Source organism: Zhongshania aliphaticivorans (assembly GCF_902705875.1).
In the GTDB taxonomy this organism is placed as follows: domain Bacteria; phylum Pseudomonadota; class Gammaproteobacteria; order Pseudomonadales; family Spongiibacteraceae; genus Spongiibacter; species Spongiibacter aliphaticivorans_A.
This window is the reverse complement of the sequence record NZ_CACSIK010000003.1, coordinates 1-115,343: the sequence shown is the minus strand read 5'-3', so window position 1 is coordinate 115,343 and position 115,343 is coordinate 1. Positions and strand designations below refer to the sequence as shown.

The following is a 115,343-nucleotide window of genomic DNA, read 5'->3' as shown; positions in this document are numbered from 1 at the left end:
ATGTCGCTGGGCCACGGATTATTGCTGGTTTCCTGCATGGTGCTATTCCTTGAGTGCTGAGCCACTTTTGATTTTATTGGCGCTTATTTGTGTTCGGTCCTTCTATTACCGATTTGCAATTACAATTTTTGTTCCAACCACTCATGTATTTCTGCATAAATTTCAAGTTTTTGAGGCTCAAGAAAAATTTCATGGTAGAGGCCGGGGTAAATAGTAAGCGTTTTATCCTTGGATGAAATTCCAGCATAGAGTTTTTCGGAGCCGCTGGGTGGTGCCATTTTGTCATCGCCGCCGTGAAGGATGAGCATAGGGATGGTGATGTCGGCAGCATTTTTTAGGGCGTGATCGCCCGTGCGTAAAATTTCATTCACCAGTCGCGCCCTGATTTTGCCAGTGAATACCCGTGGATCATTGCGATAAGCTTCAACAACCTCGGGATCATGGCAGACGTCATTGGCTTCTAATTGCAGCATGGGAAGTTTGGGGAATAGCGCGGAAAGGACGCGAAGTACTATTTTTGTGACGGGGTTAAGTAATTCGCTGGCCGATAAGGCTGCACCAGATAATATACAGCCAGCTATTTTTTGTTGGTGTTGCAAAAGGTAGGCGGTGGCAATGACGCCGCCCATGCTGTGGCCGATTAAAAATAGTTTTTGGTCTGGGTGCAATTTAGCCACGTCATCGCAATATTGATTTAGCGTGTCTAGAAAATCATCGAAATGATTGATATAGCCGCGAAGGCCTTGAGAGTGGCCGTGCCCCTCGTGATCTAAAGCATAAACTGCGTAGCCTTGTTGGGTGAAGAATTGGGCAATGCCCACGTAGCGGTTGCTGTGTTCGGCCAGTCCATGTACCAGAATTAATACGCCTTTTGGCGTGCCTACCGGTTGCCAGTTTTGTGTATATATTCGGCATCCTGAGCGGCTGCTAAAGGTACTTTGCTGGTGAGTCATTGCATTGCTTCCGTTACGATTTTCTTCGGGTTTGTTTTGAGTCGTTAATCAGGCGTAGCTCCATGTCTCTTAATATACGATCAAGGACGTGACTAACGCTAGTTTGTAGGCGAATTGTTTCTATGTGGGGCCAGCATGCGCGCTCACCGTCTTTAATCATCTGCATGATTTCTTCGGTAGAGCGCTCAGAGAGTAAACCCATGGGATTGTGGAGGCGACGTGGCGGCAAAATATTGATGTCGCCGGTATAGGTTTGGGCAAGCACCGAGCTCGTCATGTTAACAACTTTACTAAGGCTGGGGTTGAGGCCAACAGGCTTGGCGATGAGTTTGGTGCCTGCTAATAGCCATTCGCGGGTTGTGTTGCGCATCGCGTGTTTGATAATGCCCCAGCCTTGCTGGTCTTTAGATTCAGAAATAAAGGGCAGGGCAATGGGGTTGGTTTGGCTGACAATAAAGTGATTAACGCCATATAAACGCGCCACGCGTTTGATGGGCATATCGTTACTCACTGAGCCGTCAATCCATTTGCGAGAAGCCAGATACGGTTGGCGTTCGCCACGCTGATTTTTGGCAGCTAGGGTGACCGGGGGAAAGGCGCCAGGGAAAGCGCAAGACGCCTTTACCGCTTCACGAATCAAGACGTTGGGTGAGGCAACCGCGTTGAGTAATCGAGATGTTTGGTGTTTTTCGGCCGGTGCTACCGAGACATTAATTTGTAGCCCTGTGAGCTCATAAGCTTCCTGAAAGGTGAGGTCGGGTATTAGGCGTTCGTGAAGCTCTTCAACGACTTTTTGCGGTATGACATTGGGTTTGAATATATTAAAGCCAGAGAATAAGCCTGCATCTCGCTCAACTTCTATGCGGATATACTCGGGGGCAAATATTTTAGCGAGGTCAGCGCGAGTATGGGTGCCAACCAGCGCAGAGATTAATGCTCCACCGCTAGAGCCTGACAGAATGGGAGGGAGTAGCTGTTGTTCCCATAAGGCTTTTACGACGCCGAGGTGGAAATAAAGCAGTGTGCCAGAACCGCTTAGCATTAATGCCGAGCGACCAAAGCAATGACTGGCGCGCTGAAAAAACTCGAAGCGTTCTTCTAGTGGAATGTCTTCGGCTTTATCGCTGGCAAGGTGTAGCAGTGCTGAACCTATTTCTTCTATATATTCAACAATGAGCTGTTTTGTTCCAAAGCGCGCTTTTTTGTAGAGATTGGCGCTCCCCATTCCGCCCATATTGCCGTGAATGCCTTCGTTTAGGGAAAATAAAAGGCCTTGATTGTCTCCGCTAGCGCGAAGTGATCGAAGTCGGTCTAAGCGTAGGCGGATGGATTTGAAATCGTATAAACCACTGCGGTCGACACTTTTCCAGTAGTCTAAGCCCCGTTTCTCGTCACTGCGTATTGCTGCAGCTTTCCACTGGTCGTAGCTCTCGGCGTTGGCCAACTCTTGTTCGATTACATCTTTTCGTCGAGACATTGCTTACTCGCTCTGATTACTGGCTGGCGCGCAGCTCAATTGTGAAGGCATCTAAATATGAAACCTTGTCGCGCCGAGGCTTCTTGCTGATATTGTTAACGCTACCGCGTTGAATAACAATATCTGGGTGATTTTGGCCTTAATCAGAATCATAAGGCACCACTATTTTAGCTGGCGTGGCCTGTTAGTTAACCCTATTTAGATTGCACTTTTTGTGCCGGTGTTAGTGCTTGGCAGATGACGATTGCCAGTGAATCCTTTATTGTACGCCCCTTTATCTTGTTGAGAGCATATGCCGATGGATGACTTTGCTGATATCCGGCCGTACCACGACGACGAAGTTGCGCCGGTTTTAGCTAAGTTACTGGTTGATCCAGAACTGCTAAATGTGGTCGCGAATCTGCGCCTTCCTAAGCTCAATCGCTATCTGCCATGGTTGGTTCGTCCATTCGTTCGCTGGTATTTGGGCCGAGAGCTTAACGGTATTAGCAGCGTGGGGGATTTTCAGATTGTTATCAAGCGTTATATGGACGCGATGATTGAAGATCACACCTGCAGTTTCAACGTTCTTGGGCTGGATGAGTTGGCTGCCGATTCTCCGTATTTATTTATCAGTAATCACCGTGATATTGCCCTTGATCCCGCATTTGTAAATTACGCCTTGTACCATCAAGATCGAGATACTGTGCGCATTGCCATTGGCGACAACTTGTTATCCAAACCCTTTGCCGCAGATCTTATGCGTCTTAACAAAAGCTTTATTGTGCGTCGTTCTGCGCGGGGTCCTCGGCAGATGTTGGCAGCATTTAAGCAGCTGTCGAGCTATATTCGATTTTCCCTGCTGGAAGAGCGCAGTTCAATTTGGATTGCTCAGCGTGAGGGGCGGGCGAAAGACGGTAACGATGCTACCGAAGCTGCAATAATAAAAATGATCGGCATGGCTCAGAAGAAACCCGATGAAAGTTTTTCTGATTACATCAATAAGTTGAATATTGTGCCGGTGTCGATTTCCTATGAGTGGGATCCCTTAGATGCGGCCAAAGCCCAAGAGCTGGTGCATGTTGAACGCGATGGTGCTTATCTCAAAGCCGAACACGAAGACTTGAAAAGCATTGCGGTGGGGATTTTGGGCAATAAAGGCGATGTGCATGTCACCTTTGGTGCGCCTTTAAGCGGAGAGTTTTCAGATGCTGCGATGGTGGCGGCAAAGCTTGATGATGCCATCATTGATCAATACTACCTGCATGCAAGCAATGTTTTGGCTTATACGAGTTTATACAATGATGACCGGTGGCAGGAATTAACCGTGCCGGAGATTACCGAGCAGGACAGGCTAAATTTTGAGCAACGGTTTGCTCAAATACCTCAAGAATTCCGCATCAAGGCGATGCAAATATATGCTAATCCCGTGTGTAATCAGTTGCGTAGTCGGGATCTGCGGGTCGTTGAAGAGGCGATATAAGTGCTCACTGATGCACTGAAAAAGGCGATTCAAGACGCGTATAGACAATTTTTAGATGTTAAAAAGCTGCGCCCGCGCTATGGGCAGCGGTTAATGATTGCGCATATCGCTAGGGTCTTGGGCGGCATCAAACGCAATCAAGAGTTTCAGCGTGGCGGTGGCGATCATCTTTGTGTGGTTGAGGCTGGCACGGGCACAGGTAAAACTTTGGCTTATGCAGTTGCAGCTATTCCAGTGGCCCAGCAAACAAATAAGACCTTGGTAATATCAACGGCAACGGTGGCGCTTCAAGAACAAATTATCTATCGCGACCTTCCTGATATTCTTACCAATAGTGGTCTGCAATTTACGGTGAGTTTGTCTAAGGGGCGGCGACGTTATATCTGCCTGTCAAAGTTAGACCAGCTGCTGTCAGGGGCCGATGCTAAAGTATTGCCATTATATGTGGATGAACATATGGCTGCGCCAGACGCAGACAGCTTATCCCTGTATACCGATTTTGCGCAGAAAATGGCCGTGGGTAAATGGGCCGGTGATCGCGACGATTGGGATACCGTTATTGCCGATGATAAATGGACGCGGGTGACTACGGATCATGCACAGTGTACTGGCCGCCGCTGTAGTCATGTAAAGCAATGTAGTTTTTTTAAGGCCAGAGAGTCCTTAACTCAGGCGGACGTGATAGTGGCAAATCACGATTTGGTATTGGCTGATCTCGCCTTGGGAGGCGGCGCTATATTGCCGCCACCAGAAGAGTGTATTTATATCTTCGATGAAGCCCACCACCTTCCTGATAAAGTCATAAACCATTTCAGCGCCAATTTCCGTCTGGCAGCCACTGAACGTTGGTTGGAGCAAATTGAGCGGGCAATAAATGCGATGATCGCCGTGCCGGCAATGGATGTGAGTGCGCGATTACAGTTAGAAAGTTTATTAACCCAATTAATCGCCGTGCGGCGGGGTTTGGTGCCACTGCGGCCGATACTCGAAAGTTTGCTTGAAAACGCTGAAGATCGACAGGGAGGCAAGAGTGTGCGCTTTCCGGATGGGGTGGTGCCAGCAGAGTTAGCTGCCCACGCTAGGGGAATGGCAGAAGGGTTTAACGGTATTATTCAGCAGTCTGAGCGCCTGATTGATACCTTTCAGGACGATTTAGACGGCAATCAACTGATGGCGAGCCGTGAAGTGACAGAGCAGTGGCTGGCAACGGTGTCTTCGGCGCGCTTTAGGGCTGAGAGTGCCTGCGTGCTGTGGCGGTCCTATGCCAGTGATGTCTCAAAAGAACGGCCTCCCAACGCGCGTTGGGTGGCGCTGACAGAGTCGGGGCAGGGCTTGTTTGATATTGAGTTAAACGCTAGCCCGATTCTTGCTGCCCACGCCCTAAAAAGCGCATTGTGGTCAAGATGCTATGGTGCGGTGCTGACATCGGCAACCCTCACCGCGCTGGGAAGTTTTAAACGGTTTAGTATGCGCGCCGGTCTCGACAGTGATGCTAGCTTTGAGGTGGTGCCCAGCCCTTTTCAGCATGCGGAAGCCGGTGAGCTATATGTGCCCGCGATGCCCTGTGATGCCGGTGATGCAGAGGGGCATACAGCGGCATTAATTGAAATGCTGCCAGAGCTTATGTCGCCCGATGCGGGAAATTTAGTGTTGTTTTCGTCTCGTAAGCAGTTGCGTGCAGTGCGAGACAATATGCCTGCGCAATGGCAGGGACGGATTCTCGCGCAGGATGACCTACCCAAGCATGAGATACTGACTCAGCATCGAAAGCGATTGGATGAGGGGAAGGGTAGTGTCATATTTGGTTTGGCAAGCTTTGCCGAAGGTGTGGATTTGCCGGGCAAATATTGCTCGCATGTTCTGATCGCAAAAATCCCCTTCGCGGTGCCTGAAGACCCTGTAGAAGAGGCCTTGGCGGAGTGGATTAGCCGCAATAATGGCAACCCGTTTATGGATATTACGGTGCCGGACGCGGCGGTTAAATTGATACAGGCAAGTGGCCGTTTACTTCGGAGTGAATCTGACACCGGCCGAATTACAATATTGGATAGGCGTATAGTCACCCGTCACTACGGTCGAAAAATGTTGGCATCAATGCCGCCTTATCGACAAATATTAGAGTAGGGCCCTAGGCAAAGAAAATCTGGATAGACCTATGAATAAGACGTACAAAGTGGCGGCAGTGTTAATGGATATTGAGGCGGAGCTGCGCAGTATAGGTTGCTGGGATTTACAGGCGCCGCCGCCAGAAGCTTTGAGAAGTGAGCAGCCTTTTGCGGTAGACACACTCACCTTTAGCCAGTGGCTGCAGTTTATCTTTATTCCCAGAATGCAGTTTTTAATTGATCAGAAACAGCCATTACCTAATGCCAGTGGCATTGCGCCCATGGCAGAAGAATCTTTTCGCGGAATGCAGCTACCTATAAAAGGATTGATAACTGCCCTGCAGACGGTGGATGCCTTGCTGGGCAGTCAATCTTCTTAGTTGTAGCTTGCTAGTTGCTAGTGTCTTGGGCTGCCATCACCATGCGAACCAAATGTGCCAATGAGCGTACGCCCATTTTTTCCATAACGCGGGCGCGGTGAATTTCTACAGTTCTTTGGCTAATATCCAAGTCGTAGGCAATAACCTTGTTCGCCTTGCCTTCTATCATTAGCTCCATGACTTGGCTCTCGCGGGGTGTAAGCTCGGTGAGCTTGCCGCGAATTTTATGTTTTTCTTCTAAGTCTGCGCGATTTTCTGCATCAGCCGCGATGGCTTGTTGGATTTTCCCCAATAGCTCTTCTTCACGGTAGGGCTTTTGCACAAAATCTACGGCGCCACGCTGCATGGCATCTACCGCCATGGGGACATCACCGTGACCGGTAACAAAGATAATCGGCAAAATAGAATTACGGGTATTGAGTTGGCGCTGAAGCTCCATGCCGTTCATACCTGGCATGCGAATGTCTAAGACCATGCATCCAGCCATCTCTGGCGAGTATTCTTCTAAGAATGAATCGGCTCGTGAATAGCTGGCTACTTTGTGGCCAACTGACTCTAATACCATTTGCAGAGAGTCTCGTACGGCTTCGTCATCTTCAACGAGATACACCGTCGCTTCTGTAGTCATTGTTACGTCCTTGCCATTACCGTTTGTGGATGTGATTAGGCTACCATGAAAATACACGTTATTGGCACGTCTAATCTATGATTTAATTGATAGATACTGGCGATAAGCGTCAAGACTGGATAAGCTTTCGCCTATTAAGCTGCAACGCGACATCGCGATTGCTAAACACAATAAGGGTTGCGCATGCGAACTAAGCGCAGTTTAGTACAGATATATCTCCTGAGCCTAGTCGCATTATCGGCGATTCCTTTGGCGATATTCGGCTATATCTGGATTGCTAAAGAATATGAGCGTTACACGCAGCAAAGTGAGGCGTGGCGGGATAGTTACGTCGAATCGCGGCGTGAATTACTGCGTCGTGAAGTGGCCAAAGCCGTTGAATATTTAGATTTTAAACATACTCAGCTCAATCGTCAGCTCTATAACGACTTACGCCAGCAGGTCGCTGTAGGTATCTCCTTGATAGAGGATACCCGCAAGGAATTTGTCGGTGAGAGTAACGCTGAGCGCCTTACCCGCTTGCGCGCAACCATGGGATCGCTGCGATTTTTAAATAATAAAGGCTTTTTCTTTCTATTTGACGAGAATGGTCGAGCATTACTGCCGCCAATGAACCCTACTGCTGACAAAAGAATGACTGATGATGCGACTGTCAACGCCTTTTCGTCACAGATCGCATCAGCTTTACAAGATAAAAAATACGATTTTGTCGAATACCGTTTTACGGATCCGGACAGCCGTATTGCCACTGAGCGCAATTTCAGTTTTGTTTATTATTATAAGCCGCTGAATATTTATATTGGTGCCAGTATTTATTTAAGCGATGAGTTGAATCGGCTTAAACGAGAGGTTATCGAACGAATCGCAGCCGTTCCCATTGATCCCGATAACTCTATTTTATTTGTTGTTGATAAAGATGGTCGACAATTAGTGAATGCCTACGACCCTAGTAATGTTGGCCTGCTGATGCCAGATATTGTTGGGGTAAGCGCCAGAGTGGGTGGTGAAGATCACAGCCTGTTTACCGAATTAAGTTGGCTGGATCGCGATGGCCAGAAAAAGCCGGTGATCTCCTATATTCGTCGCTTTGAACCTTGGGGCTGGGTCATCGGGTCTGGGGTGTTTCTCGATGAGCTTAATGTCAAATTAGGCGACGAGCGTGCCGCACTGCAAGAGCGTGTCAAAGAGCATGTCCGCTTTATTGTGGTTATCGCTTTTGTATTAATGATATTTTCGACCATCGCAGCACGCTGGTTGGCGAGACGAAGTGCCGGTGGTTTTCATATCTTTCAGCAATTCTTTGCCGATGCGAGTAAGCGTTCAACCGCCATTAATATTGAGCGTCTGCCCTTTGCCGAGTTTCAGCGCTTAGCGGAAGACGCCAACTTTATGGTGGAAAAGCGTACCGAGACTGAACGCGCTTTAAAGCTTAGTGAGCGACGCTTTCAGTTAGCGTTGGATGCGGCTCAAAACCATCTCTGGGATTTGGATTTGCAAACGGGCTTAGTGACCGTGGGCGAGAGCTTTTTTAGAATGCTTGGCTACCATGCTCCCGCTAAGCCTTATCCCGTTGGTGCATTTAAGGAAATTGCGCACGGCGATGATATGCAGATTATTGCCTCTGCCGTAGATAGCTGGCTTGGCTTGGCCACCGGCAATAGTGTCGAGTTTCGGGTGAAGGACAGGGCAGGCAATTTCCGCTGGATATACAGCCGTGGCGATGTTGTCGAAAATGACCAGAATGACAAGCCAATACGCGCCATGGGTATCATGACAGATGTTACTGAGCGCAAGCGTATTGAGCAGGAGCTGGTGAATGCGCGTATCGCGGCGGAAGATGCCTTACATGCAAAAAGCCAATTTCTGTCCAGTGTTAGCCATGAGCTTCGCACGCCATTAAATGGTGTGCTTGGATATGCGCAACTATTACAGCGCGATAAAGGCATCCCCACCGGTAGCCAAGAATATTTACGAGCGATAGAGAGTTGCGGCAAGCATTTATTGACTCTGATCAATGACGTATTGGATTTGGCCAAGATTGAAAGTGGCAATATAGATATTGTTAGTCGTCCTAATAAACTTGACGATATTGTGTCAAATGTTAGTGATATTGTTGCCCACAGGGCAAAGTCCAAGGGCCTAGAATTCCTTGTTGAGCGAGCGTCAGATTTACCTGACGAAGTGCAAATTGATGAAGTGAAGTTGCGTCAGGTCTTGGTTAATCTTCTCGATAATGCAGTGAAATTTACCAGTGTGGGCAGTGTGGTATTAAAACTACATGCCAATCTTGAAACCAAGCAACTTATGTTTTCCGTTACCGATAGCGGCATGGGCATTCCTCAAGAAAAGTTGCGTGATGTCTTTGAGCCCTTCCGCCAGGTTAATCCACAAGATGGCAAAGGTACTGGGCTGGGCTTATCTATTTGTCGCCGTTTAGTTGAGGCTATGGGTGGAAGCTTGAATGTTAGTAGTGAGTTTGGACAAGGTGCTTGCTTCTATTTTGATGTGCCCTTACTAGACGTGGAAGTCGATTCAATAGCTGGCGAGCTGATGGAAGAGGTGCAAGAGCCTGCGGTTGCTGAACTGGTGAGCGGGGTTGGCCAGAACCCAGCGATTATTGTTGCCGATGATGTTGCAGTGAATCGTCATTTATTACTGAGTATGCTTGAGGATGTGACTACCGATGTGCGAGAAGCAGTGAATGGCTTAGAGGTAATAGCACATTTAAAACAGCGACCTGCGCAATTAGTTTTAATGGATTTACGCATGCCGGGTATGGACGGCATGGAAGCAACTCGGGTGATTAAACAAGAAATGGGGATGAGCGATGTCGCCATTATTATGGCATCTGCGACAACAGATGAGGATATGATGGAAGAAGCCGTACAGGTTGGTTGCGACGGCTTTTTGCCAAAACCAATCAGTATTGGCGATTTACTAAAAGTCGTGGCAGAGACCTGTGACCTACCTTCTCAACAGGGTGAAAATACGCATCAGGCTGTTGTTTCTAAGGCGGCCCCATTAAGCAATTTTATCTTGCCTAAAGAACAGGATTTACAGGATTTGAGCGCCGCTGTTGATGTTGGTGATGTAACCTCGCTTCGTGAGTTACTGCAACAAATACGTAGCCGGGCTCCTGAATGCGAGGGGTTTGTTGATGAGGCCGAAGAGTACTTGAGAGAATTTGATTTTGAGAAGCTGGCGCGATTACTGGTCCAAGCTACGAATGAGGCAGCGTTAAACGATGTCTGATACCAGTAGTGAACAAGTATTATTGGTTGACGATAACCCAACAAACCTACAAGTACTGTTTAAAACACTTGAAGGCAGTGGTTACCGCTTACTGGCAGCTCGTGACGGTGAATCGGCACTGTATACCGCAAAGCGGGCTCGCCCAGCCTTAATCCTACTTGATGTCATGATGCCAGGCATGGATGGTTTTGAGGTTTGTGAACGCCTTAAAGCAGATCCTGATACGGCAGATATTGCGGTGATATTTTTGTCGGCTCTCACCGATAGTCAGTCTAAAGTACATGGCTTGGCCATTGGTGGTGTGGATTATATTGCTAAACCTTTTCAGACCGATGAAGTGCTGGCCAGGGTGCGAACCCATATTAAAATCCAGCGCCTTGAGCGCGCTTTAGCACGTCGGAATATTGAACTTGAAGATGAAAATCAGCAAATTCTAAACGCGGTTGATGAAGGGATTGTGGGCTTGGATGTAGAGGGCCGAGTAACCTCCATGAACTCTCAGGCTGCGGCATTGACCGGCTGGGCCGCGGGGGATTGTATCGGTGAGCTATTCTCCCAGCTGCAATTATTTCCTAATGATCAGGCCTTAAATCAATCTTTCGCATTATTGTGCGAGGGTGGCGTGGGCCTGCGTAAAGAGCACGTCAGTATCAGTACGCGGCAAGGGCGCTTAGCGCCGGTGGCATTAAATGCAACGCCACGTGCCGAAGGCGGTGCGGTATTGGTATTACGAGACATTAGCGAGTGGTTGCAAAACCAGCATGCTCTGGAGCAAGCTCGGGAAGAAATGGATAGCCAGCGGCAGCATCTAGCGCATATAGAGCGGCTTAGTACTGGCGGTGAAATGGCGGCGGGAATCGCTCACGAGGTAAACCAGCCTCTGACCGCTGTCACTAATTATGCTCGTGTAGCTCAGCGATTATTGGCTGACCTACCTGATGACCGCCGTCTGAAAATGGATGAGGTGCTGGGCAAAATTACGATTCAGGCCGAGCGTGCCGCGGCAGTTATTCAGCGTATGCGCAGCTATGTGAAAAAACCGTCAGGTGGACGGGAAGTTTTAGATTTAAATGAAGTTTTGGAAGACGTGCTGGCGCTTGCCGAGGTTGATTCTCGGGTGAATGCGATTTCAGTAAACATGACCAAAACCGAGGATCTACCAAAAATCATGGCCGATGAAGTACAGCTGCAACAAGTCGCTTTGAACTTGATTCGCAACGCTATGGAGTCGACCGCCAAAGCGGGCCAGAAAAACCCGGTAGAGCTCAGTACTTATCAAGACAATGGAATGGTTTGCTTTAAAGTAAAAGATTTTGGCGAAGGCTTGGCGCCAGAAATCGAAGAGCAATTGTTCAGCCCTTTTGTGACTTCTAAAGAGGGGGGTATGGGTATCGGTTTGTCGGTGTCAAAATCCATTATGCAGGGACACGGTGGCGATATTCGTTTTGTTGCGAATCCAGATGGCGGTGCGATCTTCAGTTGTGAATTTCCCCCGCATTTGTGAGGAAGTCTGCCGCAGAAGGCAGTTCATGTTACCGCCTATATCCACATAGTGATGGCCATGTTAACGAAGTTCAAATCTAAACGCGCTGCGGAATTGCAAAGTCAGCAATACTTGCAGTGTCGAGATAAAACCATCCCCATTACCATTATTCGAAGTCGCCGGCGGCGGCGTAAGTTGAGCCTTCAGGTTGGGCCAGCAGGCGTGGTGTTGCGGGCGCCTTTCACGACGCGGGCCGTAGACATCGAAGATATGTTGCACCGCCACCGAGATTGGATATATGAACGCCAGCACTGGCATTGTTTGCAGCGGGCTTCGGCGCCGTGCTACGAGCACGGTCAACGCCATGATTTTATGGGGGAGCCACTAGTATTGGCTATTGCGGTAAATGCGGGGCGAGCTGCTGTAACAATGGCCGAGGGTATATTGCATATCAGTGGTAATGCAGAGACGAGCACCAAGGTGAAAGAGGCCTTACAGCGTTGGTATTTGCAGCAGGCGAAAGTGATTTTTGGTGAAAGATTAAGTTTTTGGGCAGCGCGATTACCGTGGGTGGAAGACGTACCGCAATTACGGCTTAGGCGGATGCGGTCGCGCTGGGGGAGCTGCTCTGCCGATGGCCGTATTTGCTTAAATACACATTTGATAAAAGCTAAGCAGTGCTGCATTGATTATGTGATAGTTCATGAGCTGTGCCATTTACAAGAATTCAATCATAGCCCTCGGTTTTACGCCTTAATGGCGGAGGCGATGCCTGAATGGCAGCAGCACAAAGCCGAGCTTGAGTCAGTTGGCTCTCAGCTCGTATTGGAATAGCAATCATAGTTAGCTGCGTGTGGCGCTGTAGTTGGTGGCGGCAACAAATAAAAATAAACTGCTTTCGATAACATTATCCACTGGCTCACTGTAATTGGTTAGCGCCCAGCGGCGGGCAATTTGTAATACGGCGCCCACTAATCCTGCGTAGACCATACCTTGGTTTGGCACCTCAGAAATATCTGCTAGACCAAGCGATTCCGCCAAGGTGCGTATTAATACCGCAAATTCTTCCATGGCTTCGTAGTAGAGCAAATCAATGGTGTCGCTGACACCCAGCACTTCAAATAATAATAGTCTGGCAACATTCGGGTTTTCATAAAGGGTGTCGTAAAAGGCTTTTAAGCCAGCCCGAGAAAAGGCACTGGTGTTCCGTTCTGAGCGCTCAAACGCCGCCAACATTCGTCCCTTTAGAAAACGAGTTTGGGTTTGATAAACCTCAGCTAATAATGCCTCACGATTGGCGAAAGACTCATAAAAATAGCGTTCTGTTAAGCCTGCTTCAGCGCAAATACTGCGCACACTGGCTGCGGCATAACCCTGGCTACCAATCACGTTTAAGCCCGCATTGAGCAATTGTTCGTAGCGTTCGTTGCGGCGCTGATCGCCACTGCTACCACGGTAGCGGCGTGATACTTGTGGGGATTTTGGCCCTTGATGACGGGTGTTTTCATTATTTAGCTCTGACATATAGAAATTTTGACATGAGTTGATGTCAGATGTAAAGTGACATGCTCTGTTGTCAAATTGTGTTGCGCTATGTGTTGGCGCTTAAAAAGGTGCTTTCGAACGTGAAATACGATGTTGATTATTTGGTTGTTGGCTCAGGTTTTGGTGGCTCTGTGTCGGCCTACCGCTTGACGCAAAAAGGCTACAGCGTTGCAGTGATGGAAATGGGTAAGCGTTGGAGTGCTGAGACCTACCCCCGCTCAAACTGGCACTTTCATCGCTGGTTGTGGCGGCCAATGCTTGGCTTAAAAGGTTTTTTTAATATCAAATGGTTCAAACATGTATTAATCCTGCATGGCAACGCAGTGGGTGGTGGTTCAATAACCTACGCAAATACCTTATTAGTCCCTAAGACTGAAATATGGGAGCAGGGCAGCTGGGCCGGTCTTAAGGATTGGGTGGCTGAAATGCCCGCTCATTACGCGACGGCTCAGAAGATGTTGGGTGTCACCGAAAATCGTATTCTTGGCCCCGCCGACCACCTTTTAAAAGAGGCCGCTGACGATTGGGGTTGTGGAGATACATTTTATAAAACCCAAGTGGGCGTATTTTTTGGCAAGGAGGGCGATACGCCGGGAAGCTCTTATCCAGATCCTTATTTTGATGGTGAAGGCCCAGACCGCAACAGCTGTATTGCTTGTGGTGGTTGCATGGTTGGGTGTCGTTACAATGCCAAGAATAGCCTCGACAAAAACTATCTATACTTGGCTGAAAAACAAGGCGCGGAGGTGTTTTCTGAGACCCGGGTTATTGATGTGGTGCCACTCAATAATAAGGCGGATGGCGAAGATGGCTATGAAGTCACCACGGTGTCTAGTACCTCGTTGCTGTTCCGAAACAAACGTCGCTGGCGTGTTAAATCACTTGTTTTTGCCGGTTCGTCACTAGGTACACAGGACTTATTATTTAAACTTCGAGATAAAAAGTCGCTGCCCAATATTTCTCAGCAACTGGGCCGACGAGTCAGAACAAACGCAGAGTCCTTAATTGGTGTGCGTTTACCTAATGAAGACAATATGGATGCCGGCATCGCGATTGGCTCTGGCATCTATCTTGATGATAAAACCCATATTGAAGCAACCCGTTATCCTCGTGGCTCCGATGCCATGGGATTGCTGGTTACCGCTATGATTAGAGGCAGAACGGACTGGCGGCGAATCATCACCTGGATTTATACCATGTTGCGTTTATTGGTGCGTAATCCCAAGAAAGCGCTTGGCGCATTAATCCCCTTCGGCTTGGCAAAGCAGACGGTTATTTTGCTGTGTATGCAAACTTTGGATGGGCACATCGACATGCTATATAAGCGTCGCTGGTACTGGCCATTTAATAAGCGCATGGTGAGCTTTGGGCCCAAGATTCCCGCCCACATCCCCGAGGCGAGTGAATTTGCCCTGAAAGCAGCACGACGTTTGGGTGGCATGGCGGGAACGTTAATAACCGAAGTGCTCTTTAATATACCGGCTACTGCTCATTGCATGGGTGGTGCGGGAATGGGGCGCAGTGCTGATGACGGTGTGGTAGATGTGCAGAGCCGAGTATTTGGCTATAAAAATATGCTGGTTTGCGATGGCTCGACATTGTCGTCTAATTTAGGCGTTAATCCGTCGCTTACCATTACGGCCTTGAGTGAGCACGCGATGTCTTTTGTGCCAGAGAAACATTCGGCACCAACCGACGGGTAACACAAGAACTAAAGTGGCAGCTGCAGGCTAACGCCACCACCGAACTCACGAGGCCCTGCGTAGCTAACTTGGGCCTCAATCCTCAGCATGTCACCTAAATGGTAGTAAAGCCCGGCAGTGGGTAAATCGGAGTCCTTGTGGCTATCTAGCCATGTGTAACCCAGTAGGATATTAAGTTTTTCGCTGAAAGGCAGCAAGGCGTTAACACCGTAGGCTCTGCGTGAAGCCAGCTCACCAAAACCATTTTGAGGAGTAATGTCAGCATGCAAGCCGAGTCGCCCCCATTCCTGCAAATAGTGTACATCACCGCTAATATGGGTGCGTTGCTGGTATGGGGTACCCTCTGACCCTTTTATCACTTGCTGATAAATATCATTAAAATCAATCCCAAAAGTCCAGTTATCCATTTGATGTTGAATGCCTAAATCGGCATTTAGCTGAAACTTACTTTCGACATCGCGACCGCGATCAAACAGCTTGTCCTCATCGTATTCCTCAATAGAAATACTGCGTTCTATCACGCTAATACTCTGTAGCTTTGCGGTAATGCCTATTACCGTGTTGGGAAAGGCTTGCAGCGAGAAACGGTGGTTTATGCCAAGGTAGTTTTTCCATAACGCCGACACATTAACAGCAGATTGCAATTCACCAAGGTTAAATAGGCCTAAAACTGTTGCAAAACGCAGGCGGGTAGCATCATCTTCATCGTATATAAATTCGCCACTGCCATTAAATTCTGAGCCAGCAACAACAATCCAATCTTTCTGTTGGGTGAGTAAGGCGAGGTGTCCACCAGCGCTAAAACTGGTCTTGTCGTTGTTGGCATTTTCCAACTCAGAAACCAACTCGGCTTCATCACCAGGGATAACAAGAAGCCCGCGGGAGCTGGCTTGCAGGGCAAGCCCTTCGTCATAAATTCGTTTTAAATTATCCAGCAAGCTGTCGTTGTCATTAATAAAGGCATAACCATCACCCTGTAACACCGTATCTTGGTAGGGATTGCTATCAGGAAAAGAGGCTGAAGAGCGGTGGATCGTGCTCAAACTGCTGGTATTGGCAAGGTCTGCTATGGTTGGCGAAGGGATCGCGATTAGGCTAATGAGCGTTAATTGCTGTATCAAGCGTAAGATTAATGTGGGCAAGAGCGGTGCCATCCTATCAGCATTATTATTTTTAATGGGGTCAGTATTTCATTTAAAGCGTTGGCATATAGTGTAGCGGAGGCAGAGGGGAAAAGGCATTACTTAAATATTGTTGATATGGGGCTGGGGAGAGGAGATGGTATCTAGGCTAAGCTAGTATCTAAAGATGACTTTGCTGTTGTAGGTGAAATTCACAGTGTTTATTGGCCACAGGTCTTAGTATAAAGCCCTGTTGTGTTGGTGGTAAATGTGGCTCTAAGCTAGGTTTGGTAGGCGCGTGATAAGCGAGTATTAGAAATGTCTGATGTTATGAATTTTTTGTTAGGTCCAGAAATGCCGCCTCACGGGCATTGTTATCTATGGAATGATGACCTTGTTCGCTTGCATGTGATAAGTGACGTTTTAATCACGCTGTCTTATTTTACTATCCCTATCGCCTTAGTGTATTTGGTGCGCAAACGAGAAGATTTAAAATTCAATTATATTTTTGTGATGTTTGCCATTTTTATCTTTGCCTGTGGTGCCACCCATTTAATCAATATATTTAATGTGTGGTATGGGGCTTATTGGCTAAGTGGCTTTGTAAAATTGATTACCGCCATTGCCTCTGTTGGTACTGCCATTGTGGTGTGGCCCTTAATCCCTAAGGCACTTGCGATACCGAGTAATCAACAGTTATTGGATTTAAATCAAAAGTTGCGTGATGAGGCAGCAGAAAATACCAAGCAAAGGGCTGAAATTGAACGCTTATCTAATGATTTACAGCGGCGGGTAGATGCGCGTACTGAAGAGCTCGCAGAAACCCGAGTGATGAAAACACTCTTAGAGCAGAATCAGCTAACCCTAGAGCGCTCAAATGCGGCGCTTGAACAATACGCCATGGTGACCGCCCGAGATATTAAAGAGCCACTGCGTTCAATTGCGGTATTTGGTGAATTATTGTCAGACCGTTTAATGGATAGAATGGCAGAAGACGAGGCGAAATGGCTGGGAATGATGGTGGCGTCAGCAAAAAGAACGACGTCAATGATAGATGATCTACACGAATATTCACTGCTAAAGGCAAAGGGTGATAATGATTCAAGTTCATTGGATGCAGCACTAGAGCGCGCGCTGGAGGACAATGCTGATTCAGTGGAAAGCCTTGGGGTGAGATTGCAACGCAGCCCCTTAGGAGTGTCAAGATTGCCTTTAGAGGTGGCAAGTAAATTGATGTCGCAAATACTTAGCAATGCCATCAAATTTAGCGCCGTAAATAACACCCCTGAAATTGTCATTGGGCCTTTGGCCGACGGTGATCCTGGCGAGGTCGGGTTTTATATTCGCGACAATGGCATCGGTATTGCGAGGCAGTATCGCAACCGGATATTTGGTGTTTTTGAACGCCTCCAAGCTGAACATGAATACGAAGGTAATGGCATAGGCTTGGCGATTTGCCGACGTATTCTTGATGAGTACGACGGCCGAATTATGGTGGAAGGCAGCGAGGGCGAGGGAGCAGAATTTCGTGTTTATTTACCTGCCGCGTAATAGTGCGGCGGGGATTATTCGTCTTGTGGCTTGTTGCCATCGCTGTTTTGAGGGGCTTGAGTAAGTCGTGAAAAGATCTTCTCGGTGGTGTTTTTGTCTGTACGCCAAAGTTGCTGCGCTAATGCAGCCCCAGTTTGTCTGCTGCGGTCAAGATGGCGATTAAAACGTCGGCAATGACGACAAATTATCAGATGCATGCGGATTTTAATGAGTTTCCAACCGCTGTGCTGCTGGTCTATATGGTCACTGGCAAGATCGGTAAATTGCTTACAATTTAGCATTCGCCCGTCTCCTGATAATGGTTAATCGTTTTCATTAACTGTAATCTCGCCCGGTGTAAAACCACTCTGACATTGGATTCACTGAGCGAAAGCGTCTCTGCTATTCGCTCCAAACTGTTCTGTTCTACATCACGCAGTAAAAACACCGCTTTTTGATTTTCCGGTAATATGGTTAATGTGTGTTCAATACAGTGTTTTAATTGATCCTCTTGCAGCATGAGTTCTGGTGTATTGATGTCCCAGTGCGAGGGTGGATTAACCCAATGCCCCTTGTCATCAAAATGTTCAGCGGCAATTTCTGGTCGCACTTCGTCAATGTCGCCAAAGCTGCTGTGACGCTTTTCTTTTCGCAGGCGAGATTTGGCTTCATTGCTCACTATTTGTATCATCCATGTAGACAAGCTGGACCGGCCTTCAAATTTACCAATTGCCTTATAAATTGAGCTCCAGGCTTCCTGTGTTACATCTTCTGCAAACACATCGCCAGCGATTGCTCTAGCAACGATCAGCAGCTTGGTGTGATAGGTGCTAATAAGGTGCTTAAATGCGTTGTTATCACCTTTTTTGAGGCGGGTGATAAGATCTTGATCGCTAATAGACAGTGACACAGAGGGGTCCAAATCATGGCTAGGCCTCTAGTGTCGCCGATCACACTGCTTGCAGGCAACAAGCAGTTGTCTTTCTATTTGCATTAATCATCATTTTTCAGTGGCGCGACCAAGCCAATAGTCAACGCTGACATAGCGACCGCCACCCATGACCAATAGCGCTAGCAGCATGAGTAAATACGTCACTGAGAACTCAATACCGTTATTTAGTACAACAAAATTGCCGCTAGAGGTAAGCCAATCGTAATTGCCGTGGGTTTCAAGTAGTGACCTAGCCGCCGCAAGCTTGTCCACCGATTCGGCAACGCGCTCGTTGGCAAAGGGGGCGCTGGCGTCAGCGATGGCCTGCCAGCCATTGCTCCAATGTACGGTGGTTGCAGCGACAATCATTGTTATTGCCAAGGGGATAGAAATCCACCGAGTAGCGAAGCCTATTAGTAGAAATATCGCTCCCACTACCTCGGCGGCGGTGGCCAAAAAGGCCATTAAATAAGGTGCGGGTAGGCCAAGTCCCCAATCACTATTACCAAACCATTGTGCGGTATCTGCAAAGTGCATCATTTTGCTGCTTCCCGCCATCCAGAAAACGGGGACTAGGTAAAGGCGAAGAGCCAGTGATGGCAGGCCGTTTAATGGTGTTAAGGCATTCCCAATAGCATTCTGTAATTGATGAATTCTGCTAAAAAAATCTACCATAAGGTTTGCTCCGTATACTACTTGTGATTCAAGTGCAGTGATTTGATATATGGAATCATATCGACCGCTTCATGCTTGTGAGACGTGCGGCAGTTATCCTTGTTACACACATTGAGAAATTATTTTTTTTCAGATTGTTGTAACAGTTTGTATTGTTGTTTCTCTTATAGGTAGCGTCGTTAAGGCGTGACCAAATTTACTCTTTCAAATTGACAATTTAAGGTGACGATACAATGAAAAATACTGCGATGACGGCTCTAAGTGCGGCAATGTTAGCTTCTTCAATGGCTTCAGTAGCTATTGCAGATACCAACCCGTTTGCGGCAAAGCAAATGAATAGCGGGTATCAGTTAGCAGATTATGCAAAAGATGCCGAAGGTAAATGCGGTGAAGGAAAATGTGGCGGAGAGAAAAAATCTGCCGAAGGTAAATGTGGTGAAGCCAAGTGCGGCGCAGATAAGGCGTCTAAAGAAGGTAAATGTGGTGAAGCCAAATGCGGTGCAGATAAAGCATCTAAAGAAGGTAAGTGCGGCGAAGGAAAATGTGGCGGCGACAAGTAGTAATATAGTGTAGAAGCCCAAGTATGAACTGATCTACTTGAAAAGATGAGAGTTACCCGTTTTGATAAGGGTAACTCTCATACTCATAACCCCATTATTAAACACAAGGCAGGACTACTAAATTGAGCAAAGGTGCTCAGCTATAGCAGCTCAGACTTGCAAAGCTCCTGCGTATCTACTCCTCTGGAAAGCGCTTCTCTATAACCAGCTCAAACTCATTAGCATTTTGCTGGTTAGTTAGAATGTTGTGCAACACATTCCAAGCATTATCATCGAACATCGGTCCTATGCCAAACCCCTCAAAATGAGTACCTAGGCCAAGAGCATGCATCATCTCATGTACGGCAATATCATAGAGGTTTGCACCATTTGTACAACCATGAGGGTCATCAGAGCCGATATGAAGCATAAGCGGTCCAAATATAACGCCATGCTCGTCATACCATTCGTATCTCACATTATATGGCTGGTCATAGGGGTGAACATTACCGCAGGCAAACCCTGCCGGCTGATTAAAACCGCCTGTGGCAGTTCCCTCGCTAATAATTATGCCTCGCTCGATATCTTCGTCCGCGACGTTCAAAATTGAGTTTCGATCAAATAAAGTCATCCCGACCTTTTCTTCTATGGTATCCATAGCATGGATACCATATTGACTGTCGTTATGCTTCACGGGGATCAACCCTTCGCCGGCAATGTCCCATTTTTTTAAACGGTCTATTGTAGTGTCTTCCCATTGGTCACTTCGAGGAGGCTCTCTATATGGACAATCAGGGTCACCATATACAGTCCCATTTTCTTTCTTAGCAGGGTCATCGCACACAGGGTTAGTGTCCCACCCCCAAGAGCTTGTTCGCGAAGCATATGGGTTAGAATAATTAAGGTTGGTAATCTTTAAATTGTCTAAGATTCCCGCCTCATCGACTACAGGGAGTGAACTTCCCCCACCACCCCCACCGCCACAGCCGGCTAGGGCCACAGCAAGCGGTAACATAAGTGAACAAAAAATCCTTTTCATCAGAACGTCATCCTTTTCATCATAATTAATTGACTGTACCTATTGTTACATGACTAGGTATATCTGCAAGCTCGTACACCTATATTAATAGGTGTTTTTAACTCGATTAATGAATTAAGAAAGCTTGAACCATACTGGTAATTTAATGAATGCTTACCAGAAAGACAGGGGTGCTCCCTTGCTTATTTACTAGCCAAGTTCAATGACTCTTATTATAGTGTGGCCCGCGATATCTAATTTATCGCCAGCCCTGAGGCATAACTATAACTAGAGATTGTAATGTGCAAACAGCAATAGAAAAGAAACGTCTGTTAACGGGCTTGCTGTTGTCATTAGTGACTGTGTTTATTTCAAGTACTATCGCAGCGGTGGGTAAGCATGTATCACAAGATGTCCATGTTTCGGCCATTGTTTTAGTCCAATATGGGATTAGTTTTCTATTTGCCTTGCCCTCTGTGATGAAGGCCGGTCGGCAAGGTATTTTAACCTCACGGCCTCGATTGCATTTGATACGTGGCGTCAGTGGCTGCGCCTGTTTTTATCTATATTATGTTGCGCTTAGTAAGATTTCCTTAGTTGAAGCAAGTTTGCTGCGCTCATCAGCGCCGTTGATGGTGCCTCTGGTTATTTTTGTATGGTTTAGTCAACGAGTACGTAAAGAAGCTTGGCCGCCATTAGTGATTGGATTTGTTGGCGTGATGTTGGTGCTAAAGCCGGGCTTTGCAGATTTTAGTCAGTGGCATGTACTCGCATTGTTGTCTGCACTTGGGTTAGCAGTGTCGATGGTGAGTACTCGGGTGTTGGCGCAGCATGAACCACAGAACCGTATTTTATTTTATTATTTTAGTATTTCTCTGTTAGTCAGCTTGCCCTTTTATTTCTGGAATGGCCAAGCGATACCGACGTCGGCATGGCCCAGTCTTTTGTATATGGGCGTCGCGAGCTATCTTTGTTTTGTGATGTATACCTTGGCGTATCGCTATGTGTCAGCGTCTGCGTTAGCGCCTATCAGTTATTTCGGTGTGGTGTTTTCTGGCTTGTTAGATTGGTTAATCTGGGAGCATATTCCAGATACATTGACCTTTATAGGCATTGCTTGTGTCGTTATGGGTGGCGTGTTGGTGCTTAGACATAAAGAGGCGCCAGCACCAAGTTAGCACTTTGCACCTCATTGGTAAGCATTAGCGTGAATAAAGCGGTGAGAGAGCCGTTTGGTCGCGCTGTTTTGTGTTTCCTTGCTGGCGTACCGACTTTAGGGTGTTCAGTAGTGCGAGCTTATCAATAGTGATCTGCTGGCCAGCAAATAAATGAGCGTCTAGTTGCTGACAACCCTCCGCAAGCTCCGGTAATGCTCGGCTTAAATCACTCAGTGTCATTGGGCGTTTAAAATATGACTGTGCCCAGCGAGTTAAATGCTGTCGTATTTGTGAGTAAGCCTCATCATTTTTAAGAGATCGTTCTAAGTTTTTAAAGGCTTTCCCCTCATCCGTATTTTCGGGTGAGCCTGGGTGTGTTGGCGCTGGATGGCGACCGCGCGCTCGCCACCAAGCCAATGCAAAGCCAATATTGCTAAGAGCCAGCAAGATAAGCGCAGCCCAAAGTAGCGTGGTGTTCGCGGGCTTGCTGCTTGTATCGATGTTGTTTCCCGTCGATGAGCTTTGCTCAACATCTGCAATGCTATTTGAATTGGTAGAAAGTGAATCTGTGGGTTGTGAGTTGCCACTTGCGCTTGCTGCGGGGGCAACGGTGAATTTTCTCTCTGGAAGAGTCGCGTACTCCGCTTTATTACTTGTGGTATTCCACCAGGCAATCTTCACCTCGGGTAATACAAACTCGCCAGCTTGCGTAGGAATAATGGCAAGTGATTCACTGCGAATGCCTGTCCACTTGGATTTGTCATCGCCTTTTTCAATTTTTGCTTGGTCAGGGTAGAGCTTTGCGTGTGCCAAATTAATTTGTGGCAGTGTGGGGAGTTGTGAGCCGAGTAAGCCGTCGGCTTTGATATTCACGGTGCGTGTAACCGAGTCGCCCACTTTGAGTTGGTCGGGGTTTTTGCTCCAGCTTTCTTCTATCGCCATATCAGCGGCAGGAAGCCAAACAGAGCCTTTAAAATCTGCCGGTGGCGGCAATACTTTTACGCGATGTTCACCACTGCGTTTAACCACTAATCGGCCAGGATCTAACATTGAGGGGCGATAGCCTTCCACCCGCGCCTGTAGGGTTAATGTTGGTATGGTGAGTGTGCCGCTCGTTTGCGGATAGATAGCGTAGCGGCGCTCTATGACTTGATAATAGCGGCCATTGATTAGGGTTTGATAGCGATCTTCGCCATTGGCTTCGACAACGGCGTTGTCGACTTCGGGTGCATCCAGCGACGCATCAAGGATATTTACCGAGGTTAGAATTTTTAATGTGTATTGCAATTCCTGCTGTACATACGCTGTACGTGGTGTGACGTCCGACTCCAAGTAGATACTTTCGGTGCCGGCGGGCTGGGATTTTGCGGCTTTACTTACGGTGATGGTGATTGGGCGAGTACTGTATTTACCCATTGGTATTGCCGGAATAGTGAGCGTGCCTTCTCGTTTGGGGACTAGGGTATAGTCCCATTGGCGGCTACTATTTACTTTACCGTTGACGATATTGGTGCGGCTGCTTTGTTGGCGATTAATAATATGAAATTCGTTTTCTAAGTCGCCGATATCGGGTTCGCCAGAAAATAAAATACTGTCTGCGGTTAACGATAAGGTAAAACTTTCTTCACTGGAAACTTGATTGCGATCGACGCTGGCGCGGACATTGGTTTCTGCCAGCGCCGTGTTTATTTGGCAAAACAGTAGTATCAGTATCGCGAATATTGCGGTGCCGTAATTACGTGAATAATGGTCTATCTTAAACATAGTTGCGTTCCTGCGGCGTAGGCAAGCGGTAACTGAATTAATATGGAGCATAGTCTTCGTTGGTACCTGGTTGTTCACCGCGTTGCTGACGATCTAAATGTTGGTAACGAAATTTGTTGCGCAGTAAATTGCCGGGGTTGTCGGGAATTTTACGCAGCCACTGTTCGCGTGCTTGGTCTTCTTCACTCAGTGGTTCGTCGGTTGCTGAGACTGCTGCAGCTTGCTCTTCAGGGCTGTCAGCTTGCTCGCTTTGTTGCTGCTGCGCTTCTAAGGCTTTTTGCACCGCTTCATTTCGTTCGGCGGCTTGGCGGGCATAATCTTCAGCTAATTGTTCGTTGCGCTCTGCATTTTCTTCTTGTTCAGCTTGAGATTGCGGGTCTTGCTGCTCACTCTCATTTTCTTCGTTTTGCTGTTGTTCGGCGTTGTTTTGCTCTGACCCTTGATCGTTTGAGGAGCTATCTTGATTTTGCTGAGAGTCAGGTGAATTTTGTTGTGAATCATCTTGAGACGAGGGCTGGCCGTCTGGATTTTGTGGTTGCTCATTTGAGTCAGCGTTTTGATCTTGCTGATCTTGCTGATCTTGTTGATCTTGTTGATCCTGGCTGTCGCTGTTTTGATTTGACGAGTTCTGATTTGACTGGTTTTGATCACCTTGCTGGCTCTGCTGATTCTCTTGAGAGTCGTCGCCATCTTGAGATTGTTGCTGCTGGTTTTCCTGCTGCTCTTTTAGTTGTTCTAAAAGCGCTTTGTTCTTAGTGGCATCTTCAAGCGAAGGCGTTTTTTCTAGTGCTGCGTCATAGGCGGCGATTGCCTCGTCAAGCTTGCCCGCTTTGGCTAGGGCGTTGCCGCGATTGTAGTGAGCATCGGCAGTATCAAATTGTGCATAGCTGTTGGCCGCGGCTTCAAAATCGCCAGCGCGATATTGGGCGCTGGCTTTCCACATGGGGTCTTCAAATTTATCGGCTGCGGATTGTGGGTCGGTATCGAGGAGTGCCGCAGCTTGTTGGTCGGGTGTTTGCCATAGGTCGGCAAATTCAAACGCCTGTGCACTGTTGGGCTTAGCGACGATCAGCATAGGGAGTAATAAAGGCAGTAGTGTTGCCAGCCAGCTTTTTCGGAACCCTATTAGTGCCAATGGGAGCAGCAATAATACCAGCCAGGGTCCGGCATCTTTCCATTGATCATAATTGCGCTCGCTAGGATTAGTCGCATCATCTTGGCGCTGGGTGCTAGAGGCGGTGTCTACGGATAAACCTTTTATATCAGCGTCGTCTAAACTGAGCTCGCGATAGTGACCATTGCCGGCGGCGGCAAGGCTTTGTAATTCCTTGGTGGTTAACGCCGGCACAATAATGTTGCCCGCATTGTCCCGAGCAAACCCGCCTCCTGGTAAGGGAATAGGGGCGCCATCTGGGGTACCTACGGCAAGTACCGACAAGTTGTAGTCGCTCTTGCTAATAAACGCTGATAAGCCGTCCAGCTGTTGCGGGTTTACGCCATCGCTAATCAGTAAAATACTGCCATCGCCACCACTGCGGTCAAGTAATTCTTTGGCGAGGGTGACACCAGCTAAAGGGTTGCTGCCAGGCATGGGCATCATGCTTGGATTTAATCCAGGAATAAGGGTTAACAGCGTGTTCACGTCGTCGGTGAGGGGGGCGACAACAAAGGCATCTCCGGCAAATACCACCAAGCCGGTTTGGCCGTCACTGCGTAATTGGAGAATATCGCGCAGTTTAAACCGGGCCTGTCTCATGCGAGAAGGTTGGATATCTTCGGCCAGCATAGACGGAGATAAATCTAAAACCACCACGAGGCCGTCGGTGTTTTTATAAAGTGGTGTTGGCACTTTTTCCCAAGCAGGACCCAATAGCGCCAGCCACATCAGGGTGGCGCAAAGAAGTAATACCAGTGCTGATCTACGCGGTGCTCCCTTGGGTTTACCCTCTAATAAATAGGGTAGCAATGTAGGGTCAATATGTTTCTGCCAGCTGCGTTGTTGAAAATGTTGGCGGGTGAGTAAAAAGGCGCAAATGAGTAATGGAATCCCCGTCCATAAAAGCTCTGGGCGAATCCAGTGTAAGGTTATACCAGCAAAATTCATGATGACACCTTGCCTTGTTTATTACCGCCAAAAGATAAATTGCGGTTTACGGCCAGCAACAGCATAGCCGCGCCGGCAAAGAGTAAGGGCCAGTGGAGTAGCGACTTTTCTGGGCGAAGCATTTCCTGTTCTTGCTCTATGGGTTCGAGTGCAGCGATGGCCTCGTATGCAGCTTGTAGCTCAGCTGGATTACGAGCACGAAAGTAATCGCCGCCGGTGTTGTCGGCAATGGTCTGTAGTGTGCCTTCGTCTAGGTCAGCTGATGGATTAACAGTACGAGCACCAAAATTGCTGCCGAAAATGCCCGGCACTTTCATCTCGGTTGCGCCAACGCCAATGGTGTAAATTTTAATTTTTTCAGCAGCGGCCAATTGTGCAGCTTTTAAAGGTTTTAAGGTGCTGGCGGTATCAGCTCCATCTGTTAGCAGAATAAGAACACGGCTGTTTTCAGGGCGTTTACGGAGGCGTTTTATCGCAAAGCCAATGGCATCGCCGATGGCTGTTTGTTTGCCGGCAAAGCCAACTTGCGCCTCGTTCATCAATGTACTTAGGGTGTCTAGGTCAAAGGAAAGAGGCGACTGAATGTAGGCGTTTGTACCAAAAAGAATCAGCCCTAGCTTATCGCCTTGGCGCTGGCGGACAAATTCATTGACCACCGCTTTCACCACGGCAATACGTGGCAGGTTACGATCTTTAATGACCATGTCTTCTTGACTCATTGAGCCAGAAATATCCACTGCCAGCATTAAATCACGCCCCGTGGTGGGCATGGCCACGGGTTCACCAATCCACATGGGGCGCGCAGCGCCACCAAGCAGGGCCAGCCAAACTAAGCTGAGAAGAATAAGGTTGAGATAATTACTGCTGCGAATAGGGCCGCTGTGATCACCTCCTAAACTACGAAGCTGAGAAAAAAATGGGACACGCAATGCCGCGGCAGTCTGTTGGTTTTGTGGTTTAGATAGCCAGCGCACGAATAGTGGCAGTGGCGCTAACAGAAAAATTAATGGCCATTGAAATTCAAACATGGTGACTCCGGTGGCGGCGTATCCACGTCTTACTTTCGGTGATGAGAGCGTCGCGGGGGAGTGGTTTGGCCGACGCTTGATAGGCGGCTTCAAGCATTGAATCTAGTGTTTGGTGTGTAAAAGCGGGTTTGTCTCCGCAGCTTCTGGATAAAAAGTCTATCCAGCGTTTACCGCTAAGGCTGGCAATGTCATTTTTTTGGTGGCTATGGAGTGCCACTCTACGGAGTAATTGATTTAGCAGTTGCGCGAATAACGAGTCGTCTTCGATGGTGGCTAGCGCAGTTAATTCTGACAATGCGGCTCGTCGGAATGCATTTTTGCGCCGGTGTTGGTATAGCCAGAGAGCAATGCAAATTAACGTAATTAACCCTACGCAGAGTACAAACCACCAACCGGGAGCCCACGGAAAACTAGCAACAGGTGCCGGTAAATGAATATCAGCGAGTTGATCTAAGGGCGATGCGGGCGTATTCATTGCTGGCATGGGATTGTTCATATCTGCCCCATCCCGCGCTGCAGTGTTAAGAAATAGGCACTGTCTGTAGACAGCGCTATATGATGAATGCCGCCTCGTTTTAGGCTGGCTTGTAAATTGTGTTGCTCACGTTGGTGACGATTAAGAAATTGTTCCCGCAAGGCGTTGGTTAAGCTTAGCTGTAGGCGTTCACGGCCATTACTCACGGGATAATTACCGTTAGCGGGTAAATTTTCTTCCATTGGGTCACTGTGAGAAATCGCAATGACATCATTATGTCGGGCAATTAAGTGAAGCTGGCGTTCGGCATCGGGGCCGTAACCAGCAAAATCACTTAGTACATAGACGGTTGAACCGGGACGGGTGATACGGCGAAGTTCTTCAAAGGCCGTCGCCAGACTCTGTGCGTTATTTGTTTCTGGTGTTTCTTTGCTTTGGGTTAAACCTTGATTGTAATCTGCCGCGGTGTGGATGAAATTTAACACTGCTTTGTGGCTGCGCCGAGGTCGAACCTCTCTATGGTGCTCGTCGGCAAAGACGAGGCCGCCCACGCGGTCGTTATTTTCTAAGCCTGCCCACGCGAGTGTAGCGGCAACGTGGCAGGCAAGTACCGACTTAAAACAATGCTGGCTGCCAAAAAACATGCTGGCGCGTTGATCAAGGCAAAGTACGACGGGGCGTTCTTTTTCTTCTTCAAAAATTTTGGTGTGGGCCTTTGCTGTGCGCGCGGTAACGCGCCAGTCGATATGACGAATTTCATCGCCACCCTGATATTCGCGCACGTGATGAAAGGCAAGACCGCGCCCTTTAAATGGCGAGGCATGGTTGCCGCCCTGCTTGGCAAAGTGTCGGCGACGGGGTGTAGCCTTCAATTTTGAAGCCGCAAAGCGGGTGTGAATCAACGATTGTTGATCAACGACTGCACCTTTCACCGGCGCGCTGAAATCGCTGCGCAGCGGTTTGCTCATGCCACTGGCACCACCTGTAAGAGGCGGTTGATAATGTCATCTTTTTGAATGCCATCGGCTTCAGCTTCAAAGCTTAAAATGAGGCGGTGACGTAATACATCGTGGGCAATGGCTTGAACATCATCGGGACTCACGTAGTCGCGATCACTTAGCCAAGCATGGGCGCGTGCGCAACGATCTAATGCCAGGGTTGCCCGTGGGCTTGCCCCCACTTCAATCCAGTTGGCGAGCTCCGCATCAAGGTGTTCTGGGTTGCGGCTGGCAATCACTAGTTGCACCATATACTCCTCAACCGCCTCAGCCATGTGTAAATCTAAGATTTGAGTTCGCGCAGAGAATAAGGTGTCTTGGCTGAGTGGCTCTGGGGTGGCAACTTCGCCACGGGCTTCGGCTCGAACGCGACGAAGAATTTCTAGCTCTGCATCGGCATCTGGGTAGGCCACGTTGACGTGCATTAAAAAACGATCGAGTTGTGCCTCTGGCAGGGGGTAAGTACCTTCCTGCTCAAGGGGGTTTTGGGTTGCCATTACCAAAAATAGGGGCGGTAAAGTAAGGGTTTTACTTCCTACGCTTACTTGGCGCTCTGCCATTGCCTCCAATAGGGCCGACTGGACTTTGGCTGGCGCACGGTTTATTTCGTCGGCTAATACCAAATTGTGGAAGATAGGGCCGGGTTGAAATTCGAAAACCCCGGTCTCTGGCCGATAAATATCACTACCTGTTACGTCTCCGGGGAGTAGGTCGGGTGTGAATTGAATACGTTGGAAGCTAGCATCAATCCCATCAGACAAGGTTTTGATGGCCTTGGTCTTTGCCAGTCCCGGTGCGCCTTCGACCAGTAAGTGGCCATCGGCCAGTAATGCAATTAGTAGACGATCAACTAGGCTTTGCTGGCCAATAATTTGTGAGGTCAGCCAATTGCGCAACTGGCCGATTGATTGTTTTTCCGTCATTGGGAGGTCCCTTGCCGAGCGAGTGTCATGATCCGTTCTTGTGACACTAAAAATGGGGATTTGATCGGTAAATTCAAGGGAAAAATTAGCCTTGCTGCATTTTTATTGTTGATACAAGGCGGTTTTTTGCTGTCTGCCTGTCATTTAATCGCTGTTTAGTGATTTGCTTCTCTGGCTACGGCTTCGCTAAGGGCGGTATAGGAATCCATCAAGCATTGCTCGTATAACTCAGGATCAGAGAGCGAGCTGCTACTGCTTAGCACCGATAATGTCATCACCCCGTTGTAGCTCATGGCAACATGAAATAAGCCAAGGTGATCAACAATTAACCCCAAACCAAGCATATCCACTAACTTGGCATCGTTAAAGTAAAGCGGCACGGGCGGGCCGGGAACGTTGCTGACAATTGTGCAGGCTGGTAGCGCTACGCCGCCGGGCCAGCGGGCAAGGGCAGACAGCGCTCGCAACACAAACGACTCGAAACCACTTGGTAACTCTTTAATCAATGATGTGATAGCCGTGCGGCCTAAGGTTTTGGAAAACTGTTTGGCATTGTTTGATGCATCACGCACTGCTTTTAAGCGTTGTAGCGGGCATTCGATGTCAGTGCGAAGCGTGGCAATCATCATGGAGATGGCATTGCCTGCCTCGCTGCTTTGACGATTGCGAACATTAACCGGAATCAGCGAGGCCAGAGGGTTGTCGGGAAGGGTGCCGAGTTTAATAAGGTAGCTTCTAAGTGCGCCACCAACAATGCTGAGAATGACATGGTTGACTGTAGTTTGTGGATAGTGTCGGCGAATTTGTCGTAGCCGTGAGAAATCTAGCCTCACCAGTAATATATTTCTATCGGCGTTAACACGGCTGTTGAATGGCGACTTTTGCCAGCTAATGGTGGGTGTATGGTCGTCCTTAATCGAACTACTTGCTCTTCTAAAAGAAGGGACAAGTTTGCGTGCCTGCCAAGCTAAGTTCAGTGGTTTTCGGAAATTATTGATACAGGCTTGGCGGGTAATATGCCACTGTTTGGGTGGAGTGCCTGCTTGCCAATTATCGGTTGTTGGCGTGTGATCCGCTGAAAAGGCTGTGGGTTTTAAATTGTGGAGCGCGGATAATATTTCAGTGCCCGACATGCCATCCATGGCGGCGTGATGCACCTTAACGTACAGACCAAATGCACCCTTTTCGTACTCTTTTAGCGCACCTAGGCCATGAATAACGTGCACTTCCCAAAGTGGTCGAGTCATGTCCATGGCTTGTGCGTGTAAGGTCGATAGTAAGGCGGGCAGTCCTCCGGGGTGGTCTTTTATCGAATGGCTGACTATGTGTTGATCTAAATTAAAATGCTGATCTTCAATCCAATAGGGGTGATCTATATCATAACGAACCGGTAATAAACGGCGTCTAAAAATGGCTGAGCTAGATAAGCGTTGTTTAAATGTTTGCCGTATTTCCTGCTGTAAAAAAGCTTTATGTTTAACTGTGCTGGGTTGGTAAATTAACAAAGCAGCAATATGCATGGGGGCATGCTGTCGTTCATTTAAAGTAAATAAGGCATCCAGGCCATCTAGCTGTTGCATAGTAGTGCGATCCACTTTTATTTAGTTTGTTGCATGCTGTGACAACCATAAGTTCTTTTTGTGGCAACTGTGTGTCACCAAGCGGGTACGGTAAAACCACTTTGTATCCCACTAACATGCGACTGCTAACTGGACAAAAAAAGCAGCAATAACTGGGCCATCTTTGGGCTTGGTTGGGCCTTCCCAGTGCTTCAGGGTGACTGCTCACAAATCAAATTATGTTAGTGAGGTACGGTTTCAATTCACACGATAAGACAATTAGGAATAGTATGGGTTTAGCTGTACCACTGAATTTTCAGCTAGAGTTGATGCGTTTTCTATACACCTTAAGGCACTGAAGTGCATCAAGGTTTAAGCTAGCTTGATAATCGTTCTTTATGCTCTTTTTTTATTGCTAGTGTCGACGTCATAGACGCTGTAGGGCTGGTGAGGTGGCACAGCTATGGTTTATTGCTACTCATTATTACGCTCGAGCTCTGCATTAATTGCATGTTTATATCTGGCAATACTTTCATCGGGCCAAAATTTGCTACGTTGATAATACTCTGTCATTACGGGTACCGAATTATCTAAAGGCACCCAACTTTGTTTAGTAGATGTGAATATATGTATATCCGGAGGGCAGCAGCTGGGATTATTAAGTGTTCCTACACGAACAAAGCATACAGCCTTTTTCGCAGCCCCATAATTACTCCAAAGTGCTGTCTTACATGAAGGGCATCTAATAATATCTTGCCCAGCTCCGCTATTGGTAGGCGTTTGAATTATTTCGGGATAACCTTTCACTAGCTGTATATTAGCAGCTTCAATTAGGGCATTGATGGCAAAGGCCGATCCAGTTTCTTTTTGGCACCAAGTGCAGTGACAGCAGTGCACAAACATGGGGGATTCAGTTAATTCATATTGAATTTCACCGCATGAGCACTGACCTTGATTATTGTCCTTATCTATCATCTTTTGTGTTTCCTTTTTTACCCATTCCCTTTTCTGGATGACTGAATCTTAGTGAGAAACAATCCATGTCATTTGATAATGACATGAACTGATGGTTAGTCTTCGTCCTCTGAGCTAACAAATGATTGTGTAAGTAATGCTGCAGGAATCTCTTTGCAGCCGGATACATTCTGTCCAGCCCATAATGACGTAAAGTCACTGCTGCCCTGACTTTCAGCTTTACTCCTTAGTGGCGCGATAGCACTTCCAGCCAAAGGGAAATCTGGGGTATTTTCATTAATTGGCCCAAGTTCCCTTACAAGTCGATTAATAATGGCCCGTGCAGGGCGACCGCTAAAAACATTGGTGACGGCAGTCGTTGTCGCCGCTTCGCTTTTTAATGCTGTGCGATACAAGTTACTAGTTTTCGCTTCCGGACAAAGCAAGTAAGCAGTGCCAATTTGAGTGCCTGCAGCACCAAGAGACATGGCGGCAGTGACACAATGTGCGTCCGCTATGCCACCCGCAGCTATGACGGGAATATCTATGGCCTTAACTATTTGTCGTACTAACGAGAGGGTGCCTAATTGGGTGTGGATGTCGTCTGAAAGGAACATTCCTCGATGACCTCCCGCCTCAAGCCCCTGCGCAATTATGGCATCTACGCCTTTTTTTTCGAGCCAGCGAGCCTCTTCTACAGTCGTGGCTGACGACAGTATTTTAGCGCCCCAACTACGAATCTTATTCAGCATATCGGATGATGGAAGGCCAAAATGAAAACTTACAACTGGAGGTTCAAATTCCGCCAATATTTCAATGGCCTCCCAGCTTATTGCAGTGCTACTTGGACTGGTAATCGCTGAGGGCCTATTAATACCTAACTCATCATAATATGGCGAAACGATGTCTCGCCATTTATTATCCTGCTCTACGTTGGGGCTTGGCTCTGAGTTGCAGAAAAAATTTACATTGAATGGGTGGCTCGTTTGCTCTCTTATGATTTGCAACTCGCTGCGCAAGGTATCTAGACTGAGCATGGCGCAAGGTAGGGAGCCAAGTCCTCCTGCATTGCAGACAGCAACGACAAGTTCGCTACCTGCTATACCTGCCATAGGTGCTTGGATAATGGGTAATTTTATCCCAATAAGCTGTTGTAAGTTCATTTCATCTCCTCTTTGTAACTCGCCTTGTTATTTTATAATAAATTTGAAACTGAACTTTGTGCCCATTTTGGTTGGGAAAAGTGAGGAATTTTGAATCTCATAGCCCTTTGTGTAGCTGATTAAATATTTTCAGTCAGGTTTTAAGCAGCTCGCTGATATCTAGATGTGCTTCTAAGCAATCGGCAAGCCTATCAATATTACTTTCGATTATGCTGGTGTAATCTAGTTCGTCAACCTTGGCGATGCCGGCCCATCTGAGTAACTCATTGCGAGTTTCGCTTTCATCAAATAAGCCGTGTAAGTAACTGCCGATGATTTGCCCATCGTCGCTGCGGGCGCCGTCGTTGTGAGTGTGTAAATTGGCAAAAGGACGGTCAAGTGCTGGACCGCTGCTAATGCCGGCATGAATTTCATAGCCGCTGATTTTGGCGTCACTGGCTATTAATTTTCCGCTGACTTGGCGTAGGGTTTTTTCGCTGCCGAGGGTGGTTTCCATGTTAAGAAAACCCAGTCCATTGCTGGAGCCGGCATCACCTTCAATTCCCTGAGGGTCGTGGACGGCCTTACCTAGCATTTGAAAGCCGCCGCATATGCCAAGTACTTTGCCGCCATAGCGAAGGTGTTTTTGAATATCGCTATCCCAGTTATTGCTACGCAAATAATCAAGGTCGCGGCGGGTGCTTTTACTGCCGGGAATAATAATAAGGTCGCAGGGCGGGATGGCTTCACCCTTGCCAATAAAACACAGGTCTACCTGTGGGTGTAAGCGAAGTACGTCTACATCGGTGTGATTGCTTATACGGCTTAACACCGGTACCGCAATTTTAATGGCTTGTTCAGATACGCATTGCTGTTTATTAATGGCGTCTTCGGCTTCTAAATGTAAGTCGTGAATATACGGCACAACCCCTAATACTTTTTTACCAGTGCGTTCTTCTAGCCAGTCGAGCCCAGGTTGCAAGAGGGCGATATCGCCGCGAAAGCGATTGATGATAAAACCTTTTACCCGGGCTTGTTCGGTGGCTGAAAGTAATTCTAAGGTGCCAACGAGGTGGGCGAATACGCCGCCGCGGTCGATGTCGGCAACAATGACAACGGGGCAGTCTACGGCTTCGGCAAAGCCCATATTGGCAATGTCGTTGGCGCGTAAATTTATTTCAGCGGGGCTGCCGGCGCCCTCTACCACGACGACATCGTATTGTTCGCAAAGGCGCTGATGTGATGTTAAAACGGCAGACATCGCGCGTTTTTTATAGTTATGGTAATCCTGCGCGTCCATATTACTGAGCGCTTTACCGTGAATAATGACCTGTGCGCCGGTGTCACTATTGGGTTTGAGTAAGACCGGGTTCATGTCCGTGTGGGGCAGTAATCCGCAGGCTTGAGCTTGTACGGCTTGGGCGCGACCTATCTCGCCGCCCTCTGGGGTAACAGCACTGTTTAGCGCCATATTTTGAGGTTTAAATGGGGCGACCTTTAAACCGCGACGTTTAAATACGCGGCACAGTCCGGCAACCGTGACACTTTTACCGGCGTCTGACGTGGTGCCTTGAATCATTAATGTTAAGGTCATGGTTGTGTCACTTAATATTTTTGGCTTAGTTTATTTGCTGTATGTCGCTGTCGAATATGCAAGTATGTGCACCTAGTTCTTCAATCGTTATCCTCGACATCGATCGAGGATCCGCATCTCTCGGGTAGCAGCATTACTCGTTCTCGACTATTACTGATCTTGCCAGCCGTCGTGCATGATTAGCTCGTCTAAATTTTGACGTTTTGCCCACTGTTCAATTTCTAACATGGGACGGGAATAAAATGCTTCAACTGGGCCAAGGCATAATACCGCAATGGCGCGACTTCCCTCTGGCATCCGGAGTAATGATTGTAGGGAAAGGGGATCAAATAAAGATACCCAGCCCATGCCGAGCCCTTCGGCACGGGCGGCCAACCACAAATTTTGTATGGCGCAAGACGCGGAGGCCAAGTCCATCTCTGGTAATGTGCGACGACCGAATACATATTTCTCGCGACCGTCCATTAAGCAAACTACCAAGAGTTCGGCGCAGTCTTTAATGCCTTCTACTTTTAGCTGCATAAATTCGTCTTCGCGTTCGCTGAGGGCTTGGGCGGTTTTGATGCGCTCTTCTTGGACTAGTTGATAAATTGCTTCTCGCAGTTCGGGTTTACGAACGCGAATAAAACGCCATGGCTGCATAAAGCCAACACTGGGAGCGAGGTGAGCGGCAGCGAGTAATTTCTTTAAGGTGCTTTCTTCAACCTCTCCACCGATGAAATGACGCATATCCCGACGTTCGGCAATAACACGGTAAATGGCGTCACGATCGGCTTGTTTGTAGCTCAAGGCATTGTCGTTTGGCTTGTTCACTGTGGATTCGTCCTGCTGCTTAGCGGCATAAAATAGCTTTGGCCTTCGCTGGTAATCATGGTCAGTGCTTGGTCGTAGAGACGCTCTAAGGCCGTGATCGTTAGCATGGCAGACGCATCTCCCCAGCAGGCGTCACCATTGGGGTAAAGTAACACGATTTTATTGCACCAGTGCGCCGCTAAATTTAAGTCGTGGAGGCAAAGTACCACGCCGCATCCGGCATCGGCTTGATCTGCTAATAAGCTCATAATTTGGACTTGGTGTTTTAGATCAAGGTGGTTGCTGGGCTCATCTGCCAGCCAGAGTTTAGGGCTTTGGCACAAGGCCGTGGCGATGGCGAGCCGCTGACGTTCGCCGCCAGAGAGGGTGCTGATTAAGCGATGTTCTAATGCGCTTAAATCGAGTTTTTGTAGAGCTTGGCGGGCAATGGCAAGGTCGTCTGCGGTTTCTATATCCCACGGTGAAATAAACGGATGACGGCCAATCATGACGGTTTCTAATACTGTGGCGGGGAAGCCTTCGCCGTTGTTTTGAAACACCACGGCTAATTGCTGGGCTACCTGCTTGCGGCGCATTTGATGAATATTTTTTTCGCCTAGTGTCACGCTTCCACTACGCGGTTTATGTAAGCCTGCGAGGGTGTGTAGCAGGGTTGTTTTGCCCGCGCCATTGGGGCCGAGTATGCCCCAGATTTCGCCTGGTTTAATTTGCAGTGATAAAGGCGTACCGTCACTGCGCTCTGGAATGTCGATGATTAAATCGGAAGTGGTAAGCATGTTTAGCGGCTCCTATGTAGTAAATACAAGAAGCTGGGCACGCCGATGAGCGCGGTGATGACACCGGCCGGTAATTGTTCTGGCGCAATAAGCGTGCGGGCCAAGGTGTCTGCTAATGTAAGCAACGCGCCGCCAGCAAGAGCAGCGGCAGGCAGAATTAGACGCTGATCATTACCTAATACCAGCCTCAGCATATGCGGAACAATAAGACCAACAAAGCCGATGCTGCCGGCGGTGGTGACGGCAAATGCGGTAAGTAAACTGGCAGAAATATAGATAGTCCACTCTAGTGGTCGAACGGATACGCCAAGGGCAGAAGCCTGCATTTGACCGCGAGCCAGTACATTTAAACTGCGCCCCAAGGGAAGCATCACAATAGAAATAATCGCTAACACTAGCAGGGCTGGCCACGGCGAGCGAGCGTAGGCAAGGTCGCCCATTAGCCAGTAGAGCATGCCGGGTAGTTGGTCACTGGGGCTAACGGCTAACATGAACGTGATGGCGGCACCCCAACCAGAGGCGATCACTACGCCGGTCAGTAAGAGTCGGGTTGGCGTCCAGCTGCCGGTACCGTGGGCCAGTCCGAATACGGTGATGGCGGAGACCATGGCGCCAATAAAGGCGGAGCCAGATACAGCTGTGGCACTCAACCCGCTGAGCATGGCGATTAAAGCGCCAACGGCGGCACCACCGGAGAGCCCAAGTACATAGGGGTCGGCTAAAGGGTTGCGTAGTAATATTTGCATCAAGGCGCCAGCAACGGCGAGTAAACCGCCAGCGGCGAAGGCGGATAGGGCACGCGGTAAGCGCAGTTCAAAGATTAAGGTGCGGTGTAAAGCATCGCCGCTGCCATTTAAGACCTGCCAAAGTTCTTGCTTGGAAATGCTTACGCTACCGGTTGTCATTGCCAGTGTGATAGCGCCTAGGGCAAAGCCAAAAAGCACGACCAGCGGGGTAAAAAAATGCGGTAGTGGACGGTTTTTGGTTTGTCTATTAGCGCCGGCCACGAGCAGTTTCCAAATGTTCGCAGAGCAGGGTAGTGCCTTGCAGTAAACGTGGGGTTGGGCGCTGGATTGTAGAGGGGGGGATAAAAAATAAATTATCGCGGCGCACGGCTGTTAGGCCACTAAAGCGGCGCCAGTCTTTGAGCCAGTCGTGATTTTCTTCACCCATGCCGCCGGCAATTATCGCTTCTGGGTTAGCGGCAAGTACCGCTTCGTTGTCAATGCGAGCCGTTAAATTTGGCAGTTGGCCAAACACATTTACGCCACCACATATTTGCGTAGCTTCGCTGATGATGTGGTCGTTATTGACGGTCATCAGTGGGTTTATCCAAATTTGCTGAAACACACTGACGGGGTCTGCATTTTCGTAACGACGGCGCAGTGCTTTTACACCAAGACGAAATTCACTGGCTGCTACCGTTGCTGTAGTGGTGGTGCCCGCGAGTGCCCCAAAGCGCTCAAGGCTGGTGGCTACGTCTTCAAAGTTACGCAACTCACTAAAGTAAATCGGCATGCCTAGGGATTGCAGTTGTGACAATTGCTCGCGGGGGTTGCCGCTTAGCCAGCCGATTAGTAAGTCGGGCTTTAAGGCAAGAATTGCCTCTTGATCAAAGCGGTTATAGCTTCCCACGCGGGGTAATGCTTGAGCGGCTTCGGGGTAGTCGCTAAAGCTAACCGCGGCGACTAATTTATCTCCAGCACCGGCAGCGTATACCAGTTCGGTTATACCGGGTGAAAGGGCGATAATGCGCTGTGCAGCGCTGGGTATACAGAGTTTTGCATTGCTGTCATCGGTGACACAGATCTCTGATTGCACGGTGGCAGAAAAGCATAGTGAGGCTATCAGCAATCCACGCAAATTATTTTTTATACCCTCAAATACCATTACCACTCTACACCTTTGCGGGCTTTGATCCCGCCGCGAAAGGCGTGTTTTTTATCATCGATCATCGACACGGTATCGGCGAGTTCTTTGAGCGCTACCGGTGCGCCACGGCCGGTGATGATCACGCTTTGTTCACGAGGACGATTGCGAAGAGCTTGGTATACCTCTTCGGCGTCGATGTAGCCGTACTTTAAAATATAGGTGAGTTCGTCAAGCAGGACGAGATGAAGCGACTCGTCTTGTAATAATATTTTGGTTTGTTGCCAGGCTTGCTGGGCAGCTTCGCGGTCTTGTTCTTTATTTTGGGTTTCCCAAGTGAAACCGGAGCCCATGACAATAAAGGGAACTTCAGGGCAGCGCTGTTGAATAAAATTACGCTCGCCGCAGTCCCACGTGCCCTTTATAAATTGCACGATGGCGGCTTTGTAGCCATGACCTAATGCGCGAATAACCGTGCCAAAGCCTGAGCTAGATTTTCCCTTGCCGGGGCCGCTTAATACGATTAACACACCGCGTTCTTCAGTTGCCTTGGCGACTTTTTCGTCGATCATGGCTTTTTTAATCTGCATTCGCTTTTGGTGCTTTTCTTCTTCATTAAGCGTCATGGAAGCTCCTGATTGCCAAGTCAAATCTGCGCTGTTGCACAGCGCAGAGGTATGAGCGGTGAATGATACCTTTATTTTGGTGTGTAAGTGATAGAGAACATCGCCTCGCGGCCAATAGACAGGTAGTCGCCAAAGCTAAAGCTGCGGGCGCTGACATATTCTTTGTCAAAGATATTTTTCAGCGCTAATTGGAGTTTTACCTGCTCGTTAACTCGGTAAAAAACCGTGCTGTCCACTAAGCCGTAGCCTGCAAGTTCATCTGTGTTAGCGGTGTCTTCAAAACGACTGCTGACCAATCGCAGGCTGCCGCTTACGCCCCAGTGTTGCCATTCACGTCCGATATCGACATTGGCTTGTTTGTCAGCACGTCGGCGCAGATCTAAACCTGAGTTGGCGTCGGTGGCGTCAAGAAGGCTGATATTGGCATCAATAGACCAATCTTTGATGGCGCTTGAAACGCTCATTTCCCAGCCCTTAATTTCAGCACCTTCGATTTGGTCTGGACCAAAAGTCGCTGGGTTGTATTGGATAAGTTTATCGACGTCGTTTTCAAACCGCGCCACACTCCAGCTGCCCCAATCGTGGTTACCACGGAGTTCTAATTCTATATTTTCTGAGGTTTCGGGTTCTAAGGTTGGAACACCGTAGAAGGGATAATATAAATCATTGAAGGTGGGTGCGTTAAAGCCTTCGCCGTAAGAGGCAATGACCTTTATGGCATCGCTAATATCTAAACCGATTGAGGCGTTGCCGGTATCGTTGGTACCAAATTGGTCGTTATCGTCGTTGCGACCACCAATCGTAAAATCAACAAGGCCGAGATCGGCCTGCCACTGGGCAAAAATGGCCTTATTGCCTCGGCTTTGTTCGCCGTAGCTAAGATTGCTTTTTACGTGGTCGAGCAGGCGTTCAAAGCCCAACGTAATGACGTGGTGCTCACCAATCATCCAGTCATTTTGCAGGCTGTATACTCGCCGTGTGGTGTCGAATGTGTCACCGCTTATACCGGTCGCGGCGGGGTCAATATAGTGGTATTCAATGGTGGATTCATCTTTAGATTCGCCTGCTGAGAGGCTTAGCAGCCAATTATCAGTAGGGCGAAACTCGCCGCGAATATTAGCAATAGCGGCTGCGCCATCGGTATACGGAGAGCATTCATACTTGTTGTATGCGCTGTCGTAGCAGTTATTGTCATAGTCGCTTTCGGTTTGGCTATGTTGATAGAAGGCAAACAGTTCAACGGCATCATTTATTTTGTGGCTAAGGCTCGCATTGATCGCGGTTTGCTCAAAGGCGTCATCGTCGCCACTGACACCGGCTTTGCTTGAGGTGTTATCTACACCGTCCGTTTCTTCACGTAGTACGCTGATGTTTACTTGGGTTTGTGCATCACCGCCGCTGATGGCTGCGAGAACTTTACGGCTACCTTGGGTGCCAATGCCGATTTGCAACATTGGCTCTAGGCCGTCCGTGTCATGGTATTTGCGGGTGATAATATTGATGACACCGCCGATGGCTTCTGAGCCATAAAGGCTGGAACGAGAGCCACGAACAATTTCTACCCGCTCTATGAGTTCTGGGGGTAAGTTAGTTAAGGCGGGTGCGCCATTCGTCGCGGAGCCAATGCGAACACCGTCTATCAATACTAAGGTGTGGTTGCTTTGGTTGCCGCGCAGAAACAGGCTAGTGCTCGCGCCGCGCCCGCCGTTGCGGACAAAGCTAACACCGACTGCGCGGGAAAGTAATTCTTGTAAGTCGTTAGGTTGAATACGCTCAATGTCTGCGCGTTCAAACACGGTAACCGGCGCAAGAATATCGGCGACAGATTGTTCGGTGCGGGTTGCGGTGACAACGGTGGTTTCAATGTGAGATTGCTCAGCCGCAAAAATGGGCGATGTTGCCATCGTGAAAATACTGCCAGCGGCAGCCAAAGTAATTTTGTTCATGGTAAACCTCAAAGCTATGAAAGGAAGCAATGAGGGAGGGTAGGGGCTATATACAAGTATAACCGCTGATGGAGCCCTCCGCTTCATCGGGTAAATCAGTAAAGGCCGGTTCCGGGCTCGCATATATTCACTATGAATTGTGCTTACCGTTGCGGGGGCAGCGTTGGCATTGTGGCGACGATTTAGCGCTCACTCACCAGACTTCCCGTTTAACTCTTTGTCACCAAATTCGTGACGCAGGGCACCTATTACTTGGCGCGCACTCTACGGCTGCGCTGGATTTTTGTCAAATGAAGGCGGGGCGTATGTGTTGGCTTAGCACTTATCTAGGGCTGAAATACGATTGATTTCACTTAGAATTTGCTGATTTATGGGTACATCCACACCGTATTTTTTTGCCAGTTGGCAAAGGTAGCCGGTGATTGCGTCTATCTCGGTACGGCGTCCTGCTTGGACGTCTTGGAGCATAGAGGAGCGGTTCTGGGCAGTGCTTGTGGCTACGTCGATAACGAGTTCGTGAAGCCCAGTCAGCCAGTGGTCACGATTCATTGCGGTGCTGACGTTGATAATTTCATTCACCACCTCCGTCATGTGGTTGCGGCTTTTGGGGTTTGTTAATAGTTCGCCGTTGCGGCAGTTATAGATCACAGTCATTGGATTAATTGCACAATTGACGGCGAGTTTACGCCACAAAATTTCATCGATATTGTCGCTGATGCTAATGGCCAAGGGTGGAAATGACAGGGTGTTGGCAATTTCAGTCAAGCGCGTATCGTCTTGCAGGTGATCTTGGCTAGCGTTGCCTATGTAAGTATGGCCATGTCCTGCGTGGACGAATTCATAGGCGCTTTGACGATAGCAGCCTTCAGTGGTTGAGCCCTGCAAAATTGTTGCGAGCGGAAATGCCTGCCGGATATGCTCGACAATACCGAGGCCATTTTGCAAAAGCAGTAAGACGGCATGGTCGGAAATATGGGGCTTTATGCTGTTGAGGGCGTCGAGTGTTTGTTGTGCTTTGGTGGTAATGAGCAGGTATTTGATTGGGGTCGCCAAGCTACTTGGGCACTCGGCCGGAGCCGTGCAAATTAGGGCTTTACCCTCAATTGATAAATGAATACCACCGTGCTGAAGGTAGTCATTTACGGCTTTTTGGTCGCGTAGAATTAGGCGAATATCGGCCCCAGATTGAAAGCCATACGTTGCCCACAAACTACCAATGGCCCCTGCGCCAAGGATATACCAAGGGTGTTGTGGTGTGTTGTGTGGGTTGGCTTTTGACATAGGCGTCGCCTTAGTGAAGTCTTAGTTTTGTCTTAGGCGCATTTTGTCATATTGCAGGGAATGCTAAACTGCGCACCGCAACATAACAAAGGAAATTAGGCTATGCCAGCGTTTGATATTGTCTCAGAAGTGGATCTACATATTTTTACCAATGCCGTTGATCAAGCGGGACGGGTTATTGATACCCGCTTTGATTTTAAGGGTGTTGATGCCCGCTTTGAGCGTGAAGGGTTAACCGTTACCTTATTTGCTGAGGCGGAGTTTCAATTGCAGCAAATGGAAGATCTATTGCGTGCCGCCTTAGTTAAGGTGAAAATCGATCCCTTGGCGATGGAGCTGGGTGATGTTAAAGGCGCGGGCAAGCAAGTGAAGCAATTGGTCACCATGCAAAGCGGCTTGACCTCTGATGTTGCTCGTAAAATTGTTAAGCTGATTAAAGAAAGTAAGATTAAAGTACAAAGCCAAATTCAAGATGAGCAAGTGCGGGTCACCGGTAAAAAACGCGACGACCTTCAGCAAGTGATGGCCTTGTTGCGAGCCGAGGAATTAGACCAGCCTTTGCAGTTCACAAACTTTAGAGATTAATTGCGTGTTACTGGAGAGCTTAATGCACCTTACTGTGAGTATGGCCGTGGTAGTTACTTCGTGAGTCACCAAGAAGAACTCGGCGACATAACTTGGTGGCGGCAAAAGCCAGTCTGGATAATGGTGTTTCTTGGGTTCTCGGCGGGCGTGCCCTTGCTGTTGATTTTTTCTAGCTTGTCACTTTGGTTGCGTGAAGCTGGTGTTAGCAGGGCAGAAGTTACTTATTTTAGCTGGGCCGCCCTGGGGTTTTCCTTCAAATTTGTCTGGGCGCCATTAGTAGATAAATTACCACTGCCAATATTGAGCGCGGCTATGGGGCGACGGCGCAGCTGGCTATTGCTGGCTCAGTTGGGTGTTATTGCAGCTATTTGCATGATGGCGCTCACTGATCCTCGGCAGCAATTACAGATGATGGCGGTGGCGGCAGTATTGTTGGGTTTTTCTGCGGCCACACAGGATGTGGTTATTGATGCCTTTCGGATCGAGTCGGCGGATGCCAAGCTGCAGGCCTTGCTGTCCTCTACCTATATTGCGGGATATCGTATCGGGATGATTGCGGCGGGTGCCGGCGCGCTGTATTTAGCGCAGTTTTTTGGCAGCACAAGTGATGTGTATCACTACGATGCTTGGCGTAATACCTATTTATGCATGGCGGCGGTGATGGGGTTAGGGGTGCTTACCACCTTGATAATTGCTGAACCCGTTTCAGCGAGTAGCCCCTATACCTATCCAGCCCAAGATTATTTGCGTTTCTTTTTTGGCTTTGCGTTTTCGATTGCGGCCTTTGTTGCGGTGTTGTTTTTGCTGCCTGCATCACCTGATTGGTTTACGGGGATGGAGCAGTATTTGCTGCGGTTTTTATACGGCGCCTTAAGCCTAACTTTAGCTGTTGCTGCTGGCTTATTGGTTTTTCGTGCCTTGACGGGGCTCGGTTTTGTCAATGCGACCTTGGTTTCAGAGAGCTATACCCAGCCGATTAGTGAATTTATTAAACGCTATGGAAGCCTGGCGGTATGGGTGTTACTGCTGATTGGTTTTTATCGGGTGTCCGATATTGTGCTGGGCGTGATCGCCAATGTCTTTTATCAAGATATGGGCTATAGCAAAGACGAAATTGCCAGTGTAACCAAAATATTTGGCGTTTTAATGACGATTGTCGGCAGTTTTCTTGGTGGCTTTCTTACGCTCAAATTAGGTGTAATGCGCGTATTGATGTTGGGTGCCATTTTGGTTTCCCTCACTAATTTGATGTTTATGTGGTTGGCGGGAGGAGAGCCGGATATCGTTGCCTTAACGCTGGTCATCGCCGCAGATAATTTAAGTGGTGGGGTTGCCGTTGCGGCATTTGTTGCTTGGCTATCTAGCCTCACTAATATTTCCTTTACCGCTACCCAGTATGCAATGTTCAGCTCAATTATGACGCTGTTTCCGAAGTTGCTTGGTGGCTACTCTGGCACGGTCGTGGAGTCAGTGGGTTACTCTTCCTTTTTCTTACTGGCTAGCGCTATTGGTTTGCCTGTCATTGCGCTAATTTGGTATTTGAACCGACGGCTTGAGACCTCGGCCTAAGTGTTGATGGCTAGCGTCGCCCATTGTTGACGATGATATGACTAAAACGAACTCCAATAGTGGCCGTCATTTCTTTCAGTTTTGGCCCACAGCGCTGTTCATTTTATGTTTGCTGCTTTTTTATTTTTGCCAAACCAAGATGGATCTGTCTTATCAGCGTGAGCTGGTAGAGGGCGGGCAGTGGTGGCGCTTACTTAGTGGTCAGTTGGTTCATAATAATAGCGCGCATTTGTTTTCTAATATTGTGGCCTTGATATTGTGCCGCGTTCTGTTTTTGGCGGTGCTTAGCGAGCGTGCTTTTGTCGTAAGTATACTGCTATGTTCGCTCATTACCGGAGGTTTGATTTATTTTCTATTGCAGCATTATGACTATTATTTAGGTGTGTCTGCGGCTTTGTATGGCGTTTTGGTTGCAGGGTCGTTACATCTCATCGTGGGCCGCCACTATTGGGGTGGTGTATTGTTATTGGTGGTTATGGCTAAATTGTTAAGGGATTACTTTTATCCCGCCGTGCTTGTCTCAGTGTCTGATCGTATCGGTGTCCCAGTCGCGGTGGAGGCGCATTTTATTGGGGTGCTTGCCGGCGTGTTACTGGCCGTTGGGCAATGCATTGTGATCTTAATCCGGCCAGCGACATTGCCGCCAAAATAGTTTGCCGGATTCATCTGCGCTGCTCTCGTTAATTAAATGACTAAGTTGGCGTTGATAGTTTTCACTTTGTGCTGGGAAACTGATTTTTCCTTGGCTATTTACAATTCGAAACCACGGTAGTTGGGTGTTGCTGGGGAGTTGGCTGAGTATTCGCCCAACGTAACGAGCTCGGCCAGGTTGGCCTGCTAATTCAGCAATTTTTCCATAGCTACATAGGCGCCCTTCGGGGACGCCGTGGACTGCGGCATAAATTTGCCGCATCGCTTCTTGATTACTCTGCAGAATCTATAGTCTCGTTTTCTTTTGCTTCGAGGTTACGGGTGCGCTCCCAATAGTCCTCATAAAAGAAATCAACCTCACCGGTTTCAAGAGAGTACTCTGCTCCTACTACCATAAGCTTACCCTCGCTAATAAGATTTTCTAAAGTGGGTGAGCCGCTGCTCAAATGTTCAACGGAGCTTCTTACATTGGCGCGTACAGATTGCTTAATTAATGCATCATGGTCGTGGCGCAACTCGGTGCTTAGTAAGGTTTCTACGGCGGGGCGAATACGCTTAACAATGGAGTGTAGGTTTTGTGAAGGGATTTTACTGTTCCCCGTTAGAACGTCGACGGTTGCCGATATCGCTCCACAGCTTGAGTGACCCAGCACCACAACAAGTGGTGTACCAAAATTCAGTGCGGCAAATTCAACGCTGCCAATGCCAGACGGTGCAACGACATTGCCGGCCACACGAATCACAAACAGATCGCCCAGGCCTTGGTCAAAAACCAGTTCGGCAGGTACGCGTGCGTCTGAGCAACCTAGCACGATGGCAAACGGAGCTTGAATTTCTATAAGTTCTGGGCGTTTGTTGATAATGGTAGTGGCATAATCGCTATTAACATTGCTAACAAAGCGAGCGTTACCTTCCTTTAGGCGCATAAGCGCTTCTTGTGCTGTGATCATTTTTTGTATTCCTGTAAGTGAGGCTTGCTTATAACCAGTCGCTTATTAATACGCCAATACCGATACTTTCGATGGCGTTATTGTACTCAATTAAGCTCTCTCCGTAGCCATTAAAATATTTTACATAAGCTTTCACTCTAGTGCTTATGGGGAAGCTCCAGCCAAGTTCGAGCGCCCCTTTATTTTCGCTCCGTAGATTATTGCGAAGCATGATACTCAGTGTTCGATCATGCCATTTATAGAGGCCCATCCATTCAAAGTGTCCTAGGTATTTCTCGATATCAGGGTTGTCATCGTCATCAGAAGACTCTGGCAGCCGGTACCAAGGTTTGAAGGACATGGCAAAGCGGTCGCGTTCAAACACCATGTTGAGCATTATACGATTCCAACTCCGTGATAAAGGTTCACTGCGACCATTGGATTGGTGGTTAAAGATAAGCTGATTAGCTACATTGCGAATACCAAACAATTCCCAGCTATTGGTAAATGTGAGCATCAGTTCTGGTTCGTGATTGGTTTCTCTAAAGGGGGCTGAAGCGGCTTTGTTATATGCCTGCCAAAATGAGCGATTGGTGTAGCCCACGCTAAGATAGCCATTATCGTTGAGTATTTTCTCCCACAGCGTAAGTTTAATGCTGAGCTGGAACTCAAGCTCAATACTGTCTGCTTCAGCGCTATTGTTGGGAAGAATGCCGGAGTAATCGCTAATATCGTCACGGTACGATACAGGTAATACATAATTGGTCCGGTGAGGCGTCAAAACAAAGGGGTTATTCGTTGTAAATTGTTCGAGGTTATAGCGTTGTTCGACGACGCCGCTTTGCTCGGAGTTTTTAGTATCGACCTCGCTGGGGTTTGGGTTGGATTTCTTGACCATTTCGGCACAGTAGCTACGAAGCTCACCTAAGGTGGTCGATTCTGTAGCAGATTGCGCCGCTAACTGGAGGCACTCTGCATCATCGCTGGTCGTTTGTGCGTGACTGTAGTTTACCAAGAGGATTAGCAGGGCTGCGAGAAGTGTGCAGTTTTGCATTGGTCAGTTTGTCCTCTCTTGGTTACTCAAATAGTGGCTGTTGATTGTAAACTAATCGTGAGAGCTCTGATGTAGTTTTTATACCTGTTGCTCACGGTTTTGCGTTTCAGAGGCCTGCTTGAATTTGTCGTGTTTACCCCCATTTATAATTAAAGCCTGAGCGAAGCGAGTCTCTAATGCGAATGTTGTTTTTTTTGTTTATTGGTCTACCCATTATTGAAATGTGGTTGTTGATTAAAGTGGGTGGGCTGATTGGCGCGTTACCGACCATCGCTATGGTGGCGGCGACGGCGATTATTGGTGCTGCTTTACTTAAGCGGCAAGGCATTGACACCTTAACCCGAGCTCAGCAACGGATGAACTCGGGGCAGCTGCCGGCCACAGAAATTTTAGAAGGGCTCATGCTGGCAGTAGGTGGCGCGTTACTTCTAACGCCTGGTTTTGTCACCGATACGATAGGTTTTGTGTGCCTTATAGCCCCATTGCGACAGGCCTTGATTGCCATAATGATTCGGCGCGGGGTAATGCAGGTGCAAATGAATCAGTTTGGCAGTGGGGCGGGTCCCTTTACCGATGGGGGGACTCACTTTGGTGCTGGGCGCCCTCGCTCCAGTGACGAAGATAGCCTTAATAGCCATAAAGTGGATAACGTCACCATTGAAGGTGAGTATAAAAAAGAAGAATAATTTTTGTGGGTCCTCTTGAAATGTTTTTTGCAAACCCCATTTACAGGACAGCCCACGGTGACTTGGTGATGACACTTGGTTTTCCCTGTTGGAGCGCAGAAGCGTTCTGATCCGTATGAAAGGGGGCACAGGTCAAAATACCTGCAGGTGTAAGAGCCTTTGGTGTTTGGGTTGATACCGGTTTGGCCGGTCATAAAAAATCTAAATTATTGATTTATTGGAGATTGAAACAAATGAAGATACGTCCGTTATACGATCGCGTCGTAGTTCGCCGTAAAGAAGAAGAGAAAACTAGCGCAGGCGGTATTGTGTTGCCGGGCTCTGCTACAGAAAAACCCAATCAGGGTGAAGTTTTAGCTGTGGGCGAAGGTAAATTGCTTGAAAGCGGTGAATTGCGTCCAGTTGGCTTGAAAGCAGGCGATGTTGTTATTTTCGGTCAGTACTCAGGTAGTACTGTGAAAGTCGACGGCGAAGAGCTGATCGTTCTGAGTGAATCTGAAATCTTTGGTGTGGTAGAAGCGTAAGTCCGGCACAGGATTTCTTTTGAATCAACGAATTAGTTAATAAAAGGATTATAAGATCATGGCAGCAAAAGATGTAGTATTTGGTAATGAAGCGCGTCAGCGTATGGTAGCTGGTGTAAATATCCTAGCTAACGCAGTAAAAGTAACATTAGGCCCCAAGGGTCGTAACGTTGTTTTAGAAAAATCATTTGGTGCACCAACCATCACTAAAGATGGTGTGTCTGTAGCGAAAGAAATCGAGTTAGAAGACAAACTCGAGAATATGGGCGCGCAAATGGTGAAAGAAGTTGCCTCTAAAGCGTCAGACGATGCGGGTGACGGTACCACTACTGCAACCGTTCTGGCACAGGCCATTGTCAACGAAGGCTTGAAATCTGTTGCAGCGGGTATGAACCCGATGGACATCAAGCGCGGCATCGATAAAGCGATTGCAGCCGCTGTTGCTGAAGTTAAAAAACTCTCTAGCCCATGTGCAGATACTAAAGCGATTGCACAGGTTGGTACTATCTCTGCAAACAGCGATGCCAATATTGGTGACATCATTGCAGAAGCAATGGAGAAAGTGGGTAAAGAAGGTGTTATTACCGTTGAAGAAGGTCAAGGTCTAGAAAATGAGCTAGACGTTGTTGAAGGTATGCAGTTTGATCGTGGCTATTTGTCACCATACTTTGTTAATAACACTGAAAACATGAGTGTTGAGCACGACAGTCCGTACATCTTGTTGGCGGATAAGAAAATCTCAAACATTCGTGAATTGCTTCCTTTGTTGGAGCAAGTTGCTAAGTCTAGCCGTCCGCTGATTATTGTTGCAGAAGACGTTGAAGGCGAAGCATTGGCAACATTGGTTGTAAACACAATGCGCGGAATCGTAAAAGTAGCTGCGTGTAAAGCACCTGGCTTTGGTGATCGTCGTAAAGCGATGTTACAAGACATTGCGGTCTTGACTGGCGCTACTGTAATTTCTGAAGAAGTGGGCCTAGATCTTGAGCAAACTACGCTTGAGCACTTAGGTACTGCTAAACGTGTGACCATGGATAAAGAAAACACAGTCATTGTTGACGGTGCTGGCGAAGGTGCTGCTATCCAGGCGCGTGTTGGTGAAATTCGTACTCAAATTGAAAACACTAGCTCTGATTACGACCGCGAGAAGTTGCAAGAGCGTGTTGCGAAGCTGGCCGGCGGTGTTGCGGTAATCAAAGTTGGCGCAGCAACTGAGATGGAAATGAAAGAGAAAAAAGCACGTGTTGAAGATGCCTTGCACGCAACTCGCGCAGCGGTAGAAGAAGGTGTGGTTCCTGGTGGTGGTGTTGCCTTGGTTCGCGCAATTTCTAATATCGGCACTATCGAAGGCGAAAACGAAGACCAAACAGCAGGCATTAACGCTGCATTGCGTGCGATGGAAGCGCCTTTGCGTCAAATCGTAAGCAACGCCGGTGACGAAGCCTCTGTTGTCCTTGATAAAGTTCGCAATGGTGAAGGTAACTTCGGTTATAACGCGGGCACTGGTGCTTATGGCGATATGATGGAAATGGGTATTCTTGACCCAGCTAAAGTAACCCGTACTGCATTGCAGGCTGCAGGTTCGGTGGCTGGTTTGATTATCACCACTGAGTGCATGATTGCTGATGCACCTAAAGACGAAGCCGGTGCCGGCATGCCAGATATGGGTGGCATGGGCGGTATGGGTGGAATGGGCGGAATGGGCGGAATGATGTAAATTTAGCCCTTTCTCGTACCACCTAAAAACCTCGCTTCGGCGGGGTTTTTTTATGCCTGAATATTGATGATCTTGAGATTAGAATCGTTTCTCTAACACGTTGATTATGTTTTGCCTTGTGTGGCTAGTGGTAATATGTGTAATATATGACATAAATGTTAAATATTGTGTAGTAGTTGAGTGGCATGTTTGTCTAGCCACGTTTTGCTCCAACCATAAAAATAATTGTTCAGGTGAGCCCTATGTATTTTCGTCGTTATATATACGCTTTGATGGCTATAACTATTCTGTCGGCATGTGGTGGAAACTCTGTTTCCGGTACCGGTGTTAGCGACTCTCCAGATAATGGTGGCGGTAGCCAGGTGCTAGATGCAGACGCCGATGGTATTCCTGATAGTGTTGATAACTGTCCCAATAACAGCAATCCCGGACAGGCTAATATTGATTCAGATGCTTTTGGTGATGCCTGTGATACCGATGCTGATAATGACGGCGTATCAAATAGTAGTGATAACTGCCCGTCCATTGCGAATAGCAATCAAGCTGACCAGGATGGTGACCTGATTGGCGATGCTTGTGACGCGGAAGATAATAGTGGTGGCAGCGGTGGATCTACTGATGCCGATGAAGACGGTATTTTTGATGCTGATGATAATTGCCCTACAACTTCAAATCCCGGCCAGGAAGATACAGACAGTGATGGTGTGGGCGATACCTGCGATGACGATGCCGATAATGACGGCGTGGTAAATGGCGGTGATAACTGCCCCGTGGTCGCTAATGAGAACCAGCAAGATACAGATAGTGATGGTGTAGGTGATGTCTGTGACTCTCAGGATGATCGTGACAGCGATAGCGATGGGGTTTTAGATACTATCGATAACTGCCCTTTGCTGGCCAACCCAGGTCAAGGTGATTTAGATGGCGATAGTGTTGGCGATGCGTGTGACCCTGAAGATAACCGTGATAGCGATGATGACGGTATTGGTAATGAGGATGATTTATGTGCTGATAGCGCCGCTGATGCGAGCGTTGATACTAGCGGTTGTGCTGCAAGCCAAGTAAACGCCTCTTGTGGTGATAGCTTTGCCAGCGTGACGGCGGGTCGTCATTATCAAGTAGAGCTTACTTCTGCCAGTGGTGAAAATATCAGTTTTGAGGTGTTTGAACCTCTCGAAATCGCCTGTGGTGGGCGGGCTAGTGGCGCTCATCCACTCGTGCTGCATGGCCACGGACTGGGTGGCGCTAGGGTTAGTGATACCGGTGGCGAATATACCAGTAATGCACTTGATCGATTAGTGGCAGGTGGTTATCCCGTAATTAGTATTGATTTGCGCGGTTTTGGAGACAGCAGCGGCACAGTAAGAGTTATGGACCCAGAGGTGGAAGGCTTAGATTTACTGCAAATATTGGATTGGGCTGAGTCGAATCTCGACTATTTAGCGTGGCGAGATGAAAGCAGCGGCGAATTTATCAGTCGCCCAGATGTCCCTGTTAGCGTTGCCGGTGGGGCAAACTTACTGGTCGGGTCAGTTGGTTCTAGCTATGGTGGCGGTTATCAAATGTTGATACACGGCGTTGATGAGAAGCAGCGTTTAGATGCGATGGTGCCGGATATTACTTGGCATAATTTGCCTTATAGTTTGAATCAGGGCGATGTTGTTAAATCTGCTTGGGCTTTGCTGTTGGTGGCAGGAGCGGAAGCTGGAAGTTATGCGCCAGGGTTTGAAAATCAAGACTCGCCTCTAGCGCGGGGGCTTGATCCTTTTGTGGTGGAAACCTTGGCTCGTGGCATCGCGACCAATGAGTTTCCCCGTGATGCTATCGATTGGTTTGCTTACCATAGTCCCCGTTATTGGTGTGGCCTTAATGGTCAGGCGGCTATGCCGTATAGTGTAGCGGCTAGTGAGCTAAATAATAATATTACCAGTGAGTTTAATGAGGCTCCTGGAAGTAATACCTATACTGGGCAGCCTGGGGTTGATGTATTACTGACACAAGGTATTCGTGACACTTTATTTAATTTCAATGATGCATGGTGGAATTTCCAGTGTCTGCGTGATCGCACAGAAGATACTGGTCACGAAGTACGTATGTTGACCCATGAGACGGGGCATATTATTCCAGGTTTTATCGGTGAGACACCGGAACCTGTTTATTTCCAAGCGCCAGCAGGTAAGTTTGCCTGTGGGGAAATTGATCAGCGCGATGCGACGATTGCTTGGTTCGATGAAAAATTACGCGGCTTACCGGCAGCAGATTATTTTGATGGTAATAATGCTATTTGTATGTCGCTGGCTGACGATGACGCGGTGATGATTCCAGTCGATGAATTTAAAGCGCGACGTGCAGACCAAGACAGCGATAGTGCGGTGGCGTTTAGTGAATATACTGATTTATCGGCGGGCAATGTCTTGAATGGAGTTGAGGCTCAGGCTGCTCATTTACTGGGGCAAGATGTTGCGATTATTCCCTTGTTGAGTGTTGCCGATAGCAAGGGTTTAATTGTTGCCGGTATTCCTCAGCTTGATATCACTGTGACCACGCCGCAAATGGTGAATGATGCTCTTTGTGCATTAGGTAGCATCCCAACCTTGCGAATAGGCTGTGACAGCATATTATTTACCGGTGTGGCGGTTCGTCATGCTGGGGGGGAGTGGCAATTGCTGGATGATCAGATTGCACCGGTTCGTGGCTTAGGTGAGCATATTGATATTGATATGGTAGGGGTGGCCGAGCGCCTAGACCAAGGGGATGAGCTGGGTTTGTGGGTAAGTGGTTATCACGCACAATACTTGGAAGCATTCTCACGTGATGCCACCATTGCCGCGGTCAATATTGCGGCGAGTATTCGTTTACCGCTGTTTGCGGTTGGTGCAGATGGTCAGCCTGATTTTGAGGCGGATGTGAGTGAGTCACTTGCGCTACCATCGACAGAATCAAGTCCTGCATTGCCTGATTTTGGTAATGAACTTGAGCTCCCTACGCCATCACTATAATGTACTTTAGGTATCAATAAAGGCGGCCATTTGGCCGCTTTTTGCGTTATGGAGTGATGGATTAGTGGTATTGGGCGTAAATTTGTTGGCTTCTTTTGTAAACCGTTTGTGCTTCCCCTGTTGAGATCACTATACTTGCTGTCGCTAGGGGCGCGGTGTTTTATGGTTTGGGCTGCGGTTTAACACAAGACTGCATTTGTAATTGAGAGGATGTTTTGGAGCTGTCATCCATTGTTCCATGGGGGCGATCTTACGGCGAGTATTGTCGTATGTTTGCTCTGTCAGAGCGTGATTTGGAAGGGCATATATTGGGTTGTGGCGATGGCCCTGCTAGTTTTAATGCTGAGTTGACTCAGCATGGCGGACGCATCATGTCTGTTGATCCTATCTACCAATTCTCCACTGAGGAGATTCGCAGTCGTATTCAGCGAGTTTATCCCGGTATGATTGCCGAACTGGCGCGCAATAAAGAACAATTTTACTGGACCAGTTTTAAAGATCCCGGTCACTTGGGTTCAGTGCGAATGTCTGCCATGAACCGATTTTTAGATGATTTTGAAAAAGGGCTTGAAGCAGGCCGTTACGTAGAAGCGAGTTTGCCAGAGCTGCCATTTTTTGATGCTGAGTTCGATTTGGCCTTATGCTCCCATCTACTGTTTTTGTATAGCGAGCAAATTGATGCTGCACAACATATACAAGCGCTAACTGAAATGTGTCGTGTTGCTAAAGAGGTGCGTATCTATCCGCTGTTAAGCTTGGATGGTCGAGTGTCACAACATGTCCCCGGCGTTCTTCGTTACTTTAACGAGCGCGATTATATTGCTGAGTTAAAACCCGTTGCCTATCAATTTCAAAAAGGCGCAATGGACATGCTGGTAATACGTAAAAAGGCATTGTGAAATCATGCATTTTAAAAAATGGAGCGGCGTTTAATGTCTGCGGATACAAAGGCTAGTTTAGATGTTCTTGAATTGCGTAATGCGCACATACATTTGCGATCAGCCTCTTCAGTGTTTAATAAGCAAGGTGGGTTTTCAGAATCGGGTGAGGGTGCTGCTGACTTCCCTGTTTTAGAGTGTGTTACTGAGCACTGTTACGCCGTTATTGCTTTGCAGGGCGCACAGCTTTTATCGTTCCGGCCAACAGGTAAGTCTGAAGTGTTGTGGTTGAGCCCTTTAGCTAAGTTTAGCCTAGGCGATGCGGTACGGGGTGGCATCCCTATTTGCCTGCCGTGGTTTGGGGTTAATCGCCATCAAGCTGATTTACCCAAGCACGGTATAGCTCGCACCCAGTTGTGGACCTTAGGTGATGTACAGCAAGCCGACGATGGCATTATCCGCCTGTGTTTTACGTTTCGTTCAAGTGACAATGATCTCGCTCTATATCCATATCCTGTCAGTGCCGAATTGACGGTTGAGCTAGGTGAGGAGCTTGGTATGAGCTTGCAAGTTGCCAATGAAGGTGACGAGCCAATGCCATTGAGTTTTGCCCTTCACAGTTATTTCTCTGTTAGTGATGTTCAGCAGGTGAGCATTGCCGGTATCGACGGACGCGACTATTTAGATAACTGCCAAGACCTATCGCGCTGTGTTCAGAGTGAGCCGCTGACGTTTAATGGCGAGATTGATCGAGTTTATGAAGCTGTGGGTGGCCGCCAAGTAATACACGATGACGAGCGGGATGTTTATATAGATGGAGAAGGCTGTGACACGGTCGTGGTTTGGAATCCAGGGGCAGTCTTAGCAGGCAAAATGGCCGATGTAGGTCCGCACTATCAACGGTATGTGTGTGTTGAGCGGGGAATGGCATTTGGCGATGAATTGATGTTGGCTGCTGGCAGTGAGGCTACAGCCAATATGCGACTATCAACTGATTGAGCTAGGTTTTATCGTATGTTTTTAGCGCTATTTTTGATAAATATGCTAGTGATTTTGTTTGCAGTGTTAATCCATCACGAAACCTTGTATGCGCTCGCGAAATTTTTACCTCGTTTACCTGTTTCCCGTCATCGAGTTTTGTTTGCCTTGATCGGTGTGTTATTGGCCCACGTTGCTGAGATTTGGCTGTTTGCTATTACCTACTATTTTTTAAACGCAATGGATGGCTTTGGCGTGTTAAGTGGCAACTTTTCGAATACCTTATTGGATTGTGCGTATTTCTCATTTACGGTCTACACTTCTTTGGGGTTTGGGGATGTTGTCCCCTTAGGTGATTTACGGTTTTTGAGCGGCTTAGAGTCGCTGGTAGGGCTGGTGATGATTGCCTGGTCGGCTTCATTTATGTATATGGAAATGCAAAAGAATTGGTGACGTTTTTTGTCTGGCCTGGCTGATTAGGGTTTCGTTAAGTTTCAGTTAAGCTCTAACATGTAGTATGACCCCCACGTGAAAAGTGTGGCGGCAAGTGTTAAATGCACGCCGCGATTATTTGATATGTTTAAGGGGAATATTATGCGTTTACAATGGGTTTTTGCCATTATGCTGTCTGGTCTGGTTGTGGGCTGTAGCAGTACAGGAACAAGCTATCAACCGGCTGATGAACGTGGCGCATACGGTTATACAGAAACCGAGCTAGGTAGCGATCGCTACCGTATTACCTTTACTGGCAATACTCGTACTGATAAAGAAACAGTGAATGATTACGCCATGTTACGCGCGGCTGAGTTAACCCTTCAGAATGGTTATAATTGGTTTAAATTAGTAAATCGTGACACGGAAAGTAAGAGCCGTAGTAGTACCAGTCTTTCTGGTATTAACGATTTTGGCGGCCATACCGCGGTCTATCAGCGTTGTGGTTTGGTGAGCTGCGATACTGTTGTAACTCAGACACCTTCTCGCTTTAGTGGTGGTGTTTCGTCAACAACAACTCGCACCAACTACCAGGCGTCATTGGAAATCAAAATGGGCAAGAATCCCATGCCAGATGATGCAGAGGCTTATAATGCACAAGAGCTGGCCTCAACCTTGCGTCGCTGGATGGGTGAGCAAGCCAAGTAATTATCATTGAGCTGTGTTCTATAACCGGGCGCTTGTCGCCCGGTTTTTGTTTGTCTGCATAATGAGTGATGTTATCTATGCCTGAAACAGTTTTAGTATTAGGGGCGAGCCCAAAACCTGAGCGGTATTCTTTTAAGGCTGTTGAGCTGCTTAGGCAGTATAAGCACAAGGTGTTGCCGGTAAACCCCTACCATTCGCAAGTGAGTGGGGCGCCATGCATTAAGCGTGTTTCTGATGTGAGTGAATCAGTAGATACGGTTACAGTTTATATTCGGGCAGAGCAACTAGAGGCAGATATTGGGGCGTTAATCGGCTTGGCGCCGCGGCGGGTTATTTTCAATCCGGGGACTGAGTCTAAAGCGCTAGCAGCCAAATTACAGCAAGCAGGGATCGGTGTGGAAGAGGTGTGTACTTTAGTGTTGTTGCGCACTGGGCAGTTTTAGTTATTAGGTTACGGTGTTAATAAAAAAGGGAGTCAATGCGACTCCCTTTTTGGTGATGCAGAAGGCTTAAACAAATTGCAGCAAGGCAACCATGGCCACAGCAAGCGCAATACTGCAATGTACTACGCCGACTACTGTGGTCATCGGTCCAGTTTTACCAAACATACCATTGAGCTGAATTACCGCAATCAAACCAAGGCATATCCACAGACCCAGGCTAATGGAAGTACCTGTTTTGCTAATGGCTGCGGCACCCGCCGCACCAGCGCCGTGAAAGGAGCCCAGCATGCCGATTAGCATTGGAGCGGAAAATAAAGTGTTGGTGCGTGATGCCAAAGCGGCTTTAGGTGCGGCTTTTGATGCGTCACCAGGGACAATGCCGCAAATGATTTTTTGCTTTGGCCAAATAATGAGCCACACATTTAAAAACATTAACGTACCCATTAGTGCGCCAATGACGATATAGCCGTTTAAACCGCGTGCCATCGTGAAGTGTAATAAACCAAGCCCTGTCAAAAATGTCAGCATGGCGCCCCAACGGAACCATGCCAGTGCTTTAGGGGCCAACTTTTGTACAGCGTCGGCTTTAGCGGCGGGTTCAGCTACTTTGAAATATTCTGTTTGGACAAAATTGAAATAGTAAAGAAGGCCTATCCAAGTGATGCCGAATAGGACATGTAGCCAGCGAAGTAGTAAGTCTGGCGAGATAAATGCATCCATTAAATGTACCCTCATTGGTGTGTCGGTGGTGTGGATTTTTTATTGTTGATACTCGGCTAAATTTTGCACTTGGTGCTTATCTAGTCTAGCTCGCAACATTAAAATCGCCAAAGTATATCAAAGGAGGTGAACTTGGGTAATGAATAAGCCTCAAATGGCATGGATGGCGCTTTAACCGCTGACATGCCAATGTCATAATGACTTTTTTACACCTCTTAACTATATAGTAGGTCAATAACCGTGAGCAGGGACAGACAGGAACCAAGTATTTCACTCTCTATCGATGATGAGGATATTGCGCAGCGCGCCGCGTCAAAAAATACTGCCTCGACAGCTATCGTGAAAGAAGATGCCTCTAATGGTGGGGGCGGCTTTGTGATGTTCATGCTGACAGTCGTGATACTCATGCTCTCAGGTGCTTCCTACTATCTGTATGAGCAGTTAACGGCGACACAAGCTCAATTGATTTCTAGTCAGGATCGCTTGGACGCTCTGGAAATGCGCCTGTCATCAGCAGATGAAAGTATTAGTGAAAGTACAGTAACAACCGCAGTAAAGTTAAAAGAGCTGGATAGCGAGGTTCGAAAGCTGTGGGATAACGTCTGGAAAAAACAAAAAGAAGAATTGGCTCAGCATGATGTAGCGTTAACTAAGCAGCAGGCCGAAGTGGATAAGGCGCTGAAGCGTCTCGTGGCTTTGGAAGCCACTATAAAGAACAGTGAGGCACAATTAAGTAAAATTTCTAAGTCATACAATAGTGATCGTGAATCCTTTACGTCTATGTCTAGCAAGCTCGATCGGGTTATTGCGCAGTCAGAAGTGAATCGTAAAGAACTCCTCAATATGGGGAAGCAGGTCGCTTCAGGTGGTGGTTTAGATGCTAGATTAAAAGACGTGGAGCGTCGCACCACCCAAACTGAAGGGTGGTTAGACTCGGTTAATGCCTTCCGTAAGCAGGTTAATCGAGACATAGAAGCTATGCGGCAAACTATGACCCAATACCATGCAGGTAGTCCCTCTCCTCGTTAATTTTCTGTGCTAAAAGGGTGGTGTAGGCCTTTCCGCTACACTACCGGCCTCCAGCTGGTGTATACTCTGCCGCCGTTCCGGGCGCTGTCGCCAACCATTTAGCTGGAGTCCTCCGATGACCGTAATTCGTCAAGATGACCTTATTCAAAGTGTGGCCGACGCGCTGCAATATATTTCTTACTACCACCCTATCGACTTTATCCGTGCTATGGATGAAGCCTACCAGCGCGAGCAGAACCCTGCTGCAAAAGATGCGATGGCTCAAATCTTAATCAATTCTCGTATGTGTGCAGAGGGTAAACGCCCGATCTGCCAAGACACGGGCATTGTGACGGTGTTCCTTACTGTTGGCATGAACGTGCAATGGGAAGGCAATATGGGTGTGAGTGATATGGTGAATGAAGGTGTTCGCCGCGCCTATAATTTGCCAGATAACGTGCTTCGAGCTTCTATATTGGCCGACCCCGATGGTGCTCGCGCTAACACGAAAGATAATACGCCAGCAGTTATTCACTACGAGATTGTTCCTGGTGATACCGTAGAGGTTCACGTTGCGGCCAAAGGCGGTGGCTCGGAAGCTAAGTCCAAATTTGCAATGCTGAATCCCTCTGATTCCGTCGTTGATTGGGTGCTGAAAATGGTGCCAACAATGGGAGCTGGTTGGTGTCCGCCGGGCATGCTTGGTATTGGTATTGGCGGTACTGCTGAAAAAGCAATGATTGTTGCAAAAGAAGCATTACTTGATCCTATTGATATCCATGATCTTCAAAAGCGCGGTGCGAGCAATCGCAGTGAAGAGTTACGTTTAGAACTGTTTGAAAAAGTAAATAAGCTAGGTATTGGCGCCCAAGGTTTGGGTGGCCTGACGACCGTGCTGGATGTAAAAGTTAAAGATTTCCCCACTCACGCTGCCAATAAAGCGGTTGCCATGATTCCGAATTGCGCAGCAACCCGTCACGCACATTTCACGCTAGACGGCACGGGGCCTGCGGCGCTTAAACCACCTTCCTTGGATGAGTGGCCAGAGGTTACTCGCGAAGCGGGTGGCGACGTAAAACGCGTCAATCTTGATACGGTAACACAAGAGGAAATGGCTACTTGGGAACCGGGTGACACCATCCTTCTTAGTGGCAAAATGTTAACTGGCCGTGATGCCGCCCATAAAAAAATGGTCGACATGCTGGCAAAAGGTGAAGAGTTACCCGTTGATCTGAAGGGGCGCTTTATTTACTACGTTGGTCCCGTTGATCCCGTGCGTGATGAAGTGGTTGGTCCTGCCGGTCCAACAACGGCAACTCGAATGGATAAGTTTACCCGTACCATGCTGGCTGAAACCGGCCTAATGGGTATGATTGGTAAATCTGAGCGCGGTGATATTGCCATCGAAGCCATCAAAGAGTTCGGCGCAACCTACCTTATGGCAGTTGGTGGCGCGGCGTACCTTGTTGCCCAGGCTATCAAACAGTCTGAAGTTGTCGGTTTTCCGGAGCTTGGCATGGAAGCTATTTATGAGTTTACGATTGAAGATATGCCTGTGACAGTTGCGGTTGACGTTCGTGGCGAGTCAGTTCATAAAATTGGCCCACAAATATGGAAGGCCAAGATTGAAGAGCAGGCCATTACCGTCTCGTAGTTAACAATTTGAGCGTCTCTTTCTTGGGGTGCTCACTAGCTCTCATTTCCCTAGATAAATAAATAATGTCGCGAAATCGCGACATTATTTGCTTTTTTCTCATTAGGCAGGTGCAATACGGTCACTGCTTAATTGATTGGATACTGTCTTGGCAACTTCAACCTTTTATTGGCACGACTATGAAACTTGGGGGGCAAACCCCGCCCGTGACCGGCCAGTGCAATTTGCCGGTGTAAGAACCGACGCTGATTTAAACATCATTGGTGAACCGTTAATGGTTTACAGCCGCCCAAGCCCTGATTATCTACCTCATCCTGAAGCTTGTTTAATTACCGGTATTACCCCGCAGCAAGCGCTGCAAGAAGGGGTGTCTGAGGCGGAATTTATCGCCACCGTACATGCAGAGCTGTCGCAGCCCGGAACCTGCGGCGTTGGGTACAATAGTATTCGTTTTGATGACGAGGTGACGCGTTACACCTTGTACCGCAATTTTTATGATCCTTATGCTCGAGAGTGGCAAAACGGTAATTCTCGCTGGGACTTAATTGATGTTGCCCGTTTATGTCGTGCCTTGCGACCAGAGGGTATTGAATGGCCAATCCGCGAAGACGGAACACCAAGCTTTAAGCTTGAAGAGTTAAGCGCGGCCAATGGCTTAAGCCATGAATCTGCGCATGATGCCTTGTCCGATGTTTACGCAACCATCGATTTAGCCAAGCTGCTAAAGCAGCGTCAGCCAAAATTATTTGATTACGCATTAAGCTTGCGCGATAAGCGAACTGTGGCAGCCATGTTAGATGTGGTGACTCAGGTTCCAGTGCTGCATGTTTCTGGACGATTGCCTGCCGCCAAGTTTTGCTCAGCGTTAATGATGCCGCTGGCCTTGCATCCGGAAAATAAGAACAGCGTCATTGTGTATGACTTGAGTGTTGATCCCTCGCCATTAATTGAGCTCTCCGCCGAGGATATTGCCGCGCGGGTCTTTTCTGCCGCCGCGGATTTACCCGAGGGGCTGGAACGCATTCCCTTAAAGGAAATTCATATAAATCGTGCACCAATTATTGCCACTGCCAAATTGCTTGATGACGTGGTCAGTGAGCGATTGCAAATTGATGTGGCCCAATGCCGTCGACACTGGGCGCAGCTGCATAAAGCGGCAGGTATTGTTGAAAAGCTGCAGCAGATTTTTGCCGCACGTGAGTTCGTTAAAAGCACCGACCCTGATGTAATGTTATATGGTGGTGGCTTTTTCAGCGGTGATGATAAAAAAGTCATGGACGAAGTTAGGCGAGCAACACCGGATATTCTCGCCATGCAAAATTATCATTTCACTGATGCGCGTCTGCCAGAATTGCTCTGGCGATATCGAGCCCGCAATTTCCCCATGAGCCTGTCGGATGTAGAACGCAAACAATGGCGAGACTTCTGCCGTCGTTGCTTGCGTGAGCCTGAGCAAGGTCAGCTCGGCTTTACTGAATTTCGACAGCGCTTGGTTGAGCTTGCCGGTGAGCGAAGTGCCAGTACTGATGTCATGATACTCAGTGAATTAAATGACTACGCCGATGCTTTGGAGCAAGAAGGTTTGTGAGTTCGGCGTGGTGGGTATACATGGTGCGCAGCCGCAGTGGTAAATTGTATACCGGTATTTCCACTGATCCTGAGCGCCGGTTCAGGGAACATGGTGGCGAGGGTGGGCGTGGCGCACGTTTTTTTCGTGGCGACCCACCTCAAGCAATTGTCTATCGCGAGCCAGTAGCAAACCGGTCGATCGCATCTCAGCGCGAGGCGGCGATAAAAAAAATGCGCCGTCCTGAAAAAGAGTCATTAATCGAGTAATCCTATTACTGTGCGCTACCACCCGAAAATGCGGTGAAACGTCGCTTTCCCGCAGTGGCGATAAAGGCGATAATACGCTGCTAAGCAGGGGAGATTTATGACAGACACGAGTTCAGAGCGCGAAAAAAGCACCAATGTCGGTGTGTTAAAGGCGATGATGACGTTTTTACGTCCTTACCGCTGGCAAATGATCGGTTCCAGTATCGCTCTAATCTGTACTGCGGGCATTACCCTTTCGATTGGCCAAGGTTTGCGGATGTTGGTTGATCAGGGATTTTCCAATAATGCATCGGTAGAAGCCTTAAATCAGGCCTTACTCCTATTCATGGTAATGATTCTCCTGTTGGCAGCCGGCACATTTGCGCGCTTTTACTTGGTGTCGTGGATAGGGGAGCGTGTGAGCGCAGATTTACGTAAAGCCGTATTTGCCCATGTTGTTCATCTTCACCCCGGATATTTTGAAACTAACTTAAGCGGTGAAATTCAATCCCGTATCACTACCGACACCACCTTGCTGCAAACGGTAATTGGCTCGTCAGTTTCAATCGCACTGCGCAACTTCCTAATGTTTGTTGGTGGACTTATTTTGCTCTTTATCACCAACCCTAAGCTGACGGGATTAGTGATGTTGAGTGTTCCACTGGTTGTGGTGCCCATTATTGTTTTTGGTCGTCGGGTACGTTCACTGTCGCGCACTAGCCAAGACCGCATTGCAGGTGTCGGTAGTTTTGTGGGCGAGGCGGTTAAAAACATCAAAATGGTGCAGGCGTTTAATCATCAGAAGCTGGATAAAGCGTCCTTTGACGGCCATGTCGAATCGGCCTTTGATATTGCTGTTGGCCGAATAAACCAACGCGCTTGGCTGTCTACTATTGTCATTACTCTGGTGTTGGGAGCCGTAACGGCCATGCTCTGGGTCGGTGGTATGGATGTGCTGGCTGGTAAGATTAGTGGCGGTGAGCTTACCGCCTTTATTTTTTATGCGGTGATGGTGGCTGCATCTGTGGGGGCAATTTCAGAGGTCTATGGTGACCTTCAGCGTGCAGCCGGTGCAACCGAGCGCTTATTAGAATTGCTTGCTGCAGACAACTTAGTGCCTACGCCGGAAGCTCCCCTACCGTTGCCGGCGTCTCCGCAGGGTAGTTTGCAGTTTGATAATGTTTGCTTTAGCTATCCGTCGCGACCTGAACAACTTGCGATTGATAAATTAAATTTGCAGATTGCTTCTGGCAGCAGTGTTGCATTAGTCGGCAGCTCCGGCGCGGGTAAGTCCACACTGGTGGATTTGATCTTGCGCTTTTACGATGTGCAGGCGGGCGTTATTCGCTTTGACGGCATCGATATACGTGATCTTAGTCTTGAAACACTTCGCAGTCAGATTGCGTTAGTTCCACAGCAGCCGGTGTTGTTTACCGGCACGGTGGCAGACAATATTCGTTACGGCAAACCTTCAGCGAGCATGGCAGAAATTGAAGCGGCGGCGCGCTCGGCCTATGCCCATGAGTTTATTGAACGTCTGTCTGACGGCTACGGCAGTTTCGTTGGCGAAGGGGGAATTCGTTTATCTGGCGGTCAGCGTCAGCGTATCGCGATTGCCCGAGCTATTTTAGCCGACCCGACTTTGTTGCTGCTGGACGAGGCGACCAGTGCCCTTGACGCCGAAAGTGAGTTTCAGGTTCAGCAAGCCTTGGAATTGTTAATGCACGGCCGCACTACCATCGTGATTGCCCACCGCTTGGCAACGGTTGTTGATGTAGATGTTATCGTGGTCTTGGAGCACGGCAAGTTGGTGGCAACGGGTAGTCATGCAGAATTGTTAAAGAGCTCTCCGCTATATGCGCGCTGGGCAAGCCTGCAATTTGATGAAGGCGCAAATACGTTAGATATACCGGCAACGGCATAATTATTTGGAGAGGTGGTAGTGAAGTTTTCCGGTAGTCATATTCTCTCTATAGGCCAATTTGGCCGTGATGATATTGAGCGAGTGTTTGAAGTAGCTGATCGCATGGTGCCCTATGCGCATCGGCAGCGAGTAACAAAAGTACTCGATGGCGCGATCCTCGGTAATATGTTTTTTGAGCCCTCCACCCGAACACGGGTTAGCTTTGGCTGCGCATTTAATTTACTGGGCGGTGATGTTCGCGAAACTACAGGGTTTGAAACCTCGGCCATTGCCAAGGGTGAGTCACTGTATGACACCGCACGGGTGTTAAGTGGGTATAGTGATGTGATTGTAATGCGGCATCCGGTGTCGGGTTCAGTCGCAGAATTTGCAGCAGCGAGCCGAGTGCCCGTGATGAACGGTGGCGACGGCGCCAATGAACACCCAAGCCAAGCGCTTTTAGATTTATATACCATTCGTAAAGAGTTACAGCATCAAGGCCGTAGCGATTTAGATGGACTACGCATTGCGATGATTGGCGATTTAAAATACGGTCGCACCGTGCATTCTTTATGCAAACTCTTGTGTTTGTACAATAAGGTGACGGTTGTACTGATCTCACCGACCGAGTTAAAAATGCCAGAAGCCATTGTCGAGCAGTTACGCCAAGCAGGTCATACGGTATTGGAATCTGATGTCATGGAGGGCAGTATTTCTAAAGTAGATATCGCCTATTCCACGCGGATACAAGAAGAGCGCTTTGCCAATCCTGCTGAGGCAGATTTATACCGAGGCCGCTATCGTCTAAACCAATCTATCTATACGCGATACTGCGAGCCCAATACGGTCATTATGCATCCTTTGCCGCGGGACTCTCGCACCGAGGCAAATGAATTGGATAATGATCTGAATGATAATCCCAATTTAGCAATATTTCGTCAGGCTGATAACGGTGTCTTGGTGCGTATGGCGCTGTTTGCTTTAACGCTGGGCGTGGCTGATCAAGTCGACAAGGTTTCTCGTGACGTGAACTGGTATACCGAAAGACGATTTTGATTATTTTGCCTCTCAATGTGGTGGATTAGTGAATGGCAAATTTTGAACGTAAAGATGTAGAAATTGACGAAGACCGCGCGGCATGGCGCGGTTTTTTTCAGGTGCGCGAACTGCGCCTGCGTCATCGTTTATTTGGTGGCGGCTGGGGGAACTGGCTCAGCCGTGAACTCTTTGTGCGTGGTCCCGCTGTGGGCTTGCTTCCCTACGATCCGGTTAATGACACTATTCTCAAAGTAGAACAGTTCCGAGTGGGCGCGCTTAGTCGCGCTAAAAGCCCGTGGTTGTTGGAATTGGTTGCCGGCATTATCGACACCGATGAAAGCCCTGCAGACGTGGCGCGACGAGAAGCAAAAGAAGAAGCCGGCCTAACTATTGGTAAAATGGAAAGCATCGCTGAATATTACTCATCACCGGGCGGCAGTGATGAATATTTTTACTTGTTTTGTGGTTGTGCAGACCTAAATGAAGCGGGGGGATATTTTGGTCTGGCTAATGAAGGTGAAGATATTCACGCCCAAGTGATTAGTTTTGATGACGCCATGACCATGCTCGATGCGGGACAAATTAATAACGCACACAGCTTGATTGCCATGCAGTGGCTTCTCCAGCACCGCGAAGAGCTGCGTCGGCGGTGGCTGGCATGAGCGAGCCGGCACCTGCGGTTAAGCCGGTAAAATCAAGAGGGCTATTACGCTCTAGTCTTATCGTCAGTGTAATGACGCTTCTGTCGCGGGTTTTAGGATTGATTCGCGACGTAGTAATTGCCATATTCTTGGGGGCAAGCAGCAACGCTGACAGTTTTTTTGTGGCCTTTAAGATCCCTAATTTTTTGCGAAGACTGTTTGCCGAGGGTGCTTTTTCTCAAGCCTTTGTCCCAGTTTTATCGGAATACAAAGAAAATGGGAGCCGGGAATCGGTTAAGTTACTTGTTGACCGAACCGCCGGCGCTTTGGGTGGCGTCTTGCTGCTGGTGACCTCTGTGGCGGTTGTAGCCGCACCAGTCGTGGCGACTTTATTTGCTCCTGGCTTTCGTGACGACCCCGCTAAATTTCAGCTCACCACCGACATGATTCGGATAACATTTCCGTATTTATTTTTAATTTCCATGACCGGCTTTGCCGGTGGCATCTTAAACACCTTTGGCCGTTTTGCGGTGCCTGCGTTTACCCCGGTTTTATTAAATATTTGTTTGATTAGCTCTGCTCTTTACCTGTCATCGTATTTTGCTGAGCCGGCAATGGCCTTGGCCTGGGGCGTTTTAATGGCGGGTTGTGTGCAGCTTGTCTTTCAATTGCCTTTCTTGCAGCAGATTCAGATGCTGCCACGACCACGATGGGATTGGTATAACGAAGGCGTGCAAAAAATTGTTACGCTGATGATTCCTGCCTTGTTTGGGGTTTCTGTCAGCCAAATCAATTTATTGCTCGACACCATATTGGCTTCGTTTCTACCCACCGGAAGTATTTCGTGGCTCTATTACTCAGACCGTTTGGTGGAATTGCCACTGGGCGTTTTTGCTATCGCCATCGCCACTGTCGTATTGCCGAATTTGTCTCGCCAGCGTGCGGGAGGCAATGAAAATGCTTTTGTATCCACCCTTGATTGGGGCTTGCGCACGGTATTGTTAATGGCGTTGCCGGCGGCTGTCGCCTTAATGCTGTTGGCCGAACCTATTTTAATTACCCTATTTCAATATGGGGAATTACAAATGCGCGACGTGGAAATGGCTGCGCTGAGTTTGCGTGCTTACACTTTGGGGCTCATCCCGTTCATGTTAATCAAAGTGTTGGCACCAGGGTTTTATGCTCGTCAAGACACCAAAACGCCGGTGCGCATCGGCATTATTGCCATGGTGGCTAATATGGTGATGAATATTGCGTTGGTTGTTCCACTACACCATTACTGGCAGGTTGGTCATGCCGGTTTGGCGCTGGCAACAGCGGGATCGGCATGGCTCAACGCCGGACTGCTGTATCGAGGTTTGCGTCGCGACGTAGGGTTCACTCCTTTGGCAGGCTGGTGGCGTTATAACCTGCAATTATTACTTGGCGTAGCGGCAATGGCAGGATGTTTAACACTTGGCTTGCAGTGGTTTAACGGCTGGCAGGCATGGGATGTATGGTCGCGTGCCCTGCATTTGCTCGCCCTATGCGGCCTAGGCGGTGGCTCCTATGTATTGGTGATGTTTATGTGTGGCCTGCGCTTGCGACACATAAAGGGCTCGGCGGCGTCTTAGTATAAGAAGTTGTTTTATTGCATCTCCTAACCATGACCGGTTCTTAGTGGTAAGAGTCACGCAGACTATCGTTTTAGTCGGGCCACCGCTGAGCTATAATCTCTCGCTTTGCTGGGCAAAAAGACGATTACAATGGAGTTAATCCGCGGTTTTCAACATTTCCGTTCCCGCCATAGTGGCTGTGTGGCTACGATTGGGGCGTTTGATGGTGTTCATTTGGGGCATCAGGCGGTATTGCGCCAATTAATTGCCAAGGGCCGAGAAATGGGGCTGCCATCGACGGTGGTGATTTTTGAGCCTTTGCCACGGGAGTTTTTTTCGCCTGATGAAGCGCCTGCGCGGTTAATGAGCTTCCGGGAAAAATTTATTGCGCTGCGTGATTTGGGAATAGACCGTGTCATGCGCATTCAGTTTACGCCGGCGTTTCGTGAAATGACGGCAAATGATTTTATTCACAAGCTGTTTGTTGAAGGCTTGGGGGCGAAATACATTGTGGTTGGTGACGATTTACGTTTTGGTCGCAACCGTAGTGGTGACTTTGATTTGCTCCGCAAGGTTGGGCAAGTGGCGGGTTTTGAGGTGGTTGATACCGCAACACTGGAAGTAACCCAAGAGCGTGTTAGTAGCACACGGATACGTGAAGTGTTGGGTGAGGCGGACTTTGCCCTTGCCGAACGTTTGCTAGGGCGGCCATATAGTATTTCTGGCCGAGTCATTGTTGGGCAGCAATTAGGTCGTACTATTGGCACGCCAACCGCAAATGTGGAGTTACATCGTTTGCGTTCACCCCTGTCTGGGGTATTCGCTGTTGAAGTTTACGGCGCTGATAATGTTATGCGGCCAGGTGTTGCAAATGTCGGTGTTAGACCAACGGTAGGTGATTTATCTAAGGCAATTTTAGAGGTTCATTTACTGGACTTTAAGCAGGATATTTACGGCCGAAAAATTAAGGTCGTATTCCGCAAAAAATTGCGGAATGAACATAAGTTTGACGGCTTAGACGCCCTGAAAGCACAAATTACACGAGATGTTGAGCAGGCACGGCGCTATTTTGATTTATAGCTTGAGCTTTTAATTCATAAATCTGATTTTGGAATAACAGAACACCAATATGAGCGAATATAAGCACACCTTAAACTTACCCGCGACTAGCTTTGCGATGAAAGCAAACTTGTCACAACGTGAACCCGGCATGCTGCAGCGCTGGTATAAAGAGGGTGTTTACGAGCAAATTCGCGAGGCCCGTGCTGGCCGTGAGAAATTTATTCTCCATGATGGCCCTCCGTATGCAAACGGAGATATTCATATTGGTCATGCGGTCAATAAAATCCTTAAGGACATGATTGTTAAATCAAAAACCTTAAGTGGTTTTGATGCGCCCTATGTTCCTGGTTGGGATTGCCACGGTTTACCGATAGAGCTAAATGTAGAAAAGAAGGTCGGCAAAGCCGGCCACAAAGTGGATGCCGCCACCTTTAGAGAAAAATGTCGCGAATATGCCTACAAGCAGGTTAATGGTCAGCGCGAAGATTTTAAGCGCCTGGGTGTTTTTGGTGATTGGGATAAACCCTACTTAACCATGGACTTTCACTTTGAGGCCAATATTATCCGCGCCTTGGGTAAAATTGTCGAAAATGGTCACATGCACAAGGGCTTTAAGCCCGTTCACTGGTGCATGGATTGCGGTTCTGCGCTGGCCGAGGCAGAAGTGGAATACCAAGATAAAACATCGCCGGCTATCGATGTTGCATTTGCTGTGGTTGACCGCGCCGAGGCTATTTCTCAGGGTGGCCTGCCGGCAGATATCGATGGCGAGTTAAACCTCGTGATATGGACGACCACGCCGTGGACATTACCTGCGAATATGGCGGTGTGTTTGCACCCCGAGCTCGAATACGTTTGGGTAAGTTTTAAAGCTGAAGATGGCAGCACCCAAGTAGTGCTATTGGCTGACGCGTTACATGAATCTACATTGGCGCGTTACGGTGTAGAAGACTTTGTTATTGTGGGTCGCTGTAAGGGCGCCGCGCTGGAATACCTTAAATTACAACATCCTCTTTATAGCCGTCAGGTGCCGGTAATTTTGGGTGATCACGTTACGACTGATGCAGGTACTGGGGCTGTTCACACGGCGCCAGCGCATGGTCAAGATGACTTTATCGTTGGTAAAAAATACGACTTAGAGGTCTATAACCCGGTTGCCGCTAACGGCACCTTTTTAGAGGGCACGGAGTTATTTGAACGGCAGCATGTCTTTAAGGCAAATGATAATGTGATTGCAGCGCTTTCTGAGCGTGGCCGTTTATTGCACTGCAAAAAGTTTGAACACAGCTACCCTCATTGCTGGCGGCATAAAACCCCAATTATTTTTAGAGCAACACCGCAGTGGTTTGTGAGTATGAAGCAAAATGGTTTGCTCGATGCTGCCATGGCTGCGGTTGATACCGTGAGCTGGACGCCTGGTTGGGGGCGAGCCCGTATTGAGTCAATGATGCAGGAGCGACCTGACTGGTGTATATCTCGTCAGCGTACATGGGGTGCGCCAATTGCCCTGTTTGCTCATAATGAAACTGCTGAATTACACCCGCGTACTCCAGAGTTGATCGAGCAAGTTGCCAAGCGTGTTGAGGCGGGCGGTATACAGGCATGGTTTGATTTAGACGCGTCGGAATTACTGGGTGACGAAGCTGCGCAGTACAGCAAAGTAAGCGATACCCTAGATGTATGGTTTGATTCTGGGGTAACGCATTTCGCCGTGTTGTCCCAGTTAGATAATCTACAATTCCCTGCTGACTTGTATTTGGAAGGTTCAGATCAGCATCGTGGCTGGTTCCAGTCGTCCATGCTAACGTCCATTGCTACCAAAGGGGTTGCACCTTACAAGGGTGTTTTAACCCACGGTTTTACTGTGGATGCGCAGGGTCGCAAAATGTCTAAGTCAGTGGGCAATGTGGTTGCGCCACAAAAGATCATGAATACCTTAGGGGCCGATATTCTGCGTTTATGGGTAGCGGCTACAGACTACCGTAATGAAATGACGGTATCTGATGAAATTTTTAAACGCACCGCTGATTCCTATCGTCGTATTCGCAATACTGCTCGCTTCTTACTTGCCAATATGGCGGGCTTTGTGCCAACTGAACATGCCGTCGAACCGGCAGATATGCTCGCGCTAGATCGTTGGATTGTGCATCGCGCTGCGGTCTTGCAAGACGAGATTACTGCAGCGTATGACGCGTATCAGTTCCACGTGGTATACCAGAAACTTCACAATTTCTGCGTGCTTGAGCTAGGTGGTTTTTACTTGGATATTATTAAAGACCGTCAGTACACGACCAAGGAAAATAGTCTGTCACGACGCTCTGCACAAACTGCGCTTTATCATATTGCAGAAGCTTTGACTCGCTGGGTGTCTCCCATTTTAAGTTTTACAGCCGATGAGCTGTGGGAGCATTTGCCGGGCGAGCATAGCGGCACCGTGTTTGCTGCTGAGTGGTATGAAGGGCTTAGTAAAATGCCTGCCGACAGTGATATGGGTGACGATTTTTGGGCCACAGTGCAAAGTGTCAAATCAGCAGTAAATAAAGTACTAGAAGGCGCGAAGAAAGACGGTTTTGTTGGTGGTAGTTTAGCGGCAGAAGTGACCTTATTTTGTGACGAAGCTCTGATGACTCGTTTGCAGGCGCTGGGTGATGAATTGCGATTTGTGTTGATCACCTCGGCTGCGCGTCTAGCGCCGCTTTCGACGGCTAATGAAGCAGTTGTCACCGATGTTGAAGGATTGCAGATTCGTGTTGCGGCAAGTGATGGTGCTAAGTGTGCTCGCTGCTGGCACCATCGCGAGGATGTTGGGCAGTCATTAGAGCATCCTGAATTGTGCTTCCGTTGCATAGATAACGTAGATGGCGATGGGGAAGTGCGTTTATATGCATGAGCCTGGTGTTGATAGTGAAGTGGCCGCACAGCGTCGCAGCCGAGTGTTTTGGTTGTTGGTGGCAGCAGTGGTCATTGTTTGTGATCAAATCACAAAATATTTTGCCAATACACTTTTGGATTATGCTAGCCCCGTAGAAGTGTTGCCGGTACTGAATATCACGCTGCATTATAATCCCGGTGCAGCGTTTAGTTTTTTGAGTGATGCTGGCGGCTGGCAGCGTTGGTTTTTTACCGTGATTGCTTTGCTTGTCAGTGGCTATATTTGTGTATGGCTGATGCGTTTGCAACGTCAGCAGTGGTTATTATCCTTAGCGTTATCATTGGTGCTAGGCGGGGCACTTGGTAATTTATGGGACAGGATATATTTTGGTCACGTGGTTGATTTTATCTCGGTTCATTGGGGAGCAAGTTATTTTCCCACTTTTAATATCGCCGACGCAGGGATCAGTGTTGGTGCTTGCCTGTTATTACTCGATATGGTGATAAACCCTGAATCGAAAAAACGGCCTAGTGCTGAGTGGAATGATAGAGACAATGACAAATATTAAAGTAGCACCAGACACTGAAATTAGCCTGCATTTTTCATTAAGTATTATTGATGGCGATGAAGTCGATAGCACCTTTGGAGGCAAGCCAGCCACGTTTACATTTGGTGATGGCAGTTTGCTTCCTAGCGTAGAATCAAAATTATTGGGTTTAACTGCCGGTGCAAAAGAGACTTTTACACTAGCCCCAGAAGATGGCTTTGGTCAGCGTAATCCCGCAAATATTCAGCGTTTTCCGCGTAGCCAATTCGGCGCGGATATGACTTTAGAAAAAGGTCTGGTTATTTCTTTTGCAGATGCAGCGCGAGCTGAATTGCCCGGTGTGGTAAGTGAAGTGGGCGATGATTATGTGATGGTAGATTTTAATCATCCCTTGGCCGGACGAGACCTCGCTTTTAAGGTTGAAATTTTAAATGTGAGTACGCAGGCCGACGCGACGTAACAGTGATTTCCAGTTTGGAAATCTTACTATGGTGATGTAATGACAAACTCTGGCGACAAAATGCAAATTAAAATGGCAAACCCTCGTGGTTTTTGCGCTGGAGTAGATCGTGCCATTGAAATAGTGAATCGCGCTCTTGATGTATTTGGGGCTCCGATTTATGTGCGCCATGAAGTTGTCCACAATAAATTTGTGGTTGAAAATTTACGGCAGCGTGGGGCGATGTTTGTTGATGAATTGGACGAAGTTCCCGACGATAAAATTGTCATTTTTAGCGCCCACGGGGTGTCTCAGGCGGTGCGTAAAGAAGCAGATCGCCGGGGACTAAAGGTGTTTGACGCCACCTGCCCGCTAGTAACCAAAGTACATATGGAAGTAGTGAATTTTAGTGGCACTGGGCGGGAATGTGTGCTGATTGGCCACAAGGGTCACCCCGAAGTTGAGGGCACTATGGGGCAGTACAACGCCTCCCAGGGTGGTGACATTTACCTTGTGGAAGATGTTGAGCAGGCAATGACCTTACAGGTCAAAGATCCTGATAATTTGTCTTATGTTACCCAAACGACTCTGTCGATGGATGATACGGCGGCAGTGATAAATGCCCTGCGGCAGCGGTTTCCAAATATCGAAGGGCCGCGCAAAGATGATATTTGCTACGCCACCCAAAACCGTCAAGATGCAGTAAAAACCTTGGCCCAACAAGTTGATTTGGTGCTAGTTGTTGGCTCGCCAAACAGCTCAAATTCCAATCGCTTAAGAGAGTTGGCTGAGCGAATCGGTTGTCGGGCATATTTGATTGATAGCGAAGAAGATATTCTTGCCGAGTGGCTTGAGGGCTCACCAAAAATTGGTATTACTGCTGGTGCGTCGGCACCAGAAGTGCTGGTTAGCGCGGTGATCGACAGGCTTTGCGAGCTCGGTGCCACCTCGCCGGTTGAACTTGATGGCCGACCTGAAAACATTACATTTTCCTTACCTAAAGAATTGCGTCTAGTCGATGTTTCCTAAGGTCGGTTAACACTCTTCAATTGTCGTTTTTACCATCCTTAAGCGACCACCTATGCTCAGTACAATTTGATATGCTGTATCGGCAAGGTCTTCGCTACAAAAGGTGATGGTGCCAACTTGAAATGCACCATTTGCGGTATGCGCACTACCATCTGAATGAAACTTAATATAGTCGGCAACCCAGCGGTTGCCGCTAATATTTATGCTGCTGTGGTCGGCACTGCGATGCAGTAGAAGCTCTCCAGAATCACGTTCACCATTTTCGTTGTCATCTATAAAAATTTCGACATCAGCTGTCCAGTCACCATCATTATTCCATACGGTAACATGCTGGTTACGAATAACGGCGCTGGCCCTTGCGCTATTAAGTGCCTGAAATAGAGTGTGAGCTGATGCCTTTAAGCGATGTTGCTGCAGTGTTTGATACAGAGATGGTATCGCTACTAGACTAAGTACAGCAGATACTGCGAGCGTTGATATTAGCTCGATTAACGTCATTCCCAGAATTTTCATCATAGACTCCTTTCCATGATTCTTGTCAATCATAAAAGGGTAATCGGGGCGTGTCTATTGCTTAAAGCGACTAAGGTCCGTTGGTCGGGGTATTGCTACCGTACGTCTGCTACTAACAGATTTGCTCAGCGAACTGGGTTAGGCTTTAGAGTCGCGCCAATATAGCCTTGGTGAATGGTATTAGTGGGCATTTAAAAACTGGGATGGCTTGTGAGGCACAGAATGAAAATAGCAGGTTTTACCTTAATTGAATTGCTAACGACAATGGCTGTCGTGGTGATTTTATTGGGTGTCGCCGTCCCTAATTTTACCACTTTTATCGATAATTCACGTGCAAGGTCAGACGTGCAACAGTTGAGCCAAAGTATTGTTACTGCGAAGTCAGAGGCGGTGGTGCGTTCTGCTGTTGTGACCTTAACCGCGACCAGCAGTGATTGGAAAGCAGGCTGGCAAAGTTGGATCGACACCAATGCAAATGGCAGCGTTGATGCTGGGGAAACCTTGAAGAAAACAGGTGCGATTAAAAGTGGCTCAGGCGTTTCTGTGGTTCGTGATGGCAGCGCGATTACGTCGTTTTCTTTTGATCGAAACGGCGGCCTCGCTGGTGGTCTTCAGCCCATCACCATTCAATATCGAACCTCTCCTGAGTACTGCTCTCGAGATCGGAATATAGAAATTAGTGCCAGTGGTCAGGTGCGGATAGCAGAGCGAGATTGCTCATGAGTAAAGTAAGAAGACTTGTCCAACCTTCTCGACGTCGATCACACCAGTCGGGTGTGACCTTGGTTGAGGTTCTTGTTGCGGTGTTAATAACGGCAACAGGTGTGTTGGGGGCTGCGGCCCTGCAACTTAATTCCACAAAATTTAATCAAGCCGCAAATACACGCTCGGCAGCGGTATTTCTTGCTAATGATATGGCTGATCGCTTGCGCGCTAATCGGGAGCGGGCCGTGGCGGGTAACTATGATTTGGCGCTTGATGACGATGCGCCTGATGGTGACACCATCAATGACATTGACAGGCGAGAATGGTTGACGGAGCTAGGTTTGCGTCTACCAGCAGGCGATGGGGCAGTTGTGCGTAATGGATCTACTTTTACAATTACTGTGCAATGGAATGAAAGCCGACTCGCTAAGACTCGGGATTCATCTGCGGCTGATACTGAAAGCTTCGTCTTTATAACGGAACTATGATGGTGAGTATAAAACAGAAATTACAGCATGGTTTCGGCCTTGTAGAGCTAATGATATCCATCACCTTGGGCTTGGTATTAAGTGCCGCGGTGATTCAGGTATTTGTGGCAAGTAACACTAGCTCAACGCTGCAACAGTCATTAGCACAGGTGCAAGAGAATGCGCGTTTTGGCATGCGGCTATTAGGCGAAGAAATACGAATGTCTGGTTATATGGGCTGCACCTCTATTGGCACAGTGACGGTCAATAATATTGCGACGCCTGCAGCGGCAGTGGATTTCGGTCCTGCCACGGTATTTGTCGGTCAAAATGATTTGGCGGAAGGCAATGCCTTAGGCGCAATAGAAGGTTCCGATGCCGTGCAGATTAAGCGAGCATCCACCAATTTTATTCGCTTAGACGGTTCAACAACGGCTGGCACTGGTTTTTTAAATATTAATAGTAATACCCTCGGTTTTGTTCAAGATGATTATGTGTTGGTGTCGGATTGTTTGAATGCGGATGTATTTCGTATAACCAATACACCAGCGCAATCTGGTGTCACTACGCTTAACCATGAAAACGGAGCGAAAAATTCCGCTTCCACGCTGGGCAAAATATATGGTTTAGATGCCGAAGTGTTTGGCTTTGAAACTAAAAATTATTTTATTCGCGACACGGGCAGAGATACTCAAGCTGGTAACCCCATTCACGCCTTGTATGTTCAGCAAACGGTTGCTGGTTCCGGTGGCGTGATGAGCGCTGCCACAGAGCTGGTAGAAGGTGTTGAAGATATGCAGATAAGTTATGGCGTTGATAATAGCGGCGATCGATCTGTCGATGTGTACACCACGGTAGTTGCCAATTGGGCGAATGTACTCAGTGTAAAAATATCATTGCAGATGGTTGGCTCAGAGGAAAATGTGGTGGGCCAAACTGGTAGCGCAACGGCACAAAGTGTCACTGATGTGGATGGTAATGTTTTAGTGAATAACGATGGCCGTTTACGGCAAGTGTTCACCAATGTGTTTGCGATCAGGAATAAAGTGCCATGAGTAAGACTTTAGCCAGAGGGCATTTAAAAACGGCTAACCACCAGCGAGGTGCGGCCTTAATAGTGAGCTTGGTCTTTTTATTGATATTGACCATTGTGAGCGCGGCCTCTATGCAGTCAGCAACACTGCAGGAGCGAATGGCGGGGAATGCCAAAGATATTAATATGGCTTTTCAGGCGTCAGAAGCTGCCTTGCGGGCAGCAGAGGCCCAGTTGTCACAAGTCAACGTGGGTACGTTTGATGGCAGCAATGGCTTGTTTTTATCGTGTGCAGATCCTACTGATACACGTACTGCCTGCATTGAACCTGACTGGTCGAATCATTCTGCAACGGGGTGGCGTGTATTGCCAAACAGCACCATTTCCAATGTATCGCGACAGCCGGAATATATTATTGAAGAACTAAGTAATGTCGCGGACCCCAATGCCGCTTTAGATTCTGATAGGCCTGTAGCAACGCTAGGTTATTACTTAATAACAGCGCGTGGTTACGGTGCAAGTGATCGCAGTATGGTGGTGCTTAGTACTACCTTTAAGCGCAATAATTAATAAGCCCTTTATTGGAGGGAGAAGATAATGAAGAATATATTTAGTGCCAGATTTCCTCGTGTTTTGGAAAGATGTATTATTTTTACAATCGCTGCCGTGGCACTAAATATGGTAACGGTTAAGCGTGTTATTGCTGATGATTGCGTCCGTCAGGTCTCAGCAGTGATTGGTGAGTTTGTAAACTCTGCTGATGTTCATACCTTCAATACGCTAGAGTCAATAGATAGCATAATTAGTGTTGAAGTTGACCCAGCAGGTTGGCGGTATCGTGGAAATACATATGCCTATGTGTGTCCGGAAAGCCATTATTTTTACAACAGAAATATATTCACGGTTTCAAATGGCTACACCTACACCCAGTGTAGAGCAACCTTTACGGTTGAAGGTTTGGAAGCTGGGTGCACACCGACTACTGGAGTGATTGGTGATGGCAACGTCGCTCAGGCCCCCTTATTTCTGTCGCAATCGGCAGAGCCGAATGTCATGTATATTCTCGATGATTCAGGGTCTATGCATTTTGAAATCATGCCAGATAGCTTGATTGAAGATACTGCCAGATATATTTTTCCTAGGGCCAGTGGTGTTTATGGCGGGTCTGATTACGATAATCGCGTGCCAACGGTAGATGATAATTCTGCATATAATGCGATGACGCGTTCGAATTACTTTAATAAAATTTATTATGATCCTTCGGTCACTTATCGTCCTTGGGCGAAGTCCGACGGTACTTCCTATCCAGATGCTACGCCATCTTGCGCTTACCATAACCCAGAAAGAACAGGTGGATCTGGAATACAGTACTGCCGAAATTTAGCGGCTAATAATAGTGATATAAATTCATCGAATAACAGTAACAACACTCGCTGGATAGAAGGGAATTGTAATAATAATTGCACCACAACATCTGATAAGACCTTTTGGCCCGCGACGTATTTTGAGTATGCGGGCGGTAATGAGTGGAATCGAAATAACTACACCAAGGTAGAAATCAAGTCAGGTTATCTTTATACAAACGGCGGCCGAGATCTTCGTACTGATTGTGCTGATAGAGAGTTGGCCCAATGTACTTATGCAGAAGAAATACAGAACTTTGCTAACTGGTACACCTATTACCGTTCGAGGATATTAGCGGCTAGGGCCGGTAGTGGTTTTGCTTTTTCGCAACAAAGCAGCAATATGCGTGTTGGTTTTGCTACTTTGAATGAGGGGAATAGCTCTGTCGACGGCGTTAATGCCAGCTCGATAGTGACAGGTGTGCGGGCTTTTGAAGATGATGATCGTGATGATTTTTATGACAATCTCTACGGTCGCACCATTCCTAATTCGGGAACGCCATTGCGGGCGGCCCTAAACTCAGCTGGGGAATACTTTTCGAGAACAGATGATCGTGGCCCTTGGAGTGCGACACCTGGGGAAGATAATGACACTACCGACCATTTGGAATGCCGAAGGAATTTCTCGGTGCTAGTGACGGACGGTTATTGGTCGGGTAGTGATGTATCTGGTGGGCCCGGCAATAACAACGATGGTAACGATGGCCCAACCCACACTAGATCAGTGGGTGATAGCTACACTTACAATGATGTTTCACCATTTACTGATGGTCGCTCGGATACGCTAGCGGATGTCGCTATGTATTATTGGAAAAATGATATTCGTGATGATCTCGACAACGTTATAAATGAAACCAATGATAACCCAGCATTTTGGCAGCACATGGTAACTTATGGCGTTGGATTTGGGGTTTCTGGCACCGTTGATCCCGACGATGCTTTTGCGGCGATCAGCTCGGGAGCCAATATTTCTTGGCCAAACCCAACCAGCGATGAAGTCCATAAAATAGATGACTTATTACATGCAGCGGTTAATAGCCGGGGCGGCTTCTTTAGTGCGGCAGAGCCAGATGTGTTTGCAAATGAACTAGCTTCTGTTTTGCAGGAAATCGGTCGTGAAAGTAAGGCTTCTGCATCCTCTATTGCGGTTAACTCGACACGTTTAGACTCCGGTACTTTAGTGTATCAGGCAAGTTTTAACTCCAACGATTGGTCGGGCCGTTTACAGGCCTACACACTCAGTGAATCCGGTGCCATTGATAGTGTTTTTTGGGATACCAATACCGCTGGAAAAATACCGGCCTATGGCTCTCGTAATATTGTTGCTGGTGTTGGTGATCAAGGTGAGTTAATAACTGATGCGGTCGATTTTACGGTGGCTAACTGGGATGATTTTACGGCGAGCCAGCAAGCATATTTAAAACTGTCTGGTGATGGCGATACCCAAGCGCAGCGAAGATTAGCGTGGTTGGCGGGGGATAGATCTCGGGAAAGTAACGACCTTAGGGAGAGGACTCACCTCCTCGGTGATATTGTGAACTCCGACCCCTTTTATGTAGGTAGCGTTGAAAATTACAGCTATCACTTACTGCCTAGTACAGAAGGCTCAAGTTATGCTGCATTTTTGTCAACCAAGGCGAGTCGTGATCCGATGCTATATGTGGGCGCAAATGATGGAATGCTTCATGGCTTTAATGCAGAGACAGGAGCAGAAACATTTGCTTATATTCCGGTGTCGGCATTTCCTAAAATAGCGGCTATTTCTGACCCCAACTATGTACATAGCTATACTGTTGATGGCTCTCCACGAGTTAACGATGCTTATTTGAGTAATACTTGGAAGACAGTGTTGCTGGGCAGCACTGGCGCTGGGGGGCGTTCGGTGTTTGCCATTGATGTGACCGATCCTGATGACTTAGATGCCGATAGTATTATGTGGGAGTTTTCGACCTCATCCCTGCCTATCAGTGTTTCTGTAGGTAGCGTTTTAGATCCTTTAGACCTGTCTTTACATCGTTTAGGTGTTGCCATGAGTGCGCCGGTTATTGCGCGTGTAAAAGCGGGTAATAAATGGGTAGCTATATTTGGGAATGGCTACGATTCTGGTGACACCGTTAAATTATTTGTGGTTGATTTGGCAAGTGGTTCCTTATTGAGTGTGATTGATACCCTTAAGCCAGGGCTAAATAATGGCTTGGCTACCGTTGTACCTGTTGACTATGACGGTGATCGGATTACGGACTATGTGTATGCCGGTGATTTAGAAGGAAACCTGTGGAAGTTTGATTTTACTGGTTCAACAGTGGCCAGCTGGGGTTTTTCTGCTAATTTCCTGACCACTGTTGCTGGTTCGTTTGTCCCTGTGCCGCTGTTTACCGCGGTGGACAGTAGCAATGTAGCTCAGCCTATCACTGCGCGGCCAACAGTGGGGCGTCATTACTCAAGTGGTTTGATGATTTATTTCGGCACGGGTAAGTATTTTGAAACAGGTGATGCAGCCATCGGTAATAATCCACAGGTGCAGGATTTTTACGGTATTCACGACACAAACTCTCCCGTTGCTAAAGCTGATTTAGCGAGCCAAACCGTTCAGGCTCAAGGGGTAATGACAACGCTGGATGGTAGCGATACAACCAGCCGAGTGCGAGTAACCAGTGATAACTCGGAGCAATCTGGCGGGTGGCATTTGCGTTTATTGGGCCCATCGCCTGCGTCCGCAGATGGCGAGAGAGTGGTATCTCCCGCTGTATTAAGAAATGGCCGTATTATTTTTGCAACCATTACGCCAGATGAAAGTATCTGTGGCTACGGCGGTAGCAGTTGGTTAATGGAGCTAGATGCAATGACTGGCGGCCGAATTGGTGATGAGGCTCCTACTTTGGATGATGATGGTAATATCATTAATGGTGGCGTTGATTCTCCGGCATTGGATATTAATGGCGATGGTTTGGTGAATTACCTTGATGTTATCGAAGACGATGACGATGATTCCTACCCACCTAGCGGTGTTGGTAGTGACGAAATGATTAAGACGCCAGGTATCATTGGTGCCGGTGAGCTTGAGTATAAATACACCTCAGGAACCAGTGGTAGTATTGGGGTTATTACCGAAAGCGCTGGCGATGAATCGCAAGCCGGCCGTCAATCATGGAGACAGTTACAGTGATAATATTTAGGCGCTCACAGGGTTTTAGTTTACTAGAGCTTATGATCACCGTTGCCATAATTGGGATTGTAGCTTCTATTGCTTACCCTTCTTATCAGGAGTCAGTGGCGAAATCGCGGCGCAGTGAGGCCGCAAATGCTTTGTTCACTGCGGCCCAGGCTTTAGAGCGTTATTATTCAAGTAATGGCCGCTATACCACGACAGTTGGGGGTTCTACCTTGCCTGCGGTTTTTCCAACTAGCGTGCCGGCCAATGGCGCGGCTTATTACACCATTGCGTCGACTGCAGCGGCTGCTAATACCTATACTTTAAAGGCGACCCGAGCAGGGGTGATGGCGGGCGATGGTTGTGGTGATTTCACCTATGATGAAACCGGTGATTTAGCTTTGACCTCACAGCCATCTGACTCAACAAAGACCTTGGCGTATTGTTGGCGGCGGTAAGAGTAAGACGATTAAAAGAGTTAATTATTCTTTTAATCGTCTAGTTTGTATTTTTTTAATTTATAACGAAATTGCCGAAAGGTGACACCCAGCATTTTAGCTGATTCTGTTTTGTTCCAGCGGTTTGCTTCTAGCGCTTCAGAAATAATTTGTGTTTCAATTGTTGCTAGGTAACTTTCCATATCCCCTTTTGCGGCGTCCATATGCGATGAGCTTGTAATGCCTTCTTCTGTAGACTCTTTTGGCTTAGTTTTTTGCGGGGAAGAGGGCAGTGATAAATCATCAGGCATAATGGTGTTGTTTTCACATAATGTTGCTGCGCGTTCGATAATGTTTTCAAGTTCCCTAACGTTACCAGGAAAGTGGTATTCACAGAGTGCGGTCAGGGCCATGTCGCTGAGCTTGGGTGGCGACAATTCCCATTCGCGACCTATTTTATCTAGCATAAAGTTGGCGAGTAAGGGAATGTCGGAGCTGCGGTCTCTGAGACTGGGTACGTGCACTTCTATCACGTTAATCCGATAGAATAAATCACTGCGAAAATGCTCGGCGGCAACCGCTTGGGCTAAGTCGCGGTGAGTTGCACTAAGAATGCGAACATCTACGGCAATTTCTTGATTCGAGCCAATTCGGCGCACCGCTTTTTCTTGGATGGCGCGCAATAATTTCACCTGCATATTTAAAGGAAGGTCGGCGACCTCATCTAAAAACAGCGTCCCGCCATTGGCCGCTTCAAATAAACCCTCTTTGTGGTCATAGGCACCCGTAAAGCTGCCTTTGGTGTGGCCAAAAAATTCACTTTCTACTAATTCGCTAGGAATTGCACCGCAGTTAACGGGGACAAAGGGCGCGTCGCTTCGTGGGCCATTGGCGTGTATGAGGCGGGCAACAACTTCTTTACCGCTGCCAGACTCTCCGCTGATATATACCGGCGCTTGGCTGCGGGATAATTTAATAATCTGCTCGCGCAGTGTCACAATGCTGGCTGTTTCACCTAATAGCCGAGTATTGCTGCTGCCATCAAATTGAGTGTCGCGACGTCCCAGTTTTAAGGCGCTTTTTACTAGATTTCGTAATTGTTCTACGGATACCGGCTTATTGATAAAGTCGAAAGCACCGGCCTTTAAAGCCTCTACCGCGATCTCGGTACTACCGTAGGCGGTGAGTACGGCGACCGCGGTACATATTGAAGCAGCTTGAATGTAGCGAACGATTTCTAAGCCTGAGCCGTCTGGTAGTTTGATGTCGGTGAGGCATAAATTAATATCTGGATGGGCCTCTAGTGCCTGTATGGCGTCACTAACATTGCCAACGGCGATGGTGTTTAGTCCCATTCGGCTAATCGTAATGTCTAAGAGCTCACGAATATCGGGCTCATCATCGATAATGAGTACGGTTTGTTGCATGTTATTTGTTGTCTTTTGCATAGGGTTTATTCTGCCAAGGTGCCGCGGTCAGGATGAGAGAATTGTAAACGGAAGCAGCTCTTACCATCACTGGTACGGCGATAATAAATATGTATTTGGTTTGCTAGGCAAAGTTCTCGGCATAGATAAAGCCCTAAGCCATTACCTTGTTTTTGAGTTGTGAAGAAAGGTTCAAAGATCTTGTCTTGATTATCGGCGCTTATGCCCAAACCGTTGTCGATAATGTCTAGGGTGACCACGCCGGAAACGGGGTTGGTTTCACAGCGGAATAGTAATAAAGCTTTGTCGTTGATTTCGGCGCCATGGCGGACACCATTTTCAGCAATATTTGAAACAATTTGGCTAAGTTGGCTGCGATCAACATTGATGAAGTCGTTTTGGCTTGGTTGTATTTTTATATCTAAGGGGATGTGGCTTGTTGGCTGCCAATCCTCTAAAAATTGGTCTAACCACGTGCTTAAGCAAAATCGTGTGGGCTCTGGGGTACGGCCTCGTGACAATTCCAAAATGTTTTTAATGGTGTTGTTCATTCGCAAGGCGTGGTTTTGAATGATGGCTGCGAAGCGTTGGTCACCCGCTTGTAGATCGGGGCTTTCGGCTAATAATTGTGCGGCGTGGCTTATTGCGCTGAGTGGGTTACGAATTTCATGGGCGATGCTTGCCGTAAGTCGGCCTAAAGATGCAAGTTTCAGGTTTTGTGCACGGTGATTAATTTTACTAATGTTCTCAATATACAGTAAGCGATCACTATCGTTATCTTGTTCTAAAATACTCATATTTACGTGAATATCTAGATGCTTTGAACCAATGGTGATGACTTTGGCGCTGTTGCTATCCTTGCGGGCCATATCGATAAGTACAGGGGGTACATAGTGATTATCGTCGGTTACCGGTGTGGGAATGTCGAGGAGCTCGGTAGCCGCTGCATTAATTAGTTTTATTTTCCCTGATTGGCTCATCACCACAATGCCGGTTTGCATACGTTGAACAATGCGTTGGTTAATACGTGACAGCTGTTCTATATCAGTGCCTCGTCGCTCTGCTAATTGCTGTGTTTTTACGATGCGGCTACTTAAGTAGCGGATGGCGATGGCGGTAGAGAAATACGCTGTACCGGTCATGCCAGCGACGATAAAGCGCTGTGCACTGACGGTTTCGGTTAGCATGTGGCTGGCAACTTCGCCAATGACTGAGATCGTTGCCAGAGCGGCAATGGCCATACATAACTGACCGGGCATAATAATGCTGGCCGCACTGATGGTGACGATGAGTAGCAGAGGCAGGCCTGAGTCAGCGCTGCCTGAGCAGTAGCTCATTATCATAATGACGCCGATATCCACAAAGAACTCGAAGAATAACTGGGTTTGGGTATATTTCGTGCTCAGTACGGTGTGGATCAATACAGTGAGTAGCGCAAAAAGTGTGTAGCCAATAACCGCAATGGCAAACCAGATAGGGGCTGTGGACCCGAGAGTCGACGTTGCCGGGCCAAATAACAGGGCAATCAGTATCATGCCCGCCAAAATTATGCGGTATGCGCTATACACTCGCATAATGGCGCGTTGTTGAGGGAAATCTTGCGCAAAAGCCATATCGTGCCCTGATGTTGGTTATTCACTAGTTTATACGTCCATAGTGGGGGATGCACTCCCGCTTCTTTGATAGAATAATGCGCAATATCCATTTGCTGAACTCGGATAACCGAGAATGGCCTCGTTTTTATTGGCGGAACTGCATTAATGACTTCCCTGCGCATTGTAATGGCTCAGATAAACCCTATCGTCGGCGACATTGAAGGCAATACAAATAAAATTATTGCCACAATAGAGACGGCGGTGTCTCGCCATGACCCTCAAGTAATTTTATTTCCTGAGCTAGTCGTTACAGGCTACCCGCCAGAAGACTTATTACTGCGTTCCAGCCTTACACATCGAGTTGAACGTGCGCTGCAACGCATTGCCAGTCAGGCGCCTAATTGTTATGTGATTGTGGGCTATCCACGCTCAATCGATAATGATTTATTTAATGCGGCGGGTGTGTTTTTCGGCGGCAAGTTGGTGAATGAATACCATAAGCAATGTTTGCCTAACTACCGTGTTTTTGACGAGAAACGTTATTTCAAAGAAGGTCGCCATACTTTAGTGATGGATATTTTCGGAGTGCCAACGGCAATTAGTATTTGCGAAGACGTCTGGGAAGATGCCCCAACGGCAGGTGCTAAAGCCGAAGGGGCGCAGCTGATGCTTAACCTTAGCGCTTCGCCATTTCATGCCGGCAAACAAATTGAGCGTGAGGCCCTGCTGGCGCAAAGAGCTTGGCAGGGTGGGATGCCGGTTGTGTATTGTAATTTAGTTGGCGGTCAAGATGAGCTGGTTTTTGATGGTGCCTCGATGGCCGTGTCGGCTGAGGGGGAGTTAATAGCCCGCAGTCCTGCCTATGTTGAATACATTAGCTGTGTGAATGCCAGTTGGGATGGCCGTCGTTTGCGTTTTGATGACGGAGAGGTAAGCGATCTCCGCCCAGTGCTAGAAGATATCTATGAGACCTTGGTGTTGGGCGTGCGTGATTACGTCAATAAAAATGGTTTTAAGGGTGTTGTGCTTGGTTTGTCTGGCGGAATTGATTCTGCGTTAACACTTGCCGTGGCGGTAGATGCGTTGGGCGCCGAGCGAGTAGAAGCGGTAATGATGCCGTTTCGCTATACCGCTTCCATGAGTATGGAGGACGCCCAATCCCAGGCCAATGTGCAGGGGGTAAGTTACAAGGTGATGTCGATTGAAGCTATGTACGACAGCTTCATGGTGGCCCTTAGCGATGAATTTGAGGGGATGTCTGCAGATAAGACCGAAGAGAATCTGCAAGCGCGATGCCGTGGCGTATTGCTTATGGCGATATCAAATAAAAAGGGTTATTTGGTACTCACCACTGGTAATAAAAGTGAGGTGGCCGTGGGCTACTCAACTTTGTATGGTGATATGGCCGGCGGATTTGACGTATTAAAGGACGTGTCGAAAATGCGCGTGTTCGAGTTGGCGAGATATCGCAACACCGTGTCGCCGGTTATACCGCAGCGCGTAATTGATCGGCCTCCGTCTGCTGAGCTAGCGCCAGATCAGAAGGATCAAGATAGTTTACCGCCATATGATATTTTAGATCAGGTCTTGGAGCGTTATATTGAATGTGACGAGAGTGCCGAAACAATTATTGCTGCCGGATATGATCGAGAGATGGTATACCGTATTTTGCGGCTGGTAGATTTAAACGAATATAAGCGTCGTCAGGCACCAATAGGCACACGGATTACAGAGCGCGGCTTTGGCCGTGACCGTCGTTACCCCATTACCCAGAAATGGCTTATTGGCGATTAAACAAGGCTTTTGCCTCGGGGCGTTAAAAGCTGCGCCCGATTTATTGTTAGTCGTCATGACCTAGATACATTTCTTGTTGGATGTTGTGAGGCGTTGGCTTTTGTGGCCGACGCACTACTGGTATTTACACAAATTTTGATCAAAACCTCGGGGTCGCAATGGAATTACGGGCAAGCAATGTAGATAAGCTGCGCGATGGCTATTTTGACGTACTCATTTTGGGCGGTGGAATAAACGGGGCTGTATCGGCGGCGTCACTGGCGGCTAAAGGTGTCAAGGTTGCCTTGGTCGATAAAGATGATTTTGCGGGCTTAACCAGCTCTAATTCGTCCAACCTAGCCTGGGGCGGTATTAAGTATCTAGAAAATCACGAGTATTTCTTGGTAGATAAGCTTTGTCGTAGTCGCAATCACTTAATGCGTAGCTACCCCTCCACAGTTAAAGAGATACGCTTTTTAACCACTATTCAAAAAGGGTTTCGGTTTCCCGCTTTTATTGTTTACCTGGGAACGATTTTATATTGGATTATTGGCCGCTTTGTGACACGCGCGCCAAAGTATTTAAGTCCGGCAGGCCTCAGCAAGCGAGATGGCGTTATTGATACCTCCAGTGCTGTAGGTGGATTTGAGTATTCTGATTGCTACCTCTATGACAATGACGCCCGTTTTGTTTTTAACTTTATTCGTACCAGCTTAAATTATGGCGGTATTGCTGCAAATTATGTCGAGTCAATAGGCGCCCAGCGCAAAGGTGGTTTGTGGCACACGCAATTAAAAGACACTATAAGCGGTGAGACGTTTTCGCTGCGCAGCCGTGTATTAATTAATGCCTGTGGGCCCTATGTTGATGATCATAATCAGTTAACTGGGCAACACACAGAGCACCGCCATTTGTTTTCAAAAGGCATTCATTTAATTGTTGATCGCATTACCGAAACACAACGTATATTGACGTTTTTTGCCAGTGATGGGCGCTTATTCTTTGTCATCCCTATGGGCCCAAAGACGTGTATCGGTACCACGGATACCCAGGAAGGTAGCCCAGAAGTTGAGGTGCTCCCTGCCGATCGTCAGTTTGTTCTTGATAATGTTAATGCGCTTTTGAAATTAAAGCGGCCGCTCACTGTAGACGACGTCATTGCTGAGCGCTGCGGGGTAAGGCCGTTAGCCTTAAAGGGGCAGGATGGGGTTGCTGATTGGGTAAAATTGTCGCGTAAACATGCCATTGATGTAGACAACAATAATAAGCATTTAAGTATTTTTGGGGGTAAGTTGACGGACTGCCTCAATGTGGGTGATGAGGTCTCAGATATTGTTGCTAAGTTAGGGGTTGCCGTGCCGTACGCCACAAAGCGTTGGTATGGTGAACCTGGTAACAGTGTTAAAGAAGAGTTTATGCATCAGGCTATCCTGATGGGGCTAGATGAAATGACGGATAGGTCGTCTTCGGAGCCCTTGAGTCAACGGCTGTGGCGGCGCTATGGCCGCAGTGCGATTGAAATGTTAGAAATGATCCGCGAAGACCCTTCCTGCGCTGAGCTGTTAATAGAGAATTCTGAATATTTGCGTTGTGAAATTGAACATGCGGCACGGCGTGAAATGATCACAAAATTGGAAGACTTTTTGCGACGTCGTTCTAAAATCGCTTTAGTGGTTCGACGCGAAGATATTATCAATGCGCCGGGGCTAAAGGAGGCTTGTCAGATTTTATTTGGTGACGAGGCTGAGGCAAAGTTACAGGAATATATTGAGGCAACGGCAGCAAGCTAAAGAAGGTGTGAAGAATTTTGCTTAATAAAAAAGGCAGCATTGCGCTGCCTTTTGAGATTTAGGCGGTAATTTATTCGTTGACTCGATTATCAAACTTAGGTGGTTCGTAGCGATCAAATAAACCTAGTGTGGCTTTATTGATAATTGAACCTTCCTGATCCATACCCACTTGACTAATAAAATTACCCTTTTCGTCTAGCGATGGATGGTCGGGGTAGTTTTTGCGCATTACCGTTAATGATTGCTCTGCTAAATCTTCCATTCCTAAAAGAAGATAAGCTTGCGTCATTACCGCAAGGGCGTCAGGCACGGCGGGAGTTTGTGGTAAATTTTCAATTACATAGCGACCCCGGTTGGCAGCAGCTAGGTAGGCCTTACGCTTGAAATAGTAGTTAGCTACGTTAATTTCGTAGCGAGCTAGACGGTTGCGCAACTGAATCATGCGGGCTTTGGCATCGTCAGCGTATTCACTATCTGGAAAGCGTTGCAGCAGTTGTCTGAAATCATCAAAAGACTGTATGGTTGACCCAGGATCCCGCTGAGTCATATCGGTGGGAATAAAACGCTCCAAGAAGCCTTCGCCATCGGTATAATTCGCAAGACCGCGCATATAGTAGGCATAATCGACTTTTTGATGCCGAGGGTGCAAGCGAATAAAGCGATCTGCAGCGGCTACAGCGGTTTCATTGTCACCACGGCGGTAGTGAGCATAGATGATTTCTAACTGTGCTTGTTCGGCGTAGGGGCCAAACGGATAGCGGCTTTCCAGCAGCTGCAAGTTATCGGCAGCCAATGCAAAGTTCTTGCTTTTCAGGTAGCCTTGCGCCGCTTCATATATTTCACGTTCTGATAGTTCTGGGCGCTCAGGTTTGCCGGCGCAACCGACAACCAAAACGGTGATAAACAGTAATGCAAAGACTTTTACGACAGCTTTCATGTAATTTTTCCAAATAGCGGAACATCCCCGACGACCCCTTGCCATAGCGAGGGCCTGCTATTTAAACACAGCGCGAAGATGGTATAAAGAATCACATATGACCGAGATTATTGATAGACAAGAAATTGTCCCCGAGGCCCACAGTAACGAGCGGTTTGACCAGGTGGCGGCACAGTTGTTCCCTGAATATTCTCGTTCAAGACTACAAACGTGGATTAAAGGTGGAGAGCTCACCGTAAATGGGTGTATTAGACGTACACGCGATAAGGTTATCGATGGTGAAATACTCCATTTGCAAGCGGAACTGCAGGTGGAAGTACGCTCTGTGGGTGAGGATATCGCATTAGAGATTGTCTATGAGGATGATGATGTCATCGTCATTAATAAGCCGGCGGGGCTCGTTGTTCACCCCGGGGCAGGTAACCCCGATGGCACTTTGTTAAACGCGTTATTAAATCATTACCCTGATATTGATAAGGTCCCTCGCGCTGGTATTGTTCATCGTCTTGACCGCGACACCACGGGTTTAATGGTCGTTGCCAAAACACTGGAAGCCCATACCAGCCTTGTTTCACAACTGCAGGCGCGAGAAGTGCATCGTGAATACGATGCCGTGGTGTTTGGCACTATGACCGGTGGTGGCACGGTGGATGAGCCTATGGGGCGTCATCCTCGTCAGCGAACGAAAATGGCAGTATCGCAGGTTGGTGGCAAAGAGGCGGTAACGCATTATCGGGTTACACGTCGTTTCTTGACTCACACCCATATTCGCTGCTTCTTAGAAACGGGCCGCACCCATCAAATTCGGGTGCATATGGCACATATAAAGTACCCCTTATTGGGTGACCCTCTCTATGCAGGACGGCCGCGATTGCCAAAAGGAGCAAGTGAATTACTGATCACGACGCTACGAGGCTTTGGGCGTCAGGCCTTGCACGCTAGAAAGTTGGAATTGGAGCACCCCATTAGCGGCGATACCATGTCGTGGGAGGTGCCATTACCCGATGATATGAAGGCCTTATTAGCTGTTTTATCCACTGAGGATGTACGTTGAGCAACGCAGCTTAATGTCATCGACCCCCACAGGTAGTTTATGGTAGATGAACGTCTATTAGCCCCTAATTGGCCAGCACCGGATAATATCGTCGCTCTTGCTACGACGCGTTGTGGGGTGGCCAATTTTTCGGGCGCAAGTGTCAGTGAATATTCGCAATTCAATCTGGGCGATCATGTTGATGATTCCCCAGCTAGTGTGGAAAAAAATCGAAAAGCGCTTCTTGCGACATGCGATGGCTTGAGTTCTATTGCTTGGCTCCAGCAAGTGCATGGGGTCGATGTTTGTAAATTACCGTTTTCACCGATTAATCCGACGGTGGCGGATGCAAGTATTACCGCAGAAACAGGTCTGGCTTGCGCGGTATTAACGGCAGATTGTCTGCCGGTATTGTTTTGTCGTGTAGACGGCGGTGAGGTTGCGGCTGCGCATGCCGGCTGGCGTGGTTTATGTAATGGTATGTTGAAAAATACCGTGGATGCATTTGGTTGTTCACCACAACAGCTCATGGCGTGGACGGGGCCGGCTATTTCTCAAGCCCATTTTGAAGTCGGTCCTGAAGTATATCAGGCGTTTCTAGATGGATTTGGCAGCGTTACAAAGGAACAGATCGATAGTGCTTTTAAGCCTTCTGTTGAACGTTCTGGCTATTTTTACGCTGACCTTAGGGCGCTTGCTCACTACCAACTTCAAGGTCTTGGTTTGGCGTGGGTAGGGGGTACAACATCATGTACTTACCAAGAAGCTGAGCGTTTCTACTCCTACCGCCGCGACGGTAAAACCGGTCGGCAGGCAAGCCTTATTTATCGCCGTTGAATTGCCATAGCGGTATCCCCTTAGTTGTAATCACTTGAAATTATTTCACTCGCCCCCCATTTATTGATTAAGAAAGGCGACGCGTCGCATCGCTATTTCATTGATATTTTGGAGAGCTGATATGCGTGCAGATCGATTTACAAATTCCCTACAAAGTGCTCTGGCCGATTCGCAGTCGATGGCGATAGGCAGTGATCATCAATATATTGAAGCAGTACATTTACTGTCTGCTCTGTTAAAGCAACAGGGTGGTAGTGCAAAGCCGTTGCTGACTCAATCGGGTGGCAATATGCCGGCCCTAGAACAGAAAATTGCCGCTGAGTTAAAACGTTTGCCAACGGTGCAAGGCGCTAATGGTGATGTCCATGTGTCGCAAACCTTGGCGCGGGTTTTTAATATTTGCGATAAGCTTTCTCAACAGCGCCAAGATAGTTATATCTCCAGCGAGCTAGTGCTGTTGGCGATGCTAGAGATAGGTGGAGACACAGCGAAATTGCTCATCGATAGTGGCGTCACAAAGCCTGCTTTGGAAGCCGCTATTGATAAAGTACGCGGCGGACAAGCTGTTAACGATGCCTCGGCAGAAGAGTCTAGGCAGGCGTTGGATAAATACACCATTGATCTTACCGAGAGAGCCGCATCGGGTAAATTAGACCCAGTAATTGGTCGTGATGATGAGATTCGCCGCACAATTCAAGTTTTGCAGCGAAGAACCAAAAATAATCCTGTACTCATTGGTGAGCCGGGGGTGGGTAAGACAGCGATTGTCGAAGGCCTGGCTCAGCGTATCGTCAATGGCGAAGTCCCCGATGGCTTAAAAGGTAAGCGGGTTCTCTCTCTTGATTTGGCGGCTTTATTGGCCGGAGCTAAATTCCGGGGTGATTTTGAAGAGCGTTTAAAAGCCGTTTTGAATGAACTTGGCAAAGAAGAAGGCCGTGTCATTTTATTCATTGATGAGCTGCATACCATGGTGGGAGCTGGTAAAGCAGACGGCGCAATGGATGCGGGTAATATGTTAAAGCCTGCTCTGGCTCGTGGCGAGCTACATTGTGTGGGCGCAACCACCTTAAATGAATATCGTCAGTCTATAGAGAAAGATGCAGCCTTAGAGCGTCGCTTTCAAAAGGTGTTAGTAGAAGAGCCCTCCGAGGAAGATACCATTGCGATATTACGTGGTTTAAAAGAGCGCTACGAGGTGCACCACAGCGTTGATATTACTGACTCGGCAATTATTGCCGCAACGAAGCTGTCGCAACGTTACATTACTGATCGTCAGCTGCCAGACAAGGCAATAGATTTAATTGATGAAGCGGCTAGCCGTATCCGTATGGAAATTGACTCCAAGCCCGAAGTGATGGATAGGCTTGAGCGGCGTTTGATTCAGTTGAAAATACAGCGCGAAGCGGTAAAAAAAGAAGATGATGATGGTGCCCGTAAGCAACTTGAAAAGTTGAATGTGGACATCGATAAAATAGGCAAAGAGTTTGCAAACCTTGAGGAAATTTGGAAGGGGGAAAAAGCCGCTCTGCAAGGTTCTGCGCAAATCAAGGTTGACCTCGAAAAAGCCAAATTAGACATGGATAGTGCTCGTCGCGCCGGCGACCTCACCCGCATGTCCGAGTTGCAATACGGTGTTATTCCAAATTTGGAAAAACAACTAATTGATGCTGATTCTGTTGATCACGGTGAAATGCAGTTGCTGCGCAACAAGGTAACGGAAGAAGAAGTTGCCGAAGTGGTGTCGCGCTGGACGGGAATCCCCATTAGTAAGATGTTAGAGGGTGAGCGCGACAAGTTACTGCGTATGGAAGACGAGCTGCATCGACGCGTTATTGGCCAAAGTGAGGCCGTAGATGCGGTGTCAAATGCGGTGCGACGTTCGCGCGCGGGCTTAAGTGATCCTAATCGGCCCAATGGTTCTTTCTTGTTTTTGGGGCCAACTGGGGTAGGTAAAACAGAGTTGTGTAAAGCCTTGGCAATGTTTTTGTATGACAGTGAAGACGCGATGGTGCGTATTGATATGTCGGAGTTTATGGAGAAACATTCAGTAGCGCGGCTCATTGGTGCTCCTCCCGGCTATGTCGGTTACGAAGAGGGCGGCTATTTAACGGAAGCGGTACGCCGTCGTCCTTACTCGTTACTACTATTAGACGAGGTAGAAAAAGCCCACCCCGATGTGTTCAATATTTTATTACAAGTATTGGATGATGGGCGGCTAACCGATGGTCAGGGGCGCACCGTAGATTTCCGAAACACGGTTATAGTGATGACCTCTAATCTTGGTTCTGAAGTGATTCAGGAAATGACGGTAGCGGGGAGTGATTATCCCGATATTCGCGATGCCGTGCTCAGTGTGGTGTCGGGACATTTCCGGCCGGAGTTTATTAACCGGGTTGATGAGTTGGTGGTCTTCGAGCCTTTAGATCGCGTGCAAGTACAGGCCATTGCGGGTATTCAGTTAGACATACTAAATAGTCGTTTGGCTGAGCGAGAGCTGCGCTTGGAGGTCAGCGAGGAGGCTTTAAATCGTTTGGCGGATATTGGCTTTGATCCGGTCTATGGCGCGAGACCCTTAAAACGGGCTATTCAGCAAAAGTTTGAAAACCCCATGGCGCAAAGCTTATTGAAGGGTGAGTTTGTTGCTGGTGAGGTTATTCACGCAACCATTGATGGAGACCAAATCGTGTTCAAGGCGTCAGCCGCCGAGTAATGTATTGCCGCTGGTAGACGTGGTGTCTTGTCAGCGGCTATCTCGTGGTCGCGATCCATGTTGGGGTGTGTTAATTACAGTGTAATTTAATGATGCTTTGCGCGCGGTTTTCCTGCTGTTTGATTTCTTCGGCATTCAGCATGCGTGTACTGCCATCGGGATTAGTAATTCGGATTCTTGCGCCGTTCGCGGTCAGCGACCTCAGATTTTCTTGCGCTTTTTTGCATAAAGCGGGGTCTTTAGGTGGGAGGATCTCCATTTTGTCTGGAACATTGTCTAGTTCCGCGTCGGGCTCCTCCTCTACCTCCTCCCTTACTTCGGTAAAGTCGTCACTACCACCGCTACTAATACTTGCGCCACTGCGTGTTTCTATGAATTCGTACCGGCGACCCAAGGGGGGTTGCTGGGTAAAATGTTGTTTACCTTCGTTGTCGGTCCAGCGGTAATAGCCCATTTTATCTGCGTAAGTATTGTGGCTAATGACGGAAATACTGGCGCAGAGCGCAATTGTTAGGGCGAAATTTTTCATGGTGAACAATTACCGTTGCGATTGATTGATTTGATTATGGCAGATTATTGTCTGGGTGAACAAAAAGGTCGGCATTCAAAATAAGCGGATATTCCTGTTAATGAGTTTGTGATGCTGGGGTTGTGGCAATAAGCGGGTAAACCAGCCTAAGTGAGGCGCTTTATACAAATTAAGTGGCTGTTGGTATTGACATAAGACCTCATAGGTTAAAAAATACGCGGTCTACCGTTTACGGTATCAGATGGCTGTTTCTCGCGTTGCTTACCTGCAACCAAAGTACAGAGTACGACTCATCGTGTTGTACTGCTACTACCATGTAGTTCCATTCACTCTGCAGACACATGACCTGTGTTGCGAGATTGCCCGCGTCGCGTTATCCCGCGATGCATACAAGCGTTGCATAGCAACTTTTTGGCGTTTCGCTCGGATTTCAGCCGTGTCGGCTGAGAACCGATGGTAATGTGTTTCGACACCTATTGTTCTTGTTCCATACTTTTTGCTGAGGATTATCCTCTGCAGCGCTATGACAAGTTTTTACGTATTCAAACTGAATCGAGGATATTTCAGTGGAGTTGTTATCTGGCGGCGAAATGCTCGCGCGTGCCATGGAAGACGAGGGTGTAGAATTCATCTTCGGTTATCCCGGTGGTGCAGTACTGCATATTTACGATGCTTTGTTTAAAAGCTGCAAAGTCCCCCATATTTTAGTGCGCCACGAGCAGGCGGCTACACATGCTGCAGATGGTTACGCACGCGCAACGGGTAAGCCCGGTGTGGTGCTCGTCACGTCCGGTCCAGGGGCGACCAATGCCATTACGGGTATTGCAACGGCTTATATGGATTCCATTCCTATGGTGGTTTTGTCGGGTCAGGTTATGAGTCACCTGATTGGCGAAGATGCGTTTCAAGAAACCGATATGCTGGGTATTTCTCGGCCTATTGTAAAACACAGTTTTCAGGTGACTCGCAGTGAGGATATTCCCGAGATTGTCAAAAAAGCGTTCTATATTGCGTCTAGTGGACGCCCCGGTCCGGTTGTTATTGATTTGCCAAAAGACCTGACCAATCCGCATGATAAATTTGAGTATAACTACCCTAAAAAAGTGAAGTTGCGCTCTTATACGCCGGCTACTCGTGGTCACTCTGGTCAGATTAAAAAGGCGGCAAGTTTACTTTTGGGTGCCAAACGCCCAGTTATTTATGCCGGTGGTGGTGTGGTTCAGGGGAATGCCTCTGAGCAGTTGCGAGTACTGGCCCGTGAGCTTAATTTTCCCGTTACCCATACCTTAATGGGCTTGGGTGCTTATCCTGCCAGTGATCGTCAGTTTCTTGGAATGCTAGGCATGCATGGCTTTTATGAAGCCAATAATGCCATGCATCACAGCGATGTGATTTTAGCGGTAGGTGCACGATTTGACGACCGTGTTACCAACACCACTGGTAAGTTTTGCCCTGGTGCCAAAATTGTTCATATCGATATCGATCCCGCGGCCATCTCTAAAACGATTGCAGCAGACGTGCCCATAGTTGGGCCGGTCGATTCCGTGTTGACGGATTTGTTGGCGGTGATTCACGAAATGCGTCAGGCAGATGCAAGCCTGCCAGACAAAGACTCATTAACCCATTGGTGGAATCAAATTGATGAGTGGCGTGATACCCATGGTTTATGGGTTAAGCCGCGCTATGATATTTCCACACCTTACATAAAGCCCCAGCAGGTTATTGAAACGTTATGTAAGGTGACGCAAGGGAAAGCTTATGTCAGCTCAGATGTTGGGCAGCACCAGATGTTTGCTGCCCAGTATTATAAGTTTGACGAACCGCGGAGATGGTTGAATTCGGGTGGTCTTGGCACCATGGGGTTTGGCTTGCCAGCAGCTATGGGCGCTAAATTGGCATTTCCAGATGCCGATGTGGCTTGTGTAACAGGGGAGGGCAGTATTCAAATGAATATTCAAGAGCTGTCTACCTGTGCGCAATATAATATCCCTGTGAAAATTATCAGTTTGTATAACGGTTATCTCGGCATGGTTAAGCAGTGGCAAGACATGCAGTATGAGGGGCGTTATTCTGAGAGCGTTTACGAGAATTCATTGCCTGACTTTAAAAAGTTAACGGAGGCTTATGGTCACGTTGGGATTAAAGTGACGCAGCTAAGTGATTTAGAAGAGGCAATGAAAGAAGCCTTTGCTCGTAAAAATGATCTGGTATTTATGGATATTCATGTCGATCCACATGAGCATGTTTACCCTATGCATATCGCGCCAAATGGATCTATGCGTGATATGTGGTTGAGTAAGACGGAGCGTACCTAATGCGGCATATTATTTCGGTATTGATGGAAAATGAGCCGGGTGCGCTGTCGCGGGTTGTTGGTTTATTCTCACAGCGTGGATATAACATTGAGACTCTTAATGTTGCGCCCACAGAAGACCCAACACTGTCACGCTTAACGCTGACAACGGCGGGTGATGATCACAAAATCGAACAGATTACCAAGCATCTAAATCGATTAATTGATGTTGTTAAATTGGTGGATTTGTCCGAGGGCTCGCATATCGAGCGCGAGTTGATGTTGGTAAAAGTGCGTGCAACGGGTGCCCAGCGCGCTGAAATTAAGCGCTGTACTGATATCTTCCGTGGTCAGATTGTTGATGTTGGCCCCAGTGTGTATACCATCCAAGTAACGGGAGCGGCGGATAAGCTCGATTCTTTCCTTGAAGCGGTTGGCGAAGCGGCAATTATGGAAGTAGTTCGCAGTGGTGTTTCAGGTATTGCTCGGGGTGAGAAAATTCTGAGTTTGTAGTCTTGAAAATGATGTTATAAGGCGCCTTTACGGCGCCTTTTTTATGGCTGTGTGGTGCGAATTATAATGGGCACATCAATGGGAGCAAAAAGTAAGGCAATTAACGCTACACGTTTATGTGTATGACACCACTTAGTGCGCGCTAAACGCCTGCACACAGTAGCCTTTGGTTAAGGCTTCTAAAATTTGCGGGTCTTTTGCTAAAGCAGGATTGTTAGGTATTTGGGCATTTTCGATTAGCTTGCGCTTTTCAATTTGGACATCCCGAAAACCTTCCGCCATCACAAAAAGCTGGGCCAGCTTTTCGGCGCCAAACATATCTTTAAAATCGATATAAACAATAAAAGGTGCTTGCTCACCTTCGGTGAATTCACCTTGAGTCTTTTTTGCGGTGGCATTTACTGAAAATAAATACATGATTTTCTCCGGCCAGATTATTGGCTAACAATGGCCAGGCGCAATGCTGACATATTCAGTTGCAGTGATTGTAGGGCCGTCATGCCGAGTGTTGTTTCCCTGTCAAACGCCTCAAGTTCTTGAGGGGCGACATGGGGGTTGCGGCTCATTAATGATTGCAGGCGCTCACGCTCATTATCACGATCAGTTTTATAGTTTTCTGTGGCTGTTTTCACCCATGCTTTTGTTGTGTCTTCGGCAAGGGTTTCTATGTGGGGAATCATGGCCGTAATACTGGTGCGGACTTCTCTGAGCAATACTGGCATAAGGGTTTTCTTAACACCCTGTGCCAACTGATTTAATTTACTGTGGGCAACGGCATTAGATAAATTGCGATTTTGTTGATCGGTAACGAGCCTAAAGCTTTGAGCTGGTAAATATCCCTGCAGCTGCAGCCATGCAGGGGCTTGTAATGTAGGGCTGAAAAATGATTCCAATAGCAGGGTGCCGGGCTTGAGTGCTTTTACGGAGATGGTGCAAATACTCGCACTGCCGAAATCACTAGACATCACCAAGTCCATTGCGCCACTAACCAGTGGGTGCTCCCAGCTAAAATACGCCATGTCTTCGCGGCTGAGGGCGCGGTCGCGGTCGAATGTGCCGGTGATGCCATCGTCGGGTAAATGCGGGAAGGCTTCGGTAATCATATGATCACCAGGGCGCAGAATCACGGCGTTATCGCTGTGGTCTTCATGCTCTAGGCCAAATTGTTCGGCCAGCATTTCAACGTATTCGGCTAAAGTATCACTGCGTTGTTCAGTTTCTAATGCACTAATTAATTCTGCAGCGCGCTGAGGCTGGCAGGAGTTTAGTTCCAGTAAACGGTTGCGACCCTTGCGCAGGTTTTCTTGTAACTCAATTGCTTTGTCGGCGGCAAGTGCAATGACATCGTTAATAGGGTTGTTGTCGCCTTTTGTTAAGGCGCTGTGTAAATCGTCACCAAATTCCAGCATAAGCGCATTGCCGACAGTGCAAGGCTGTTTGAATATATTCACAGCGTCGCGATACCAGCTCAGCAATTTCTCTTGGGCGCTGCCTGCGTAGTACGGTACATGCAGGTTGACGTCGCCAAGTTGACCAATACGATCTAGGCGGCCAATGCGCTGCTCTAGCAGATCGGGGTTTAGCGGAAGGTCGAATAGGATTAAGTGCTGGGCAAACTGAAAATTACGGCCTTCGCTACCAATTTCAGAGCAAATTAATAACTGGGCACCGTCTTCCGAGTCAGCAAAATAAGCGGCGGCCCGGTCGCGTTCAATTAGACTGAGTTCTTCGTGGAATACCGCGCTGGCGATACCGCGCCGCAGTCTCAGGTGTAATTCAAGGTCGCGGGCTGCGCTTGAATCCGCTGCAATTAATAAGACTTTATCATCGGGGTTTTGTAGTAAAAATTTCTCGACCCAGGAAACCCTTGGGTCTGCTTTTAACCATGCGGCACCCAATAATTGCTCTGGGTGTAAGGTTTCTTCTATCGTGGCGGTGGTACACGCTTGCTCGTATCCACTTGGTACGGTTAGGGGGTGCTCGTGCAGTATACGCTCAGGGAAGCCACCGACTGATGCGCGGGTGTTGCGGAATAACATACGACCGGTTCCAAAACGATCCAGCAGGTCGCGGATGGTTTTGTCTAGCTGTTCTGGGCTTGGGTTTTTTTGTAGCGCGCTGAATTGCGCTTTGCCAAGTAGTGTCTCTAAACGCTGGCAAAAATCAACGTCGCTAAGCGAGGTGTCAGGTGAATCACTTAAGCCCTGAATGAGCTCACTGATTTCTTCGTAATGGCTTTGCTCTTCTAAAAAGGCGGCTAAATCTGGATAGCGAACAGGGTCCAGTAAACGGAGGCGAGCAAAATGGCCGTCAATACCGGCATTTTCGGGGGTGGCGGTTAGGAGTAATACCGAGGCAATTTCTGCACTTAATCGCTCAACCAATTTGTATTCCGGCGAGGCGTCGCCATCTTCGTGCCAGTGCAGGTGATGAGCTTCGTCAACAACAAGCATATCCCAGCCGGCATCGCACAATTGCTGCTGTCGACGTTCATGCGAACTTATCCAACTGAGGGGGCATATGACAAGTTGTGCGTCTTCAAACGGGTTTTCTTCTTGTTCTTTAGACGCTTCTTCGTCAAAAAATATACTGCTTGGGTCGTCTTCGTATTTGTCTATTAGCTGGCAGCGAGCTTCATTAAAAATACTGAACTTGAGGTTGAAGCGGCGCAGCATTTCTACCAGCCATTGGTGAACCAGGCTGTCGGGAACGACGATTAATACTCGTTTTGCGCGTTCGAGAAGTAATAGCTGGTGAATGATCAGGCCGGCTTCTATGGTTTTACCCAAGCCCACTTCGTCGGCAAGTAAAACACGAGGCGTGGGTCGGCTGGCGACTTCGGCGGCAATGTACATTTGATGCGGAAGTAATTGTACTCGTGGACCCAATAAGCCGCGGGTACTGGCGGCTTGGCTGGTGTTTTGTTGTTCTAGAGTAGCTGCTCTTAAAGCAAAGCGGCGATGGTGCTCCACTTGGCCTGCTAATAAGCGCTCTTTGGCATTGCTGAGCTTGATGTTGGCGCTCAGGATTTGCTCCGGAACAGGGTGTACGTCGCCATTTTCATCTTCGGCAAAATAGACAATGCAGCCGTTGTGTTCTTGTTGTTCAGTAACGGTTAGAGGGCCTTGGTTGGGGACGTCGATATTATCGCCAACCTGAAATAAAACCCGCGATAAAGGCGCTGCCGCCGCTGCATAGGTTCGTTCTTCTTCGGCAGCGGGAAAGGCGATGACGACGCGACGATTTTCGGCTTCAAGAATGATACCCAGACCTAGGTCGGGTTCTGGGTTGCTGATCCAGCGTTGGCCGGCGATAAAAATAGTAGACATAAAGTATGGGTATGGCTCGGTGTATTGAGTAGGCTCATAGGGCGGATGGTGCCTACCCTAATTTCCGGAGTGCGAATGTTACGCATCACCGAAGCGAAGTGAAAGGTTTAATACCGTAAATCTGCCCGTCATCAACTTACTTTCTTTTTTATGACACAAATCTTACGGTTGAAAATATAGACTATTGTCGAGGTATTATGAGTTAGGTCTTACGCTAGACTGTGATTATTCATTTAGCGATTGCCGATGATCGGTGTGGTGAGGTTGGGTGCTGACAAATCAATGGATTGTATTATTGGCGTTTGTATACGTCGGCTGCTTATTTCTAATTGCATGGTGGGCTGATCGACACGCTCACCGGCCTGCAAGATTGCGAGCCTTTATATATAGTTTATCTCTAGCGGTATATTGCAGTTCATGGACATTTTTTGGTGCGATTGGCCAGGCGGTTGAGGATGGCTGGTCTTTTGTCCCTATATATCTGGGGCCGGTATTACTATTTCTGTTTGCGTGGCCGTTTATTCGACGCTTGTCTGTAGTGAGTACTCGGAATCGGGTGACATCAATCGCTGATTTTATTGGCTCACGCTATGGTAAACATCAGTTCCTTGCTGCCTTGGTAACTCTAATAGCCGTGGCGGGTAGCTTGCCATACATCGCTTTACAGCTTAAAGCGGTGACCCAAGCTTGGATAACGGTGCAGCATATTTGGCAATCTAGCGAGGTATCAAACCATAGTAGCACTAGTTTTATTGCAGCATTAATCTTAGTGGTATTTACCGTTGTTTTTGGCACACGAGTTGTTGATAAACGGCACCGCCATCGAGGTTTAATGGCTGCGATTGCTGTGGAGTCGGTGGTTAAGTTGACCGCATTTTTGGCTGTAGGCTTGTTTGCATTAAGCGTTCTGTCGAGCGCCTCTGAGCGTGGTTTTGATATTAATTATGGCAAGTTAACTACCTTGCCTGAACCGGTTAATTTCGTCACTCAATTGCTATTGGCTGGGGCTGCAATCGTGTGCTTACCAAGGCAGTTTCATGTCATGGTAGTAGAGAGTCATAGTCGTCGTGACATGCGTAGCGCGCGATGGATATTTCCGATTTACTTGGTTTTGTTTTGCCTCTTGATAGGGCCTGTGGCGGTATTGGGGCAATCTCTCTTAGGTGATGGGCTATCCTTAGCTGGCGGTAGTGCTGATATGGCGGTGGTGTCTGCACCCCTCGCGGCAGGAAGTACTAGCTTAGCAATTGTTGCCTTGATGGGTGGCTTGTCGGCGGCGACGGGGATGGTGATTGTGGCGTGTGTCACGCTATCGGTCATGATTTGTAATGAGTGGATGGTACCACTATGGCAGTATTTTAACCGTGCTCACAGTATTAATGCGCGCTGGTTGCAGTTAGCTAGGCGCGGCGCGATTGCTGCGGTTCTTTTGGCTGCTTGGTTGGTTGAGCAGCAGTTATCACATCGTAGTGGTTTGGCATCGATAGGTTTGTTGTCTTTTGCTGCCGCCGCGCAATTACTTCCTGCGATTCTTGCCGCATTGTATTGGCCTAGAGCACACTCCCGAGGCGTGATAGCAGGGTTATTTTCTGGCGGTCTCCTGTGGTGTTATTGCCTGCTTTTACCTGCATTATTGGATACAAATCACCCTTTGCTTGTGCAGGGCTTATTTGACCAATGGTGGTTAATACCTGATGCGTTGTTCGGTGTTAACTTCTTGGATCCCTTAAGTCATGGCGTCTTTTGGAGTTTGGTGCTTAATTGCCTGAGCTTGGTGCTCGTGTCTGTGTTTAGTCGGTTTCGCGCTATAGAGTTACGTCAAGCGCGGGCGTTTACGCAATTACGCTTAGGTACTGGTTATAAGAAGGCCGATTTTGAGCTTACGAAGGTGGAAGGGTGGCAGTTGCAGCGAATGCTGACGCCGTTGCTGGGGTCTGAGCGCAGCCGCCAGTTATGGCAGCGGTTTGAGCAGCGAGTGGGACAGCGCTTATTACCTAATGATTTAGTACCTAGGTTTGTCGTGAAAGAGGTGGAGGCGGCATTGGCTGCAATAGTTGGAGCGGTTTCTGCACATCGAACCTTAGATTTATTGCAGCGCAAAAAGCCTTTAGCACTAGATGAGTTTGTGTTGTTGATTGGCGATACGTCTAAGCAGTTACAGTTTGGTCAAGATTTGCTGCAAGTTACCCTAGAGACAATTCCTCAAGGGATTAGCGTGGTTGACGCTAATTTGGATTTAGTTGCCTGGAATAATCGCTATATTGAATTGTTCGGCTTTCCAGAACGTTTACTCTACGTTGGCTGCCCTATTGCTAAAGTGTATCAATTTAACGCTGAGCGGGGTTATTTGCAGAATGCGGATAGCGATGTCGATGGCGCAATTTCACGGCGTTTAGCTTTGCTAAGTGATGGCAAGCCCTATCGAATTGAACGATCGCTGCCCAACGGTCTGGTTATTGAAATTTGTGGAACGCCCATGGCGCGAGGCGGTTACGTTACCACTTATACAGATATTAGTGAGTATCGGCGAGTATTTGATGAGTTGGATAAGGCAAAATATGATCTTGAGCAACGCGTTGTTGAACGAACATCGGCCTTGGCTGCTGCAAACGATTCTTTAGCAAATGAAAACCAAGCTCGAGCGAAAATAGAGCGGGAATTAAATACGGTTTATGCCAGTAAGAGTCGTTTTCTTGCCGCAGCAAGCCATGATTTATTACAGCCTATCAGTGCGGCGCGTTTGTTTACCGCGGCGTTAACGCATGAAACCAAAGGAACTGAATTTTCGTCAGCGGTCGAGCATATAGATTCTGCCCTAACGGGTGCAGAAAATTTAATTACCTCGCTGCGCGAAGTGGCTCGTCTGGACTCGGGAAATGTTGAGCTGAAGCGCAGTGATTTTTGTCTGCGGGACATACTTGAACCCCTCGCGCGCGAGTGCGCCCTGTTTGCTAAAAACAATGGCTTGAAATTACGTTATCGCGCTTCAGATTGTTGGGTATACAGCGACCAGAAGCTACTGCGCCGGGTGATTCAAAACTTTCTTTCTAATGCCCTTCAATACACCCGCTCGGGTGGTGTGCTACTTGCTAGCCGACGGCGTGGCGATAGTATTTTAATTCAAGTTTGGGATACCGGCCTCGGTATATCTGTACAAGATCAGCAGCGTGTGTTTGATGAATTTGAACGCTCTCATAGTGTGTCTCGCCGCGAGTCTGAGCAGGGGCTTGGTTTAGGTTTGTCTATTGTTCAGCGGATTAGTGGGCTGCTTGGGCACAAAGTCACCTTGAGCTCCGTTGAAGGGCGAGGAAGTGTATTTTCTATTAGTGTGCCTGCGGGGCAGCAGCGAATACGTCAGCTTACCTCAATCTCATCGGGTTTAGAGTCGGAATTGAAAGGGGTTAGTGTTCTCTGCATAGATAATGAAGTGGGTATTAGAGCGGGAATGCAAGCGCTGCTCAGCCAATGGGGATGCCGAGTTTATACTGGCGCAAACCTTGGTGAAGTACTTGGCCAGTGGCGTTTAGAAACCGCACCGGATATTGTGTTGGCGGATTTTCATTTAGATAATAATGAAACGGGTTTAGACCTTATTCAGGCCCTGAATTACCGCTGGGATACTTGCTTGCCGGCGGTAATAATCAGTGCCGATAATAGCCCTGATGTACGTGCTAAGGTTGAGTGTGCTGGATATAGGTTTATGTCAAAGCCAGTTAAGCCCGCCGCGTTAAGAGGGGTTATGCGGCAATTGTTACAACGTTAAAAAGGGCTTGTTAGTCGGTCAATTGTGGTGGTGTGACTTCTAAGCGGCTAAATAGTAAGGCGGCTTGGGTTCGTGAATGGACGCCAAGCTTGCGGAATATTTCAGTGACGTGCGCTTTGATCGTCGCTTCGGTGACATGGAGTTCGTAGGCGATCTGCTTGTTTAATAAACCTTGTACTAACAGGGTTGCGACGCGGAATTGCTGGGGCGTTAGGCTGGCTATGTCATTCGCTAATTGTTGATCGCTGTGGTCTTTTTCTGCTTGGTAATGAATATTGTTGGGGAGCCAGCGTGAGCCAGCAGTAACGGCGTTAATAGCGCGTGTCATCACTTCAACCTGACTGCTTTTAGGTAAAAAACCGGCTGCACCGTGATCGATGGCGCGAGCCATTACATCGGGGGTTTCGCTTCCGGAAATGACCATGACAGGGATTTCAGGGTAGTGTGCCTGTAAATGTATTAAACCGCTAAATCCCTTCGCATCTGGCATATGTAAGTCTAATAAAATGAGGTCGCATTCGCTGTCAATTACCAGTAAGTCTTGCAGCTCCGCGATGGATGCCGCTTCGTGAATAATGCATTGCTCAAAATTTTGGGAAAGGTTTACTTTAAGCGCGGCGCGAAACAGAGGGTGATCGTCGGCAATGATAAATCGGAGGGTGTTCATCTGGCGCCTTTTTTATTAATTAGTTTTGGCAACAGTGTATAGAAAAAAGCCCTGCTATGCAGGGCAAAAGTCCACAACGGAATTTAGGCAATACGGGTGATTTCTTCGCTATGAGTCTCAATGAGTTTGGTAACTACCGCTGGGTCAGCGAGCGTTGATAAGTCACCGAGGTTTTCATAATCATCGGCGGCAATCTTTCTCAGAATTCGCCGCATGATTTTTCCTGAGCGGGTCTTGGGTAAATCGTCAGTCCATTGAATAACATCGGTGGCGGCGATGGGCCCAATCTCTTTGCGTAACCATTGTTTGAGTTCGTTGCGCAGTGTTTCACCCTCAGCGGTTTTGTCGGTAAGCGTAATGTAGGCATAAATGCCTTCGCCTTTAATCGGGTGCGGGAAACCCACAACCGCTGCCTCTGCAACTAAAGGGTGAGCAGCCAATGCACTTTCTAATTCAGCCGTGCCTAACCGGTGGCCTGATACGTTTAATACATCATCCACCCTTCCGGTAATCCAGTAGTAGCCGTCTTCATCTCGTCGGGCTCCGTCGCTGCTGAAATAGTATCCTTCAAAGGTGGAAAAGTAGGTATCAATAAAGCGCTGGTGATCGCCGAAAATAGTGCGCATTTGACCAGGCCAGCTATCACAAATAACAAGATTGCCTTCGGCTTCGCCGTGCAATAACTTGCCATTATTATCGACGAGTGCGGCGTGAATACCGAAGAAGGGTACGGTGGCTGAACCGGGCTTTAAGCCGATAGCACCAGGGAGTGGGGCAATCATTATGCCACCGGTTTCGGTTTGCCACCAGGTATCCAGAATTGGGCATTGACTATGGCCAAACTGTTCGTAAAACCACGTCCATGCCTCTGGATTTATGGGTTCGCCGGCAGTTCCTAGCAAGCGTAGAGAGCGGCGGTCGGTATTGGCAAGCGCTTCGTCGCGGCAGGCCATTAGGGCGCGAATAACCGTTGGTGCTGTGTAGAGGATGTTTACTTGATGTTTATCGATGATACGGGCAAGTCTGCCGGCATCAGGATAATTGGGAATACCTTCGTACATTACCATGGTTGCGGCGTTGCTGAGTGGTCCGTAAACCGCGTAGCTGTGGCCGGTAATCCAGCCGATGTCAGCCATGCACCAATATATTTCGCCGGGTTTATAGTCGAAAACACAATGGTGACTCAGTGATGTATACACCATGTAGCCGCCAGTGCTGTGTACCGCTCCTTTGGGCTTTCCGGTAGAGCCAGATGTGTACAAAATAAAGAGGGGGTCCTCTGCGGCCATGACTTCTGGGGCGCAATTATCGTTTTGTTTTTCTATTAGTGTTTTGTAATCAACATCGCGTTGGGTTTGCCAGCTGGTTTTGGCTTCGCAGTGGTTAACCACTAACACGTTTTGAACCAAGTCGGGTGTACATAGCGAGATGGCTTCATCAACATTATCTTTAAGAGCGACACGTCGCCCGCCTCGATTTCCTGCATCGGCGGTAATCACTAGCTTTGATTGGCCATCTTCTATTCGGCCGGCAAGTGCTTCTGGTGAAAATCCCCCGAAAACGACGGAGTGTACGGCGCCAATACGCGCGCAGGCGAGCATGGCGATGGTAGCTTCCGGAATCATTGGCATATACAGCGTGACAACTTCACCCTTAGCAACACCGAGGCTCTTTAATCCGTTGGCAAGTTTGCAGACCTCAGTGTGGAGTTGTTGGTAAGTGTATTTTCTGACCGTGGCGGTTTCGCTGTCGGGTTCCCAGATCATTGCGAGCTGGTTTCCGTGCTGCTCTAGGTGGCGATCTAGGCAATTTACGCTGGCGTTGAGCCGCCCGTCTTCAAACCAGCGAATCGCTAGCTTGTCTTTGTCAAAACTACAGTTCTTGATGGTGCTTGGTTTAACAACCCAGTCTATGCGTTCAGCTTGCTTGGCCCAAAAGGCTTCAGGTGTTTCCAGCGACTGTTGGTAAAGCGTGGTATGGGTTTCGGTGTTTATATGTGCTGTATCCCTAACCTTGGTGTGAACTGGGTAATGAATGTTGGACGTTGTGGGCGTAGCCATAACCGTGGGCTCCATTTATCAATTATTGCTGCTAACTATCGCGGATCTAAAGCATAAAGAGAATTAGACCTTGGTCTAGTACCTATAGATTTATTGAGTGACTTAGACTTTGGTCTATATATGACTAATGGCTAATACCGATTGGTTGATAGTAGGGCTATAAATTTCGTGTTACTTACTGATTCGAAAGAGCTCACTATGATAAAAAATAATAAATTAATTCAAGGTGCCTCGGCTTTCTGTTTGCCTAGGTGGAACGTAATGACGTCTGCTGTCTGTTTGGCACTACCGTTCTCGGTGATGGCCGAAGTCACTCCGCTCGAAACTATTGAACAGCGTGTGGCGCGATTGGAGGCTGCGCTTGCTGAACAAGAAAATTCTTCCGAAGAAGCCGCATCAACATCTGAGACGCAGTACAGTTTTGGTGGGTATATTAAGTTAGATGTGCTGGCTAGTCATTATAGCGATGGCGATCGCTCTTTGGCTGCGGTAGGGGATGACTTCCTTGTCGCATCCACCATACCGATAGGTGGGGAATCTGGTGACAGTTATGTTGATATGCAGGCAAAGCATTCGCGCATTTGGTTTAAAACAGCACGTGATACGGACGTTGGTGTAATAACGACGTATATCGAAATGGATTTCGGGATTAATCAGATAGGTGATGAGCGAATTAGTAATTCTTCCGTATCGAGGGTCCGGCATGCTTACTTGAATTGGCAATATAGTAAAAAGAGCACTTTGTTGGCGGGGCAAACGTGGAGCACTTTTTTTAATGTTGGCAGTTTGCCCGACACATTAGACTTTGTGGGGCCCGTAGGCACGTTATTTGAGCGCCAAGCGCAATTGCGTTGGACGCAAACATTGGCAGATGGCAGTGCGATGATGATGTCGCTGGAAAACCCGTCAAGCGGATTGTATGGGCAAAGTGGTTCGGATGCCGGGGCGGGCGCTTACGATAATAATACGATGCCGGATATTGTTTTCCGGTACAACCAAACGTCCGGTGATTTTAACTATAGTTTGTCGGCAGTAGTCCGCGAAATCGCTTATAAGCAAAACTTTAATAACAGTCAGGCGCAAGCGGTTGCTGGCGAGGATAAGGTCTACGGCTATGGTTTTAGTTTTGCTGGAGTGTGGCAACTTGGTGTAGATGATATTCGCCTGCAACTTAATGGTGGTAATGCCTTAGGTCGCTATTTGGGTTTGCAGAGTTATCGAGATGGCATCATTACAGATAATGGCGACATTAAATTAATCGATTCTGTCGGCGGGTATCTCGCGTATCGGCATTATTGGGCGCCGAAGTGGCGTAGCAGTGTCGTGGTGTCCGCTAGTTCAGCAGATAACCCCAGTAGTGTTGCTAGTACCACTGCGGCGTCATATCAAAGTGCTCACGCTAACCTCATCTATTCCCCCGTTTCTGCATTAAGTTTTGGGCTTGAATATATTCATGCAAGAAAAACAATTGAACGTCCCGTTAATGGTGACGATAGCGGCGATGTAAATAGGCTGCAGTTCAGTGCCAAATATGTGTTTTAACGGTTTTCTGCTTAGTCGACTAAGGTCGAATGGTCGGTGGGCATCAATGCTGTAATGCTTCAGGTATAAGACGAAAATAACAGGAGAATAACAATGGCGTTTCATTCCAAAGAACTTGCAAAAGCATACTGGCGGGAGAATATAAAACTCTTGCTTAGTTTGCTATTCATATGGGCCCTAGTGTCTTTTGGCTTCGGGATTATTTTGGCTGATACATTAAATCAGATTCAATTTTTTGGATTTAAATTGGGTTTTTGGTTTGCGCAGCAGGGATCTATTTACTCGTTTGTGGTGCTGATTTTTGTGTACGTTTACAAAATGAATAAGCTCGACGAAAAATACGATGTCCAAGAAGACTAGGGGGAAATGATGGATATTAGAATTTGGACGTTTTTAATTGTCGGCTTGAGTTTTGTTTTGTATATCGGTATCGCAATCTACTGCCGCGCTGGTTCAACAAAAGAATTCTACGTTGCTGGCGGTGGTGTGCATCCTGTTGTTAATGGTATGGCGACGGCTGCTGACTGGATGAGCGCGGCCTCGTTTATATCTATGGCGGGTTTGATTTCGTTTATGGGTTATGACGGTGCCGTGTATCTCATGGGCTGGACCGGTGGCTATGTGTTATTAGCACTTTGCCTCGCACCTTATTTAAGAAAGTTTGGAAAGTTTACGGTGCCGGACTTTATTGGTGATCGTTATTACTCCCAGACTGCGCGAACAGTGGCAGTTATCTGTGCTATTTTTGTGTCCTTCACTTATGTGGCAGGGCAAATGCGCGGGGTTGGTGTGGTATTCAGCCGTTTCCTAGAGGTTGATATCACGACCGGGGTGATGTTGGGTATGGCAATCGTGTTTTTCTATGCTGTATTAGGAGGGATGAAAGGCATAACCTATACTCAGGTTGCTCAATACTGCGTGCTGATGATGGCGTATCTAGTACCAGCGATTTTTATTTCGATCATGGTTACTGGGCATGTTATTCCGCAGTTTGGTTTTGGTGCAACTTTAGCGGACGGGTCAGGAGTGCATCTGCTAGATAAACTTGATGGTTTATCTGCTGAGTTAGGCTTCGCAGCTTACACCAGCGGTACTAAATCTACGATCGATGTGTTGTTTATCACCGCAGCTTTAATGGTGGGTACTGCTGGCTTACCTCATGTGATTGTCCGCTTCTTTACAGTACCTAAAGTAAAGGACGCACGTAAATCTGCGGGTTGGGCTTTAATATTCATTGCTGTGTTGTATACCACGGCGCCTGCGATTGCTGGTTTTGCCCGGTTGAATATGATTACCACGATTAACGGAGCAGACAGTCAGGGAACGGAATATAGCGAAGCGCCTACCTGGGTCAGTAATTGGGAAAAAACCGGCTTGATTGGCTGGGAAGACAAGAACAATGATGGACGTATGTTCTATTCTGGGGACGAGCGCAACGAGATGCATATCGACCGAGATATTATGGTCTTGGCCAACCCTGAAATTGCAGACCTTCCTGCTTGGGTTATTGCTTTGGTCGCGGCTGGTGGCGTAGCCGCAGCCTTGTCGACGTCAGCAGGCTTACTATTAGTTATCTCGACCTCTATTTCTCATGATTTATTAAAACGAAATTTGATGCCGAATATCTCGGATAAGTTAGAGCTAAGATATGCTCGCGGTGCGGCAGCGGTGGCAGTGTGTATTGCTGGTTATCTCGGGATTAATCCGCCGGGGTTTGTCGCGCAGGTTGTGGCTTTTGCCTTTGGCTTGGCGGCGTCGAGCTTCTTCCCAGCGATTATCCTAGGTATATTTTATAAGCGCATGAACAAGCAGGGTGCTATATCAGGTATGGTTAGTGGCCTTCTGTTTACTGTTGCGTATATTGTGTATTTTAAATTTATTAATCCTGCAGCCAGCGTGCCAGAGAATTGGTGGTTTGGCGTGTCGCCAGAAGGGATTGGTACTTTAGGCATGATTGTTAATTTTGTGGTTGCCGCTGTAGTGTGTCATTTAACCCCTGCTCCACCGCAAGATGTGCAAGATATGGTTGAGAGTATTCGTTATCCACAGGGGGCTGGTGTAGCGCAGGTTCATTAGAACTGTTGAGTTCTGGCTCAGAGCCGTTATTCATATTGGATAGCGGCTTTTTTATGCTCATTAATAAAGTGTCTATTGTGCAATTTGTGTTTGCAAGTGTTTATGATGTGCGCGGTATCGGTTTTTGGGGTAGTTAATGGCTTTAGATTTTGAAGAATTACACTGTTTTGTCGATTCGGTGTTGACCGGAAATGAGGGTGACCATTTCACCACCTTGGGGATTCGCTCAGAGTTTGTCAGTCGTCATAAAGTCGGCATGTCGATGCCCTATAGCGAGGTGCTGATCGGTGATCCTGATACGGGCGTTATTCACGGCGGCGCGATTACTGCTTTATTGGATACCTGTTGCGGTTTTGCGGCAGCAACAGCGCTGGATGATTTGGGGATGACACCTACGATCGATCTGCGGGTTGATTATATGCGTGCAGCCACACCAGGGCATACGGTATATGCAGATGCGGAGGTTTATCGGATTACTGAAAGTGTTATTTTTACTCGCGCGGTGGCGCATCATGGTGATGCTGAAGAGCCGATTGCCTCGGCTGTGGCTAATTTCTTCCGAATGGAGTTGGCTTTGTTTGACGATATGCGTCGAGACTTTCGTGCTTCCCAAGCGGCGATAAAAGCAGGCTTAGCTTTGGGGGAGAAATCTTAATGAATAGCTCAGAATTGCAGCAGCTAATTCAGCGTGTCCCTTATGCGCAAACCATCGGTATTGTTGCCAGTGATGAGTCTGGTTGCTTTTTGCTGCCAGTAAAAAAGACCAATATTGGTAATCCGACGCTTCCGGCCCTTCATGGTGGTGCATTGGCTGGCTTTATGGAGCTATCGGCCATGATCCATGTTCTACAGCTTAATCAAACCCAGGCCATTCCTAAGGTTGTCGACTTTTCGGTGGATTTTGTGAGGGCTGGTCGGTACGTCACTACGCATTCTCGTTGTAAGTTGGTGTATCTTGGAAGGCGGATGATGAATGTCGGAATCAGCGCGTGGCAAGAGGACGAAGCGTCGCCGATTGCCATGGCTCGGGCGCAATTTTTAGTAAAGGCGTAATCAGGTATATTAATTGGCAGAATGAAAAAACGGGCACCATATGATGCCCGTTTTTGTTTTAAACGTTTTGCTTTTTAGGCAATCGGTTTTAAACGATTTTCTTCATCGCTGTCATATAACCGCGCAATCTGCGGCCAACAACTTCGACAGGGTGGTTGCGGATTTCAGCGTTAACGGTAATAAGCTCCGCATTGTCTACGCCTAGGTCTTTGATGTTCAAACCTTTACCGATAATATCGGTAGAGACTTTGCTCATAAAGTCGGTTAGCAGTGGGCGGCAGGCGTGATCGAACAGATAGCAACCGTATTCTGCAGTATCCGAAATTACCACGTTCATTTCATACAGCTTGCGGCGGGCAATGGTGTTAGCAATCAACGGTGTTTCATGCAGAGACTCGTAGTAAGCAGACTCTGGCTCCATGCCAGCGGCAACCATGCACTCAAACGCAAGTTCAACACCGGCTTTACACATGGCGACCAGTAAGATGCCGTGGTCGTAGTATTCTTGCTCGCTGATTTCTACATCGCCTGCTGGCGTTTTCTCAAACGCGGTTTCAGCAGTTGCTGCACGCCAGCCGTGGAGGTTTTTGTCGTCGTTAGCCCAGTCTTCCATCATGGTCTTGGAGAAGTGACCGCTGATAATGTCGTCTTGGTGCTTTTCGTACAGTGGGCGCATGATGTCTTTTAACTCTTCTGCTAAATCAAATGCTTTGATTTTTGCAGGGTTAGAAAGACGATCCATCATATTGGTGATGCCGCCGTACTTAAGGCCTTCAGTGACAGTTTCCCAGCCGTACTGAATAAGTTTAGAGGCGTAGCCGGCGTCGATGCCTTGCTCAACCATTTTGTCAAAGCAAAGGATGGCGCCTGTTTGCAGCATGCCACATAAAATAGTCTGCTCGCCCATTAGGTCAGATTTAACTTCGGCAATCGGAGATGACTCCAAAACGCCGGCGCGATCGCCGCCTGTACCAGAAGCTAAGGCTTTAGCAATGGCCATGCCTTCGCCTTTGGGATCATTTTCGCGGTGAACGGCGATAAGCGTTGGAACACCAAAGCCACGCTTGTACTCTTCGCGTACTTCTGTGCCAGGGCATTTAGGGCACATCATTACCACTGTTAAGTCTTTGCGGATCTGCATGCCTTCTTCAACAAGGTTGAAGCCGTGGGCGTAATCTAGGCAAGCACCTTCTTTCATTAAGGGCATTACTGCATTAACAACGGGAGTGTGTTGCTTGTCTGGTGTCAGGTTCATTACTACGTCGGCAGTTGGTACTAGCTCTTCATAGGTGCCAACGGTAAAGCCATTTTCAGTAGCATTCTTCCAGCTTTGGCGCTTTTCAGCGATGGCTTCGGCACGGAGTGTATAAGAAACGTCGAGACCAGAATCGCGAAGATTTAAACCTTGGTTAAGCCCTTGTGAGCCACAGCCGATGATGACAATTTTTTTGCCCTTTAAATATTCGCAGCCGTCTGCGAATTCGCTGCGGTCCATAAACCGGCATTTGCCAAGTTCTTGGAGTTGAAGGCGAAGCGGTAAGCTATTGAAATAATTCTGACCCATGGGGCTCTCCTAGTGTGCATTTAGTAAAAGGGGTGACAAATTAGCGCATGGGTTGGTGTTGTTTGACCCATTCCCAGCAATGGCGGCCACTTTAGCACTGCTTTTATGTTGCGTAAAATGATATATAGTGGATGTAGTGTTGCGTAAATCGGTATGATCGTGGCGCTGTACTTATTGTCTTCGTTTTGAAAGAAATATTTGTTATGAATACAAAAGAGTTGGAAATATTTATCGATCTTGCTCGGACTTTGCATTTTGGCCGTACGGGTGCTGCGATGCACTTGAGTGCGTCGGCGGTGAGTCGGTCAATCATGCGCTTAGAGGAGCAGGTTGGGGTGGCTTTATTTGAGCGAGATAATAGACGGGTACAATTAAGCGCTGCTGGTCGAGAGTTTTTGGGGTATGCCGAGCAGGCTGTGGTGAATTGGCGCTCGGTGTTGCAGCGGTTGCACAGTCAAGGAGAAGCATTACAGGGGGAGTTGAAGGTGTATTGCTCAGTAACAGCGTCTTATAGTGTGCTTAGTAATATTCTTGAGGTGTTTCGGCGTCGATACCCTGCAATAGAGTTGAAATTACATACGGGTGATCAGGCGGATGCGATTGAGCGTATTGTTGAGGGCGGCGAAGATGTGGGAATTACCGCTAAGCCTAAGCAGCTATCTTCCCGTTTGCAGTATCAAGAGCTGACGCGTTCACCGCTGCGCTTGCTAATACCAAATATCCCTTGCGCGGTGAATGAGCAAGTTGCGGCGATGGAGGGCGTTTTGTCGCCAAGTCTGCTAGCTGATTTGCCTTTTATACTGCCTGAGCGTGGTGTGGCAAGAACATTGATAGAGCAGTGGTTTCGTCAGCAGCAAATTAAGCCTAGTGTGTATGCGCAGGTAAGTGGTCACGAGGCGATTGTGAGTACGGTTGCATTGGGCTTGGGGATTGGTATTGTGCCTGAGTTGGTTTTGGAGACGAGCTTTCTTCGCGAGCGTGTACGGGTCGTTCCGGTGGAGCCCGCGTTGCCTAATATGGAGGTGGGGGTGATTGTGTTGCAGCAGCGTCTATCAAATCCGCTTGCTAAAGCATTCTGGGAATGTGCCAAGTCATCGTACAGCTCAGTGAATTAATTTATGATGTTGTTTCTTTTTACATGGTTTAACAGGTCGAGCACCCTATGACAGAACAGCCGGACAGCGAAAAAACAAAATTGAGCTTTGATAAGGAAGCCTTATTGCTGATCGATGATCACGAGGAGGAGGTGTCGGTTAATGGCAAGACTGAGCGCAAGCGCGGTATTTATCTGCTGCCAAACTTGTTTACTACGGCAGCCCTGTTTTCCGGCTTCTTTGCCATTATATCGGGTATGCACGGTAATTTTGAAAATGCCGCCATCGCAATTTTTGCGGCTATGGTATTTGATGGCTTAGACGGGCGTGTCGCCAGATTGATGAATGCGCAAAGTAAATTTGGTGCAGAGTACGACAGTTTGGCGGATATGGTGTCCTTTGGTGTGGCGCCGGCTTTGGTTGTGTTTAGTTGGGCGCTGGTGGATTTGGGTAAATTTGGTTGGGCTGTGTCATTTATCTATGTGGCTTGTGCGGCATTGCGTTTGGCGCGATTTAACACACAGATTGATACCGCCGATAAAAACTACTTTACTGGCCTTGCTAGTCCTGCGGCGGCGGCCGTGATGGCTGGCTTGGTTTGGGTTTGCGCAGAAGAGGGTTGGGTTGAAAAAGGTGTGCATTTTGAGTTGGAGGTGTTTGCAGGGCTGTTAATGGCATTGTGTGGCATGCTGATGATTCTTAATGTGCGTTATAGCAGCTTTAAGGGCATAGATTTTCGTGGGCGAGTGCCTTTTGTTGTGATGATAGCCGTGGTCTTTATTTTTGGCTTGGTCTCTGTTGATCCGGCGCGGGTATTATTGGCTGCCGCGATGGTCTACGCAATGTCCGGACCGGTTCAGGCCATTTATCGCCGGTTTAAATAATCTGCGTTTGTAACAAAAGCGGGTGTGACGCATCTAAATAGTGGTTGTAGTTAATATTACTTTTATGGGAGTCATGCCGTGCTTATTCGTTCCCCCTCTGGTATACCGAGTAGCGAGATTACACCAGAGAGTGTCTATCTTGAGCGTCGACAATTTATGCAAGGGCTTGGTGTTGGCGCCATTGCGATGGCTGGGTTGGGGCTGCCTAGTGTAGGTCTAGCTGCTAGTGATGATGCTCGTCAGGCTTTGGCGTTTAGTCCGGTGGCCAAAAAAGCGGACAACCCTTTCTATACAGATGAGAAAGCGGCGAGTTTTGTTGAGGCGAGCAGTTATAATAATTTTTATGAGTTTGGTACAAATAAAACCGATCCCGCTAAACACGCTCACACCTTAACAACTGACCCTTGGTCGGTTCAGGTTGAAGGGCATGTGGCAAAACCGGGTAGTTATCCTCTTGAAGATATTTTAAAGCTCATGACTCTGGAAGAGCGAATTTATCGGCTTCGCTGTGTGGAGGCTTGGTCAATGGTGATTCCGTGGGTTGGGTTTTCGCTTGCAGATCTTATAAGCGTATTCGAGCCAACGTCTGACGCGAAGTATATCGAATTTACAACACTGCATCGCCGTGAAGAGATGAGAGGGCAGCGCTCTGCGTTTAGTACTATTGATTGGCCTTATACGGAAGGCTTGCGAATGGATGAGGCAATGAATCCTCTCGCATTTATGAGTGTGGGTATGTATGGCAAGACCCTGCCAAACCAGAACGGTGCTCCTATCCGTTTGGTGGTTCCGTGGAAATATGGCTTTAAAAGTATCAAATCGATAGTGAAATTGCGGTTTACATCTAGTCGTCCCAAAACCAGTTGGGAGAGTATTGCGCCCAGTGAGTATGGTTTTTATGCGAATGTGAACCCCACGGTGAGTCATCCTCGTTGGAGTCAGGCTTATGAGCGGCGTCTGCCTAGTAGCCTTTTAAGACCTAGCCGGATTAAGACGGAAATGTTCAATGGTTATGGTGATCAAGTGGCGGGTTTGTATAAGGGCATGAATTTGCGCCGGTATTATTAATGTCTGCGATGAAGTCAAACCTCCGGCGATTTTCGAAGCCCATGGTCTTTTTTCTGTGTTTACTACCCTTGGTTTATATAGTGTATGCGGTAGTGACAGAGAGCCTTGGTACTGACCCAGTAAAATCCTTAATTCATCTCACCGGGGAATGGGCGATACGCCTATTTGTGCTCACGCTCGCTATTAGTCCAATGCGGGCTTGGTTGGGCTGGGGGGCGGCGTTGCGGTTCCGCCGGATGTTGGGTTTGTTTACGTGGTTCTATACCAGTTTGCATTTGTTGATAGTGACGACCTACCTCTTTGCCTGGGACTGGGAGCTGGCAAAGATAGAGCTGGCAGAACGCCCCTATATATTTGTTGGTTTTGCGGCCTGGCTATTGATGGTGCCACTGGCGTTGACGTCGAGTAATTGGGCGGTGCGGAAGTTGCGCAAAAACTGGGTGCGCCTCCATATGTTGGTATACCCTTCTGTACTTCTTGCTTGGCTTCATATTGCATGGCAGGTTCGCGCGAGTTACTTTGATGCGGCCTTGTATGCAGTGCTTATAATTTGCTTACTTTTTCAACGATTTCAAAAACTTCGAAAAAGATTGTAGAAAGAAGTTGACTCTCAGTCTGCCATCTCTATAATGCGCCTCCTCAACTGCTGACGCGGACTTCACCGAGGTGAGGTAAGCAAGAAAACGAAGCGGTTGAGGCGGCAAGAAAGTTTAAAAAACTACTTGCCACGGAGGATTAAGTATATATAATACGCCTCCTCGCTTAAGGGCAACAACCTAAGCGACATCAAAACCCCGGCGGTTTTGAGTT

Annotated in this window: 99 protein-coding genes and 1 riboswitch (1 of these 100 running past the window's edge); of the genes, 58 read left to right on the top strand and 41 right to left on the bottom strand. The window is 47.9% G+C overall.

The genetic code is table 11. The annotated features are described in order from the left end of the window. From AELLOGFF_RS15640 to AELLOGFF_RS15630, 3 genes are all read right to left on the bottom strand, one after another. Positions 1-38, bottom strand: the 5' end (the start) of a protein-coding gene (locus tag AELLOGFF_RS15640; protein ID WP_159269862.1) for a 1-acyl-sn-glycerol-3-phosphate acyltransferase. 2,308 nt of this gene lie to the left of the window's left edge; only the first 38 of its 2,346 coding nucleotides appear in the window; its start codon is at positions 36-38; its stop codon lies beyond the left edge, outside the window. A gap of 81 nt (positions 39-119) precedes the next feature. Further along, positions 120-953 carry an alpha/beta hydrolase gene (locus AELLOGFF_RS15635; RefSeq protein WP_159269861.1) on the bottom strand — a complete coding sequence of 278 codons (834 nt, stop codon included), beginning with the start codon at positions 951-953 and terminating at the stop codon, positions 120-122. A gap of 13 nt (positions 954-966) precedes the next feature. Beyond that, complete coding sequence (locus AELLOGFF_RS15630; protein ID WP_159269860.1) at positions 967-2,430, bottom strand: DUF3336 domain-containing protein; 1,464 nt, start codon at positions 2,428-2,430, stop codon at positions 967-969. A 292-nt stretch (positions 2,431-2,722) separates the two neighbouring features. Here AELLOGFF_RS15630 and AELLOGFF_RS15625 point away from each other — a divergent pair, with 292 nt between their 5' ends. The 3 genes from AELLOGFF_RS15625 to AELLOGFF_RS15615 are packed head-to-tail and all read left to right on the top strand — an operon-like array spanning position 2,723 to position 6,377. Continuing rightward, positions 2,723-3,892 (top strand): 1-acyl-sn-glycerol-3-phosphate acyltransferase, encoded by a 1,170-nt coding sequence (locus AELLOGFF_RS15625; RefSeq protein ID WP_327785490.1) that lies wholly within the window; start codon positions 2,723-2,725, stop codon positions 3,890-3,892. Beyond that, the gene (gene dinG / locus AELLOGFF_RS15620) at positions 3,893-6,016 is read left to right on the top strand and encodes an ATP-dependent DNA helicase DinG (protein ID WP_159269859.1); all 2,124 of its coding nucleotides are present in this window, start codon (positions 3,893-3,895) and stop codon (positions 6,014-6,016) included. A 31-nt stretch (positions 6,017-6,047) separates the two neighbouring features. After that, a complete protein-coding gene (locus tag AELLOGFF_RS15615; protein WP_159269858.1) occupies positions 6,048-6,377 on the top strand; it encodes a YqcC family protein in 330 nt (109 codons plus the stop codon). A 10-nt stretch (positions 6,378-6,387) separates the two neighbouring features. Here AELLOGFF_RS15615 and AELLOGFF_RS15610 read toward each other — a convergent pair whose 3' ends face one another. Continuing rightward, entirely contained in the window at positions 6,388-7,005 is a 618-nt protein-coding gene (locus AELLOGFF_RS15610; protein ID WP_159269857.1) for a response regulator transcription factor, read from the bottom strand. 183 nt (positions 7,006-7,188) lie between these two features. Between AELLOGFF_RS15610 and AELLOGFF_RS15605 the strand changes: the two genes are divergently transcribed. From AELLOGFF_RS15605 to AELLOGFF_RS15595, 3 genes are read left to right on the top strand one after another with little or no spacing between them, the layout of a single operon-like run. Beyond that, positions 7,189-10,257, top strand: a complete 3,069-nt coding sequence (locus AELLOGFF_RS15605) for a cache domain-containing protein (RefSeq protein ID WP_159269856.1) — start codon at positions 7,189-7,191, stop codon at positions 10,255-10,257. After that, positions 10,250-11,761 carry a response regulator gene (locus tag AELLOGFF_RS15600; protein WP_159269855.1) on the top strand — a complete coding sequence of 504 codons (1,512 nt, stop codon included), beginning with the start codon at positions 10,250-10,252 and terminating at the stop codon, positions 11,759-11,761. Before AELLOGFF_RS15605 ends, AELLOGFF_RS15600 begins: the two co-directional genes overlap by 8 nt. Positions 11,762-11,818: 57 nt before the next feature. After that, complete coding sequence (locus AELLOGFF_RS15595; protein ID WP_159269854.1) at positions 11,819-12,574, top strand: M48 family metallopeptidase; 756 nt, start codon at positions 11,819-11,821, stop codon at positions 12,572-12,574. Positions 12,575-12,583: 9 nt separating this feature from the next. Here AELLOGFF_RS15595 and AELLOGFF_RS15590 read toward each other — a convergent pair whose 3' ends face one another. Then, a complete protein-coding gene (locus AELLOGFF_RS15590) occupies positions 12,584-13,264 on the bottom strand; it encodes a TetR/AcrR family transcriptional regulator (RefSeq protein WP_159269853.1) in 681 nt (226 codons plus the stop codon). 101 nt (positions 13,265-13,365) lie between these two features. On the opposite strand from AELLOGFF_RS15590, the gene AELLOGFF_RS15585 reads away from it, so the two are divergent. Continuing rightward, positions 13,366-14,988 (top strand): GMC family oxidoreductase, encoded by a 1,623-nt coding sequence (locus tag AELLOGFF_RS15585; RefSeq protein ID WP_159269852.1) that lies wholly within the window; start codon positions 13,366-13,368, stop codon positions 14,986-14,988. An 8-nt stretch (positions 14,989-14,996) separates the two neighbouring features. Here AELLOGFF_RS15585 and traF read toward each other — a convergent pair whose 3' ends face one another. After that, positions 14,997-16,130, bottom strand: a complete 1,134-nt coding sequence (gene traF, locus AELLOGFF_RS15580) for a conjugal transfer protein TraF (protein ID WP_159269851.1) — start codon at positions 16,128-16,130, stop codon at positions 14,997-14,999. A 297-nt stretch (positions 16,131-16,427) separates the two neighbouring features. On the opposite strand from traF, the gene AELLOGFF_RS15575 reads away from it, so the two are divergent. Further along, positions 16,428-17,660 (top strand): sensor histidine kinase, encoded by a 1,233-nt coding sequence (locus AELLOGFF_RS15575; RefSeq protein ID WP_159269850.1) that lies wholly within the window; start codon positions 16,428-16,430, stop codon positions 17,658-17,660. A 14-nt stretch (positions 17,661-17,674) separates the two neighbouring features. Here the strand turns inward: AELLOGFF_RS15575 and AELLOGFF_RS15570 are convergent, their stop codons facing one another. The 3 genes from AELLOGFF_RS15570 to AELLOGFF_RS15560 all read right to left on the bottom strand — a co-directional run bounded on the left by AELLOGFF_RS15570 (position 17,675) and on the right by AELLOGFF_RS15560 (position 19,245). After that, positions 17,675-17,941: a hypothetical protein gene (locus AELLOGFF_RS15570; RefSeq protein WP_159269849.1), complete on the bottom strand. Its 267-nt coding sequence runs from the start codon at positions 17,939-17,941 to the stop codon at positions 17,675-17,677. Then, positions 17,935-18,549, bottom strand: a complete 615-nt coding sequence (locus tag AELLOGFF_RS15565) for a sigma-70 family RNA polymerase sigma factor (protein ID WP_159269848.1) — start codon at positions 18,547-18,549, stop codon at positions 17,935-17,937. The genes AELLOGFF_RS15570 and AELLOGFF_RS15565 overlap by 7 nt, the downstream gene beginning before the upstream one ends. A gap of 90 nt (positions 18,550-18,639) precedes the next feature. Beyond that, on the bottom strand, positions 18,640-19,245 hold the full coding sequence (locus AELLOGFF_RS15560; protein WP_159269847.1) for a DoxX family protein: 606 nt from the start codon (positions 19,243-19,245) through the stop codon (positions 18,640-18,642). A gap of 233 nt (positions 19,246-19,478) precedes the next feature. Between AELLOGFF_RS15560 and AELLOGFF_RS15555 the strand changes: the two genes are divergently transcribed. Beyond that, entirely contained in the window at positions 19,479-19,805 is a 327-nt protein-coding gene (locus AELLOGFF_RS15555) for a hypothetical protein (protein ID WP_159269846.1), read from the top strand. 175 nt (positions 19,806-19,980) lie between these two features. Here the strand turns inward: AELLOGFF_RS15555 and AELLOGFF_RS15550 are convergent, their stop codons facing one another. Beyond that, entirely contained in the window at positions 19,981-20,823 is an 843-nt protein-coding gene (locus AELLOGFF_RS15550) for a hypothetical protein (protein WP_159269845.1), read from the bottom strand. Positions 20,824-21,104: 281 nt separating this feature from the next. On the opposite strand from AELLOGFF_RS15550, the gene AELLOGFF_RS15545 reads away from it, so the two are divergent. Then, positions 21,105-21,980, top strand: coding sequence for a DMT family transporter (locus tag AELLOGFF_RS15545; protein ID WP_159269844.1), 876 nt, complete (start codon positions 21,105-21,107; stop codon positions 21,978-21,980). Between the two features lie 24 nt (positions 21,981-22,004). Here AELLOGFF_RS15545 and AELLOGFF_RS15540 read toward each other — a convergent pair whose 3' ends face one another. The 17 genes from AELLOGFF_RS15540 to AELLOGFF_RS15460 form a co-directional block, all read right to left on the bottom strand. Beyond that, complete coding sequence (locus AELLOGFF_RS15540) at positions 22,005-23,723, bottom strand: BatD family protein (protein ID WP_159269843.1); 1,719 nt, start codon at positions 23,721-23,723, stop codon at positions 22,005-22,007. 37 nt (positions 23,724-23,760) lie between these two features. Next, positions 23,761-25,827, bottom strand: coding sequence for a VWA domain-containing protein (locus AELLOGFF_RS15535; RefSeq protein WP_159269842.1), 2,067 nt, complete (start codon positions 25,825-25,827; stop codon positions 23,761-23,763). Beyond that, positions 25,824-26,855, bottom strand: coding sequence for a VWA domain-containing protein (locus AELLOGFF_RS15530; protein WP_159269841.1), 1,032 nt, complete (start codon positions 26,853-26,855; stop codon positions 25,824-25,826). The genes AELLOGFF_RS15535 and AELLOGFF_RS15530 overlap by 4 nt, the downstream gene beginning before the upstream one ends. Beyond that, positions 26,848-27,351 (bottom strand): DUF4381 domain-containing protein, encoded by a 504-nt coding sequence (locus tag AELLOGFF_RS15525; RefSeq protein ID WP_159269840.1) that lies wholly within the window; start codon positions 27,349-27,351, stop codon positions 26,848-26,850. The genes AELLOGFF_RS15530 and AELLOGFF_RS15525 overlap by 8 nt, the downstream gene beginning before the upstream one ends. Next, positions 27,348-28,298, bottom strand: coding sequence for a DUF58 domain-containing protein (locus AELLOGFF_RS15520; protein WP_159269839.1), 951 nt, complete (start codon positions 28,296-28,298; stop codon positions 27,348-27,350). The genes AELLOGFF_RS15525 and AELLOGFF_RS15520 overlap by 4 nt, the downstream gene beginning before the upstream one ends. Further along, positions 28,295-29,251 carry an AAA family ATPase gene (locus tag AELLOGFF_RS15515; RefSeq protein WP_159269838.1) on the bottom strand — a complete coding sequence of 319 codons (957 nt, stop codon included), beginning with the start codon at positions 29,249-29,251 and terminating at the stop codon, positions 28,295-28,297. The genes AELLOGFF_RS15520 and AELLOGFF_RS15515 overlap by 4 nt, the downstream gene beginning before the upstream one ends. A gap of 155 nt (positions 29,252-29,406) precedes the next feature. Further along, a complete protein-coding gene (locus tag AELLOGFF_RS15510) occupies positions 29,407-30,831 on the bottom strand; it encodes a wax ester/triacylglycerol synthase family O-acyltransferase (protein ID WP_159269837.1) in 1,425 nt (474 codons plus the stop codon). Between the two features lie 453 nt (positions 30,832-31,284). After that, entirely contained in the window at positions 31,285-31,785 is a 501-nt protein-coding gene (locus AELLOGFF_RS15505) for a GFA family protein (protein ID WP_159269836.1), read from the bottom strand. A gap of 95 nt (positions 31,786-31,880) precedes the next feature. Further along, positions 31,881-32,927, bottom strand: a complete 1,047-nt coding sequence (locus AELLOGFF_RS15500) for an NAD(P)H-dependent flavin oxidoreductase (protein WP_159269835.1) — start codon at positions 32,925-32,927, stop codon at positions 31,881-31,883. A gap of 133 nt (positions 32,928-33,060) precedes the next feature. Beyond that, the gene (locus AELLOGFF_RS15495; protein ID WP_159269834.1) at positions 33,061-34,500 is read right to left on the bottom strand and encodes a cobyric acid synthase; all 1,440 of its coding nucleotides are present in this window, start codon (positions 34,498-34,500) and stop codon (positions 33,061-33,063) included. Between the two features lie 150 nt (positions 34,501-34,650). Further along, positions 34,651-35,313 (bottom strand): 5,6-dimethylbenzimidazole synthase, encoded by a 663-nt coding sequence (bluB, locus tag AELLOGFF_RS15490; RefSeq protein WP_159269833.1) that lies wholly within the window; start codon positions 35,311-35,313, stop codon positions 34,651-34,653. Next, positions 35,310-36,089, bottom strand: coding sequence for an ABC transporter ATP-binding protein (locus tag AELLOGFF_RS15485; RefSeq protein ID WP_159269832.1), 780 nt, complete (start codon positions 36,087-36,089; stop codon positions 35,310-35,312). Before AELLOGFF_RS15485 ends, bluB begins: the two co-directional genes overlap by 4 nt. A 2-nt stretch (positions 36,090-36,091) precedes the next feature. Next, positions 36,092-37,096 carry a FecCD family ABC transporter permease gene (locus AELLOGFF_RS15480; RefSeq protein WP_200842756.1) on the bottom strand — a complete coding sequence of 335 codons (1,005 nt, stop codon included), beginning with the start codon at positions 37,094-37,096 and terminating at the stop codon, positions 36,092-36,094. After that, entirely contained in the window at positions 37,083-37,979 is an 897-nt protein-coding gene (locus tag AELLOGFF_RS15475; RefSeq protein WP_159270152.1) for a cobalamin-binding protein, read from the bottom strand. Before AELLOGFF_RS15475 ends, AELLOGFF_RS15480 begins: the two co-directional genes overlap by 14 nt. Then, entirely contained in the window at positions 37,979-38,584 is a 606-nt protein-coding gene (gene cobO / locus AELLOGFF_RS15470) for a cob(I)yrinic acid a,c-diamide adenosyltransferase (protein ID WP_159269831.1), read from the bottom strand. The genes AELLOGFF_RS15475 and cobO overlap by 1 nt, the downstream gene beginning before the upstream one ends. A gap of 71 nt (positions 38,585-38,655) precedes the next feature. Further along, positions 38,656-40,530 carry a TonB-dependent receptor domain-containing protein gene (locus AELLOGFF_RS15465; RefSeq protein WP_159269830.1) on the bottom strand — a complete coding sequence of 625 codons (1,875 nt, stop codon included), beginning with the start codon at positions 40,528-40,530 and terminating at the stop codon, positions 38,656-38,658. An 85-nt stretch (positions 40,531-40,615) separates the two neighbouring features. Next, positions 40,616-40,794, bottom strand: a riboswitch (cobalamin riboswitch). Between the two features lie 51 nt (positions 40,795-40,845). Beyond that, a complete protein-coding gene (locus AELLOGFF_RS15460; RefSeq protein ID WP_159269829.1) occupies positions 40,846-41,811 on the bottom strand; it encodes a ketopantoate reductase family protein in 966 nt (321 codons plus the stop codon). A 102-nt stretch (positions 41,812-41,913) separates the two neighbouring features. Here AELLOGFF_RS15460 and AELLOGFF_RS15455 point away from each other — a divergent pair, with 102 nt between their 5' ends. From AELLOGFF_RS15455 to rrtA, 3 genes are read left to right on the top strand one after another with little or no spacing between them, the layout of a single operon-like run. Continuing rightward, entirely contained in the window at positions 41,914-42,396 is a 483-nt protein-coding gene (locus AELLOGFF_RS15455) for a YajQ family cyclic di-GMP-binding protein (RefSeq protein ID WP_159269828.1), read from the top strand. Next, on the top strand, positions 42,397-43,965 hold the full coding sequence (locus tag AELLOGFF_RS15450; RefSeq protein ID WP_200842755.1) for an AmpG family muropeptide MFS transporter: 1,569 nt from the start codon (positions 42,397-42,399) through the stop codon (positions 43,963-43,965). Positions 43,966-44,002: 37 nt separating this feature from the next. Continuing rightward, positions 44,003-44,617, top strand: a complete 615-nt coding sequence (rrtA, locus tag AELLOGFF_RS15445) for a rhombosortase (protein ID WP_159269827.1) — start codon at positions 44,003-44,005, stop codon at positions 44,615-44,617. On the opposite strand, the gene AELLOGFF_RS15440 is transcribed toward rrtA, so the two are convergent. Genes AELLOGFF_RS15440 through AELLOGFF_RS15430 form a run of 3 tightly spaced genes read right to left on the bottom strand, consistent with a single transcriptional unit; the run spans position 44,585 to position 46,599 of the window. Further along, positions 44,585-44,878 (bottom strand): MGMT family protein, encoded by a 294-nt coding sequence (locus tag AELLOGFF_RS15440; protein WP_159269826.1) that lies wholly within the window; start codon positions 44,876-44,878, stop codon positions 44,585-44,587. The genes rrtA and AELLOGFF_RS15440 overlap by 33 nt on opposite strands. A 10-nt stretch (positions 44,879-44,888) precedes the next feature. Further along, positions 44,889-45,566, bottom strand: coding sequence for a carbonic anhydrase (locus tag AELLOGFF_RS15435; protein WP_159269825.1), 678 nt, complete (start codon positions 45,564-45,566; stop codon positions 44,889-44,891). Between the two features lie 28 nt (positions 45,567-45,594). Then, complete coding sequence (locus tag AELLOGFF_RS15430; RefSeq protein WP_159269824.1) at positions 45,595-46,599, bottom strand: phospholipase A; 1,005 nt, start codon at positions 46,597-46,599, stop codon at positions 45,595-45,597. Between the two features lie 176 nt (positions 46,600-46,775). Between AELLOGFF_RS15430 and AELLOGFF_RS15425 the strand changes: the two genes are divergently transcribed. The 9 genes from AELLOGFF_RS15425 (at position 46,776) to AELLOGFF_RS15385 (ending at position 55,964) form a co-directional block, all read left to right on the top strand. After that, a complete protein-coding gene (locus tag AELLOGFF_RS15425; RefSeq protein ID WP_159269823.1) occupies positions 46,776-47,285 on the top strand; it encodes an FxsA family protein in 510 nt (169 codons plus the stop codon). 233 nt (positions 47,286-47,518) lie between these two features. Next, positions 47,519-47,809, top strand: a complete 291-nt coding sequence (locus AELLOGFF_RS15420; protein ID WP_159269822.1) for a co-chaperone GroES — start codon at positions 47,519-47,521, stop codon at positions 47,807-47,809. A 58-nt stretch (positions 47,810-47,867) separates the two neighbouring features. Then, positions 47,868-49,526, top strand: a complete 1,659-nt coding sequence (gene groL, locus AELLOGFF_RS15415; protein ID WP_159269821.1) for a chaperonin GroEL — start codon at positions 47,868-47,870, stop codon at positions 49,524-49,526. Positions 49,527-49,768: 242 nt separating this feature from the next. Next, positions 49,769-52,525: a thrombospondin type 3 repeat-containing protein gene (locus AELLOGFF_RS15410; protein ID WP_159269820.1), complete on the top strand. Its 2,757-nt coding sequence runs from the start codon at positions 49,769-49,771 to the stop codon at positions 52,523-52,525. Between the two features lie 215 nt (positions 52,526-52,740). Beyond that, positions 52,741-53,424, top strand: a complete 684-nt coding sequence (locus AELLOGFF_RS15405; protein ID WP_235035749.1) for a class I SAM-dependent methyltransferase — start codon at positions 52,741-52,743, stop codon at positions 53,422-53,424. A gap of 33 nt (positions 53,425-53,457) precedes the next feature. Continuing rightward, entirely contained in the window at positions 53,458-54,402 is a 945-nt protein-coding gene (locus AELLOGFF_RS15400) for a D-hexose-6-phosphate mutarotase (protein WP_159269819.1), read from the top strand. Between the two features lie 15 nt (positions 54,403-54,417). Beyond that, the gene (locus AELLOGFF_RS15395; protein WP_159269818.1) at positions 54,418-54,834 is read left to right on the top strand and encodes a potassium channel family protein; all 417 of its coding nucleotides are present in this window, start codon (positions 54,418-54,420) and stop codon (positions 54,832-54,834) included. Positions 54,835-54,975: 141 nt separating this feature from the next. After that, complete coding sequence (locus AELLOGFF_RS15390) at positions 54,976-55,521, top strand: CC0125/CC1285 family lipoprotein (protein WP_159269817.1); 546 nt, start codon at positions 54,976-54,978, stop codon at positions 55,519-55,521. A gap of 77 nt (positions 55,522-55,598) precedes the next feature. Next, the gene (locus tag AELLOGFF_RS15385; RefSeq protein ID WP_159269816.1) at positions 55,599-55,964 is read left to right on the top strand and encodes a CoA-binding protein; all 366 of its coding nucleotides are present in this window, start codon (positions 55,599-55,601) and stop codon (positions 55,962-55,964) included. Between the two features lie 66 nt (positions 55,965-56,030). Here AELLOGFF_RS15385 and AELLOGFF_RS15380 read toward each other — a convergent pair whose 3' ends face one another. After that, positions 56,031-56,684, bottom strand: coding sequence for a urate hydroxylase PuuD (locus tag AELLOGFF_RS15380; RefSeq protein WP_159269815.1), 654 nt, complete (start codon positions 56,682-56,684; stop codon positions 56,031-56,033). 240 nt (positions 56,685-56,924) lie between these two features. Here AELLOGFF_RS15380 and AELLOGFF_RS15375 point away from each other — a divergent pair, with 240 nt between their 5' ends. The 13 genes from AELLOGFF_RS15375 to ispH all read left to right on the top strand — a co-directional run bounded on the left by AELLOGFF_RS15375 (position 56,925) and on the right by ispH (position 72,287). Then, positions 56,925-57,713, top strand: a complete 789-nt coding sequence (locus AELLOGFF_RS15375) for a hypothetical protein (protein ID WP_159269814.1) — start codon at positions 56,925-56,927, stop codon at positions 57,711-57,713. Positions 57,714-57,828: 115 nt separating this feature from the next. Further along, positions 57,829-59,346 (top strand): fumarate hydratase, encoded by a 1,518-nt coding sequence (locus AELLOGFF_RS15370; protein ID WP_159269813.1) that lies wholly within the window; start codon positions 57,829-57,831, stop codon positions 59,344-59,346. 148 nt (positions 59,347-59,494) lie between these two features. Next, entirely contained in the window at positions 59,495-60,934 is a 1,440-nt protein-coding gene (gene sbcB, locus AELLOGFF_RS15365; RefSeq protein WP_159269812.1) for an exodeoxyribonuclease I, read from the top strand. Then, a complete protein-coding gene (locus AELLOGFF_RS15360; protein WP_235036464.1) occupies positions 60,931-61,182 on the top strand; it encodes a GIY-YIG nuclease family protein in 252 nt (83 codons plus the stop codon). Before sbcB ends, AELLOGFF_RS15360 begins: the two co-directional genes overlap by 4 nt. Positions 61,183-61,279: 97 nt before the next feature. Continuing rightward, positions 61,280-63,085 (top strand): ABC transporter transmembrane domain-containing protein, encoded by a 1,806-nt coding sequence (locus AELLOGFF_RS15355; protein WP_159269811.1) that lies wholly within the window; start codon positions 61,280-61,282, stop codon positions 63,083-63,085. 18 nt (positions 63,086-63,103) lie between these two features. Then, positions 63,104-64,120, top strand: coding sequence for an aspartate carbamoyltransferase (locus AELLOGFF_RS15350; RefSeq protein WP_159269810.1), 1,017 nt, complete (start codon positions 63,104-63,106; stop codon positions 64,118-64,120). A gap of 32 nt (positions 64,121-64,152) precedes the next feature. Beyond that, positions 64,153-64,764, top strand: coding sequence for an NUDIX domain-containing protein (locus AELLOGFF_RS15345; protein ID WP_159269809.1), 612 nt, complete (start codon positions 64,153-64,155; stop codon positions 64,762-64,764). Continuing rightward, complete coding sequence (gene murJ, locus AELLOGFF_RS15340; protein WP_159269808.1) at positions 64,761-66,356, top strand: murein biosynthesis integral membrane protein MurJ; 1,596 nt, start codon at positions 64,761-64,763, stop codon at positions 66,354-66,356. The genes AELLOGFF_RS15345 and murJ overlap by 4 nt, the downstream gene beginning before the upstream one ends. Positions 66,357-66,488: 132 nt before the next feature. Beyond that, positions 66,489-67,418 carry a bifunctional riboflavin kinase/FAD synthetase gene (gene ribF / locus AELLOGFF_RS15335; protein ID WP_159269807.1) on the top strand — a complete coding sequence of 310 codons (930 nt, stop codon included), beginning with the start codon at positions 66,489-66,491 and terminating at the stop codon, positions 67,416-67,418. A 49-nt stretch (positions 67,419-67,467) separates the two neighbouring features. Continuing rightward, positions 67,468-70,290 carry an isoleucine--tRNA ligase gene (gene ileS / locus AELLOGFF_RS15330; protein ID WP_159269806.1) on the top strand — a complete coding sequence of 941 codons (2,823 nt, stop codon included), beginning with the start codon at positions 67,468-67,470 and terminating at the stop codon, positions 70,288-70,290. Then, on the top strand, positions 70,283-70,840 hold the full coding sequence (lspA, locus tag AELLOGFF_RS15325) for a signal peptidase II (RefSeq protein WP_159269805.1): 558 nt from the start codon (positions 70,283-70,285) through the stop codon (positions 70,838-70,840). Before ileS ends, lspA begins: the two co-directional genes overlap by 8 nt. Further along, positions 70,827-71,279 carry an FKBP-type peptidyl-prolyl cis-trans isomerase gene (fkpB, locus tag AELLOGFF_RS15320; protein WP_159269804.1) on the top strand — a complete coding sequence of 151 codons (453 nt, stop codon included), beginning with the start codon at positions 70,827-70,829 and terminating at the stop codon, positions 71,277-71,279. The genes lspA and fkpB overlap by 14 nt, the downstream gene beginning before the upstream one ends. Positions 71,280-71,339: 60 nt before the next feature. Continuing rightward, positions 71,340-72,287 carry a 4-hydroxy-3-methylbut-2-enyl diphosphate reductase gene (ispH, locus tag AELLOGFF_RS15315; RefSeq protein WP_159270147.1) on the top strand — a complete coding sequence of 316 codons (948 nt, stop codon included), beginning with the start codon at positions 71,340-71,342 and terminating at the stop codon, positions 72,285-72,287. A gap of 6 nt (positions 72,288-72,293) precedes the next feature. Here the strand turns inward: ispH and AELLOGFF_RS15310 are convergent, their stop codons facing one another. Then, entirely contained in the window at positions 72,294-72,803 is a 510-nt protein-coding gene (locus AELLOGFF_RS15310) for a GspH/FimT family pseudopilin (protein WP_159269803.1), read from the bottom strand. Positions 72,804-73,022: 219 nt separating this feature from the next. Here AELLOGFF_RS15310 and AELLOGFF_RS15305 point away from each other — a divergent pair, with 219 nt between their 5' ends. The 6 genes from AELLOGFF_RS15305 to AELLOGFF_RS15280 are packed head-to-tail and all read left to right on the top strand — an operon-like array spanning position 73,023 to position 80,017. Continuing rightward, positions 73,023-73,523 carry a GspH/FimT family pseudopilin gene (locus AELLOGFF_RS15305; RefSeq protein WP_159270146.1) on the top strand — a complete coding sequence of 167 codons (501 nt, stop codon included), beginning with the start codon at positions 73,023-73,025 and terminating at the stop codon, positions 73,521-73,523. Next, complete coding sequence (gene pilV / locus AELLOGFF_RS15300; RefSeq protein ID WP_159269802.1) at positions 73,520-73,993, top strand: type IV pilus modification protein PilV; 474 nt, start codon at positions 73,520-73,522, stop codon at positions 73,991-73,993. The genes AELLOGFF_RS15305 and pilV overlap by 4 nt, the downstream gene beginning before the upstream one ends. Further along, the gene (locus AELLOGFF_RS15295) at positions 73,993-75,027 is read left to right on the top strand and encodes a PilW family protein (protein ID WP_159269801.1); all 1,035 of its coding nucleotides are present in this window, start codon (positions 73,993-73,995) and stop codon (positions 75,025-75,027) included. Before pilV ends, AELLOGFF_RS15295 begins: the two co-directional genes overlap by 1 nt. Next, on the top strand, positions 75,024-75,575 hold the full coding sequence (locus AELLOGFF_RS15290) for a pilus assembly PilX family protein (protein WP_159269800.1): 552 nt from the start codon (positions 75,024-75,026) through the stop codon (positions 75,573-75,575). The genes AELLOGFF_RS15295 and AELLOGFF_RS15290 overlap by 4 nt, the downstream gene beginning before the upstream one ends. Positions 75,576-75,602: 27 nt before the next feature. Beyond that, complete coding sequence (locus tag AELLOGFF_RS15285; RefSeq protein ID WP_200842754.1) at positions 75,603-79,574, top strand: pilus assembly protein; 3,972 nt, start codon at positions 75,603-75,605, stop codon at positions 79,572-79,574. Continuing rightward, positions 79,571-80,017, top strand: coding sequence for a type IV pilin protein (locus tag AELLOGFF_RS15280; RefSeq protein ID WP_327785489.1), 447 nt, complete (start codon positions 79,571-79,573; stop codon positions 80,015-80,017). Before AELLOGFF_RS15285 ends, AELLOGFF_RS15280 begins: the two co-directional genes overlap by 4 nt. Before the next feature lie 32 nt (positions 80,018-80,049). On the opposite strand, the gene AELLOGFF_RS15275 is transcribed toward AELLOGFF_RS15280, so the two are convergent. Both AELLOGFF_RS15275 and AELLOGFF_RS15270 read right to left on the bottom strand, forming a co-directional pair. After that, entirely contained in the window at positions 80,050-81,444 is a 1,395-nt protein-coding gene (locus AELLOGFF_RS15275) for a sigma-54 dependent transcriptional regulator (RefSeq protein ID WP_327785488.1), read from the bottom strand. 5 nt (positions 81,445-81,449) lie between these two features. Then, positions 81,450-83,036: a sensor histidine kinase gene (locus AELLOGFF_RS15270; protein ID WP_159269798.1), complete on the bottom strand. Its 1,587-nt coding sequence runs from the start codon at positions 83,034-83,036 to the stop codon at positions 81,450-81,452. A 147-nt stretch (positions 83,037-83,183) separates the two neighbouring features. Here AELLOGFF_RS15270 and AELLOGFF_RS15265 point away from each other — a divergent pair, with 147 nt between their 5' ends. Both AELLOGFF_RS15265 and AELLOGFF_RS15260 read left to right on the top strand, forming a co-directional pair. Continuing rightward, positions 83,184-84,812 carry an NAD+ synthase gene (locus AELLOGFF_RS15265; RefSeq protein WP_159269797.1) on the top strand — a complete coding sequence of 543 codons (1,629 nt, stop codon included), beginning with the start codon at positions 83,184-83,186 and terminating at the stop codon, positions 84,810-84,812. Positions 84,813-84,970: 158 nt separating this feature from the next. Beyond that, positions 84,971-86,581, top strand: coding sequence for a glycerol-3-phosphate dehydrogenase/oxidase (locus AELLOGFF_RS15260; protein ID WP_159269796.1), 1,611 nt, complete (start codon positions 84,971-84,973; stop codon positions 86,579-86,581). 70 nt (positions 86,582-86,651) lie between these two features. On the opposite strand, the gene AELLOGFF_RS15255 is transcribed toward AELLOGFF_RS15260, so the two are convergent. Continuing rightward, on the bottom strand, positions 86,652-87,518 hold the full coding sequence (locus tag AELLOGFF_RS15255) for an outer membrane protein assembly factor BamD (RefSeq protein ID WP_159269795.1): 867 nt from the start codon (positions 87,516-87,518) through the stop codon (positions 86,652-86,654). A 97-nt stretch (positions 87,519-87,615) separates the two neighbouring features. Here AELLOGFF_RS15255 and rluD point away from each other — a divergent pair, with 97 nt between their 5' ends. The 3 genes from rluD (at position 87,616) to clpB (ending at position 92,098) form a co-directional block, all read left to right on the top strand. Then, positions 87,616-88,572 (top strand): 23S rRNA pseudouridine(1911/1915/1917) synthase RluD, encoded by a 957-nt coding sequence (gene rluD, locus AELLOGFF_RS15250; protein WP_159269794.1) that lies wholly within the window; start codon positions 87,616-87,618, stop codon positions 88,570-88,572. A 39-nt stretch (positions 88,573-88,611) separates the two neighbouring features. Continuing rightward, positions 88,612-89,388 carry a peptidoglycan editing factor PgeF gene (gene pgeF, locus AELLOGFF_RS15245; protein ID WP_159269793.1) on the top strand — a complete coding sequence of 259 codons (777 nt, stop codon included), beginning with the start codon at positions 88,612-88,614 and terminating at the stop codon, positions 89,386-89,388. Positions 89,389-89,509: 121 nt separating this feature from the next. Further along, a complete protein-coding gene (gene clpB / locus AELLOGFF_RS15240) occupies positions 89,510-92,098 on the top strand; it encodes an ATP-dependent chaperone ClpB (protein ID WP_159269792.1) in 2,589 nt (862 codons plus the stop codon). A 70-nt stretch (positions 92,099-92,168) separates the two neighbouring features. On the opposite strand, the gene AELLOGFF_RS15235 is transcribed toward clpB, so the two are convergent. Continuing rightward, the gene (locus AELLOGFF_RS15235; protein WP_159269791.1) at positions 92,169-92,627 is read right to left on the bottom strand and encodes a DUF4124 domain-containing protein; all 459 of its coding nucleotides are present in this window, start codon (positions 92,625-92,627) and stop codon (positions 92,169-92,171) included. Between the two features lie 566 nt (positions 92,628-93,193). Here AELLOGFF_RS15235 and AELLOGFF_RS15230 point away from each other — a divergent pair. Next, complete coding sequence (locus AELLOGFF_RS15230; protein WP_159269790.1) at positions 93,194-94,942, top strand: acetolactate synthase 3 large subunit; 1,749 nt, start codon at positions 93,194-93,196, stop codon at positions 94,940-94,942. Further along, positions 94,942-95,433, top strand: coding sequence for an acetolactate synthase small subunit (gene ilvN, locus AELLOGFF_RS15225; protein ID WP_159269789.1), 492 nt, complete (start codon positions 94,942-94,944; stop codon positions 95,431-95,433). Before AELLOGFF_RS15230 ends, ilvN begins: the two co-directional genes overlap by 1 nt. Positions 95,434-95,565: 132 nt before the next feature. Here ilvN and AELLOGFF_RS15220 read toward each other — a convergent pair whose 3' ends face one another. Next, the gene (locus AELLOGFF_RS15220) at positions 95,566-95,850 is read right to left on the bottom strand and encodes a hypothetical protein (RefSeq protein WP_159269788.1); all 285 of its coding nucleotides are present in this window, start codon (positions 95,848-95,850) and stop codon (positions 95,566-95,568) included. A gap of 17 nt (positions 95,851-95,867) precedes the next feature. Next, positions 95,868-98,762, bottom strand: a complete 2,895-nt coding sequence (rapA, locus tag AELLOGFF_RS15215; protein ID WP_159269787.1) for an RNA polymerase-associated protein RapA — start codon at positions 98,760-98,762, stop codon at positions 95,868-95,870. Positions 98,763-99,030: 268 nt separating this feature from the next. On the opposite strand from rapA, the gene AELLOGFF_RS15210 reads away from it, so the two are divergent. After that, positions 99,031-102,525: a PAS-domain containing protein gene (locus AELLOGFF_RS15210; protein WP_159269786.1), complete on the top strand. Its 3,495-nt coding sequence runs from the start codon at positions 99,031-99,033 to the stop codon at positions 102,523-102,525. A 10-nt stretch (positions 102,526-102,535) separates the two neighbouring features. Here AELLOGFF_RS15210 and AELLOGFF_RS15205 read toward each other — a convergent pair whose 3' ends face one another. After that, entirely contained in the window at positions 102,536-103,192 is a 657-nt protein-coding gene (locus tag AELLOGFF_RS15205) for a response regulator (protein WP_159269785.1), read from the bottom strand. A gap of 83 nt (positions 103,193-103,275) precedes the next feature. Then, positions 103,276-105,252 carry an acetate--CoA ligase gene (gene acs, locus AELLOGFF_RS15200; RefSeq protein ID WP_159269784.1) on the bottom strand — a complete coding sequence of 659 codons (1,977 nt, stop codon included), beginning with the start codon at positions 105,250-105,252 and terminating at the stop codon, positions 103,276-103,278. A gap of 261 nt (positions 105,253-105,513) precedes the next feature. Between acs and AELLOGFF_RS15195 the strand changes: the two genes are divergently transcribed. The 5 genes from AELLOGFF_RS15195 to AELLOGFF_RS15175 all read left to right on the top strand — a co-directional run bounded on the left by AELLOGFF_RS15195 (position 105,514) and on the right by AELLOGFF_RS15175 (position 109,923). Continuing rightward, positions 105,514-106,794: a DcaP family trimeric outer membrane transporter gene (locus tag AELLOGFF_RS15195; RefSeq protein ID WP_200842753.1), complete on the top strand. Its 1,281-nt coding sequence runs from the start codon at positions 105,514-105,516 to the stop codon at positions 106,792-106,794. Between the two features lie 93 nt (positions 106,795-106,887). Further along, positions 106,888-107,154, top strand: coding sequence for a DUF4212 domain-containing protein (locus AELLOGFF_RS15190; protein WP_159269783.1), 267 nt, complete (start codon positions 106,888-106,890; stop codon positions 107,152-107,154). 9 nt (positions 107,155-107,163) lie between these two features. Further along, a complete protein-coding gene (locus tag AELLOGFF_RS15185; protein WP_159270142.1) occupies positions 107,164-108,870 on the top strand; it encodes a sodium:solute symporter family protein in 1,707 nt (568 codons plus the stop codon). Between the two features lie 136 nt (positions 108,871-109,006). Beyond that, a complete protein-coding gene (locus tag AELLOGFF_RS15180) occupies positions 109,007-109,525 on the top strand; it encodes a PaaI family thioesterase (protein ID WP_159269782.1) in 519 nt (172 codons plus the stop codon). Then, entirely contained in the window at positions 109,525-109,923 is a 399-nt protein-coding gene (locus AELLOGFF_RS15175) for a PaaI family thioesterase (protein WP_159269781.1), read from the top strand. The genes AELLOGFF_RS15180 and AELLOGFF_RS15175 overlap by 1 nt, the downstream gene beginning before the upstream one ends. An 88-nt stretch (positions 109,924-110,011) precedes the next feature. Here AELLOGFF_RS15175 and ilvC read toward each other — a convergent pair whose 3' ends face one another. Continuing rightward, positions 110,012-111,487: a ketol-acid reductoisomerase gene (gene ilvC, locus AELLOGFF_RS15170; RefSeq protein ID WP_159269780.1), complete on the bottom strand. Its 1,476-nt coding sequence runs from the start codon at positions 111,485-111,487 to the stop codon at positions 110,012-110,014. A 203-nt stretch (positions 111,488-111,690) separates the two neighbouring features. Here ilvC and ilvY point away from each other — a divergent pair, with 203 nt between their 5' ends. The 4 genes from ilvY to AELLOGFF_RS15150 all read left to right on the top strand — a co-directional run bounded on the left by ilvY (position 111,691) and on the right by AELLOGFF_RS15150 (position 115,129). Continuing rightward, positions 111,691-112,602 carry an HTH-type transcriptional activator IlvY gene (gene ilvY / locus AELLOGFF_RS15165; RefSeq protein ID WP_159269779.1) on the top strand — a complete coding sequence of 304 codons (912 nt, stop codon included), beginning with the start codon at positions 111,691-111,693 and terminating at the stop codon, positions 112,600-112,602. 47 nt (positions 112,603-112,649) lie between these two features. Next, positions 112,650-113,465, top strand: coding sequence for a CDP-diacylglycerol--serine O-phosphatidyltransferase (pssA, locus tag AELLOGFF_RS15160; RefSeq protein ID WP_159269778.1), 816 nt, complete (start codon positions 112,650-112,652; stop codon positions 113,463-113,465). A 78-nt stretch (positions 113,466-113,543) separates the two neighbouring features. Beyond that, positions 113,544-114,533: a protein-methionine-sulfoxide reductase catalytic subunit MsrP gene (msrP, locus tag AELLOGFF_RS15155; protein WP_159269777.1), complete on the top strand. Its 990-nt coding sequence runs from the start codon at positions 113,544-113,546 to the stop codon at positions 114,531-114,533. Then, positions 114,533-115,129: a sulfite oxidase heme-binding subunit YedZ gene (locus AELLOGFF_RS15150; RefSeq protein ID WP_159269776.1), complete on the top strand. Its 597-nt coding sequence runs from the start codon at positions 114,533-114,535 to the stop codon at positions 115,127-115,129. Before msrP ends, AELLOGFF_RS15150 begins: the two co-directional genes overlap by 1 nt. Positions 115,130-115,343 lie beyond the last annotated feature (214 nt).

Coding starts and splice junctions, on each gene's coding strand:
- AELLOGFF_RS15530 (WP_159269841.1), bottom strand. CDS start 26,855: ATGTTTGAATTTCAATGGCCATTAATTTTTCTGTTAGCGCCACTGCCA.
- murJ (WP_159269808.1), top strand. CDS start 64,761: ATGAGCGAGCCGGCACCTGCGGTTAAGCCGGTAAAATCAAGAGGGCTA.
- AELLOGFF_RS15510 (WP_159269837.1), bottom strand. CDS start 30,831: ATGCAACAGCTAGATGGCCTGGATGCCTTATTTACTTTAAATGAACGA.
- AELLOGFF_RS15185 (WP_159270142.1), top strand. CDS start 107,164: ATGGATATTAGAATTTGGACGTTTTTAATTGTCGGCTTGAGTTTTGTT.
- ribF (WP_159269807.1), top strand. CDS start 66,489: ATGGAGTTAATCCGCGGTTTTCAACATTTCCGTTCCCGCCATAGTGGC.
- AELLOGFF_RS15285 (WP_200842754.1), top strand. CDS start 75,603: ATGAAGAATATATTTAGTGCCAGATTTCCTCGTGTTTTGGAAAGATGT.
- AELLOGFF_RS15150 (WP_159269776.1), top strand. CDS start 114,533: ATGTCTGCGATGAAGTCAAACCTCCGGCGATTTTCGAAGCCCATGGTC.
- AELLOGFF_RS15475 (WP_159270152.1), bottom strand. CDS start 37,979: ATGGTATTTGAGGGTATAAAAAATAATTTGCGTGGATTGCTGATAGCC.
- AELLOGFF_RS15535 (WP_159269842.1), bottom strand. CDS start 25,827: ATGAATTTTGCTGGTATAACCTTACACTGGATTCGCCCAGAGCTTTTA.
- AELLOGFF_RS15540 (WP_159269843.1), bottom strand. CDS start 23,723: ATGTTTAAGATAGACCATTATTCACGTAATTACGGCACCGCAATATTC.
- rrtA (WP_159269827.1), top strand. CDS start 44,003: ATGACTAAAACGAACTCCAATAGTGGCCGTCATTTCTTTCAGTTTTGG.
- AELLOGFF_RS15370 (WP_159269813.1), top strand. CDS start 57,829: ATGACCGTAATTCGTCAAGATGACCTTATTCAAAGTGTGGCCGACGCG.
- AELLOGFF_RS15305 (WP_159270146.1), top strand. CDS start 73,023: ATGAAAATAGCAGGTTTTACCTTAATTGAATTGCTAACGACAATGGCT.
- AELLOGFF_RS15560 (WP_159269847.1), bottom strand. CDS start 19,245: ATGGTAGATTTTTTTAGCAGAATTCATCAATTACAGAATGCTATTGGG.
- AELLOGFF_RS15205 (WP_159269785.1), bottom strand. CDS start 103,192: ATGAACACCCTCCGATTTATCATTGCCGACGATCACCCTCTGTTTCGC.
- AELLOGFF_RS15465 (WP_159269830.1), bottom strand. CDS start 40,530: ATGAACAAAATTACTTTGGCTGCCGCTGGCAGTATTTTCACGATGGCA.
- acs (WP_159269784.1), bottom strand. CDS start 105,252: ATGGCTACGCCCACAACGTCCAACATTCATTACCCAGTTCACACCAAG.
- AELLOGFF_RS15485 (WP_159269832.1), bottom strand. CDS start 36,089: ATGCTTACCACTTCCGATTTAATCATCGACATTCCAGAGCGCAGTGAC.
- AELLOGFF_RS15275 (WP_327785488.1), bottom strand. CDS start 81,444: ATGCAAAAGACAACAAATAACATGCAACAAACCGTACTCATTATCGAT.
- AELLOGFF_RS15435 (WP_159269825.1), bottom strand. CDS start 45,566: ATGATCACAGCACAAGAAGCGCTTATGCGCCTAAAGGAAGGTAACGCT.
- AELLOGFF_RS15385 (WP_159269816.1), top strand. CDS start 55,599: ATGCCTGAAACAGTTTTAGTATTAGGGGCGAGCCCAAAACCTGAGCGG.
- AELLOGFF_RS15190 (WP_159269783.1), top strand. CDS start 106,888: ATGGCGTTTCATTCCAAAGAACTTGCAAAAGCATACTGGCGGGAGAAT.
- ileS (WP_159269806.1), top strand. CDS start 67,468: ATGAGCGAATATAAGCACACCTTAAACTTACCCGCGACTAGCTTTGCG.
- AELLOGFF_RS15550 (WP_159269845.1), bottom strand. CDS start 20,823: ATGAAAAGGATTTTTTGTTCACTTATGTTACCGCTTGCTGTGGCCCTA.
- ispH (WP_159270147.1), top strand. CDS start 71,340: ATGCAAATTAAAATGGCAAACCCTCGTGGTTTTTGCGCTGGAGTAGAT.
- AELLOGFF_RS15425 (WP_159269823.1), top strand. CDS start 46,776: ATGCGAATGTTGTTTTTTTTGTTTATTGGTCTACCCATTATTGAAATG.
- AELLOGFF_RS15355 (WP_159269811.1), top strand. CDS start 61,280: ATGACAGACACGAGTTCAGAGCGCGAAAAAAGCACCAATGTCGGTGTG.
- AELLOGFF_RS15270 (WP_159269798.1), bottom strand. CDS start 83,036: ATGGCTTTTGCGCAAGATTTCCCTCAACAACGCGCCATTATGCGAGTG.
- AELLOGFF_RS15555 (WP_159269846.1), top strand. CDS start 19,479: ATGAAAAATACTGCGATGACGGCTCTAAGTGCGGCAATGTTAGCTTCT.
- clpB (WP_159269792.1), top strand. CDS start 89,510: ATGCGTGCAGATCGATTTACAAATTCCCTACAAAGTGCTCTGGCCGAT.
- pgeF (WP_159269793.1), top strand. CDS start 88,612: ATGGTAGATGAACGTCTATTAGCCCCTAATTGGCCAGCACCGGATAAT.
- pilV (WP_159269802.1), top strand. CDS start 73,520: ATGAGTAAAGTAAGAAGACTTGTCCAACCTTCTCGACGTCGATCACAC.
- AELLOGFF_RS15460 (WP_159269829.1), bottom strand. CDS start 41,811: ATGTCAAAAGCCAACCCACACAACACACCACAACACCCTTGGTATATC.
- pssA (WP_159269778.1), top strand. CDS start 112,650: ATGACAGAACAGCCGGACAGCGAAAAAACAAAATTGAGCTTTGATAAG.
- AELLOGFF_RS15410 (WP_159269820.1), top strand. CDS start 49,769: ATGTATTTTCGTCGTTATATATACGCTTTGATGGCTATAACTATTCTG.
- AELLOGFF_RS15180 (WP_159269782.1), top strand. CDS start 109,007: ATGGCTTTAGATTTTGAAGAATTACACTGTTTTGTCGATTCGGTGTTG.
- AELLOGFF_RS15290 (WP_159269800.1), top strand. CDS start 75,024: ATGAGTAAGACTTTAGCCAGAGGGCATTTAAAAACGGCTAACCACCAG.
- AELLOGFF_RS15515 (WP_159269838.1), bottom strand. CDS start 29,251: ATGACGGAAAAACAATCAATCGGCCAGTTGCGCAATTGGCTGACCTCA.
- AELLOGFF_RS15430 (WP_159269824.1), bottom strand. CDS start 46,599: ATGCAAAACTGCACACTTCTCGCAGCCCTGCTAATCCTCTTGGTAAAC.
- AELLOGFF_RS15390 (WP_159269817.1), top strand. CDS start 54,976: ATGCGTTTACAATGGGTTTTTGCCATTATGCTGTCTGGTCTGGTTGTG.
- AELLOGFF_RS15525 (WP_159269840.1), bottom strand. CDS start 27,351: ATGAACAATCCCATGCCAGCAATGAATACGCCCGCATCGCCCTTAGAT.
- groL (WP_159269821.1), top strand. CDS start 47,868: ATGGCAGCAAAAGATGTAGTATTTGGTAATGAAGCGCGTCAGCGTATG.
- AELLOGFF_RS15495 (WP_159269834.1), bottom strand. CDS start 34,500: ATGACCTTAACATTAATGATTCAAGGCACCACGTCAGACGCCGGTAAA.
- AELLOGFF_RS15455 (WP_159269828.1), top strand. CDS start 41,914: ATGCCAGCGTTTGATATTGTCTCAGAAGTGGATCTACATATTTTTACC.
- AELLOGFF_RS15605 (WP_159269856.1), top strand. CDS start 7,189: ATGCGAACTAAGCGCAGTTTAGTACAGATATATCTCCTGAGCCTAGTC.
- cobO (WP_159269831.1), bottom strand. CDS start 38,584: ATGACGCTTAATGAAGAAGAAAAGCACCAAAAGCGAATGCAGATTAAA.
- ilvC (WP_159269780.1), bottom strand. CDS start 111,487: ATGGGTCAGAATTATTTCAATAGCTTACCGCTTCGCCTTCAACTCCAA.
- AELLOGFF_RS15295 (WP_159269801.1), top strand. CDS start 73,993: ATGGTGAGTATAAAACAGAAATTACAGCATGGTTTCGGCCTTGTAGAG.
- AELLOGFF_RS15625 (WP_327785490.1), top strand. CDS start 2,723: ATGCCGATGGATGACTTTGCTGATATCCGGCCGTACCACGACGACGAA.
- AELLOGFF_RS15590 (WP_159269853.1), bottom strand. CDS start 13,264: ATGTCAGAGCTAAATAATGAAAACACCCGTCATCAAGGGCCAAAATCC.
- AELLOGFF_RS15575 (WP_159269850.1), top strand. CDS start 16,428: ATGTCTGATGTTATGAATTTTTTGTTAGGTCCAGAAATGCCGCCTCAC.
- AELLOGFF_RS15600 (WP_159269855.1), top strand. CDS start 10,250: ATGTCTGATACCAGTAGTGAACAAGTATTATTGGTTGACGATAACCCA.
- AELLOGFF_RS15265 (WP_159269797.1), top strand. CDS start 83,184: ATGACTTCCCTGCGCATTGTAATGGCTCAGATAAACCCTATCGTCGGC.
- AELLOGFF_RS15420 (WP_159269822.1), top strand. CDS start 47,519: ATGAAGATACGTCCGTTATACGATCGCGTCGTAGTTCGCCGTAAAGAA.
- rapA (WP_159269787.1), bottom strand. CDS start 98,762: ATGTCTACTATTTTTATCGCCGGCCAACGCTGGATCAGCAACCCAGAA.
- AELLOGFF_RS15195 (WP_200842753.1), top strand. CDS start 105,514: ATGACGTCTGCTGTCTGTTTGGCACTACCGTTCTCGGTGATGGCCGAA.
- AELLOGFF_RS15395 (WP_159269818.1), top strand. CDS start 54,418: ATGTTTTTAGCGCTATTTTTGATAAATATGCTAGTGATTTTGTTTGCA.
- lspA (WP_159269805.1), top strand. CDS start 70,283: ATGCATGAGCCTGGTGTTGATAGTGAAGTGGCCGCACAGCGTCGCAGC.
- ilvN (WP_159269789.1), top strand. CDS start 94,942: ATGCGGCATATTATTTCGGTATTGATGGAAAATGAGCCGGGTGCGCTG.
- AELLOGFF_RS15570 (WP_159269849.1), bottom strand. CDS start 17,941: ATGCTAAATTGTAAGCAATTTACCGATCTTGCCAGTGACCATATAGAC.
- AELLOGFF_RS15595 (WP_159269854.1), top strand. CDS start 11,819: ATGTTAACGAAGTTCAAATCTAAACGCGCTGCGGAATTGCAAAGTCAG.
- AELLOGFF_RS15235 (WP_159269791.1), bottom strand. CDS start 92,627: ATGAAAAATTTCGCCCTAACAATTGCGCTCTGCGCCAGTATTTCCGTC.
- AELLOGFF_RS15635 (WP_159269861.1), bottom strand. CDS start 953: ATGACTCACCAGCAAAGTACCTTTAGCAGCCGCTCAGGATGCCGAATA.
- AELLOGFF_RS15255 (WP_159269795.1), bottom strand. CDS start 87,518: ATGAAAGCTGTCGTAAAAGTCTTTGCATTACTGTTTATCACCGTTTTG.
- AELLOGFF_RS15310 (WP_159269803.1), bottom strand. CDS start 72,803: ATGATGAAAATTCTGGGAATGACGTTAATCGAGCTAATATCAACGCTC.
- AELLOGFF_RS15610 (WP_159269857.1), bottom strand. CDS start 7,005: ATGACTACAGAAGCGACGGTGTATCTCGTTGAAGATGACGAAGCCGTA.
- rluD (WP_159269794.1), top strand. CDS start 87,616: ATGACCGAGATTATTGATAGACAAGAAATTGTCCCCGAGGCCCACAGT.
- ilvY (WP_159269779.1), top strand. CDS start 111,691: ATGAATACAAAAGAGTTGGAAATATTTATCGATCTTGCTCGGACTTTG.
- AELLOGFF_RS15505 (WP_159269836.1), bottom strand. CDS start 31,785: ATGATAGATAAGGACAATAATCAAGGTCAGTGCTCATGCGGTGAAATT.
- AELLOGFF_RS15440 (WP_159269826.1), bottom strand. CDS start 44,878: ATGCGGCAAATTTATGCCGCAGTCCACGGCGTCCCCGAAGGGCGCCTA.
- fkpB (WP_159269804.1), top strand. CDS start 70,827: ATGACAAATATTAAAGTAGCACCAGACACTGAAATTAGCCTGCATTTT.
- AELLOGFF_RS15380 (WP_159269815.1), bottom strand. CDS start 56,684: ATGGATGCATTTATCTCGCCAGACTTACTACTTCGCTGGCTACATGTC.
- AELLOGFF_RS15400 (WP_159269819.1), top strand. CDS start 53,458: ATGTCTGCGGATACAAAGGCTAGTTTAGATGTTCTTGAATTGCGTAAT.
- AELLOGFF_RS15630 (WP_159269860.1), bottom strand. CDS start 2,430: ATGTCTCGACGAAAAGATGTAATCGAACAAGAGTTGGCCAACGCCGAG.
- AELLOGFF_RS15260 (WP_159269796.1), top strand. CDS start 84,971: ATGGAATTACGGGCAAGCAATGTAGATAAGCTGCGCGATGGCTATTTT.
- AELLOGFF_RS15175 (WP_159269781.1), top strand. CDS start 109,525: ATGAATAGCTCAGAATTGCAGCAGCTAATTCAGCGTGTCCCTTATGCG.
- AELLOGFF_RS15500 (WP_159269835.1), bottom strand. CDS start 32,927: ATGAACTTACAACAGCTTATTGGGATAAAATTACCCATTATCCAAGCA.
- AELLOGFF_RS15615 (WP_159269858.1), top strand. CDS start 6,048: ATGAATAAGACGTACAAAGTGGCGGCAGTGTTAATGGATATTGAGGCG.
- AELLOGFF_RS15220 (WP_159269788.1), bottom strand. CDS start 95,850: ATGTATTTATTTTCAGTAAATGCCACCGCAAAAAAGACTCAAGGTGAA.
- AELLOGFF_RS15345 (WP_159269809.1), top strand. CDS start 64,153: ATGGCAAATTTTGAACGTAAAGATGTAGAAATTGACGAAGACCGCGCG.
- AELLOGFF_RS15520 (WP_159269839.1), bottom strand. CDS start 28,298: ATGAGCAAACCGCTGCGCAGCGATTTCAGCGCGCCGGTGAAAGGTGCA.